The sequence below is a fragment of the Shinella curvata genome, from assembly GCF_022899935.1.
Classification (GTDB): domain Bacteria; phylum Pseudomonadota; class Alphaproteobacteria; order Rhizobiales; family Rhizobiaceae; genus Shinella; species Shinella curvata.
The window spans coordinates 1-115343 of sequence record NZ_JALJCJ010000008.1 but is presented as its reverse complement, the minus strand read 5'-3'; the positions used below and the strand labels follow the sequence as shown (position 1 = coordinate 115343).

Sequence of the window (115343 nt, the reverse complement as noted above, 5' to 3'; positions counted from 1 at the left end):
ACTGTAGTCGGCATCATTCGAAACCGGATAGGCAACGCCTGGCACCAGGTCGCCATCCGAGCTGACAGGCAAGGCGTCCTGCGGAAAGGCACCGTCCACGGTTCCCCCGGTATCAGGGATGGGTTCGGGTTCGAGAATCTGGACTTCCGTGGACGGGTCGGTCGGATCGACGGTGAAGGGTAACGGAGTGACCGATGACCGCCGATGGCGTACCGAATCGCGCAGCGAAAGAACCGACATGTCGCGATTGATGACGTAAAGTTCGTCCGCCCTCGGCATCGATCTGGTCTCCCACCGTCATTCGATGAGCCAGCATGCCTGCGACGGGAGAGGCGGACTGTGAGCTACCTCACACAGGTCGGATAAAATCAGGAAAGCGCGATATTCGCTTGTCTGACGGGTTGAATGTCGGGCAAAGTGAAGCCGCGTCCCAAAAGAGCAGCGCTTGTCATGGACAAGAAAAGTTTCGTCGCCGACAAGATTGTCTGGCTGGACTCCCGCCGGCCAGCCTCGCGACGTGCCAGCAAAACCAAGCAGGATCAATCCGCGCAAGCGGCGGAAAGCCACGATCAGAGCTCTTCTGGTCGCGACCTGTTCGACCTTCTGTTCGACAACTGCCTAGCCGACAAGGTGCCGGCCGGGCGGCATCTCTTCCTGCAGGAGGACAGGTCGGACCGGGTGTTCGGATTGATCGAGGGCTCCGTCGAGATATCCATATACTCGATCGATGGCCAGAAACTCGTCGCCAACATGCAGACGGCCCCAACGATTATCGGTGAGGTTGGTGCGCTTGACGGCAACCTGCGCACGGCGACCGCAATATGCCGGACCGACTGCCAGATCGTTTCACTGGAGCGCGCACAGCTTCTCAAGCGTATAGAGGAAAGTCCGCTTCTTGCCCGTTCGATGCTGCGGCTGCTTTGCGACCGGTTCCGCTGGGTGAGTGAATCCCTCGGCGACCAGGCCTTTCTCGGTGTCGAGGCCCGGCTCGCCAAGCGTTTGCTGCTGCTGGACAAGCTGCTTGCCGACCCGACCGGCTGGATCGCGATCTCGCAGAGTGAGATTGCAGAATTCCTCGGTGCGACGCGCGAATCCGTCAACAAGCTGCTGAACGGCTGGCGCAGTCGCACGCTCATCGACATCAGGCGCGGCCATATCAAGGTTGCCAACCGCGCACGCCTTCGCCGTCTGGTAACGGACGGGAATGACGCGTAACCGCTACAACCTCTCCAAACGATAGAGCATGTAGCGCAGGGCCGACCGGCTCGGCAGGAAGAAGTAACCGCCGCCCCGTGTGGTGATGAAGGACGGCATGCCTTCGAGCGCAAGCGACCCTTCCCAGCGGGGCAGGGCAAAGCGGCCTTTCGGTCTGCCGCCCGCCGTAACCTTCTGCGTACCGATCAACGGATCCTTTTCGCCGCGCAGGCCGTGAAAGCTGCCAGACGCCATCCAGGTCTGCTGGATGAATTCGTATTGACGCTCGATGCTCGCATTGATGCAGATGAAGAGCAGCCCTTTTTCCGTAACCCCTTGTGCGTCCGCTGTCGCGTAGGTTCTTCCGACGCGAAAGATGCGATGACGCTTGTTGATGCGCAGTTCGGTATCGAGATCCGTGTTGAGCGAAGCGCGCGGATTGGAGCGCCGAACATGGGCGCCGAGCGGGCAGCGAAGCCCCTGCGGATCCTCCGCACCGAAGGTAAACCGGTTATCCGGCGGGCCATCGGCAGGTTTGTGCGGGCTCTTGACCAACGAGGAACCGTTCTTCCAGCGCCCGACAATGCGGGCGCCGACCCAGTCGGGCTCCACGCCCTCCCCGGTTACCGTCCTGATGTTGTCAGCCGCGAACCGGCAATAGCTCTCGAAACGGTCGACATGCTGCTGGAGCTGACGCATCACGACAAAGGTGCCGTTCCGTCCGAAATCATGCCAGCGGGATTTTCCGGCGGTTATGCTGCCGTCGACTTCGATCGCGCGCAGGATACCGAGCGGGTCGCTATGGGCCGGAACGGTGGGACCAGGCGGATAAAAGCCATGTTCGTCGCGGTAACCGAACAGGAATTCGCCCGGATTGACGAGATGCATGGCGTGAACCGGGCTGCCCGTATCCTGCCAACTTCCACGCATGACGGGCTGGGAAATGCCGTCGGCAAAGCCGAAATGATCCCGCCCCCTGCCCCCTTCGGCCGACAGGATCGAAAGATCAAGGCGATGGACGATCGGAATGCCGGCCGCCTGGGAAACTGTGTCCAGTTCCTGCACCATGGTGTCCAGATTTTCCTGGGTGTCGGCATAACAGTTGATGACGACGTCGACCGCCGTCTTCTCACCACCCCAGCACCATCGCGCGGGGTCATTCGACCCCGTATCGTCGAGGATCCGGCTGCGGTAGGGATTGGCCATGCCCTGCCGAAAGGCAAGCGGAAAACTCTCAAGCGCCTCGGCCTCGCCCGCCCCATCGGGACCGACCCCGAGCTGTCGCAATCCGTCCGGACCGAAGAAAGCCATCATGGCGGTTTTCGCGGGAGCCGTGTCACCGAAGGATAGTTTTTGCACGAGAAAGGTCAGCCATTGCCGGCGTGCTGTCGCAGCAAGACCTTCCGGCACGCGCAAGGCGAGCATCCTGCCGTGACCAAGCCGGCCGAGCGGGCCGAAGACGATCGATTGGATCTCGCCCTGTTCGAGGTTCTCGGAGGGAGCCGGATCGGGCAGAAGCAGACGCTGCACCGCATTGAGCCGCGTGCGCGGCTGCCGTTCGGTAGAAGAGAACAGGCTTATCCAGTCACGCGCCTCGCTGAGGCGTGCCGAACAAATGCCTTGGCGGATCAGCGCGTTGGTGCGGATATGTGCGGTGGAAAGCCGGGGATAGGCGCTGTACCAGAAACCGGTCGGAACCTGCTGCGTCCTGGCCCAGCGCTTGAAGCGATCGCCGTCCCGCGCACCGTCGAAGAACAGGAATTTCGTCGACGGAAATCCGATAGCATTGCTCCAGACGCCCGTAAGGCCGGCTGAAGCCTTGGTGATGAAATCCTCCAGGTAGCTCTCCCAGCTGCCACCGTAGTTGCTGAAGAAGACGAGCCTGTCCGTGCCGGGAATGCGCACCCAGCGCGCGAAATGAATGGTCCCGATCGTGGAGAGGAACCCCGGCCGGAAGATATGGGTGGCGGAAATCGAGATGAGATAGAAAGCGAGGCGCAGGAGCAGTCGCCGAAAACGCCCGGCCTTGAGAGTAGAAACGGCCGTCATGTGGTTCTGGAACTCGCGGTCCTCCCCCTTCTGCAACCCCTCCAGGTCTACCGGCAAGATGGAGCCGGTCGCGGGCTCGCTCACTCTTTCGATCCGCCGCAGCCAGACGAGAGCAAGCGCGAGCGCAATCGACACCGTGGTCAGGATGCCAAGGCCAGCCAGCACGAAGGCGGTGCCGAGCCGCAGGAGATAGGCCGGCCACGTATCCGGGATCTCGAAGACGAGATGGTAGGTCGTGTACCAGCACAGCGCATAGACGACGATCAGCGTGAGGGTGACGGGTTTTGCCAGAAGCGTCTTGCGGATCGCGCTCCCGACACCCTTGGGCGGCGCGGCGAGCGCGCTGGCGGCCGGCGCGAAGGCCCAGTCGTATCGGGGACGCCGACGCAGCCCTTTCCGCACGGTTTCAAGAACCTTGGCAGCGTCACCGCCCGGTCTTGCCGAGATTTTTTCGACCATGCGCATCGCGTCGTGCGCAAGAGCGGCTTCACGGCGAATGCGTTCGACCGTGTGGCCGGGTGTGCCGCAGAAGACCAGACCGCTGACGCTGCCGAAATGCGGAGAGACATCCTGCGAATGTTTCTCCATGAAAGTTACAAGGTCAGCACCGATGGCCTCGGCGGAAACGTCCTCGACGATTTTTCGAAGTTGCGCCCCAAGCCCTTCTGCGAAGGCCGCCAGGACCGCTTTGCTGCTTCCATCTCCGCTCATCTCCATGACCAGATGATGGGTGGGCGTCCCGGCGTCGCGCGCACCCGTCTCAAGGAGAGACATGCTGGCGAAGTGGATGACGCCGGTCTCGTCCAGACCGCGCCGCGCATCGCCGGTGCAGGGATTGCCGAGACGGTCCAGCTCGTCGCGAATGGCAGCGACCTCGATGCCGGGCTTTGCCGGAACGATCACCGTGACCATCGACTGCTGGTCCACAGGATCGAACTCGACCACCAGCTTTTCCGGATAGGGGCCAAGCCGCTGCAAGCGCCCCCACCGACCCGCCGCCCGACGAAAACCGGGTTTCGAGAACAGCACGCGTAGGCATTCGGCCGTCTGAACCCGTGCAAGAAGCGCACCGATGCATTTGTGGATGCCATGACCGAAGACAAGAGACTGCAACTCCGGCCGGTCCGGGCGAAAATCGGAGGGATCGGATACCGCACGCCTGTCGAACATCGCCGAACGCGTGGCGGGCCAGACGACCGTGTCGCCCTTGATCGTATAGGGTTTTCCGTGCTCGCCGCCGATCTTCTGCTCATGCCGCGCATAGCGCCAGGGGCTGATCCAGATCGGCTTGAAGCGCATGGCTTCGACGATCGCGCGGTCGAGCCTTTTGCCATCGTCCGCCGCGACCGCCGCCGCCATCTCGTCGAAGATCTCCTTGCGTGACAGCGCGACCTCGAGGCAATTGCCGCCACCGAGCAATGTCGTCGGCCCGAAGCCTGTAACCATGCCCATCATGATGGCATGGATATCCGGTCGGCCGATGCGCCCCTGCTGCATGGCGCTGACCAGCCGATCGATTGGCCTCTCCTGCAAGGTCTCGGCGGACAGAACCGCGTCGATCGAGCGGTCGATTGCGAGGCGCATGTTGCGTGAAGCAGCGATGGCTAGTTCGCGCACCACCTTGTCGGCCGTCGGATCCCCGAAAAACACGGTGCTCAGCGCGATGGCCCAATCGGCAAACTCGCCTTCATCATCGACGACAATACCGTAGTAGTCGCGGCAGATCGTTGAGGAAACCGGGCGAAACAAATCCCAGGCAGCGTTCAACGACGTGCCGGCGCCATCAACGATTTCGCGTGCACGGCGCGCCGCGATGGAACGCACGCGCTCCTCCACCTCTGCCGGCGGGAAAGCGCTGAGCACGACCGATTTCAGGCGCCGATACTCCTCCCCGTCGCTCATGCCGAGAATGAAATTCGCCCCGCCGGCGAACTCCATCATCTCCGGGCCGTAGGGTGTCTCGAAATCGGCCTGACGCTCCAGCACTTCGCGGACGTCGGCGCTCCGTGTCAGAAGCAGGAACCGCCCACAACGTGCACGCGGCAGGACCGCCCGCAACACCGCAAGCCACCAGTCAGGGTGCTCGATGAAATAGCCAGTCAACCGAGCCAGAATGCCGGTGGAACGCATGCGCTGGAGATCGAAAGGCGGGACGGTGGCAGTGACGGGCGTTTCGGCCTGCGCCTCCCTCAGGCGCTGGAAGTATTTGGGGCTACACTTGAAAACCATGGTTGCCTCTTCGACGCTGACGGTTCCAGCAATCGGCCTTACGCGGCCCTGCCTCTGTGAAATGCCTCACAGTCGACGGCGTTATTCGCCGGCGAGCTGAAAATTCTCGATCATGCCTTCGTTGACGGAACGGTCCTTGAAAGGAATCCATTCGATCCAGCGGCGTTCGAATCCCGGGTGACGTGTACGGAAGAGCTTTGCCTCCTGCTGAGCCTCGGCAAACCGTTCGCTGCGCGCCAGGGCCCCGGCCCTCAGATAACTTGCATAAAAATAGTTGGGAGCGAGCGAGAGCGAGCGGTCCGCGGCCTCGATCGCAGCCGGCCAGTTCTGGTCGATGGTGTGTGCGGCGGCAAGCTCGCCGAGATTGTGGAAGAGATAGGGTTCGAACGGGCTGAGTCGGATCGCCTCTTTCAGGTTGTGGATGGCATCCCGCGTCTGGAGCAGAAGGCCACGGGCACTGCCGAGACCGGTCAGCGCCAGCGAATAGCTCGGGTTGATGTCGATCGCCTGGTGGAACAGGTCGACCGCCGAATGCGGCCGTGCCTCCAGAATTTCGACGAAACCGAGGTAGCAGTAGGAGCGCGCGTCGAGGCTATCCATCAGCGCCGCGCGACGCGCATAGCCGGCGACGATCTTCAATTCGTCGGTATCAGCGAAGTTCAGCCACGCTTTCCAGAGGTGCCACCAGGCAAGTTCGTTCAGCGCCGCACTGGAGTTGGCGTCCTCGTCATAGGCCTGCCGGAAATACTCATAGGCCTTCGCCGTATCCTCGGAGGAGCGCCGCCGCATGTGCCAGCGTCCGCGGCGCAGCATTTGCCACGCCGAAAGCGCCTCCGGCGGCACCTGGAACGTACGGATTTGCTCGACGCGCTCGAACTCGTTTTCAAGACGGGAGACGATCTCGCCGCCCAACTCCCGCTGGAGCCGCAACAGTTCCTCGAAATCGCGCTCGAAGCGCCCTGCCCAGATGACGCGGGAATTCGAACTGTCAGCGAGCGAAGCGTTGAGGCTCAAACGCCGATCATCACCCGAAACGGTGCCGGTTACCACATAGCGCGCGCCGAGCAGATGGCCGATCGTCGCCGTCGTGAGGGAGGGTTCCCGAAACTGAAAACTCGAATCCCGAGATATGACCGGAACAGAGCGTGTATTCGCCACCCCCGTCAGGATGTCATCGGCGATGCCGTCGCAAAGATAGGCAAGGCGCGGATCACCGGTGAGATTCTGGAAGGGCAGCACCGTAAGCGCCGGCAGATCGACTTCCGCCGTCAACGTCGGGGATTGCCGGCCTCTCATCAGCATTGCCGGCACAGCATTGGTACCACTGCTGGAGATAAACACCCGAACGGGAACGGCGATGTTCTTGAGTTGGAACGGTCCGAGATCCGTGAACGGAAGATCGAACTGCTGCTGCAGTTGCGAATGGACGGTCTCCGTGAGGGCGACGCCGCCATGAGGCGAAAACTCCTGCACGCGCGCGGCAATATTCACGGTGTCGCCGAACACGCCGTCGTCGCGGATGACGACCGGTCCGGAGCTTATACCCGCACGAAATGGCATCCCGTGATGACGCGGCGCTTTGCTATTGGCTTCAAGGACAGCCGCCTGGAACTGCAACACCACGCGCAACGCAACGATGGGATTGCCGAACAACGCCATGATGCTGTCGCCGGCGGCGCCGAAGATGTCACCACCGGCCCGGTCGACGGCCTCTACGATCAAGGCGCGGCGTTCATCGAACAGCCGCAGCGCTTCCTCCACGTCGACATGCATGAGTTTGGAGAATCCGACAGCATCAGCGGAAACCACCGTCGCAATCTGTCGAGGATGCCGTTGTTCACGCATAAGAGCAACGCCCCCAAACTCACACGCGAATTCTACAAATAGTCTTGCGAAATGACTATAAGCAGACTTTTGCTGGATCGGGATTTTTTTTCACCAAGCTGGAAATTGCGGGAGCAACGCCCATTTCGGCGCGGAAGAATACCCCGGACTCGTTAATTTATTATACTGCGTAATCTGTGTTTTCCCCTTTATGACTGAAGCCCGCCGTTAGTGCCAATTGCGGGGTCAAACACCACACCAAAACACAAGGGAGCTTCGCGATGCAGCGAAAGCCCCACCCAATTTGCTCCATCGGGGAGTGAATTTTCGAATTGAAAATTTATTTCCGAAATGCCATTCTTTGGCCTGGGGTGAATGTGCAAAACGTTCTCGGACAGTAGTGAATAAAACAGCCGATTTCTTTCCTGCGGGACTTCGCACATGAAAGAAAATACATAAACATTGCCTTCCGAAGAGCGCCTACGTAATAGAAAATTTCTATAGCATTTGCGAAATAAACGGGAGCCTCAATGCGTATGGCATTTCATAGAAGGCTCCGTCGCGCGGCGGCGATCGCGTTGGCAAGCGTCGTTTTTATTTTTCTTCAGGAGGGTGAATTGTCTGCAGAAACGTCCCTCTCCCAGAACAATACAGTGAAGATCAATGGCAATACAGCCGGCCAAGGCGTGGAATGTCCTTTATTCCAGCTCGATACCGGTGAGATGGTGACTTTGTCAGGGGAGATTCCGCCTTCAGACGGCAAATGGGCACTCGTCGGGCATTGGTTGAACGCCTCTCCCTGCATGCAGGGGCGCACATTCAGAATTATCAGCTATTCCAGATAACGCCGGAACCCGACCATGGCCAAACCGACAGATCCGCTTTTCAACGAACAATGGCATTTTGGCCTGATCGGGAATATCACCCGTGTGTGGGACGAATACCGTGGCAATGGCGTGCGTGTCGCCGTGTACGACGACGGTTTCGAGTATGATCATCCTGATCTTGCCGCCAACTACGATGCCTCGCTCCATTTCCGCTACAACGGAGTGACCTATGATCCTATGCCCAAATCCAAGACGGATGCGCACGGAACCTCGTGTGCGGGCCTGATCGGCGCGGTTGCGTTCAACGGACTGGGCGGCACCGGTGTTGCTCCGGGTGTCCGCATGACCGGCGTCAATTATCTGATGGACATTCAGAACCTCAGCGCCGAGATCGCCAATGCGAGCCTTCGCTGGGCGGCCAAATTCGATATCATGAGCAACAGTTGGGGACGCAAGCCGCTCTGGGGTGCCGACCAGTCTCTGGCCGTAGATCAGAGCGTATCGACCCAGGCACAGGCGGATGCCGCTTTCCAGCATGTCGTGCAAACCGGGCGCGGCGGGCTGGGTACGGTCATTCTGCAGGCCGCTGGAAACGACACGCTGAACGCCAACGGCGATGGCGTCAACGCGTCGCGTTATACGCTATCGATTGCGGCGACGGAGAAGGACGGCATGACCGCCTACTACTCCAATTTCGGCGTCAGCCTGCTTCTTGCAGCCCCGGCATCCGCAGTGACGACCGACCTGACCGGCGAGGACGGCCGTAACAACTCACGCGACGACGACCCCCTCCCCGTCGATTACCGCAATTCGATGGACGGAACATCGGCAGCAACGCCGACAGTCGCTGGTGTCGTCGCCTTGATGCTCGAGACCAATAAGGGACTGGGCTGGCGCGACGTCGCCAAGATCCTCGCGGTATCAGCTGCTCACACGGGATCGGCCTATGACGGGGCAGCCGCTATTTTGGAAAAAGGCACATGGATGTCCATGGGCGGCACACAGTGGAACGGCGGCTCCTCCGCCTATCACTTGTCCTATGGCTACGGCATGGTCGATGCCTATGCGGCCGTCAGAATGGCTGAAATCTGGAACGTCATGAATGGAGCTGCCGCAACCAGCGCCAATGAGAAAAAGGTTACGGTCGACTACAATGGCCCGATCGTCTCCATTCCCGATGCCGGCTTCGACTGGAACGCCAATATCATCCCCGGACAACAAGCGCTTACCTTCAATGTCGCCCAGGATCTCGACATAGACACCGTCTATGTAACGATCGAGATCGCGCACCAGCGAGGCTATGACCTCGCACTGACGCTCGTTCGACCGGACGGGTATGAAATCCCGCTGATGACCAATGAGAACGACACGCAGTTCGCCTTCCAGAACGGCCTGAAGTGGACGTTTGCCGTCGAGGCCTTGCGTGGCCAGTCGAGCAAGGGCACGTGGTATGTCGTAGCCAGAGACATAGTTCCGCAATCCGGTGGCTACATCTACGACGCGAAACTCGAGTTTTTCGGCTCCGAGAATACCGCAAACGACATCTACACCTATACCGATGACTTCCTGAAGCTGCTGAAGATCGAGCCTCAGCGCGGAACGCTCGATGACACAAATGGCGGTTCGGACTGGATCAATCTCGCTGGTGTCGCAGGCACCATGAGCGTCAATCTGGCCGCCGCCGGCGACATCCGTGTCAACGGCGCAAGCTGGTTCAAGCTGGCTGCTTCTGGTGAAAAATTCGAGAATGTCGCCACCGGTGACGGGAACGACACGATTTATGGCAACGGCCTCAAAAACCACCTGATGGGAATGCGGGGTAACGATATTCTGGACGGTCGTGCCGGTGCGGATCGCCTGGATGGTGGTGCGGGCAACGATACTTATATCGTCGACAATACCGGCGATACGGTCGTCGAGCGCGCAAATAAGGGAACGGACCTCGTCAGGGCTTCCGTCAATTATACGCTCGCCGCGAATGTTGAGAACCTGATACTCACGGGTTCCGCAACAATCGGCGTCGGCAACACCCTTGCCAATGTCCTGACGGGTACAAGCGCCAACAACACCCTCGACGGCAAGGCCGGTGCGGATCGCATGGTCGGCGGCAAGGGCAATGACACCTATATCGTCGACAACACCAAGGATGTCGTCGTCGAAGCCGCGAACGAAGGTACAGACCTCGTGAAGGCTTCCGCCTCATACACGCTCAGCGCCAATGTCGAAAACCTGACCCTTATCGGCTCGGGAAAGATCAGCGCAACGGGCAACACCCTTGCCAATATCCTTGTTGGCAACAGTGCCGACAACACGCTTGACGGCAAGGCCGGTGCGGATCGCATGACCGGCGGCAAGGGTAACGATACCTATATCGTCGACAACAACAAGGATGTCGTCGTCGAAGCCGCGAACGAAGGTACAGACCTCGTGAAGGCTTCCGTCTCATACACGCTCAGCGCCAATGTCGAGAATCTGACCCTTACCGGCTCGGGAAAAATCAGCGCAATGGGTAACACCCTTGCCAATATCCTTGTTGGCAACAGTGCCGATAACACGCTTGACGGCAAGACCGGTGCTGATCGAATGACCGGCGGCAAGGGCAATGACACCTACATCGTTGACAACCAAAAAGATGATGTCATCGAAAACGCGGGCGAAGGCACCGACCTCGTTAGAGCGTCGGTCAGTTATTCGCTGGCTGGCAATATCGAAGACCTCACGCTTACCGGCTCCGGCAAGATCAATGCAACGGGCAATAATATCGCCAATAGGCTGACAGGCAATGGAGCGAACAATACGCTCGATGGCGGCAAGGGCGACGATATCCTGAGGGGCGATGCTGGCAGCGACCGGTTGATCGGCGGTGCAGGCGCTGACAAGCTCTACGGCGGCTCGGGGCGTGACACGTTCGTTTTCAAATCCACAGCTGACTCGACGGTTTCTTCAAAAGGCCTGGATACGATCTTCGATTTCTCCCGCAAGGAAGGCGACAAGATCGACCTCAAGGGTATCGATGCCAATACGAAAACCAAAGCCGATGATGCATTCACATTCATTGGCACCGACAAATTCCACAAGAAGGCCGGCGAGCTGCGCTATGAGAAGAAATCCGGCGATACATACATTTTCGCCGATACCAATGGTGACGGGACTTCAGACTTTTCGATCAAGCTGGATCTTAGTCTGGCGATGAAGAGCGCAGACTTCATACTGTGAGCAAGACAAACGTCTTGGCAGGACCGATGGGAGCTCACGATTTCGTGTGAGCCGTGTCATGCAGACAACGGCGGCCCGATGTCCGATGGGTCGATATAATGGCCGAGGTAGGAAGCAATCAGCCGATCGACGGCGGCTCGGGTAACTGCATTGTATTCCTCGCTGAAGCCGAGTGTCGCCACCATTTTCCAATGCCCATACATCAGGCTGACGAACAGGAAGCCTATCTCCTTGCAAGCCGGCTGGCTCAGCGAGGGATTGCTGATCTGTACTTCGTGGGCAATGGTGAACTGGAGAATATGGTACTGTTCCCTCAGATTTGCGCGAACTGCTGGCGATGCGGCCGCGAGCGAGAACATGGCATCGTAGACGGCGTCATCTGCAGGCTTGCGCAAACCCTTGCCAGCCAGAAAATTGAAATAGAAATCGAGAAACATCGGCAGGCGCTCTGTGGCATTCGCCGCAATTATGCCCTGCATCAGGCACTCGCGATAACGCTCCGCGAGCGCATCGCAAACGGCGACCATCAGCTGCTCCGGGTCAGGAAAATAGTGCCTGATCAACTGCCTCGACATATCCGCTTCATCGGCGACCTGATCGTAGGATGGTATTGGCAACCCGCGGTCATTGATAACCTTCAAGGCGGCCTGGACGATCTCCGGGCGACGGATTTCCGAGATTGGCTTTGGCATGGGGCATAACCATCAATTTCTATCTCCCTAGATACGACATTGAAATCGCTTGGTCCATGTGTCTCACGCGCATGTACGCCATGGCACATCGCCGTGGTGCGTCGCCGTCGAAATGGGTTTTGAGGGAAAACCCTGCTGAGACCTCATGAACAAGCCGCCTGAAACGGCCCCAGCGGGGCATTGCCGCCGCACAGAGATAGAGCATTTCCGACAGCCGCCGATTTTCCAGCCTTGCAAAGCGGAAGCGGCCCTCAGCAACCTGGCCCCGCCGCATCCAGCCATTGCGGTGAACCTGATGCTCCTGTTGGATGCGGCATATTCCATGATGAGTTCGATGGAATTGCTGCGCGAGGATTTGAACCCGCTGAACAATGGAACGCAGATAAATTTGACTTTTCTAGTCAAGTTATCATACCTTCGTCCGATACGCGGGGTAGAGCGCAGTCGGTATGAGCTTAGACAACCTGATACCACCAGGCGGCATGACGCCAAGCGATCTTGTTCGGCTTGGCGCCGAGTTCGCGCTTGGTGTCGAACCGATCGACATGGCACCGCAGGTGTTGGAAACCCCTATTTATACGGGGCGTCTTCTAGCTCATGAGGTCCAGCAGGGCCTGATGCTCAGCGCGGGGGATGTCACCTACATCAGTGACCAGAGTTTCGCCGTCGAGATGGAGCCGGCCCTCGTCTGCGGCATCATGCTTTCGGGTGACCCCGTCCGCACTGAGGTCGAAGGCTACGGCAGTTTTGTTCGCCAACCGCATCAGGTCAATCTGATGGGCTTCGACCGGCCCATCCGCTACACGACACCGCTGGAGCGTGGACGGAATTTTCGTACGGCCGGCTTTGTGCTGCAGTCCACCTTCTTCGACCGGTTCGGCGACGACATGGATGACGATGGCATCAGCGCGTTGCGCGAGCTGATGACCGGCGGCTTCCGGACGGCGGCCATCACCCATTCGCCGCGCGTCGGCGAGATTGCCCGGCACTGCCTCGACCATCCCTATGGTGGCCATCTCGGCCGTTTGTTTCTTGAAAGCAATGCGCTCGCCTATGTGATCGAGGTGGCGCAGACGCTGAAGGATGAACGGCGCCTCCTCGCTCTTCTTGGACGGCGCGAATACGACCGGGTGGTGCATGCCCGCGAAATTCTCGACGGCGACCTCGTCAACACGCCGACAACGCTGGAGCTGGCGCGTCGCGTCGGCATCAACGTCACGACCCTGCAGTCCAATTTCAAGGCCGCGTTCGGCCGGACGATCTTCGCCCATGTGCGTGAACAACGGCTGATGATGGCGAGGATCCTGCTTCAGGAATACCGGCTATCGGTGGCGGAAGCCGGTCGTCGCGTCGGCTTCTCCCGGCCATCCGCATTCAGCGCCGCCTACCGCAAGCATTTCGGCCATCCGCCGCGATCGGAACATCGGTAGCACGCCCAGATGCGGCCGAGCTGAGGCGCGCGGCAAACTTTTGCGTTTTGCGAATGTTTGCCTGCGTTGCGCGAAAGTCGAGTTCTATCCTCAAGAATGCCCGAACCGCTATTTGTGACATCCATCATGGACTCGGGGACAGGCATATGAATACGATTTCACGCGCACGACTGGTTTCCACCACGGCGTTTGCGGCTCTAGGTTTCACCATCGCGGCGAGCGGCCAGGCACGCGCCCAGCAGGCCGAGGAGACAACGACGCTCGAAGCCGTCGTCGTCACCGGTACGAAACGGCCGCAGGACGATGCCTCGCTACCCGTCGCCACGACGATCCTCGGCCCGGAAAACGTGAAACCGTCCTCGCTCGATCCGATCGGCGACGTCGCCCGCCAGACCCCCGGAACGAACTTCCTGGACTTCGGCCGCTTTGGCGAGAGCTACATGACTATGCGCGGTCTCTCGACACTCGGTTCGGCGATGAATTCACTCGACAGCGTCATCGGTCTTTCCGTCGATGGTGTACCGACGACGCTTTCGGCCATCGGCGCCCCCTTCCTCGACGTCGAGCAGGTCGAAGTGCTGCGCGGCCCGCAGGGCACGACCTTCGGCCGAAACGCCTTTGCCGGCGCAATCAACGTGGTGAGCAAGCCCGCCGACGGAACGCAGGAAACCATTCTCAGCACCGAGATCGGCACCAACGGCCATGCTTTCATCGAGGGCACGACGGGCGGCTGGCTGGTCGATGATGTGCTGGCCGGCCGCGCGACGCTGCGGCTGCAGAAGTTCGATGGCGATATCCCGAACCCGATCACCGGCAAAGATGAAGGCGGCGCGAAGCTCGGGGCGGCGCGTGGCACACTGCGCTTCACGCCGGATGACAGTTTCACCATCGATCTCACAGGTGGTTTCTCCAAGGACACGCGGCACAACTCCGCCTTCCTGTTGATGGAATCGCCCGACTTCCCAATGAGCGGCGCCGACACGACGCCGATCAACCGCCAGCAGATCGCCCATGGCTCGATCAAGGTCACAAAGGAATTCGAGCCCTTCATCCTGACATCGACGACGAGCTATCAGGACATCAAACTGCACAATACCGGTGATTTCACCGACGCCTTCATCTTCTCGAGCATCACCGGCCTGCCGCCGTCGTTTTTCAACGATCCCAATACGCAAAAGGTCAGCTACGACGACCACGAACGCATCTTCAACCAGGAGGTCCGCCTCAACTCGCACGAGGATGCTCCCGTGCAGTGGGTGGTCGGCGCCAACTACTTCAAATCTGATTTCACGACCCACCGTTTGCAGGATGTCGGCAGCTTCTCGCCGACATTGAACGGCACGTTCGACAACGAGATCAACAGCCAGACGATCGCCGCCTTTGCTGACGCGGCGGTGCCGCTCAATGATCGTTTCACGCTTTCCGGCGGCCTGCGCCTGGCCCATGACAAGCAGACGCTCGACGCCAACTACGTCTCGAACGGCTTCCCCGGCACAGTGCCCGCCTTCGCCCAGAGCAATGAATTCAGCGACACCTATCTGACGGGCCGCATGGCGTTGTCCTACGAATGGAACGACCGCGCGATGAGCTACGCCTCCATCGCGCGCGGCTATTCCTCCGGCGGCTTCGAGAAGACGACAGCCTATGCCGGCTTCGGCCTGCCTTCGACGCCCTTCTTGCCGGCAACCTCCTGGACCTATGAGATCGGCACCAAGGCCGAGCTGAACGATGCGATCCGGGTCAGCGGCGCAGTCTTCTACAATGACGTGAAGGATGGCCAGCTGACAGGCTTCGACCCGGTGACGCTGCTGCCCTTCATGACGAACCAGGCCTTCGAGAGCTACGGCGTCGAAGCCAACGTGATTGCCACCATTGCCGACGGGCTTGACCTCACCGTCGGCGGCGCGCTCATCAATTCGCGCCTCGTCGACGTCATCCCGCAGTCGCTGCTCGCCGGCGCGCTGGAAGGCAACGAGGTGCCGCAGGTGCCGGGCTTCTCCGCCAATGTCGGCCTCAACTATCGCACGGACGCCGATGTGCTCGGCTTGGCCGGCGAGTTCCTAGCCAGTGCGAGCTACCAATATGTCGGTACACGCTATTCCGACATCCAGAACAACGCGAAGATGGATGCCTATCATATCGTGAATGCGGAAATCGGATGGGAGAAGGACAATCTGAAGGTCTATGCCTTCGGCCGCAACCTGCTCGACGAGCATCCGCTGTCCTATGCCTTCGCGTTCCAGCCGGGCACGACGGCAGCTTATGTCGGCCGCGGCCGCGTCGTTGGCCTTGGAGCGACGATCAAGTGGTAAGGACGGCTGCTGTAATCCTGCCCAGCCCGGCCACGTCGGTCGGGCTGGATTTCGCCGTTTTTCCGCGAGGCCGCTGATGGGCGCGCGTTTTCAACGGACGATGATGAAGGCGCTTGGGGCCACCGATCACGTCATGACCGTGATCTCGGCAACCAACCTCACGCTCGGCTTTCGCCGCATCCGCTTCTCCGCCCCGACCATGATCGACGGGCGAGAGACGCCGACAGCAAGCTATGTCCGCCTTTGGGCGCCTGACCCCGAGGATCCGGCCAAGGTGCACCAGCGCGGCTATACGCTGGTCGATCCCGATGCTGCGACGGGCGAAGTGAGTTTCGACTTCGTGCTGCATGAGCCGATGGGGCCGGCCTCCGCCTGGGCAGCAGCGGCCAAGCCCGGCGATACGATCAACGCCTCCTACTACATGTTCCAGAAATTCGAGCCGCCGGAAAATCCGGAAGGTTACCTGCTGATGGGCGATCCGGCGGCCATCCCGGCCATCAACGGCATTCTTTCCGTGCTGCCGTCGGAAGTGGCCGTTATTGTCATCCTTCAGGCCCAGCTGCCCGGCGACCGCGATATCCCCGTGACATTCCATCCGGGCGCGCAGGTGTTCTGGACAGGGGACGGCACCGGCGCGCTCGCCGCGGCCGTTCCTGCACGGGACTGGTCGAACTGGTATGCGTGGGTCGCCGCCGAGCACGCCGCGATCAAGGAGCTGCGCGCGACGCTCAACCGCGTGCACGGCTTTCCGCTCGCCGATATCAGGCATACCGCCTACTGGATGCGCGGGAAGGCAATGCGCCTGCGCAAGGAGACCGGCAGAGACGAAACCGAAACGACAGCTCCGGTCACCGCACCCGCCCTGCCGCAGCCTGCCGAGACCCTGCAGAAGACGCCACCACGCTGGCGTTCGCAAGGCGGACAGGAACTGCTCGCCTCGTTGCGCTGGAAGCTGCGCGCCGCCGGCGTGCTGCAGGCCGTCATTTCACTCATGCAGCTTGCGCCGCTGGTGCTGCTCGCCGAGCTCGGGCGCCGATTGCTGGCAGGTGAGGCGAATTCGGAAACGCTGACGCCGCTGATCTTTTGGACGCTTGGCCTTTTCGGCGGCGCCGCATTGCTCTCGACCGTGCTGATGGTCTGGCTGCATGCGGTGGACGCCCGCTTCGGCCACGACCTGCGCCGGTCGGTCGTCGCCAAGCTCGCCCGTCTGCCGCTCGGCTGGTTTACCGATCGCAATGCCGCCAGCGTGCATCAGGCGGTGCAGGAGGATGCCGGACGATTGCACTATATGGTGACCCATGCCGTGCCCGACGTCGTCGCGGGGATCGTCACGCCGCTCGCCGTTATCACCTATCTCTTCACGGTGGACGCGGCGCTCGCCGGCTTGCTCTTCCTTCCGCTCCTGGCGTTTGTCGGTCTCTTCGCTCACATGATGCGCGGCGTCGCGGACAAGCTGGTGGAATATGCGGACTGGACGAAGCGCGCTAATGCCGCGGCCAGTGCCTTTATCGAGGCCCTGCCTGTCGTGCGCGTCTTCGGCGGAAACGCAGACGCGGTGCGCAAAGTGCTGAATGGCCAGGCGGCCTTCCTCAATGGCTGGCAGCGCCCGATGGCCGGACGCAAGGTCGCCGCGCAACTCGCCATCCAACCACCGGCCTTCCTCCTCCTCATAACGGCCGCCGGGTGCTGGCGCATCCTTTCCGGAGCCATGCTACCAGCCGATCTCCTGCCCTTCCTCTTTCTCGGCACGGCCTTCGGCACGCAGATCACCGCCGTCATGTACGGCTTCGTGCCGATGCGCGAGGCCAGGCAAGCCGCAAACCGCATCGGAACATTGCTCGAGGCGCCGGAACTCGACCGTAGCCGTTCGCTTCGCGCGCTCTCGCCCGGCTCGCTCGGTCTGCGCTTCCAGAAGGTCGGCTTCGGCTATCGTCCGCGCAAGCCGGTGCTTCAGGATATCGACCTCATCCTGGCGCCCGGCACACTGACGGCTCTGGTTGGCCCTAGCGGAGCCGGCAAATCCACCCTCGCCGGCCTGCCGGGCCGCTTCCACGACGTGACGGAAGGTGCAATCCGGCTAGTTGCCGGAGAAACGGAAATCGACATCCGCGATATCAATCCGCAGGTTCTCCAGCGCACCGTCGGCTTTGTCTTCCAGGATGTGCGCCTCATCAAGGGAACGCTGCGTGAGAACATCGCGCTTTCGCGTCCGGACGCGAGCCAGGCCGAAATCGAAGCAGCCGCCTGCGCCGCCCACATCCACCAGCGCATCACCGAGGCACCGAGAGGCTACGACAGCATCGTCGGCGAGGATATCCAGCTCTCCGGCGGCGAGGCGCAGCGCCTTTCCATCGCCCGCGCGCTCATCGCCGATCCTCCGATCCTCGTGCTCGACGAGGCGACAGCCTTCGCCGATCCCGAATCCGAACATCTCGTACAACAGGCACTCGGCGCGCTTATCGGCAAGCGCACGGTGCTCGTCGTGGCGCACCGGCTTCACACCGTGGTGCACGCTGATCGTATCGCCGTCATGGATCGCGGACGCATTGTCCAGCAAGGCACCCATGCGGCACTGATGGCCGAGCCCGGCCTCTATCGCGACCTCTGGCAGGCCGGCGAAAGGAAAACATCGTGATCGTCTCCGCTCTGCTGCCGCCGGAAGCTCGTCCGCGCTTGACGCCCTTTGCGGTCTTCGTCGTCGTGGCAGCCGTCTTGCGCGCGACATCCGCTCTTTCGCTCGTTCCCTTGCTCGGCGCGTTGTTTTCACGGGAACCGCAAGGTGCCGTTCCGTGGCTCGGATTGCTCGCGGCAAGCGTCGCCGCAGGCTGGATGCTGGAGCGGTTTCTGGTGATCCGCGCCTTCGACCTTGGCTTTGCCATGATGACATCGATGAACAAGCGCCTCGTCGATCATCTCCTCGCCTTGCCGATCGGCTGGTTTGCGGCGGAACAGCAGGCGCTCGCGAAACGGGCCTTGGCAGGTGCCGTACCGGAACTCTTCGCCAGCTCGGTCAATCTGGCGACGCAGGCCTCCATCGCCTTAACGCTGCCATTCACCCTTGCCATCGGCCTTCTTTTCGTCGCTTGGCCTCTCGGCGTGGCAGCCCTGGCCGCCGCTCCTTTGCTGCTGGGCGCCCTGCTCCTAGGCGGGCGGCTGATGCGCAAGGCCGAGGCGGATTTCGCTGCCGCCTCAAGCGAGGCCGCCGCTCGCACGGAGGAGTTTGCCCGCAGCCAGCTCCTGCTCCGCGCGGCCGGCCGCACGGATGCGGAAGGCACGCCGCTCGGAGCAGCCCTCGATGCCCAGAAATCCAAAGGGCTGCGCGTTCTCTGGTTCACACTGCCCGGCACGTTGCTCTTTTCGCTTGCCATGCAGGTGAGCCTTGTCGCCATGGTGACCGTCCTCGCCCTTCTCTATATCGATGGCGCTATGGATGCCGCGCGCACGGTCGCGCTGATCGTCGTCGTGCTCCGCTTTCTTGAACCACTGAACACGCTATCGGAACTCTTCCCCGCGCTCGAATCAACTCGCGCCGCTGCCGGACGAACGCTTGCACTTCTCGATGTCCCTGCCCAGCCGGTTCCTAAGCAGGACAGCAGGCCCGGCACCCCGGACGTCCAATTTCTCAACGTGCATTTCAACGCGAATGGAACCCCGATCCTCAACGGCGTCACCTTCACGGTCCCCGCCGGCAAGACGACCGCGCTGGTCGGGCCATCGGGGTCCGGCAAGAGCACGATCCTCTCGCTGATCGCCCGTCTGCACGACGTATCCGAGGGTGAAATTCGCGTGGCAGGTCGTGATGTGCGTGCCTACACGCCTGCGACGCTGATGAATCAACTCTCGATCGTCTTCCAGAATGTTCAGCTCTTCGAAGGTGGCATTGCGGAGAATATCCGCCTTGCCCGGCCAGACGCCAGCGAAGCGGAATGGTACGAGGCCGCAGCCGCAGCGCAGGTCGATGAGATCGCGGAGCGCCTCGGGGGCTGGGAGTCGCCGGTCGGCGAAGGGGGCAACAATCTCTCCGGAGGCGAGCGCCAACGCGTCAGCATCGCCCGTGCTCTGCTCAAGAACGCGCCAATCCTTTTGCTTGACGAGGCGACGAGCGGCCTCGATACGCTCAACGAAGTCGCCGTCGCCACCGCCCTCGCCCGCTTCGGCCACCATACCACTCTCGTCGTCGCGCATCGCATCGAAACGATCGCAAGGGCCGATCATATTCTCTTCGTAGAAGGCGGCCGTATCGTCGAAGCCGGTAAGCGCGATGATCTGATCGCCGCCGAAGGCCGCTTCGCCACCTATTGGAACAGCCGGCGACAGGCGAAAGACTGGGCGCTCGTGTGAAAGTGTCAGTCTATCGCGGAACGGCAATGGGCAGTCCCGGGGCTAGAACAACCTCAGAGTTTGATGCGCACACTTCCGGTGATATTGCGGCGCCTTCCGTAATAGGAGCCTTCGCCCGTGCGGCACGCTAACGGTGCTGTCCTCGTCACCTAGGAGGGACCCTATGTAACGGGCACCCGCGCCCGCGCTGAAACCGGCAAGGCGGCTGGCGTAGGGGGAAGGCCATTGTCGAAGAGATAGCCGGCGCCGGCCTGATTGACCCCATCGAGATTCCAGCGATTGTAGTCGAGACCGACAAGCAACTTGTTTTCGACGATGCCGGCCGACGCGTCATATTGCAACTGATTGTCGATGGTGAACAAGCTGGCTGTCTCATCGACAGTATGGGCTGTACGGGCAATCGTTTTCCCATCAGGGCGAATGGCGCCGTCACCGGCATAGTCGCCGAAATAGATCTGGCGATCGTCGGTCACCTGACGGGCACAACCGGCATGCTTTCCAAATGCTGGGCGCGTGCCCGACCAAAGGTTTCAGTGGCACGCAAGCGGGTTTTCGATAAATAACTTGACTATTATACTCATATATTGTGATCGTTCCGACGACGAAGCGCGTCTCCGGGTAAACGACAGGCCTCAGGATGCGTAAACCCTCCTTCGGAGTACATCGTGGAAATCATCCGCGCCTGCGGCCTCAACATTTTTCTGGAGACTGCAGCCGTCCAACGCAACATGGTCTGGGAGAGCGTAACTCCGCCCGGCCACTGGATCGGCACACTGCTCAAAGGCAGCCTAGCGGTGGAGCAGACCGGGCTCGGCGAGCATCTCTGGCAGAGTGGAGGGGGCACGATCTTTTCCGCCAGTGAGCCCGTTCATACGCGTCATGTCGTGCTGCGCGACGGCAGCGTCGCGGCGGTATTCGTGCAGATCGAGGCCGACATGGCGGAACCGCTGGTTGGCGGCGACACCTTGTCCCTCATCGCACGCAAGACGCCCGATCCCCGGTTCGCCCTGCCGGACGCCGCCCGGACGATCGCATGGCAGATGCTCGGCTGCCCGCTACAGGGTACTGCACGACGCCTCTACATGACCGGCAAGGCGATGGAGATGGTGGCGCATATCCTCGATAACGCGACCGCGCCTGATCATGACGAGACGCCTGCTGGCTGGTCAGCGCGCGATGTCGCCCGTCTGCATGAAGCGCGTAGCATCCTGTTGGCAGAACTTGTGCATCCACCCAGCGTGCCAGAACTTGCCCGCCGGGTGGGCACCAACGCAAAGAAGCTCGGCGCAGGCTTTCAGTCCCTGTTCGGCGCCACCGTTTACGGTTTCGTCAAGACAAGCAGGCTCGATACGGCGCGCCTGCTGCTGGAGGGCGGTGAGACATCGATCGCCCATGTCGCGCGGCAAGTCGGCTATCAGCCGCAGCATTTTGCCACCGAATTTCGCCGCCGTTTTGGCGTTGCGCCTACGATGATCGCCGGCAAGGCGCGCTAGAGCGAGTTGCTTTTCATCAAGCTTCGGAGCCCGCTATCTCTCTGTTTTCACAAACTCCACGCAAAAAGCCGCTTGGCGCTTTTTACCGATCGGCTCCAGGGCCTGGCAGGAAGTCCGGTTCCCGAACACCTTTGCCGCAATCCCGAACACCGCTCCGATTGTGCTCGTGGCGGAGCGCATGCGAAGACCCAAACAAAGCTGAGGGATTTCGTCATGAATAAAAACCGCCACACCGCCTTGTGCACCGCCACTCTTCTCGCCACCGCCGGATTCGTGCTGTTCGATGCCGCCGGGCTCGCGGCACAAGAGCAGGAACAGGCTGCAGACACCGCCAATGAAGCGACGGTGCTGGAACAGATCGTCGTGACGGCCCGCCGACGCGAAGAAAAGATCCAGAATGCACCAGTGGCTGTTACGGCCATTCCCGCCGAAGACCTGCGCAAGGGCCGGACGGACACGATGGAGGACGCCGCCTTCAGAGCGCCGAACGTGCTCTTCAACGGCCAGGGCGGCCCGGTCAGCATTCGCGGTGTCACGTCGCTCGGCATTTCCGGCGGCGTGGACCGCCAGCCAGCTGTCGGCATGTTCCTCGACGACATCTATCTCGCCCGTCCCATCGGCTACCCGCTCGTCCTCGAAGACCTGGAACGGGTCGAAATCGTCCGCGGCTCGCAGGCGACGCTCTATGGCAAGAATACGATCGGCGGCGCGGTCAACCTCATTTCCCGCGAACCTGGCGAAACCACAGGCGGCGAATTTTCGGCAACCATCGGCACAAATCTCGACAGCCGGTTCAAGGCGGCCTTTGAGACGCCGATCGAGGGGACCGACTGGGCCGTGCGCGCCTCTACCGCGTGGAGCGGCAACCGCGGCTATATCGAAAACCTCGTCAACGGCGAGGATGTGAGCGACAGCGATCTTCTGTCTGGTCGCATCGTGGCCACCGGCGAGGTGGGCGACGGGACACGGGTCAAGATCATTGGCGACGTCACGCGTGACCATGGTGATGGTGGACTCTGGTATGCTCCGCTGCCACTCGCCTTCGACCATAAGGCAACTCACGATTTCGAGCCGGACAACAAGGTGGACAGCGCCGGCCTCTCCGCGCGGATCGATCACGATTTCGAAACGGTAAGACTGACCTCCATCACCGCTTTCCGCGGACATGACATGAGCAGCTACCTTGATGGCGACTTCACAGCCACGCCCTTTATCGGCCAGGGACAGGAGGAGAGGCAACGCCAGTTCAGCCAGGAACTGCGCCTGTCTTCGTTCGACGACGACGTTTTCCGCTGGAGCGGCGGCCTCTTCTACATGCACGAGCGCTTCGAGGGTACGCAGTTCTTCGACCTCGTCTCCTTCCCGCAGAGCCTGTGGAGCCGCGACGTCTTCGAGCAGTCGGCCGATACCTTCTCCGTCTTCGGCGAGGCAAGCTACTTCGTAACGCCCGAATGGGAGCTTTCGGCCGGCGGTCGCTACACCTATGACCGCAAGTCCACGACGAGCGAAATCTCCTCGCCAAGCGGCAGCTTCATGTTCGGCACGCCCGGCCGGGCGGAAGGGGATGTTTCCTTCTCCAACTTCTCGCCGGAAGCAGCCCTCACCTATCATGTGTCGGAAGGCAATCTCGTCTACGGCAAGATCAGCCGCGGCTACAAGTCGGGCGGCATCAGCCCCTATATCGAGGCAGATGGTTCGGCCAACCGTTATGATCCGGAAATCACCACCTCTTACGAACTGGGAGCAAAGACGACGTCGGACGATGGTCGTTTCACGCTCTCGACCTCGCTGTTCTACATCGATTGGAGAGATCAGCAGGCGGTCATCTATACCACGCCGTTCACGCGCGTTTACCGTAACGCCGCCGCCGCGACGTCGAAGGGGTTCGAAATAGAGGCAACGGCGCAGCTGACAGAGGAAATCGGCCTGCGCGCCGCCTACGGCTATACGCATGGCCGGTACGACGACTTCGTCGATACGGTTATGGGAGCCGTCTATACCGGCAACGACCTGCCTTTCGCACCCCGCCATAGTTTCAGCACTGGGGTGAACATCACCCGCGAGCTCGACATGGGAACAACGCTTAAGGCCGGCATCGATTACACATTCCGCAGCTCCTACGCTTTCACGTCCGACAACAAGTACCGGCAGGACCCGACCCACCTGTTGGACGCGCATGTCGGCATAGAGAAGAACGGCTGGAGCGGCACGCTATGGGCCAAGAACCTGACCGACGAACGCTACCTGAAGAACTACTTCAACTATAGCGGCACGGATATGGGCGTCGCCGCCGCCGGCCGCACGATCGGCTTCACGCTCGCAAAGGTGTGGTAATGCGCGGAAACAATCAGGCCATCTCCCTCGCCCTCCCCGACAGCGCCTCAACGGCATCCGCCAAAGCCGGAGATCTTCGCTTCTTCCTGCTGATCGGAGCCCTGTACTTCACGCAAGGGCTTCCGATGGGCCTGTCCATGGAAGCCGTGCCGGTCATGATGCGCCAGAGCGGCGTCTCCATGGACATCATCGCTCTGGTGCCGCTCGCCGGACTGCCCTGGATCATCAAATTCCTGTGGGCGCCGATGGTCGACAACCGCTGGAAGCCCGGTCTTGGCCGGCGCAAGAGTTGGATCGTGCCGATGCAGACCATCCTCACCGCCTGCCTCATCCTGCTTGCTTTCGTCTCGCTCGAAGGCACCGGCCTCTGGATCGCGGTTGCCGCACTCGTCATCGGCACGATTGCTAGCGCCACGCAGGACACGGCGACGGACGGCCTCGCGGCCGAGCAGCTTGCCGGGCGCGGGCTCGCCTACGCAAATGCCTTGCAGGTCGGCGGCATGATGGCCGGCTTCATGATTGGCGGCGGCGGCGTGCTTATGGTCGCCGATACTCTCGGCCAGCAGGGTATCTTCCTGCTGCTCGCCCTCGTTCCGCTGCTGACAATCGGCCTCACGCTTTCCTGGCGTGAGCCCTCGCGCCCTGAGAAGGCTCAGCAGAGCCAAAAGGCGCGGCTTGCCAACACATTCCGCCGCCCGGGCGTGTTCCTGCTGCTGATTCTCGCTTTCATCTATGGTGGCGCACATGCCGGCGGCCTGAGCGTCAGCAAGATCTTTCTCGTGGATCTCGGCTGGTCCAATCAGCAGACCGGCCTCATCGCAACCGTAAGCGGCCTTGTCATGCTCGCGCTCGGATGCCCGCTTGGTAGTGTCCTGACGGCGCGCAATCGCTGGATCGCTATGGGCGTGGGCATGGCACTCGCTGCCGTTTCGTTCGCGTTATGGGCACTGATCGCCGGCGGCGTCCTGCCTGCGAGCTGGCCGATCGTCCTTGCAGCGATCAGTGTACTTTCGGTGGCCAGCGGATTCATCGCCGTCGCGGCGGCGACAATCATCATGGCCTTCGGTGGCGCGGGCGAGCAGGCGGGTACCGACGTAACCGTCCTCCAGAGCGCCAACGTGTTCGGCGAGATGGCAATTGCCGGCCTGGTCGTCTGGTTTGCCGGCCGCACCGGCTATGCCGTCACCTTCGCCGGTGCGGCGGCCACGCTCGTCCTCGCTCTCCTCTTCGTCTCGCGCGCCGCCCGCGCCCTTCTCGTGACCCGATAAACGAGGCTCCTCCATGCTCTCTCTCTCGTCCACCATGGTCGATCGCATCGCGCGACGACCGGGCGGCCTCCTCGGCTACCTGCTCTATCGTTTTCCCATCGGCCATAAGCCCGGGTTCGATCTGGCACTGAACCATCTGCCACCGGAAAAGGACGATCTCGTTCTGGAGGTCGGATGTGGCGGCGGCGTCTTCCTGCGCCGGCTTCTCAAAAGCGGCTGTCGTGCCATCGCCATCGATCACAGCGCGGACATGATTGCCAATTCCGCCAAACTGAATGCCCTTCCCATTGCAAAGGGTCGACTGGAACTCCATCAGGCGGACGCCGCAACCCTACCCGTCGCAGACGGCATGGTGGACAAGGCCTATTGCCTCAATGCCTTCTTCTTCTTTCCGCAGCCTGCCGAGAGCCTCAAGGAGATGGCGCGGGCGCTGAAACCCGAAGGCCGGCTGGCCCTGATCACATCCCCACCGGCCTTTCGCCCACAGATCGAGAGGTTTTCCCGCAACATGGCCGACAACATGCGGTTCGACACGCCGGAAACACTCGCCCGATGGGCAGGGGAAGCCGGCCTGACGCCGATCGAAACACGTGAGGTTGCCAATGCCGGCTATCTCTTTGTCGCCCGCAAGGAGAAGACACTGTGAGCGACGAAAGCATCATCGATGCGCCGGGCTTCCGCGGTCGCATTACCGGAAAACTAGGTGACATGCTCGTCATCGACGCCGATGTCGCGGCGGATATCCCCGCCCATGCCGGAGAGGCGGAAGAGTTCGCCATCGTCGTCTCCGGACGGTTCGAACTGATCATGAACGGCACGACACGAACCTGCCTGCCCGGTGATCACCTTGTCGTCGGCGCCGGTGTCGAGCACGCCATTCACGTTATCGAACCCGGCCGGCTCGTTCTGATCGGGAAGATGTAAATCAGAAAACATCGCCATTCGAGCCGACGGGCGTGGGCCATTTCCACGGCCTTCGGCCTTGCGAATATTGGTGGCGGGGATGTCTACGACCGGCGTTCGTACGTCAACCGGGGTCGGGCTGCGGTGGATTTGGACCTTTCTTCTCGAACACGACAGCTTCGCTGAAGGTGATGCGCTTCAGCGCAATAAGGTCCGGCTCCATGTTGATGGACAGCAGGCACACCAAGCGGGTCAATTCCTTGTAATCCCAAGGAAACCACCATCGCCCCGCTCGGCGTGAACTGCGTGCTCAATTGCCCTAATAGTGGACTGACAACGAATCGATTCGCGTCGCCTTCGGCGGCGCAAACTTCGTCAGATCTATCCCGACGACCGCAGTGCGATATTCGTCGAGACTGGGGGTCCGACCGAGGATTGCCGACAGGACCACGACCGGCGTCGAGGCCAGAAGCGATTCACCCTTCTTTTCGGCAGTGTCCTCCACAACGCGCCCCTGGAATAGGCGCGTGGACGTCGCCAGGACGGTATCGCCCTTTTCGGCCTTCTCCTGGTTGCCCATGCACAGATTGCAGCCGGGACGCTCGAGATAGAGAATGTTCTCGTACTCGGTGCGGTTGCTTGTCTTGGGCTTCAGGTCATCGAACTCGAAGCCCGAATACTTCTGCAGGATCTCCCAATCCCCCTCGGCCTTCAACTCATCGATAATATTATAAGTCGGAGCAGCGACGACCAGCGGCGCCCTGAACTCGACCTTCCCTTCGGCTTTTTCGATGTTCTTCAGCATCTGGGCAACGATCTTCATGTCGCCCTTATGCACCATGCATGAACCGACGAAGCCAAGATCGACCTTCTTGGCGCCGCCGTAATACGAAACCGGACGGATCGTATCGTGCGTATAGCGCCGGGACACATCTGCATTGTTGACATCCGGGTCGGCGATCATTGGTTCATCGATCACGTCAAGATCAACGACGACTTCGGCAAAATACTTCGCGTTTTCATCCGGGGCGAGCGCCGGCTTTTCACCCGAGCGTATCTCGGCAATGCGCTGATCCGCTTTGGCGATGAGGCCCTTGAGCGTCTCGGCGGCATTGTCCATGCCCTTGTCGATCATGATCTGGATGCGTGACTTGGCGATCTCAAGCGAACTGATCAGCGTGTCGTCCTGCGAGATACAGATCGAGGCCTTGGCCTTCATCTCGGCCGTCCAGTCGGTGAAGGTGAAGGCCTGGTCGGCGAGCAGCGTGCCGATATGCACTTCGATGATGCGGCCCTGGAAGACGTTGTCGCCGTGCTGCTTGAGCATCTGTGCCTGGGTGGCATGCACCACGTCACGGAAGTCCATGTAAGGCTGCATCGTACCCTTGAAGGTCACCTTGACCGACTGCGGGATCGGCATCGTCGCCTCACCGGTGGCCAGCGCAAGCGCTACCGTGCCGGAGTCTGCGCCGAAGGCCACGCCCTTCGACATCCGGGTATGGCTGTCGCCGCCGATGATGATCGCCCAGTCATCCACGGTTATATCGTTCAGGACCTTGTGGATCACGTCCGTCATCGAGTGATAGGCGCCCTTAGGGTCGCGCGCGGTGATCACGCCGAAGTTGTTCATGAAGGACATGAGTTTGGGGATGTTCGCCTGGGCCTTCTTATCCCAGACGGACGCCGTGTGGCAGCCCGACTGATAGGCACCGTCGACAAGCGGCGAAATGACGGTCGCGGCCATCGCCTCGAGTTCCTGCGCGGTCATCAGACCGGTCGTGTCCTGCGAACCGACGATGTTGACCTTCACCCGGACGTCGGAGCCGGCATGCAGCACCTTGCCCGGGGTCACGCCGACGGCGTTGCGGTTGAAGATCTTCTCGACAGCGGTCAGGCCCTGACCTTCGATCGCAATTTCCTTGTTCGGCGCAAAGACCGGCGTCGGCTCGACGCCGAGGGTCTGAGCGGCGAAGGTCTGGAGCTTCTTGCCGAAGACAATGGCATAGGAACTGCCAGCCTTCATGAACTCCATCTTCTGCGGCGTGAAGGCCGCGGCCACATCGACCAATTCCTGGCCGTTGTCGTCGCGCAGCTTCTTGTTCTTCACATCGATCTTCAGGACCGTACCAGTCTCGACCGAAAACTTCTGCTCGAGCACCGGATTGCCGTCATTGTTAAGGACCGGCTTGCCGTCTTCGCCGGTCTTCTTGACCCAGTTTTTCAGGTTGATACCGATACCGCCGGTCACATCGACCGTGGTCGCGAAGATCGGCGAGATGCCGTTGGTACCCGCGACGACGGGTGCATAGTTGACGAAGGGTACGTAGGGGCTGGCCTGCTTGCCAGTCCATAGCGCAACGTTGTTCACGCCCGACATGCGGGAGGAGCCCACACCCATCGTGCCCTTCTCGGCGATCATCATCACGCGCTTGTCGGGATGCTGCTTCTGGAGCGCGACGATTTCCGCCTGTGCTTCCGGCGTGATCATGCACTGGCCGTGCAACTGGCGGTCAGAGCGCGAATGCGCCTGGTTGCCGGGAGACAGAAGGTCCGTCGAGATGTCGCCTTCCGCGGCGATGAAGGTCACGATCTTGATTTCGTCCTCGACATCCGGAAGCTTGGTGAAGAACTCGGCCTTGGCGTAGCTTTCGAGAACGCCCTTAGCGACGGCGTTGCCAGCCCTGAAGGCGTCGCGTAACCGGAACATGTCGGCGTCGTAGAGGAAGACTTGGGTTTTCAGCACTTCACCGGCCTCTCCGGCGATCCCGGCATCCTCGCCAAGCGCGATGTCGAGCAACACGTCGACCGAAGGCCCACCCTTCATGTGTGACAGCAGCTCGAGAGCAAGTTGGGGGGTGATCTCCGGGACGACCGTTTCGCTGCGAATGATCTTCTTCAGGAATGCGGCCTTGGCGCCCGCCGCGCTCGTTGTGCCCGGCAACGTATTGTAGATGAAGAATTTCAGGGCATCCGCCCGATACTCGCTACCCGTATCCTCAATCAGCGCGATGATCTCGGCGGTCAACGCACCCTCGTCGATCGGCTTCGGATCAAGCCCTTGCGTTTCTCTGCTTTTGATTTCGGCCAGGTAATCCAGGTAAAGGTTCATCGTCATCCCAACGTCTTGAAGTGTGTGGCGCCTCGGCGTTAACCGGCGCAGCTTCTCATAAGCATCGAGTACGTGAGCCAACGCCACCTGGCAAGATATCGTATTACCGTAAAAAACTGGTATTCTTCATTCAGGTTTAAGCCGTTAAAATGGCTACATGCCAGCGTGTCGGATAGGAATTATGGAATTCAGCGATTTCACCCCTCTCGGCTTTTCCGATCTGACCAGTGAGGAGGCGTTTGTCGTATCAGTTTTTCGCCACTGGCAGTCCAGTGGAAGCAATTGCCGAGAGGCTGAGAGCAGCCTAACCGACCTTTTGAAAAACGATCGGTTGCATCATGGCCTCGAAGTGCTGTTCGACATCTTCGAGACTCTTCCTGAACGACACAGGCGCAGAGCGAAAAACGACAGTTCCGTGTTGGCTCCCGTCGAGGAAGTGTTGCTCACCGAAATCGGCGCATTCGATACGACACCTAAGCAATGTGTTAAAGCGTTTCAGCTGATTTTGGACGAAGCAGGTACAACGGTTCGTCCTGCGTCGGAGATTTCTCGGTCTGGTCACGACCACCTTGTGGAAATGATCGAGCGAAAAGCAGCAAAGGTATTCGACGTTCTTTATCCTGATTTTTGGGGAACCCTCGGGCACCAGAACCAATAGGCTGGGAAGCGGTTCACACGCGTTGAAAAGGGTACTACCGGTCAGGTATAGCGTAGCGATTCAACATGCCAATAAGCAACGCACCCGTCTTGTCGGAACGGTCACAGTTCAAACCGACTCCTTCGCGCGCCAGTGAGTGAGTTTTTAGCATGCTTAGACGAACGCGCCTTTTGGTAATCAGCTTTCTCGTACTCGCTTCGATTACGCTCGGTGGGCTCCTTTTATCGAGGCTCTTGATAGTCTCTGAAGAACAACGCGAGAAAATTGTTAATGCGCTCAACACGACCACCAAAGGCTGCGGTGATGAATACAGTTTGAGGGTAGCCGTACTGGTTTTGAGAGATAAAAACCTCAACCAATACATCAGGAGATGCCACATAAGCGTCGATCAAATTAGATCGCAGGCTGATGTCGTAATGACCAACCCTGACGTATTTATATTCAGACCAGCCTTCTCCGAGGCGTATTACGCAATTCATCAAAATTATTTTGAAACATTGTGCGCCGATCCAACAGTTTACTGCAGATTAAAAACACTATTATCAGATACGTTTTACGATGCTCGGCTGCGAACATCGGGTGTTTCCACTTATCCATCAATAACCAAAAGTTACGGCAATAGCTTCTAAGGAGCAATCATGGGAGTTGTTACGGACGAGCGTTCGTGGGTTTCTGCCCATGGCTTCCAGGTTCGATACCATTTGTCGCTTGTCTATCGCTCTTCATGGGATGCCCTTCTGGCGAAGCGTCCCGGTGTTCCTTAATTTCTCAAGGTCTCTTCCGAAGGAAAAGCATCACCGCCGCCATTCGTGATTTCTTGACCGCGGATAAGGCTTTGCTGTTGCTCATCGATACCGTGAGCGCGCGGACTGCATAGCCGGTTGGCGCGGAGTGTTGACGATGCCTGCCGCCTGAGCCCTCCAAGCAGCATTTTGGGATCCGATCCGACAAGAAACCTTAGGCTTAGCCACAGTGCATTATCGCATGACTTTGTCGCGCAAAGCTTCCGCGATCACCGAAAACGCCGGCCGGCTTTGTCGGCGGCTTGGATAGTACAGGTAGTAGCCCGCAAACTTAGGGGTCCAGTCGTCGAGGATGAGCTGCAGGCGTCGGTCGGCAATATGCTTTTCGACGTAGCTCTCGGGCACGAAGGTGATGCCGTATCCTTGCAGCGCTGCATCGACCATTTCGCGATCTGTATTGAAGGTGAGCTGGCCTTCCACCCTAATCCGCACCTCCTCCTTGTCCTTTTCGAACTCCCAGGCGTAGAGGCCGCCGACGCGATCGAGCCTGCGGTTAATGCAGTTGTGCTGCATGAGGTCCTGCGGCATCGTCGGAACGGACCGGGCTTTGAAATAATCCGGCGACCCCACGCAGACCAAACGCCAATCCGGCCCGATCCGCACCGCTACCATGTCCTTCTCCACGCTTTCACCCAGGCGCACGCCCGCGTCAAAGCCGTCCTCGACAATGTTGCGGAAGACATTGTCGACGCTGAGCTCCAGCTTGATGTCCGGGTAGTCCCCGATAATGGGAGCGAGCTTCGGCCACACGACGCTTTCCATCGCGTGGCTCGGCAAGGTGATCCTGACCGTACCGGCGGGTTTGTCGCGATAGGCCATCAACGCCTCGATCTCGGCTTCGATCTCAGAGATGCGCGGCGCGAGCGACTGGTGCAGGCGTGCTCCGGCTTCGGTTGTTGCGACGCTTCGTGTCGTGCGCGTCAGGAGCCGCAACCCCATCCGCGCTTCGAGCTCCTTCACCCCGTAGCTGAGCGTCGATTGCGCGATGCCGAGCTTGGCCGCAGCCTTCGTGAAACTCTTCTCCTCAGCAACCGCCAAAAAAAGCAGAAGCTCGTTGAAATTCTCGCGGGCCATGATGAACACTCCGGCTGATCATCTGCTATAATTGATAGCCGATTTCGATAAGTCCATGCAAATTGCGCCGACTAATCCGCAAGATGAGCCGGTGCTATCTCTCTTCTGGAAGAATGAGGCGGACCTCTCACCCGGATAGGAGATCACAATGCTCGGCACAGTCCTTCGCGCCCCCGGCGATATTCGTTGCGAGGAGGTTGCGGACCCCAGGATCCTCAAGCCCACCGATGCGATCATAAAGCTCTCGGCATCCTGCGTCTGCGGTTCGGACCTCTGGCCCTATCGCGGGCTGCAGCCGGTGAATGAACCGCAACACATGGGTCATGAATATTGCGGCGTGGTCGTGGAGGTTGGGAGCGCGGTCAAAACCATCCGTCCAGGCCAATTCGTCGTCGGCTCGTTCTGCCTGTCCGACAACACTTGCCCCCACTGCCGTTCCGGCTTCCAGAGCTCCTGCGAGCACCGAGAATTCATGTCCGGCGCGCAGGCGCCCTATGCCCGGGTGGCGCTTGCCGACGGCACGCTCGTCGCCACCGACACCATGCCCTCCGACGACCTGATCCCGAGCCTGCTCGCGGCTTCAGACGTTCTCGGCACGGGCTGGTACGCGGCCGATGCGGCACGCGTGACGCCGGGCTGCACGGCGGTCGTGGTGGGCGACGGCGCCGTTGGTCTCATGGGTGTCCTCGCCGCCAAACAACTCGGCGCCGGCCGTATCATCGCGATGAGCCGCCACAAGCAGCGCCAAGAGCTCGCGCTCGAATACGGAGCAACCGATATCGTCATCGAGCGTGGTGACGAAGGCGTGGCCAAGATCAGGGAATTGACGAGCGGCATCGGCGCGGATTCGGTGCTGGAATGCGTCGGCACGCAGGAATCGATGATGCAGGCGATCAATGCGTGCCGCCCCGGCGGCTCCATAGGTTTTGTCGGCGTTCCCCATGGCGTGAGCCTCGACGGGCAGATGCTGTTCTTCCAGCAGAAGAACCTCCTGGGCGGCCCGGCGCCGGTCCGGCGCTTCCTGCCGCATCTGATCGACCTCGTGATGACCCGCAAGATCAATCCCGGAAAGGTGTTCGATCTCGAAGTGCCGCTTGCCGACGTCGCCCATGGCTACCGGGCGATGGACGAGCGTTCCGCGATCAAGACGCTTCTGCGGATGTGACGCCGAGTATCTGGATTACACCAAGGATCACGACGATGAAGACGAGACATATCGCGCTGGCGACGGCGCTCTGCTTGGCATGCCTGGGATTCGCCGGCTTGCTTCAGACACAGGCGCAGGAGAGCCCCTTGAACACCGAACTGCGCAAACCGATCGGCAGCAGCATAAACCTGCGGATCGACGGAACCACCTTCCGTGTCGATCTCTATGAAAACCCGACCGCCAGAGATCTGCTCGCCAAGCTACCGATGACGCTGAAAGCGAACGACTATCCCGGCTATGACGAGAAAGTGGTCCGGCTTCAGATTCCCCTTTCCATGGAAGGCGCGCCTCCCGGCGACGAACCGCTGATCCCGGAGGTCGGCTACTACGAGCCCGGCAACTGGATCGCCCTCTACTACGGCCCGATCGGTTATTGGCCCGGCAAGGTGCCGCTCGGGAAGATCAAAGCCAGTGTCGAGGAGCTGCGCGCCATTCCCGATGGAGCCCCTATGACGATCGAAGCCCTCAAGTGACGTCCCGCCGCCAAGGTGGGGATTACCGGACAAGACTGAACAGCCTTTTTGAAGCAGAATTTTGATGGACACGACATTCAACGCGCAATCACGAACCGAAACCACGCCCTGGAGCGCGGTCATCTGCATGATGCTCACCTCCTTCGTGCTTGTCGCCTCGGAGTTCATGCCCGTAAGCCTGCTGACCCCGATTGCCGACGAGCTTGCGATCACCGCCGGCCAGGCAGGTCAGGCGATCTCGGTCTCGGGTTTCTTCGCGGTCATCACCGCTCTGTTGAGCAACGTCGTGCTCGGCCGGTTCGACAGGCGCATGGTCGTCCTTGCCTATACCGCTGTGCTGATCGCTTCGGGTCTCATGGTCACGTTTGCCCCAAACTACCTCTTGTTCATGGTCGGCCGCGCGCTCATCGGCGTATCCATCGGCGGCTACTGGTCCCTATCAACTGCTATCGTCGCCCGCCTCGCCTCCGGCCCGGACGTCCCGAAGGCGCTGGCCATGCTGCAAGGCGGCAGCGCGCTGGCCGCCGTCATCGCAGCGCCGCTGGGGAGCTTCCTCGGAGGCCTGATCGGCTGGCGCGGCGCGTTCTTCGTCGTCGTGCCGGTCGGCGTGGCCGCCTTTCTCTGGCAGGTCGTCGCCCTCCCCCGCATGCCTGGAGGCAGCAGAGGTTCGCTCGCACGCACGTTCAGCCTCATGGGCAACCGCACCTTCGCTCTAGGAATGATGGCGATGATCCTGTTCTTCGTGGGACAGTTTGCCCTCTCGACCTATCTTCGGCCATTCCTGGAAGACATCACCCATCTCGGCGTCAACGCACTTTCGCTCGTCCTTCTCGGGATCGGGCTTGCTGGCCTTGTCGGCACCTGGTTTATCCCGTCCATTCTGCGCTCCCACATGGCGCATATCATGATCGGGTTTCCGGCGATTCTGGCACTCGTCGCCCTGGCGCTCTTCGGACTTGGCCCCTTCGCGCTTGCCACAACTGGGCTGCTTCTCTTATGGGGGCTCCTCACGACGCCCGTGCCGGCAGCCTGGACAACCTGGATGACCCGGGTCATTCCCAATCGCCTTGAAGAAGGCGGCGCCTGGTTTGTCGCGCTCATCCAGTTCGCCATTACGTCGGGAGCATTCGCCGGCGGCCTGCTGTTCGACCGTGTCGGTTGGTGGAGTCCGTTTGTGCTGACGGCCGTGGCCATGCTGGGGGCAGCATTGATAGCAGTCATCTTGACTCTCGCTACCAGCGATCAAAACAGGGGTTCTCAGATCGTTTAGCTCTTGAGCGGAATCGAACCAACGACCGGTGCAATGGGCTGCAGTGAGCGGCAATTGCCTCCTCCGCCTTAGGTTAACTGCAGAAGGCGACGGAAAGCGTCAGCTATCAGCGCCAGCCGCTCATCATGCCGCACGAGGTCACACAAACCATGCGCAAAGACGAGCACATCATCATCCAGGGCCACCCTCACCTGCGCTACGGCCGCGCTGTCTACTCCGGCGCAAGGACATGGCAGCGCGGGCTCAACAGAACCGCTTCGCCGATCAAGACATAATCGCGAGCGCCCTCAGCGAAGAGCCATCGGTCCGCACGCGCCGGCTGGCCAACTGGTCGACCTTGACACGGTGGCGCGGCTTGTAAGGCGCCTTTGCCTCCCCTGCCCGGATATCCGCCTTTCGTCTTGCCGCTCGCGCCGTGCCGCGGACGCGGCGTCGCAAGAGTGCCAAGGCGGTTAGCGGCGACGTGCTCACCCAATTGCTGGTGACCCGCGCCTTCGGTAGCCTGCGCGACCGGGCGCTGCTGATGGCCGCCTTTGCCTCGGGCGGCCGCCGGCGCAGAGATTGCGGTCCGTCGTCCTCACGTCGCCGGCTCGTCCTTCTTCTGGACAACCACGCTGAGCAGCGCAAGCATTCCAGAACCGACCATCAGGAAGAACGAAACCGCATTGAGGACCGGGGTCGATCCGACCTTCACCATTCGATCGTACATGGTAATGGTCAGCGGTGCATCGGAACCGACGAGCATCAGCGTCGTGTTGAAATTCTCGAAGGAGACGAGAAACGCGACGACGAAGGCCGAGAACAATGCAGGCATCAGATAGGGCAGCGTCACCGTCATCAGGACCCGCAGGCGCGTTGCGCCGAGGTTAAGCGCTGCCTCCTCCAAGGAAATATCGAATTTCCGAAGGCGCGCAGCGATCACCAGCGACGTGATGGTCGTCAGGAACGAAAACTGGCCGAGGATGACGAGGAAGAGGCCGGGCCGCAGGAAATCCCATTCGATGCCGAAGGTCTCCTCCAGGCCATTTGCGATCATGCTGGCGAAGACGAGGATCGAGATGCCGAGGATAACGCCAGGAATGACCAGCGGCACGATCATCAGGATGTAGAAGACGTTCTTGCCCGGGAACTGCTTGCGCTCGAACAGGAAGGCGTTGCAGGTGCCGGCCGCGACGGCGAGCGCCGAGACGAGCACCCCGATATAAAGCGAGTTTTCGAGGCCGCGCAGCAGACGACGATCATGAAACATGCCGATCTTCGGTTCGGTGCTGCTGAAGAACCAATCCAGCGTGAACCCATTCCACGGCAATGCGGGAAACATGGAATCGTTGAAGGCGAACATGCCGGCCGCAAAAAGCGGTGCCGCCAGATAGGCGAGGAAGGCCAGCATATAGCCGCGATAGAGCCATTGAAGGAAGGGCGATTGTGGGGCCGCGACGTTCATGGGTCAGTCCTTTGCGACGGTAGAGGCCAAGCTCTGGCCGGTCAGCCGCAGGCCGAGCCAGACGACGAACGATGTGAAGACGAGCAGGAGGACACCGAAGGTCGCACCGGATTCCCAGTTGTAGCGCGTCACGAACTGCTCGTAGATCTGCTCGGTGAACCACATGCTGTTCTTGCCCCCGAGCAGGATGGGTGTCAGGTAGCTGCCAGCCGTCAGCATGAACACGATGATACAGCCGGCGACGATGCCCGGCATCGCGTATGGCACGACGATGCGGCGGAAGACGGTTAAGCGGCTGCCGCCGAGATTGTAACCCGCCTCGATCAGCGAGTTATCCATTCCGTCGAGTGTCGAGACGAGCGGTACGATCATGAAGAGCACAACGGTATAAACGAGCCCCATGACGACGGTCGCGTCGTTGTAGAGAAGCTCGACCGGCCCGCTGACCAGGCCGATCTTCTGGAGAAGACTGGAGACAAGTCCCGTCTCACGCAGGATGACGATCCAGCCGAAGGCGCGCACAAGGTCGCTCACCCAGAGCGGGATGAGGCACATCAGGAAAAGCGCGGCACGCGATCGGCGCTGGGCGATCTTGGCGATATAGTAGGCGACCGGAAAGCCGACGGCGAGCGCCATGGCGGTCACCAGGATCGACATCCAGGCGGTCCGCAAAAGCGTATTCCAATAGATCGGCTCGGACAGGAAGGCGACATAGTTCGAAAAGCCGAACGTATACTCGCCCGGCCCCACCTTCTCGCGCAAGGAGATGTAGCCGATGCCGAGCTGCGGCAGGATGATCAGGAGTGCGATCCAGAGCGCGAAGGGCGCGAAGAGAAGGATGAAGGAGAGTTTGCCGACGTCGGTGCGCGCCATCGTCCCTACCTCGCAGTGGTGAAGGCGCGACCGTGGAGCTGGCTCCAGCATATCTGGACCTTCTCGCCGGGTGAGACTGTTACTGATCCGTCCATGACTGCCTGGCCGACCTCCACGAGGTGTCCGTTGTCCATGCGAACGAGGATGCGGCTGCTTGCGCCATTGAACAGCAGACTTTCGACTGTGCCGCCCAAGACCTCGTCACGGCCGCCACCGATCGAGATCGCCTCGGGGCGCACGAAGACCTCTACGGATCCGCCGGCCGCGATCCTGTTGTCGCCGGCAAGCGCGGTCACTTCGCCACCGCCGTCGATTGCGACGCGGACCTTACCCTCGGACAACGAGACTACGCGCCCGGACCAGCGGTTGCTGTCGCCGACAAAGCCTGCAACGAAGCCGGTCTTCGGATTGTTGTAGAGTTCCTGCGGCGAGCCGATCTGCTCGAACTGGCCGGCATTCATCACGGCGACATTGTCGGACATGAGGAGGGCCTCCGACTGGTCATGCGTGATGTAGAGGAAGGTCGTCTCGAACTGGTGCTGGAGTTGCTTCAGCTCGATCTTCATACGCTCGCGCAGTTTCAGGTCCAGGGCACCGAGAGGCTCGTCGAGCAGCAGGACGTCTGGTTCGAGAACCATGCAGCGGGCGATCGCGATGCGCTGCTTCTGGCCACCGGAAAGCTGAGAGACCTGCTTGTGCTCAGTCCCGGGGAGGCCAACCCGATCGAGGACCCGCGCCACTTTGCCGCCGATATCCGCCTTGTTTTCGCCGCGGCAACGCAGGCCATAGGCAATGTTCTCGCCGACATTCATCATGGGGAAGAGCGCCAGATGCTGGAACACCATTTTCACTGGGCGTTTGTTCGGCGGTGTCGAGAGGACCGATTTTCCCTTGATGCGGATATCTCCGCTCGACGGCGCCTCGAAGCCTGCGATCATCCGCATCAGCGTGGTCTTGCCGCAACCTGAAGGTCCGAGGATAGAGAAGAAGGAACCGCGCGGGACGTTGAAGGACACGCTGTTGACGGCGGTGTAGGCGCCGAAGCGCTTTACCAGGCTTTCGCATTGAAGATCGTGCATGGTGGGCTCATAGGTCGCGGGCCGCCGGGCGGCCATTTCGAAAGCGGCCGGCCAAGGAAGACCCTCGGCCGGCTGGTCGTTGCCGTGAGAGGCGATCAGTTCGACGTCGCGGCCTTGATGCGCTCGAGCGCCTTGCCTTCCATGTCCTCAAGGCCAGCCGGAATGTTGGCGAAGAACTTGAGGTTGGCGAGATCCTTGTCGTCGAAGGCGGCCTTTACCGCTGCCTTCTTGTCGTCGGGCAGGAGATCGATGCCGTTCTTGACGGCCGCGATTGCACCTGTCGAATCCGACATCAGCTTCACGATCTCCGGCTTCATGACGAAGTTGATCCACTTATACGCGGCTTCGTCGGCCTCACTCTTGCGCGGGAGGACGAAGGTGTCGATCCAGGCAAGCGCACCGGTTTCCGGTGGTACATAGACGAGGTTCTTGTTCTGGCCGTAAAGCTTGAAAGCGGTGGAATCCCAGGCTTCCGAGACGACAACTTCACCCGACAAAAGAAGTGTCGAGAGATCGTCCCCGCCGTTCCAGTAGGTCTTCACATTGTCCTTGCAGGCGATCAACGTGTCCGTGACCTCATCGAGCATCTTCTGGTAGGCAGCCTTGTCGGCATAGAGCGCGAACGGATCCTTCCCAAGCCCGAAGGCCGTACCGAGCAGGATCGTCCGGCGCAGGCGCATTGAGGTGCGCCCCTTGTATTCCGGATTGCAGAGGTCGCCCCAACCCTTGACGTTCGGTGCTTTCGAGATGTCGGCGACGATCCCGGACGTACCCCACTGGTGCGGCACGGCATAGAGCTCGCCATCGATGGTCGCATTGGCCTTCACGCCCTCAAGCAGGTTGGCATCGAGGCTTGCCGCGCCGACCTTGGAAAGATCCAGCGGCTTGTAGATGTTATACTCCTTCTGGGCCGCGAAGATGCGGTCATGGCTCGGCTGTGCGAGGTCGTAGCCGGCGCCGCCGGTCGCGCGGAGCTTGGCAATCATTTCTTCGTTGTTGGAGAGCGTCACCTCGACGGTGATATCGGGGTTCGCCTCCTCGAAGAGCTTGATGACATTATCAGGCGCATAGCCGCCCCAGGTGAGCAGGCGCAGCGTTTCGGCGTTGGCGTCAGTATTCGCAACGAACAGGGCAAGCGCCGTCGTCGCGGCAAGCGCGAATTTCGATTTCATGATGTTCTCCTCTTTCGTTTGGCCGTTATAGTCGCCGTTTTTCCGGCGTTTTCTCCTCAAAGGACCAATCCGTTCCCAACGGTTGGGTCCCGCTCCCGATTTTCAGCCGATGACATCAAAGAATGGGATTGGCTCCTCTGGAAGGTCCATTATCCGCTTGCGTTAAGGCCATTATGACGATCAGCTTATTTTCGCGGTCAGGCTCTTGGTGCGCGTATAGCTCCGTAGTGCCTGGAAGCCCTTCTCGCGCCCGAAGCCAGAAAGCTTGTTGCCGCCGAAAGGCACCTCTATGCCGCCTGCGAAGTATTCGTTGATATAGACTTGGCCGGCATCGATATCGCGCGCCATGCGGTGCGCGCGGCCGAAATCGCCGGTGTAGATTCCCGCAACGAGGCCGAAGTCCGTCCCGTTCGCCACTGCGACGGCCTCCTCTTCATCCTCGACCACCTGCACCGAAAGGACAGGTCCGAAGATTTCCTCCTGGACGACCGGATCGTCGGCACTCACAGCGTCCAGGATGGTCGGCTGGAAGAACCATCCCTTGCCGTTCTCCGGATCCGACGCCCGCGAGCCACCTGCCGCGATCGCAATGCCGCGCGTCCGCGCGCCCTCGATATAGCCCTCGATCTTGACGAGATGGGCAGCCGAGCTCAACGCACCGACCTCAGGGCGACGCAGGCCATGGCCAAGCCTGAGGCTGCCGGCACGGGCCGAAAGACGCTCGACCATCTCGGCGTGGATCTTCCGTTCGACGACAAGGCGCGATCCCGCCGAGCAAATCTGCCCTGCATTTTCGTAGATGGCACCGAGCACGCCTTCGACGGCCGCATCCATATCCGCATCGGCCATGACGATGAGCGGCGACTTGCCCCCAAGCTCAAGCACGACGCTGGCGACATTGGCTGCAGCCGACTGCATCACGCGGATTCCGGTCGCAACCGATCCCGTGAAGGTGACGTGGCGGACATCGGGATGAGCAACCAGGGGGCCACCGGCCTCTGCGCCGGTTCCTGTGATGACATTGCACACGCCGGCAGGTAGGCCGGCACGCAAGAGAATGTCAGCGAGCATAAGGGCCGTCAGCGGTGTCTGCTCGGCCGGCTTGGCGACGACGGTGCAGCCGGCGGCAAGCGCTGGCGCAATGCTGCGCGCCGCCGTCGAAAGCGGGTAATTCCAGGGAATGACATGGGCCGTGACGCCGACCGGTTCCTCGATCGAATAGCCGATGTAGTCGGCGCCGATCGGGAAAGTGTCGCCCTGGATCTTGTCGGCAGCGCCTGCGTAATATTCGAAGCAGCGTACGGCGCCGGCGACATCGCCCTCGGCTTCCTGCAGGGTCTTGCCGCTATCGAGGCTCTCCACCACCGCGAGCCGCCCGGCTTCCGCCCGGATGATCTGTGCGGCGCGAAAGAGGATCGCCCCGCGCGCGCCGGCCTTTGTCCACCCCCATTCTCGCCCGGCACGACGTGCCGCGGCAACCGCCCGATCGACGTCATCGCCATTGCCGGCAGCGAACGAATGATATGCCCGGGATGCACCCGGATCGAACGTCTCCATCATTCGCCCGCCTGAGGCGGCAACGAAGCCGCCGTCGATGAAGTGGCCGGAGGGCAATCCGGCAAGCGTGCCGCTGGAGAAGTATTCGGCAACCAGAGCCTCTGTGGTCATCTCAATTGACCTCGCTGATCTTGTAGGAGGAGCGCGCCAGCCATTCGGGATCGATTTCCACGCCCCAACCGGGCTCGTCCGTCACCGTGGCCTTGCCATCGACGATTGTGTAGGGCGACTTGCGGAAGAGGCCATCCTGCCATGGATAGTAGTCCTCGCCTTCGATAGAGAATTCGAGGTACTTGCCGCCATTCGGGATAGCGCGCAGCAGGTGCATCGTGAAGATCGTGACCATCGACAGGTTCGCGGCATGCGGGGTGACGGGAAGACCCGCCGCCTCGGCCATGCGCACGACACGCAGAGTGCGACTGATGCCGCCGAGATAGCAGATGTCGGGCTGGACGATATCGACCGCCCTCATGTCGATCATCCGTTTCCAGGTCGCAAGATCGCAATCCTGTTCGCCGCCTGTAACATCGATGTCGAGGGCATCGGTGACCTCTTTCGTCTGCTCGAGTTCCCAATATGGGCACGGTTCCTCATAATGCACGAGGCCGTTGTCCTGCATGATCTTACCGACTTCTATGGCGCGCGCAGGGCTGTAGCAGGAGTTGGCGTCAGCAAGCAGGTCAGCCCCGGCCCCGACCGCCTTCGCAATGGTCGGAATGATCTCTTCTGTGCGACCGGGCCACTCGTCTTCATTGCGGCCGCATTCTGCTCCGACACGGAACTTGAACGCAGTGAACCCGTACTCGTCGCGGAGGCGCTTGAAGCGCTCGGCTTCCTGCGTCGGGGTAATGTCGCGTTTCATCGAGGAGGCGTAAGCGTGAATGGTGCCGGCCGAACCACCAAGCAGCTCTGCGACCGGCTTGCCAGCCTGCTTGCCGCGCAGGTCCCAGATCGCAGTATCGAGCCCACACATGGCGCGATAGAGGTAGGAGCCCGGAAACTTGTGCTCGCGTTCGAAAACGCGGTCGAGGTGGTCGTCGAGATCGGTGATCCGCGCGCCGAGTGTGTAGGGCGCGACCTGGCGATGCAGCACTTCGGACGTCAGGTCGGAATTGTAGGTCGAGACCTGTCCCCAGCCGGTCGCACCGGTTTCGTCGGTGACCCGGACGAAACCGACATAGCGATTGCAGAATGTCTCGATGCGCGTGATCTTCATGGCCCTACGATCTTTTGATGCTTGCTGGCTAAGGGCGCCGGACACTCGTTTGAAGAGCACTTGACGCCGCGAACTGGTACGACAATCATCGCAAATTCCTTGGGCAGTAAGGTCCACTATGCTTTTACGAGCGGACCACTATTGCTGGGAAAAAGTGGAGCCGAGTTCGGCCGGGAGGGGCGTGATGGTGAAGTATCCGGGCGGGGCGCTTTTACCCACGCTGCAGTTCGACCGAAATTCGAGGACACCGATTAGCGTCCAGCTCGGCTCAGCGCTCCGCGACATGATCTTAAGCGGCAGGCTGCAGCCGGGAGAGCGCTTGCCGTCCAGCCGGACGCTCGCCAAGGACCATGGCGTGTCGCGCACCACGGCTATCAGTGTCTACGAGCAACTCGCTGCCGAGGGATTGATCCGTTCCAACATCGGGGCTGGCGCCTATGTGGCGGAGACCTTGCGCGACGGACGCCCTACTCCGACGCCGAGCAAAGGGCTCGACGAAATCCGCAGCCCGCCGCGACTTGCACAACTGAGCGCCGATGCGTCTGAGCATTATTATCCACGTCTCGCGCATCCGGAAAATCCCCGGCCCTTCATCACCGGCATTCCTGCCTTCGACGAATTCCCGATGGCCCTCTGGGCAAGCATGGCGGCGCGCTATTGGCGCCAGCCGCGCAATCTCCTGCTCGGCTATCCGCCGCCGGAGGGCCTTATGGAATTGCGCCGTGCCGTCGCCATGCACCTGCGCGCCAACCGCGGCATCGCTTGCGAGCCGGAGCAGGTCTTCATTTTCAATGGTGCCCAGGACGCATTCAACCGGATCGGCAACACGCTGCTCGATCCGGGCGATACGGTCTGGATCGAGAACCCCGGTGCGATCGGCGCCCGCAACAGTCTGATTTCCTCAGGCGCCAGGCTTGTTCCGCTGAGCATCGACGAAGAGGGCATCAATGTCGCCGAGGGGTTGGAAATCGCGCCGGAGTTCCGACTGGCCTTCGTGACGCCGGCACACCAGCACCCACTCGGCGTGACGATGAGCCTGCAGCGCCGCTTCGAACTGCTGCGCGCCGCCGAGCGGGCGGGCGCGTGGATCATCGAGGACGACTATGTCGGGGAATTCCACTATGCCGGTCATCCGCCGCCAACGCTGAAGAGCGTCGATACATCGGGCCGCGTCATCTATGTCGGTAGCTTTTCCAAGACGTTGTTTGCCGCCCTTCGCCTCGGATATGTCGTCGCCCCACCTGGCCTCGTCGACGTGTTCTACCGTATCGCCGGGGCAACCCTGCAGGGTTCGGCCGCAAGCCTCCAGTCGGTTGTTGCAGGCTTCATCGAAGCCGGCCACTTCTCCAGTCACATCCGCCGCATGCGGCGCGTCTATGCCGAACGGCTGCAGGCGTTGCTCGACGGCGCGGCGCGACATATGGAGGGCTTGATGGAGGTCGCCCCGACCGAGACCGGCTTCCATACGGTTGGTCGTCTCGCCGCGGATTTCGAGGAGCTTGCCGTCGCACGGCGCGCCGCCGACCACAATATCCTCGTCTCCCCGATCAGCCGGTTCGCGATCACGCCGGTGAGCCAGCGCGGCCTGATCCTCGGATTCAGCTCCGCGCCGCCTCGAATGATCGCAAGTGCTACGGAAACCCTCGGTATGGTTTTGAAGGATATGCGCAAACAGCAAGCCCGCGGGCGTGCAAGTGCCTAGCGCGCATCCTCGAGAATGAGATCGGCACCCTTTTCACCGACCATGATCGTTGGCGCATTGAGGTTACCCGAAGTGATCCGCGGAAAGATCGAGGCGTCGACCACACGCAAGCTCTCGAGACCATGCACGCGAAGGCGAGGATCGACCACGGATGCGGACGCGTCCGCGCCCATGGCGCAGGTGCCGCAGGGATGGAATACGGAGCCGGAGCGCGCTCGAATGTCGGCGATCAGCGCCTCGTCGCTCAGGACCTCGGGCCCGGGGCGGATTTCGCTTTCGATGATTTCCCGCATCGGCCCGGTCTTCGCGAGACGCCGCAGGAAGTGCGCGCCTTCCAGCAATTCCTGCACGTCCTCCTCCGTCGACAGATAGTTCGGCTGAATTTCGGGCGGCGCAAAAGGATCGGCCGATCGGATGGCAAGCTGCCCAAGGCTCGTCGGGTGGCAATTGGAGACGCCGACGAGGAAGCCCGCAAACGGATCCGGGCTCATCAAGGCCCTCTTGCCGGGAACGGCGCGGGTGTAGCTGACCGGCGAGAAATAGAGCTGCATGTTCGGCCGCGTGCGTCCGGGGTTGGTGCGGAAGAAGCCTCCGCCTTGGTTGACGCTAAGCGAGAGCGGGCCGCTCAAGGTCAACACATAGCGCAACCCGACCTTCAGCCGGCCCCACCACGGTCGCAATACATCGTTGAGCGTCGGCTGGGTACTTTTGTAGAGATGGTCGAAGCCGATATGGTCTTGCAGGTTTCGCCCGACATTCGGCGCGGGCAGCACCACATCGAGGCCATGACGCCGCAAGAGCACGGGATCGCCGACCCCTGAGAGCTGCAGGAGTTGCGGCGTGTTAACGGCTCCCGCCGAAAGGATGACCTCACGTCGAGCGCGAATGCTTCGCAGCTCGCTTCCTTGCCGATATTCGATGCCCACAGCTCGCTTGCCGTCGAAGAGGACGCGTGTCGCATGGGCAGCCTTGATCACGCGCAGGTTCGACCGGGCGCTGGCAGGCGCGAGGTAGGCGGTCGCGGCAGAGCAGCGAAAACCCTTGCGCGTCGTGATCTGATAGATGCCGATGCCTTCCTGCGTTGCGCCGTTGAAATCCTGGTTCCGGACAAGCCCCGCCTCCACACCGCCGGCAAGATAGTTCTGGCAGAGGGGATGCGCGACATCTTCGATATTGGTGATCGTCAGCGGGCCGCCCCGGCCGCGCCATTGGTCGGCACCGGAAAGATTATCCTCCATGCGTTTGAAGAATGGCAGTACGTCCTCGTAGGCCCAACCTGGATTTCCAAGAGCACGCCAACCGTCGAAATCCTGAGCCTGACCACGAATGAAGACCATGGCATTAATCGAGCTCGATCCGCCGACCACTCTGCCGCGAGGCCAGTAGCTTTGACGGCCGTCGAAACCAGGAACGGGTTCCGTGAGGTACTTCCAGTTCAGCGTATTGTGGTAGAAGGTCTTGCCATAGCCGATCGGCATCCGGACCCAGAAATTGAGGTCGCTTCCCCCTGCCTCGAGCAGCGCGACTTTGTGGCGCCCGTCCGCAGAAAGACGGTTTGCGAGTACGCAGCCTGCCGACCCTGCTCCGACGATCACGTAGTCGAATTCATCCATGTCTCTGATCCCGCTCCCGCTGGCCGGCATCGCCGCCCTATCCTCTTCCATCGGGATCGCTACTCCAAACTGGTGCCACCGTCAGCATCCATTTCGATAGCGCTGTCATACCAATTTGCACGAGCCGGTTTGTCAGCAGCATCGATTTCGCCGCCGAAGGCCGGTTGCCCAAAAACATCGCCGTGACACTCGCCGGACGAGGACGAGGCGGTCCATCCCCCACATGGCTGCGTTACTCGATCTTGAACGCGTTTGCAGTTTAGCTTTCGTTTGCTTTCGCTCTTGGCACGAGCATGGCCCTCGCCGTTCCGAAGCTGCTGGCAGCACTGCTCGTGTATCTACCTGATCCTTTCAACAGGGATTCGAGCTTGAAGGGGCGGTCGGCGAGTGACGCTTGCGATTTCAAGCCTGGAGAATGGCTATGTTAACTGGTGACGTGCGTCCGAAGACGCTCGACGGCATCAAACGCCTTGCTGCCGAAATCGGCAAGGAGCGGGGCATCAAGCATTCGGTTGCGCTTGATCTCGCAGCCCGAGCTGCAAGCTTTGCAAATTTCCGACATGCACAAAGGGTGCTCGTCCTGCGTGACGGGCAGCCTCTGGGGTCCTATGTGCTGCTTAGCCGATACTGGCATGACAAGGAGAAACGCCAAAGCGGTCGCGAGACGTTGAGGATCGACCTGCCGAGCGCAATCCTCGAAACGACTTATTGTTGAGAACGCACCACTAAGGGATATCATCGCCTGACCGGATACGTGCTTCAATGGGCCTCGCGCCTTCGCGTGCTATTTGTCAATGGAACGTCCATGTCCGAGATTTTCAGCGTTTTCAATGCCGATCAGGCCTACACGACCGCACCGCACGATCATGAGGAATTCATGGTCCTGATGCCGAAACGAGGCGTCATGCGGTTCACCGACGAGGAGAATGGCCGCTCCGCAACCATCGCCGAACACCAGTTCCTGTTTGTTCCGCCGGGTTGGGGGCACTCAACGGCAGCGTTAAGCAACCGGCAGCGGCATTTCGCTTTCTATGTCGAGCCGGACTATATGCGCCATGCGCTACGCGACATCTGCGGTCGCTCGGCATCCGGCACTGGTGTGCCCGCAATGGGAAGTTGGCAGGCCGGTCCTGCGCTGCGCCACCTGCTTTGCGCGAGAGGAGCCTTCGAGACGGCGAACAACGCCGCCCATCAGCAGGCTCGGCGGGAAGGCGCCGACCGACTCCTCCTGCTCGAATGCATGATCACCGCCTGCGTCGAGCCCGCCCTTCATCGTGCATCGCCCGAGCAGCATGGCGCAGCGCTTGTCCGCAATGTCTGCACCCATCTTGCGGAGAACCTCGACCAGCCGGTCTCGCTGGATGATCTCGCCGCGATCTTCAACCTGTCGCGCCGCCACCTCACCCGGCTGTTCTGCGAGCATACGGGCGAAACGGTCCTTGCCCATCTGCAACGCCTGCGCATGCGGCGAGCACAGGAGCTGCTGCGGCACACGCGCCTCTCTGTGCTGCAGGTCGCCGGAGCCGTGGGCTTCCAGTCGCCCTCACATTTTTCTGCCCTCTTCGCGCGCGAGGCCGGCATGAACCCCGATCAGTGGCGCCGTCAGGCAAGAGCCAACGCCTAAAGGCCCGATCACCGCTGAAACATGGCCCGATCGCGCGCGACGGCTGCATCCGGTGAGGCTAATCTGTGGCGAACGGCTACGGGAGGCTCGGCATGGACAGGCAGGTAGAGGTTGTCAGCGTTTTCATCGCCGGCCCGGGCGGCGGCAACCCGGCACCGATCGTCGCCGATGCGGCCGGCATGTCCGATGTGGAGATGCAGGCTGTGGCACGCGCCCATGGCCATGAAAGCGGCTTCGTTCTCCCCCCGCCGCCGGAAGCGCCGAATTGTGACTTCACCCTTCGCTTCTGGGTTCCCAACCACGAAATGTCCATGTGCGGCCACGCGACGGTCGGTGCCGTCTGGCTGCTCGACCGGCTCGGGCGGCTTCCTCGCGATCACATATGGATCGCCACCCAAAGCGGCCTGGTAGAAGCACGGGTCATCGAGCGTGGAGAACAGGGGGCCATGGTCGAGGTAAGCCAGCCCGCCGGCATCGTCGAGCCCCTGCCCGATCCTGAACCGGACCGGGACGATATTCTCGCCGCGCTCGGGGTGACCGCCGATGCTCTTGCCGATTTTCCGATATGGAACGCCCGCACCAGCCGAGTGAAAACCCTCGTCCCGCTGAAGACTGTCGCGCTTCTCGACGGGCTCCGGCCGGACTTCTCTCGCATGGAAAGCCTGTGCGAGCGGATCGGATCGACCGGCCTCTATCCCTATGCGGCCGACGATCTCGCCGGTCGGGTCTTCGCCGCCCGCCAGTTTCCAAAATCATCCGGCTATCCGGAAGACGCCGCAACGGGCATCGCCGCCGCCGCCCTCGCCTTCGGCTTGCTGGCTGTTGGTGCGGTCACGGCAACAGAACAGCCGATCCGCATCCGCCAGGGCTTTGCGATGCGGCGACCGTCCGAAATCAGCGTGCGCTTCCGTATCGAGGACGGCCGCGCGACGGGATGCTGGATCGGCGGCGCCGTGCGCCGCGACGATGCGGAAAACCGGTCATGATCCCGTTTGCCACCCGGTACGGCTTTGCGCGCACCGATGTCCGGCTCGACAACTGGCGCAAAGCGCCGTGGAGCACCTGGTCCTTCGGCCATGTGCGCGAACTGGTGCCCTCCGCCCGCATTGCTACTGCTGCCCCATCAATGGACCAGGCGATCGGCGATCCGTATGGGCTTCTGGAGGCGCCGTTAGCCTTTGCGGGCGAAGACCGGACAATCGCGGCAGCCCTGAGGCAGACCTCCACCGATGCACTGGTGGTGATGAAGAACGGCCACGTCATTGCCGATTTCTACGCGCCGTATATGGCCCCGGACAGCCGTCACATCGTCTTTTCGATCAGCAAATCGGTAACGGGGCTTCTCGCCGGCATCGTCGAAGGCGACGGCTTGCTCGACCCGGACGCGCCGGTCAGCGCCTATGTCCCGGAGATCGCCGGTTCGGCCTATGCGGATGCGACCGTGCGCCACCTGCTCGACATGCGCGTCAGCCTCAATTTTGAGGAAAGCTATCTCGACACGACAGGTGCCTATGGCCGTTATCGCCGCGCCGTGCTCTGGAACCCGCCGCAGGCGGGAGACATCGACCCGACGATGCTCGGTTTCCTGCGCACGCTGCGCAAGGGATCCGGCGCGCACGGCGGCGCCTTCTGCTACCGTTCGCCGAATTCGGACATGCTCGGCCTGGTCATTGAGCGCGCCAGCGGCCAGCGCTACATCGATCTCGCCACAGAGCGGCTCTGGAAACCACTTGGCGCCACACAGGATGCGGAGATCACCGTTGACGCGACGGGGGCAGCCAGAGCGGCCGGTGGTGTCTCGATGACGGCAAGGGACCTCGCCCGCCTCGGCGAGATGATGCGCCGGGGCGGCCTCTCCACCACCGGCCAGCGCATTCTTCCCGCCGCCTGGGTGGACGACACCGTCCGCACCGGGGGCAGCCGTCAAGCCTGGCAGGAATCCGGCGATGCCTGGCTTCCGAATGGCCGCTACCGCAACCAATGGTACCAGATAGGAAACCCCACCGACGCCTTCGCGGCCGTTGGCGTGCATGGCCAATGGCTCCATGTCGATCCGTCCGCCGGAACGGTCATCGCCAAACTTTCCTCGCAACCTGAACCAAGCGATGAGGCCTGCGACCGGCTGTGCCTCGCCTTGTTGGCGGAACTCTCGCGCGAAGCGGCCTGAGTGAATGCGTAAATTAGGTTACACTGAAGGGAATCGAACGCTCGCCCTCTTTGCTTGAGAAAACCTAATACGCTGAAATCGTTTAGCTTATCGCGCCGCCCCATCTCCGCAGAAGGGCCGATATGGGGCCATCTGCAGTCTGACTGCTTCCCGAGCGCAAGAGACGAAAGCAGCTTTGCCGCCGCAATTTGCCGGAGTCAGTTGTCGGCCCGAAGCAGACGTGGCGAAACGGTAATCCCGGGCTAAGCGATTTTGAGAGCGGCCAAGTCACCATTGCTCAGCGATGTCAAATTGGCTTCGATCTTCTCGATCGACCAATCCCACCAGGCAATATCGAGAAGGTCGTTTATCACGTCGGCAGGAAAACGCATCCTGATGACGGCCGCCGGATTGCCGCCAACCACGGCATAAGGTGGGACATCGCGAGCAACGACCGAGGCTGCGGCCACGATCGCACCCGCACCAATACGCACGCCGGGCATGATTGCCGCGTTGTGGCCGATCCAGACGTCATGGCCGACCACCGTGTCTCTGACAGGCAGGTCTTTGTAACCAAACGTCTCGGGCTTGAAGACCCGAAATGGATATGTTGTGAAACCAGTCATCGGATGATTGGCTGAACTGGTTATGAAATAGCTGCCCCGAGCAATTTGCACAAATTTACCGATCACCAGTCGCTCGCGACATCCGTGGCCGAGATAGGGGGCCAGTATCTGGGCCGTTTCTTGCGGTGCTCCAGAATGCGTAAAGTAGCTGAAGTCGCCGACTTCGATCCGCGGGTGGTCGATGACGTTCTTCAGGTAAACTGTGTCCGTATACACCCTGCCGTCAGGCAGGGTGATTGGGTGGATTACGTCCGCATTGAGGAGCGACATCAAGAACCTTTTCGACTGACCGAGTGTAGGGCAACCGGAAGCGCCCGGCGCGTTGGAAAAACTTGATCGATCTGAGCGGAGCGACGATATTGCTACTAACCTTTCAAATCCATCTCGCCGCCTCTATCGCTTCCATCAAATGTTTTCATCAGAGGTTTCACAGAGTGCGAGCATCCAATGACTATTTATGGCGCTTCTGCGCCAGGAGACCTATTGCCTAATGCGGCCATGAAGCCGCCCACCCGATCGCCCACCATGTCTCTGACTGTTCGATCTCCAGCATAAATGCATTGAAGCTTGTGGCTCAGCCCCATAAACCCTGCTGGGCAATTTCTATTTGATTGCGGCAGCCGATCCTCTGTCCTCGGAGCGAGTATCGGTTTGAATGGAAGCTGACAAAGGAATGCAGATGTCGATCACGGTCCAGAAAACAATCCCCGCTGCGCGAATGCATCAGTTCCACCAGATGGTCCAGCGGTGGCTTCAGGAAGGTCCGATCAAGCTCGCGACCAATGCCACGATCGCCGCGATGGACAATGCCGAAATTCCGAAGGAAGAGCAGGCGGCGATCATCGAGGACCGGGACATCATCATGAAACACAATATGCGACTCGGCCTGATCAGCGAAGTCTTCGCGGCGGCCATCGAAAAGGCCGTGAAATCATCCCGGTCAGGACATGAGGCGCAGGACGAGATCGCTCGATTGATCGTGACTGCAATCGGCATCCGTCAGGACGATGAGAGTGAGCTGGTCACCTTCACATTCGCTACTCAAAGCGAGGCCGATGCATTCAACGGGTTCGTCTGAAGGACGCGATCGGTGCTTCTGCGCGATGAACCCAATCGGCCCAACCAGTCATTCAGAACTGCGAGCGGATCATACCCGATAACCGCCATGTGATCTACGAAGATGGTCCGTCAGCCAGTCGATGAAGACACGAACCCTGGCCGTCAGTTTCTTCGATGAAGGATAAAGAATGGAGACTGGGGCGGCGTAGTCCGTCCAATCGTCCAGGACGCTGACGAGCGCCCCGGTATTCAGATGGGTGACTACTGTCGAGCGGAACAATTGCCCGATACCCAAGCCTGAAAGGATCATGGAGCGCTGGCCCGTACTGTCGTTTGAGAGCAGATTGGTGTCGCTGATTTCGACGACCCTATCACCTCGCTTGAACACGAGCGGCCGAGCCTCTCCAGTCAGGGCGGAAAAGTACCCGATGGTGTCGTGCCCCTGTCGAAGCTCTTCTGGCGTCACGGGCCGATCCCGCGTTTCGAGATAGGCTGGACTAGCGCAAGTGATCAAGCGATCTTCATAGATCGTCTTGGCAATCAGGGACGTATCCGGCAAATGGCCAACACGCAGCACGCAATCCACGGCTTCTTCGATCAGTGCAACCGGTCTGTCGCTGATCCCTATGACCAATTGGATGTCCGGATAGAGTGTACGGAATTCCGCCAGTGCTGGGATGACCAGGGTGTTGGCAAGCGATGAAGGTACGTCGATGCGGACACGTCCGCTCGGGCTCGCACTGCTTTCACGCACCGACAGATCGGCATCCTGCAGGCTGAGCATGACCTGGCCGACATGTTCATAATATGTCGCGCCCTCGGCGGTCAGGGCCACACTGCGCGTGGAGCGCTGCAGCAGTTTCGTGCCAAGATGTGTTTCGAGATCGGCCAGAAGTTTGCTGACTGTCGATTTCGGCATTTCGAGGCTCATTGCCGCCTTGGATAACGAGCCTGTCTCGACGATCCTCATGAACGCCCGGAGGGCGTTGAACTGATCCATGGCTTTCTTCGCCCTTCAATTGTCCATCGGCATGGAAAGTCATTCCACTGGGAGGCGCTAAATCTCTTGTCCATTGAAACGTAAATCCTGTCCACGACAAACGGCAGGAGTTGAGAATGTCAGACCAAGCCGCCCGCCGGGCGCAGATGCTGGAAGAACGTTATGGCCTCGGGCATGAACCGAAAGGCATCATTTGGAACGAGCAGATCGAGCACATGATGAACCACCGCTCGGTTCGACGATATCTTCCTGATACCTTGCCGGATGGTGCGCTGGAAACGATGGTGGCAGCAGCTCAGTCGGCCTCATCCTCATCCAATCTGCACATGTGGAGCGTAGTTGCTGTTACTGATCCGAAGATGAAATCGGAACTGTACCGGACATCCGGTCACGGCAATCCATTCATCGAAGTGGCTCCTGCCTTCCTGCTTTGGGTCGCGGACCAATCAAGAAACAATGCGATCTCGAAGGCGAATGGTGGAAGCGCCATTGTTCACGATCATCTCGATGCATTCGTGATGGCAACCATAGACACGGCACTTGCAGCGCAGAACGCAGCCCTTGCGGCGGAGTCGCTTGGATTGGGCACCGTCTACATCGGCGGGATGCGCAACAAGTCGAAGGACGTCGCCGATCTGCTGGGACTGCCTGATTACGCTTACGTCACGTTCGGCATGGTAGTTGGCTATCCGGCACCTGAGGCGCAGGGACGACTGCGACCGCGCCCATCCCAGGATGTTGTCCTACATCGAAACCGTTATGAAGCGGATCGGGCATCCAGAATTGCGGCTTACGAGGAACCTCTCAAGCATTTCCGCGAGGACCTCGGCATGAAGGAAAAGACCTTCGTCGAGGCGGTAGGCTCTTCCGCAAACGATCTGCTTTACATGGATGGGCGTGAAAACCTTCGGTCCACCGTCGAGGACAGAGGATTCAAACTCCTATAGACCATCGCTTGGCTCCAAGACCTCGCTGGAAGCTCCCTGCGAGCGAGGTATTATGACCGCTATTGGCGCGATGCGGAAGTGATAGGCAGACTGCCTGCTCTCAGGCGTCCGCCCGAATTGTCTCAACGGCCGAAATGAAGGCGCGAAGCGGCAGCGACCTGCGATTGCCAGTCCCTGGTCCAGCATCTCTCGTGAGGCTGCCAGTGATCTGCGCTACCTGACTGTGCCGGAAAGCAATTCGTCCAGTTGCTCCAACTGTTCCGGCAATGCGGCGGCACTGCCCTGAAGGGCTTCTTCAAGCGCCTCCGTCGACGGATATATTTCGTGGAAGGTTAGCAGCATCTTCCCGCCCTGATCGTCGAAAGTCACAGTCGTGACCGCGCCCTCTTCCCCTTCGTCATTGGTCCAGACAATGCGCTCATTTGATACCACCTCAAGATACTTGCCGTAAAAGGCCATCGTCTCCGAGCCACCGGCACCAAACTCCAGTCGATATTTACCGCCGGTGCGGACGTCCATGCGACACGATACGAGCAAAACACCAGTTGCCGATTTAGGCACCCACCAGCGCTGAAATAGCTCAGGCTCGCTCCACGCCCTGAACACCGTGCTCGCAGGCGCGTTGAATGTCCGTGTCACTGCGAGTTCGCGGTCTCCTCTACGCTCGACCAACACGCTGTTCTGGGTGCCGTATGCACTATTGAATTCCTTCATCTGATTTCTCCTCGGCTTGGCGGGCGAGTTTTCGGCGTGACCGCTCTTCATGACGACGTTCCGCAGAGACAGAGTCCGACACGCCACTGAGAAAAAGTCGTCGGACGGCGACTTTCTGCAGGCCCCGCGGCTCCGTCAATCAAAACTTTTGCGCCGCGGTCATGTCTCCTTCGAGGGCACAAAGCTGACGTTGCGAGTGAACAGGAGTTGGCTCGATCAAGATGCCTTCGCCCTCGCCTCGAACCATTTCGAACCGCCGCACCCCCATTTTTTAAAAAGTATCCGCTGAGAGCTGTTCAATGAGCCCTCGCCTTTGGCAAACTCAATTCTTACGGAATGAGTGTAGTGTTTTTACCAATTAGCGAGTTCAAAGATTTCACGACATCTCTGCTGTTAGGTGTTCAACACCTAAGCCTCGCCGGCCGCAAATGTTGCGTTGCGCAGTTTTGCAAAAAAGTATTTCTCAGGTAAGTTCCGCAAACAAACGCAACACGTCCATTGTTGCCTCCCTAGCAAATGGCTCGCTCACGAAATGGGCCATTTGGGCGTTAGGTTTCTGCATATGAAACCTAACGAAATGACGCCAATGCCGCGTCAAAATTCGATGTCAGTTTGGGAAAGTGGTCTGGCGCAAAAAGCGCGACTCAACCCTGTCCGCCGACGGTTTGCTCACGTCTGCCCACAGTCTCCGCTTTCAACCACTCCCACACCGCTCCAACGTCGTTATCATTCAGTCGCTCGGGACTGGACACGGCATACCAGCCGCGCCCAGTATCGAGTACCGCCGGAAAGGGCTGAACCAAGCTGCCGGTCGCAAGTGCGTCTTGAGCAAGGAAAATACTGGCGAGAGCGACACCCTGGCCAAGCTCGGCAGCAGCAAGTGCGATATCGCTGTCGCTGAAATTGGCGCCTCTCCAAACGGAACCCGGCGCAATCTCTCTGTCAGCCAGCCAGTCTGCCCAGCCGATAGGGCCTTCCTCATGGATCAGCGGCATCGTCAGGAGATCGGCTGGCTTACTGAGCACTCGCGCAAGAGCGGTCGCAGCAACGGGCGCGAGGCTGTTGCGAGCGATAAGAATGCTTTCGCTGCCAGGCGGCGGCTCGTGCGCATAAATGATGGCTATATCCACCTCCATCGTCTCGAAGTCTATAGCCGCGCCACTGGTATCCAGCCAAGGTTCGCAGGCCGGGACCGCAAGTTTCAAAGCCGTCAATCGCGGCAGAAACCAGCGCCGTGCTAAATCCCGCGGCGCGTAGATGACGACGCTGCCGGGTTTGCGATAGGGCTCCAGGCGCCGATAGCCCTCCTCCATCATCTCCAGGCACCGGCGCACCGTGCGATGGTAATCACGCCCGGCATCGGTGAGGCGCACCTCCCGGCCGACGCGCAGGAACAGCGGCTGGCCAATCTGCCCTTCGAGCAGGCGCATCTGATGGCTGATAGCCGATTGCGTCACGCCGATTTCCTCTGCCGCTCGACTGAAGCTTTCCAAGCGTGCCGCAGCCTCAAACCCCTTCATGAACTGGGTCGGGGGGATGTGGCGAAACTTCAACATGCATGAATTCCATTCATTAAAAACAGGAATGCTTCTCGTTTGTCTCGACAAATATCGAGATCAATAATGATCGCCATACATGAAAACGGGAGTCAATCATGGATACCACGACACCGCTGCAGCCGAATGCTAAGCTGCGGCGCCCAGGCGAATTCGAGCCGCATGCCAAGACCTGGATGGCCTGGCCGCACCGTGAGGACCTCTATGGCGCACGGTTGCCCGACATGCAGCGATCCTATGCCGAAGTCGCCGCAGTCATCGCGCAATTCGAACCTGTCAGTATGGTGGTCCATCCCGATCATACGCAAACCGCACGCGCCCAACTCGCCGATGCGATCGAGATCGTTGCGCTGCCGATCGACGATTCCTGGATCCGCGATTCCGGACCGACTTTCCTCAAGCGTACCGATGGCGGCCTCGCCGGCGCCTCCTGGCGGTTCAATGCATGGGGCGGCAAACACGCCCCCTTCGATGCCGACGATGCGCTCGCCGGCCGTATTCTGGCCTATGAGGAGGCCGACATCGTCCGATCCTTCCTCCACTGCGAAGGCGGCTCGCTGGCCTGCGACGGCGACGGAACCTTGATCGTCACCGAGACGAGCTTGCTCCATCCCAACCGCAATCCGGGCCTCTCCAAGGCGTGGATAGAGCAGGAGCTCATGCGCATGCTCCACGTCGAGAAGGTCGTCTGGCTGCCCGGCGATCCGCTCGATCTGGAGACGGACGGTCATGTCGATGGCATGTGCTGCTTCGTGCGGCCAGGCGTCGTGATGTTTGAATACAATCCCGATCCGACCGATCTGCACGGCCGCATCCTCGCCGACAATCTGGCGGCCCTCGGAAGCCAGACGGATGCGCGCGGACGCAACTTCGAAGTCATCCCCATCCCGGAAGCCTATGACGTGGAGGCGACCAGCGAGGTCTTCGCACGCTCGTACATCAATTTCGCGCTGACCAACGGTGGGGTCGTGATGCCAACCTTCGGGCGTCCATCCGGCGATGAGGCCAAGGCAGCGGTCGCCCGAGCCTTTCCGGATCGGCGGATCGTGACGGTCGATATGGGTGCCGTCGCCCCGGGCGGCGGAGCCATCCACTGCATCACGCAGGAGCAGCCGTTGTGACCGAACAGGTCCCCAACCTTTCACGCCGCAGTTTTATTGTGGCCGCTGCGGGCCTGGTGCTGCTGCCGGCAGCCCGAGGCCGTGCCGAATTGGAGACTATCGGAATGATAAACGTACCCGCCGAAGCTGACCCGCATGAAAGAACGTGGATGGCTTGGCCGTCGACGCCAAGCATTTACAAAGGCCCGGGCGCCTATTTCGAGAGCATTCAGGAAACGCTTGGCCGTTTGGCAGCGGCTATCGCGGAAAACGAGCCCGTTTCGATGGCCGCCCCAGCGGACCAGCATGCCTTGGCCGCTCGCCTGTGCGGACCGAAGGTCCAGCTCGTCGATATCCCGACCGACGATATGTGGGCACGCGACAGCGGACCTGTCTTTGTTCGCAAGGGAGACGACATCGCAGCCGTCGATTTCGGTTTCAACGGCTGGGGCAACAAGCAGGCGCATCCGCGTGACGGCAAGCTTGCAGCGCAGATCGCCACGTCGGCAGGCGCCGAACGCCTCGAACCGGGTCTCTGCGGCGAAGGCGGTGGCATCGAATATGACGGCGACGGCACGCTTCTCCTCACCGAAAGCTGCTGGGTGAACGACAATCGCAACCCCGGCCTGACGCGTGCCGAGATCGAGAAACGCCTCAAGGCCGTCCTCGGAGTCGAGAGTGTCATCTGGGTGCCCGGCGTGCGCGGGCTCGATATTACCGACGGGCATATCGACGGCTCGCTGCGCTTCGTGGAACCCGGCCTCATCGTGGCCAGCAGCTATCCCGGCGACACGTCGGAATGGGCGCAGGCCCATGACGCGGCCCTCGCGATCCTGGCGAAGACGCGTGATGCACGCGGCCGCACGTTCCAGATTGTCTCCCTTCCCTCGGCAACCCAGGTTCGCTCGACGAGCGATGATTTTTTGAGCAGCTACGCGAACTACTATGTCGGCAACGGCGCGCTCTACACCCCGCAATTCGGCGACAGGAAGGCCGATGCGCTGGCCAAGGACGTACTCGGCCGGCTGCATCCGGGCCGCCGCATCGTCCAACTCGATGCCGATCGCATCTACGAAAACGGCGGTGGCATTCACTGTGTCACGCAACAGCAACCCCGATAACCTGCCTTTAGAAATGGAGAATGACGATGAAACGCTGGCTCGCGCTTGCAACGGCATGCCTTTTCACGACCTCGGCTTGGGCAGAGGAAAAGGTGCTCTACCTTTACTCCTGGGAATCCTATTTCAGCGCCAAGTCTATCGCCGCCTTCGAGAAGGAAACAGGCATCAAGGTTTCCTATGACCTGTTCGATTCCAACGACATTGTCGAGACCAAGATGCTGACCGGTAGATCGGGTTACGACCTCGTCACCGTCAACCTCACACCGCATTTCCTGCGCCAGCTGCCCGTCGGCGTTTGGGCGCCGATGGATCGCGCGCGTCTCACCAACCTCGGCAATCTCGATCCTGCGGTTCTGGCGCGCGGGGCCGAAGTCGATCCCGACAACGCGCATAACGTGCCGTGGATGTGGGGCACGACCGGCGTCGGCTACAATGTCGAGAAGGTAGAAGCGATCATGCCCGATGCGCCGGTCGACAGCCTGCGCATGGTCTTCGATCCCGAAGTCGTCGAGAAATTCGCGTCCTGCGGCGTCGGCATGCTCGACGATGCCGAGCAGGTTCTGGGCCTCGCCCTCATATATCTCGGGCTGAATCCGGACACGACCGACAAGGAGGAACTGGAGAAAGCCGTCAAGGTTGTCTCCAAGGTTCGGCCATATGTACGCAAGTTCCACAGCTCCAGCTATGTCAACGACCTCGCCAGCGGCGACCTTTGCCTCGCCATAGGCTTTTCCGGCGATATGCTGATCGCTACCAGCCGCGCGAAAGAGGCAGGCAAGCCGTTCAGCATCGCATATCGCCTGTCGAAGGAAGGCAATCTCGTCTGGTCGGACGTCCTCGCCATCCCGGCCGACGCAGCCCATCCTGAAGCCGCGCACGCCTTCATCGACTTCTTCATGCGCCCGGAAATCGCCGCGATCGCGGCCACGGAGACCGGCTTCTCCACCGCCAACAAGGCCGCACTCGCCTTGCTGGACGAGAATCTGCGAACGAACCCAGATCTCTACCCCTCGGATGAGGTACAAAAAAGACTACATCTCCCAAGGGCGCTGAGCCCGAAGGCACTGAAAATGTGGACCTTTGCATGGGACCGCGCAAAAGGTGTGCGATAGCCTCGTCAGAAGGATTTTTCCTCTCGCAGTAGAACAATGCGTCAAAACTGAAGGCTAGGCCGGAGCGAAAAAATCACTCCGGTGAGCCCAAGAGCGCTGAAGAAGGCTATTAATGAAGCTTGTCGAAGCGTCGATTGCAGAACTGCGCGAAGCGCTCCAGATAGCCGGTCGATGACGGATATGCTCGAACTGCTCGACGTTATCGTCGCCGACGATCCCGAGACGCACGGTGACCTCCGGCGCCGCCAGACCTGGGTCAACATCCCCAAGGCCTCCGAGGCCCGGCCGTCGTCCTATCCGGATATTGCCGTAACCGCGAGCCTTGCCGGCAAGCGCTTCGGCCTGCCGGCGATGTATATCAATGCCGATCCTGAGGTCGGAACCGGCGAAACGGTCGGGATCGGCGGTGCGACCGGCCAGAAGACTGCAACCCGCGCCTCGATGATTGTGCTCTGCAATGCAGCGCGTGCCGCACTTGAGGCGGCGGGGGCCGAGATGGTGGTCACGGATTTCCCTGTTGTCAGCAATTACGAGGGCGACCAGGCCGACACCCCATCGCGCCCACACGGTCCTCCATACGCTCGCATTCGTCGCCTTAACGCGATCTGAACCCGCGCCCTCTCGTTGACGAACTTCTATGTCCGTATGAATGGGCGAAGCTTTGAACGGGACCGGTTCTGAAACAGTTTGACGTCTTCAAGCTTCTCTTGAAGCCAGATAGTTCGTCGCAATCTCCCGCAGTCTGTCTCGGCCGAACCAGGCGCCATGACCGCCATGGACGACGCCGACGTCAAGCTCTGAAAGACGCTTCATCGTAACCTTGTAGGCTTCGATATCGCATCCCGGCAAATCATCCACGAGGCCGCCCTCATATATGGCGTCCCCACTGAAGAATTCCCCCGTCCTTTGGTCGAGCAGACCGATGGAACCGGGAGAATGGCCGGGAAGATGCAGAACCATGTAACTGGCGTCGCCGATGTCGATAACGTCGTTCTCCGCCAGGATTCTGGTGAGCGGAGCCGGCGATATTTTGTAAGCTTCCGGCGTCATGCCCGTGGGGGCTGCTGCGGTCAAAGCGCCCGGCTGCTTGCGAAAATACTCGGCAAGTGTTTCCGCATCCGGCATGCGCGCGAAGGCCTCGGCTTCGGCCACATGGCCCAGCCGGATATCGAACTCATGAAACGAACCGACGTGATCGACGTGCACGTGGGTCGCCACCGCAACTAAGGGCTTGCCTGAGCGTAGGTCCAACGCGCTCCTGAGATGATCGAGACCCATGCCGAAATCGATGACGAGGTCTGCATCCTTGCCGACGACGTGGAACATGTTCGCCTGGAAGAATTTATGGACATGCGGCTCGTAAATCCGGGTAACCCGATCCGAAATCACATCCTTTGAAAACCAGTTCATATTGCTCAAGGTCGCCTCGCTCAATGCAGCAACTTACCGAGGAAGCGCTTCGTGCGCTCGTGCGTTGGCGCGGAAAACAGGATGTCGGGCGTGTTGCGCTCGATAATCTGGCCGCCATCCATGAAGACCACTTCGCTGGCGACCTCGCGCGCAAAATTCATCTCATGCGTGACACAGACCATGGTCATGCCATCAGCGGCGAGCGAAATCATCGTGTCTAGCACTTCCTTGACCATTTCGGGATCGAGCGCCGAGGTCGGCTCGTCGAACAGCATGATGCTGGGGTTCATGCAAAGCGCGCGTGCGATGGCGACACGCTGCTGCTGGCCGCCGGAAAGCTGGCCAGGATATTTGTCGGCTTTTTCCGGAATGTGCACGCGTTCGAGATATGTCATGGCGATCTCGACGGCCTGCTTCTTCGCTAGCTTGCGCACCCAGCGCTGAGCAACCGTGCAGTTTTCCAGAACCGTCAGGTGCGGAAACAGGTTAAAGTGCTGGAAGACCATGCCGACGTCGCTGCGCACACGATCGATGCGCTTGAGCTGGCTGGTCAATTCGACGCCGTTGACGATGATCGAGCCCTCCTGATGCACTTCAAGACGGTTCATGCAGCGGATCAGCGTCGATTTGCCCGAGCCCGATGGACCGCAGATGACGATGCGTTCGCCCTTGTTCACGGTCAGATCGATGCCCTTGAGGACCTGGAAGGCGCCGTACCATTTGTTGACGCCGGCAACCTGAATTGCGGTTTGCGTGTTCATATCCTACCCGTGGGTTTGCCGCGATCAGCGATAGCCGCGCGAAAGCACATATTCGATGCGGTTTTGGGCAAGCGTCAGCACCGAGACGATGACGAGATAGTAGACAAGGGCTGCGCCGTACCATTCGAGGAAGCGGAAGCTGGTGGCGATCGCGAATTGCGAGACCGTCATCAGTTCCTTGAGCGAGATTACGGTGGCAAGCGACGTGGTCTTCAAAAGCGAGATGAACTCGTTCATCAGCGCGGGAACCGCGATCCTGAGTGCCTGCGGCATGGTGATGACCAGGAAGATCTGCCAGCGATGCATGCCGAGCGCGGCCGCCCCCTCCCGCTGCCCATGTCCCACGGCGGCAAAGGCGCTGCGCAGGATTTCCGCCAGATAGGCGATCTGGATCAGCGACAGCGCCAGGAAGGCCGCGAAAAACGGCGTGAACCAGCCCGCGCGGAAGATTTCGGAAATCTGCGGCAGGCCGTTCCAGACGAACAGCAGCACAAGCAGTGCAGGTGCGCCGCGAAACAGCCAGACATAGAGCGTCGCCAGCCAGCGGGCGGAGCGGCGCGGTGAGCCTGCCATGGAACCAAGCCCCATGCCGAGCACGAGGGAGACGGCCATGACACAGAGGGAGAGGCCGATCGTCAGGAGTGCCCCCTTGAAAAGGGGGGCACTAAAGATCGCCTGCAGGAAGAGATCGAGCTGGAACAACGGAAACCGCCTATTGTCAGTTTACGTCGTGGGAAACGTCGGTCGAGGTTTCCGGCAGGTTCCATTTCTTGAGAAACGCCTTCATCTCGCCGCTCGCCTGCAAGGCCTCGATCGCTTCCTTCAGCATCTGCCGGTCGCTATCGCTTTTGCGCAGGTAGATGCCGTAGTTCTCGCTTTCCTCGTAGGTATAGGGAATGGCCAGCCGGCCCGGCACCTGCAGCATGCGATAGGCAGCGGTTGTGTCCTGCGTGATCGTGGCGGTCGCGCGACCGACCAGGATCTGCTCGATGACGCCCGACGCGGACGGATAGGTCTGCGCCTGGATCGGTTCCTTGCCGGCAGCTTCCAGTTCGGCATTGAGGTCGGCGACCGTCTTCTCGTAGGTCGTGCCGGCTTCGATCGCCATGATCTTGCCACTGACATCGGCCGGGACTTTCGTCTCCGTGTCGCTTGCTGCCGTGACCAGCACGACGTGTGAGCCGAAATACGGAATGCCGTCGTATTTTTCGAGGCGGGCCGGCGTGATCATGATGCCGCTCGCGACGAGGTCGCAACGCTTGGAATCGAGTGACGGAAGCAGGCCCTTGAAGTCGCCGACGACATATTCGGCCTTCGCACCCCACCGTTTGGCGATCGCGTCCATGACATCGATCTCGAAGCCGACAAGGTCCTTGTCGCCCGGATTTTCATAATATTCCATCGGCGGGAATTCGCCGCTGGTGCAAATCTTCAAGACGCCACCCGATACGAAATCGGGCTTCTGGTCGGCGGAGAGAGCCGTGCCGGCGCTGAGCACAGAGGCGAGCATGGTGCCTGCCAAAAGCGACATTTTCATTCCCAGTTTTGCATTCATCATGGTCGTGTTCCCTTGTCTTTGATGTCTTGCATCGGTGTTTTATGAAGTCGTATACGAGTGCCTTTCGCAAACAAGCTAAATGTTTTCCCGCTGAAATCGCAGAAAAACTAAACTGTCTGATCAGCCGACGGCGTTGAGAATCTGGCCGTATGTCTCGGTGTCGAATGCGGGGAGGATGAGGGGCTCGACATGTCCGTCCCGGCGCGCCGTGAGCACGTATTGCATCATCGCTTCATTGCTCGGCATTTCGAAAACCTGCATGAAATCATAGGTCCCAAGCAGGGCGTAGAAGGCGATCGACCGCCCGCCGAGCGCTGCAACGCGGTCCTCGCTGACCTTCCGGCGCTTGGCACTATCGGTCAGTTCGGCAAGCCCCTTCTGCGTCAGGCGCATCAGCGAAACGTACTTCTGGATCTCGCTCATGCCTTGGAATTCCTAAGCTTCTTCAGGCCTTCGAGCACCGCTGCGGTATCGGTCAGCGCGCCGAAAATGCCGTTCTCGACGGTGACCATGTGCAGGGCGGCCTCATGGGCATATTGATCGCCGCTGGCGCAGGCATCCGAGATCGTCAGGCACTGGAAATTCCGGTCGCAGGCTTCGCGCAGCGTCGTGTGCACACAGACGTCGGTGGTGCAGCCGGAAAACAACAGATGCGTGATGCCCTGCGCACGCAAGACATGCTCGAAATCAGTGTAGGTGAAGGCGCTGTTGCAGGTCTTGTCGACAATGATGTCTTCCGGTCGCACATCGAGTTCGGGAACGATCTGGAAACCGGGGCTCGACCGCAGCAGCGCCGTCGTGCCCTCAAGACCCGACCGCTGCCGGCGCCATTTTTCATAAGGGGTCATATCCGCGAGGTCTTCGCGGTAACCCTGTCGCGTGTGGATGATCTGGATGCCCGCCTCACGGCAGGCAGCGATGAGCTGGTTTACCGCGGGAAGGATCGCGCGCAGCGGTGCGGGATCATATCCCTGCTTGGCGAAATAACCCGTGGTGGAAAGGAAATCCTCCTGCAGATCGATGACGATAAGCGCTGTTTTGCGCGCATCAAGATTGCCGTCGTAGGGATAGTCGAATGGTTTTGCCGAGATCATGGACACGCTCCTCTTTGTCGATGGGATAGCACCCCTGACAGTTTTAAAAAATCAATTTAAAATCACCGATATCGTTCTATAATGCTAAACGATCAGTCGGATATCGAGATGAGCCGCCTTCCGCCCTACCTGCAATATCTGCCCGCTTTCGAAGCGACTGCGCGCCTCGGCGGTGTGCGCCAGGCGGCGGAGGAACTGAACCTCAGCCCGAGCGCCATTTCGTTGCAGCTCAAGAAGCTGAGCGACGCGACGGGGATCCTCCTGTTCCGCAAGTCCGGCCGGAATGTTGCCCTCACCCAGGCGGGCCGAGATTTTTCGCAGACCGTAGCGATCTCCTTGGGGCAGCTCGATACGGCGACGCGGGCATCACGGAAGCTAACCTCCGGCGACCAGCCTGCGTCGCTGTCGGTTTCCGTGCCGACCGCGCTCGGGATTGCCTGGTTGACAGCAGCCATCGTGGATTTCGCGCAGTCGCACTGCATTTCCAACCTCACCATCAACGAGGCGATCACCGCCGCGGAGGTGGATTGGGCGGAGAACGATCTGGCTATTGTCTACGACAATCCGCCGTTCACCGGAAAATACTGGCGCTCGCTCAGCGAGGTTCGGCTCTGTGCCGTATGCTCGCCGACCCTGTTTCCGCGGCTCGACCTGCGCAATCGCGAAAGGAAGCTGAGTTCGGTCGCACTGCTGCATGAAGATGACGGTGGGGAATGGGCAAAATGGTCCGTCGCCGCGCGGATCGCCCTTGAAGGCAATACCCGTGTCCGGGTGACTTCGGTCGCACAGGCTATCGCCTCCGCCGTTCAGGGCCGCGGCGTGGCGCTGGTCTCGGATGTCCTGACGCGAAACTATCTGAGCGAAGGGCGGCTTATCCAGCCGTTTGCCACCACGATCAATGCGGCGCGGGAATATTATATCGTCTGCCCTGTCGATCGTGCGAGCGACCCTGTCCTACGCGCGCTGGCCGATCGTATTGTCGAGCAGCTACGGCCGGGCCGTGACCAGAATGCCTGATCCGTTGAACGTCAATTGAGGGAAGAGACCGATGGCGCTGCCACCCCTTCATGCATTTCGCGTCTTCGAAAGCGTCGCGCGGCTCGGCAATGTCAGCGCGGCGGCGGCGGAACTGCATGTTACGCCCGGCGCCGTCAGCCAGCAGATCCGCGCGCTCCAGGTGACGCTCGGGGTCGACCTCTTTCAAAAGCGTGGCCGGCAATTGGCTTTGACGCCGAGCGGAAGCCAGCTCCAGCGCTCCGTGGCCAGCGCCATGGATGCGATCCATACCGGCGTGCGTCAACTCTCGGCGCAAAAACATGGCGCGGCAAAGCAGGCGCTCACCATCTCCATCCCGCAGGTGCACGGCGTCGCCTGGCTCGCCACGCGGCTTTTCACCTTCATGGCGGAAAGCCCGAATTTTCAGTTGAAAGTCCTTACCTCCAGCCATTTCCACGGCGTCGACTGGCGCAAGACGGATGTCGCGATCGTCTACGGCATGCCGCCATGGCCGGGCTTTTGGTGGCGCTTGCTGCATGGCATTCACATGACGCCGGTTTGCAGCCCGCAACTCCTGCGCGGTCCGAACGCGATCCGCCAGCCCTCGGACCTCGCTTATCACAGGCTGCTGCACGAGGATGACGGCTCGCAATGGCGACGTTGGCAGGCCGAAGCCGGCATTCCCTATGCGGGGGAATCCGACGTGCATTTCGACGACTTCGGCATCGTGCTCCAGGCCGCCCGAGACGGATTTGGCGTCGCCCTCAGCGACGAAGTCGTGTCAGCACGCGATCTCGACGAAGGCCGGCTGGTGCAGCCGCTGCGCCTGAGCGTGCCGGCCCTCCACAACTACTATTGCATTTGCCCGGAAGCGAAGCGTGAAGTCGCCGAGGTCAGCTCCTTCGTCAACTGGCTCATCGAAGAAGCGGCCTCGCCACTAGGATCGCAGGCAGTCCAACACAACGTGTCCATCTAGTCTCTTGAAGGGATGTGAACCGGCGACCCCTTCAATCAAAGCCGGGACACAAAAGGTCAGCTTACTTCTCGCTGCCGACGATCATGTCCGCATCGATCGAGTATGTGAGAGTTGATTGCCACTGAGAACTGACGCGAGCGGGGATTCTGATAAAAAGTTGGGCTGGTTATGCGTTAAGTCCAAGGCTGTTTCGACATTCGATGGGACTGAGGGCGCCAAGTGATAGCTTGATGCGCTTTTCGTTGTACCAATGGACGTAGGCGTCCACCTCTCTGACGAACTGCTCGATCGTGTTCGCCCCCCAGTCTCTTGGATAGAAGAGTTCTGTTTTCAGCCGACCGAAGACGCCTTCGCAGGCGGGGTTGTCTTGCGAATAGCCCCTGCGGGACATTAAGCGGACCAACTTTGCATCGCCTATCCTGGTAAGCCAGCCCGAGGGCGTCACTCCAGTTCGGCAACACACGCTTTTAACACTAGCCGAGCAGGCCCTCTGCAGCGGCGTAATCCGAAAGGACATCTTTCATATCCCTATCGCAGTGTCGCGGTAGGAGAGCTCTGGTCGAGATTGCGTCAAGGTGATGCGTCATCAATGTTGCGGCAGGCTCGGTTTCCGCAGCGATAAGATGCGTAAGAATTTGCCGGTGCTCCGACACGGCACAGTCAGAAGAGTGTGGCCGGCCGTAGAGCGCGAGGATGAGAGAGCTCCGAGCAACCGTTTCATTTACATATCTGATCAGGCTGGCATTCTCGGTCATCTGCGCGAGGATGGTGTGGAATTCGCCGGCGAGCCGGATCGAAACCGCATGCTCCGGCTTGGCCGCCTCTTCTGCCGCGATATGCGCGGTCAGCGTTTCGATCTGCGCTTTTGTCAGCTTGCCCGAAAGGGATTCCACCACGAGGCGTTCGAGGGCCATACGAGTAAGGAAAAGATTGAGGCCTTCTTCCAGCGTCGGTCGTGCAACCGTCGCACCCTTGTTGGGCGTCAGGTCGACCAGGCCTTCCTCGCTAAGCCGGACCAGGGCTTCGCGAACCAGCGTGCGGCTGACCCCAAGACGCTCGCCGAGCAGGTCTTCCGGAAGCTTCGCTCCGGGAAAAAGAGCCTGATCGAGGATCGCGCGTTTCAAAGCGCGATGGACAGCCGGGGAGCGCCCACGGTTGGAATTGGCTGTTTTCGGCGCCATGCGGCAATCTCCCGTCCCGAAAATACGCCCGCAAATTGCATGCACCGGCCCGGCATGTCCATGGTGAAAGCATCAAACATGTCGATGAACCATAATATAGCCAACACAGATATTTTATCCAAGGCACGGGCGTGCCGGGTTGCGTCCTAGGACGCGAAGATGCTCTCCAGCTTGCTGGCAGGAGGCGGGGCGTAGCCACCAAGACGGGAGGTGCGCATCTTGAGCCCCGCCATGGCTTCCGCCATCTTCACCGCGCAGGAAACACCGTCCAGAACGGGCAAGCCGTGTTCATTTGTAAGGTCGGCGGCAAGGCTTGCCATGCCCGCGCAACCGAGCACGATGGCCTCGGCACGGTCCTCGCTCACGGCAAGGCCGATCTCGACACTGATTTTCTGACGCGCATTGGAACCAGACTGCTCCAGTTCCAAAACGGCGACTTCCGAGGAGCGCACGCGGGCGCAACGGGCATCGAGGCCGTAGCGCGCAAGATTGTGCTCCAATGCCGGCACGGAACGGGCAAGCGTGGTGATGACGGAGAACTTGTTTGAGATCATCGATGCGAAGTGATAGGCGGCCTCGCCGATGCCGATGACCGGCTTGTCTGTCAGGCAGCGGGCGGCATCGAGGCCGGTATCGTCGAAACAGGCGATGATGACGGCGTCGCAATCTGGATTGCGGCGGATCGTGTTGAGCAGACCGGCAAGGCTCATCGCCTCGTCGAAATAGCCTTCTATGGAAACCGGGCCATGGGCCGGATTGACGGCGGTGATGTCCGTGCCGGGAGAGGCGGCGCTGCGCGCCGCCTTCCCGATATGATCCGTCATCGATGCGGTCGTGTTGGGGTTGATGACGAGGATTTTCATGTCAGATTTCGCCTCCGAGGTAGGCAGCCTTGATGCGGTCGTCGTTCATCAGGTCCTTGGAATTGCCTGAAAGCGCGATCGACCCGGTGGAAAGCGCATAGGCGCGGTTGGAAATGGAGAGCGCCATGCGGCTGTTCTGCTCGACGAGGAGGATGGAGACCTTCTCGTCGCGACTGATGGCGACGATGGCGCGCGCGATATCCTGCACAAGCTTCGGCGCGATGCCGAGCGACGGCTCGTCCAAAAGCAGCAGCTTGGGACGGGCCATCAGCGCACGGCCGATCACCATCATCTGCTGCTCGCCGCCGGACATGGTGCTGGCCTGCTGGTGATAACGCTCGCGCAGGCGGGGAAAGCGCGTCAGCACGTTTTCCAGCGTCTGCTCGATCTCCGCCTTGTCAGTGCGGGTGAAGGCGCCCATCAGCAGGTTGTCCTTCACCGACATCAGCGGGAAGGCGCGGCGCCCCTCCGGAACCATGGAGATGCCGCGGCGCACGATCTCGGAGGCCGAGGTGCCGTTCAGCTTCTGGCCCTCATAGAGGATCTGGCCCGACTTGACGGGCCTGAGTCCGGTGATCGCGCGCAGAATCGAGGATTTGCCCGCGCCGTTCGCGCCGATCAGCGCGACCGTTTCACCTTCGTCCACATCGATCGACACACCCTTCAGCGCATAGATGTGGTCGTAGTAGAGTTCGATATTCTCAACGCTCAATATCTTGGTCATGGCTTACATCCCGATCGCCGCGTCTTCGGAGCCGAGGTAGGCTTCGATGACCTTGTCGTTCTCGCGGATTTCCTTCGGCGTGCCCTCGGCGATCTTCTGGCCGAAATTGATGCACACGATCCGGTCGCTGATCTTCATCACCGCGGGCATGTCATGCTCCACGAGAAGAACGGTGACACCGCGCTCGTCGCGCAGGCGACGGACGAGGTTGACCATCTTCATGGTCTCGTCGTGGTTCATGCCGGCGAAAGGTTCGTCGAGCAGAATGACTTTTGGGTCAGTGGCAAGGCCGATGGCCATGCCGAGCGCGCGCAGGTGTCCCTGCGGCAGGTTGGAGGCGAGCTCGTTGCGGATTGCTTGCAGGCCGAGGAAATCGACGATGTTGTCGGCCGATGCTGCAAACGCAGCCTCGTCCTCCTTCGCCTGTTTCGTGCCGATGAAGAAGCCGAACAGACTCGCCTTCGAACGCAGGTGATGGGAGACGATAATGTTCTCGCGCACCGTCATGGAGCGGAAGATCGTCGTTTCCTGGAAGGTACGCACGACGCCCATCTGCGCGACCTTGTGGGGTGCGAGGCTGGAAATACGGGTCCCGTTGAAGAGCACTTCCCCTGACGTCGCCGGAACGAAGGAGGAGATCAGCTTGAACAGCGTCGATTTGCCAGCACCGTTCGGGCCGATCACCGAGAGGATTTCGCCCTTGTTGACGTCGAAGCTGACGTCATTCACCGCCGTCAGGCCGCCATAGCGCTTGGTGATGTTCTTGATTTGCAGGATCGGGGTCATGCGCGGCTCTCCTTCTTGTCGAGAAGGCTGAGGACACCGTTCGGCAGGACCAGCATGAGCAGGATCATGACGCCGGAATAGATGAGAAGCTGGTATTCTTTGGCGATCGAGAGCAGATCCCAGCCGAAATAGAGCAAGAGCGTGCCGAGCATCGGGCCGAACACATAGCCGAGGCCGCCGAGGAAGCAGTAGAGCATGAAGTTCACGCTGTCGGCGACCACGAAGGACGACGGATAGATCGACTGCGCGATGGAGGCGAACATAGCGCCCGCAATGCCGCCGAAGAACGACGAGATCGCATAGGCGAGCAGCCGGAGATAGGCGGTGTTGACGCCGATCGAGGCCGACAGCTCCTCGTTCTGCTGCAGGCTGCGGCAGAGATGGCCGAGCCGTGAATTCACGATGCGCCAGAGCACCAGATAGGTGATGATCATCAGCACCACGGCCATGACATAGAAGCCGACGCGCGGATTGGAAAGCGAGCCGAAGGCCGGGATGATCGTCAGACCGAAAAGCGAGAGTTCGCCGGGCTGCGGGATCGATGTGATGCCCTTGGCCCCGTTGGTGATGGGCAGTGCGAGTGCCGAGAGACGAGCGACTTCCGTGAGAACCAGCGTGACCATGGCAAAGTAAACGCCACGCAGACGCAGGATGGGAAAGCCGATCAGCACCGAAATGAAGGCGCAGAAGAGGCCAGCCAGCGGCAGCGTCAGCCAGAAGGAAACACCGGCTTGGGTGACGAGGATGGTCGAGACGTAGCCACCGACCAGTGCATAGGCGCCCTGGCCGATATTGATGCGGCCGATATAGAAGGTCAGCCAGACACCGGCGGCCCCCACCGACAGAAGCGCTACGGAGGTGAGCGTGTAGTAGAAGTCCCAGCGACCCGTTGCGCTGATGAACATCGGCACGAACACGAAGACGACCAGGAGGAAGGCCGCGAAGCCCATTAGTTTTTTAGCGTTCATGACCTTAACCCCACGGCTTGCCCATCAGCCCCTGCGGGCGGACGGCGAGGAAAATCATCAGCGTGGCGAAGATGACGAGATAGGTGATGTCGCCATAGGCCGAAAGCACGGTGAGGCCGACGCTCTCCATCATGCCAAGGATGAAGCCACCGGCGATCGCGCCGGAAATCACACCTGCGCCGCCAATCATGATCATCAGGAAGGCCTTGATCGAAGTCGGTCCGCCCATGCCGAGATTGACGCCGGTGATGGTGACGAGCAGACCGCCGACGAGACCCGCCAGCATGGCGCCGAGCGCAAAACCGATCATCGAATAGCGGGCGACGTTCACGCCCATCAGTTGGGCGGCCATCTTGTCCTGGGCAAGCGCGCGCATGGCGCGGCCGGTCTTGGAGTAGTTCATGAAGGCGATGAAGACCACGATCAGCAGGATGGCGAGCACGCCGATCAGAATGCGGTCATAGGGCATGATGATGCGCATGTCCCAGTTGAACACGCCGTTGACAATCTTCGGCACACCGCGCTGCTTTTCACCGAAGAACAGCAGGATGACGGCATCGAGGAAGAACGCGACGCCGGCTGCCAACAGCATGGTCGATTCATCGCGCTTGGAGCGGCGCACGACCGGGGCGAACAGGAATTTCTCGATGGCCGCTCCCATGATGGCGAGCACGATCGCGGATGCGAAGAGGCCGACGATGAAGGGCAGGCCGAGCTGCACCACGACCGTATAGGTGACGAAGCCGCCGAAGACGTACATCTGCCCGTGGGCGAAGTTCAGAACGTTCATCAGCGAGAAGATCAGGGTCAATCCGAGGGCGATCAACGCATATTGCGCCCCGAGATAGAGACCGTTGGCGATTATCTGTTCCATCGTGAGCCTCCAATGGAAGGTTCAGGCAAAGGGAGACCCGGCCGGACCTGATGTGCGTCCGGGTCTCGTTTCTTTGATTGCCTAGGCTCTGATCAGTCGACCTGGCCGACGAACAGCGTCTCGAACTTGCCGCCCTTGTATTCGTTCACGACAAGCGGGACGGAGACCTGGCGCTTCTGGCCGAAGGAGGTCATGCCGACATAGCGCAGCTTGGCATCGCCCTTCATGAAGGGGTTGGCGGCTTCGAACGTGTCCATGGTCTTCTTGTATTCCTCGACATTGTCGATCGCCGCAGGGTTCGCCTTCAGCGTTTCGATGATGTATTCGAGGGCGTAGACCTTGGTGTTCGACTCGTCGTTATATTCGCCGAACATCTTGGTGTAGCGATCGACGAATTCCTTCATCGTGTCGCTGGCGAGTTCCGGTGTCGATGCGCCGCCGACAGAAATGAAGCCCTCGGCAAGTTCGCCCGCACCTTCCTGCAGAACCGTCGCATCCTGACCCGTTTCCGTGGAAATGAAGCCGGTATAGCCGAGTTCGCGCGCCGAGCGGATGAGCTGCGGCGCGTTGGCCGGCGAGACACCCGAGAGAACGAGCAGGTCGGGCGAGGCCTGGATGACCGGCAGCAGAACCGGCGTAAAGTCGGTGGTGTCCACCTGGTAGGTCACGTTTCCGGACACCACTTCGAGTTCCAGCGCCTGAGCGGCGGCAATGCCGGATTCACGCTGGCTGAGCGGGTCGGATTCGTTGGCGGCGACGAAGGCCACCTTCTTCACGCCCTTGTTTTCCTTGAGATACTTGTAGATGGCCGGACCCGACTGGTAATTGGCGACCATGCCGAGGATGGCGTTGGATGCCGGCGCAGTGAACAGTTCCTTGGGGAAGGCGTAGGGGAAATACATGATGCCGTTGTGTTCGGCGACCGGGCGCACTGCTGCCGCGCCGTCATCGACATTCGGGCCGACGACATAGTGCACGCCGTCCTGCGCCATCTTTTCCATGCCGGCGATCGCGCGCTTCGGGTCCTTCTGATCGTCGAAAGGCACGATCTCGATGTCGTAGGTCTTGTCGCCGAACTTCACGCCGCCGAGTTCGTTGAGCCAGGCGGCGCGCGCTTCCATCGAGCGCTGGTTGGAAATACCCCAGGCGGCAGCCGGGCCGGAGGTGACGCCAACGAAGCCGATTTTCAGCTTGGCGTTCTCGGCATGCGCCATCATCGGCAGCGACAGGAAGGTGGCTGCGGCAAGGGCGGAAAACTTCAGGAATGTACGTTTTTGCATGTTGTTCTTCCTCTGGGCCATTGATTTATTTTCTAGTGGCGAGCGGGCCGCGAGGGCGGCCACATCAGGCCTTGGCAAGGGCATTCAATGCATTGTTAACAATCCTGTCAAGTGGTCGTGTACAAAACACAGTGACTTGATCGACAAAATCAATGCTTGTTGGCCGACGAAATCGGCCCTATTTGAAGAGAAGGTGCAGTAGACTGCGCATATCGAGGTATCGCGGTGGTTGACTTGGGGCGTGATAAACTGGTCGAGGTGGACGAAATCGACGAGAGCGATATCGTCGAACGCATTTTTGATGCGGTCGTCGAGCAGAGGCTCCCCCCTGGAACGAAACTCTCTGAGTCAGCGCTGTGCGAAGCCTTTGGTGTTGGACGCATGCGCATCCGGCGGTCTCTTCTGCTGCTGGCCAGCCGCGAGGTTGTCGAGCTTCGCGCCAATCGCGGCGCCTTTGTCGCATCGCCCACGCCCGAGCAGGCGCGCGAAGTGTTCGAGGCGCGCCTTGCATTGGAGCCGAATATCGCGCGCCTCGCTGTCCAGCGCGCCAGCGCGGACGACATCGCGGATCTCGGCCGCCTTCTGGAAATGGAGTATGTGGCACACAAGGGACACCAACGGCACGATGCGATACGCCTTTCGGGCCAGTTTCACACCTTGCTCGCACAGATCGCTGGAAACGCCATCCTTATCCGCACGATGAAGGAACTCGTGACGAGAACCTCCCTGATCATTGGTCTTTTCGGCGCTCCGGGCCTCACCAACTGTCGTGACGACGATCATGCCGCGATCGTCAACGCTTTCCAAACAAGGGATGCGGACAAGGCGGCTTGGATGATGACGCTACATCTGAAGCACATCGAGAGCCATCTCCAACTGGACACCAAGCGCCAAGAGGAGGTCGACTTAGTTCAGTTGTTCACGCAGGAAAACTCGTTGGGCAATCACTAGTACTTTCATCCAGTCGGGGAATTTTTACGGGAGTACCGCCCTCTAAGCTCAAATTGTTGCCGACATTGGCTGTCTCCTAGCTTCTCAGGTTTTACAGCAAAAAGGTCATAATGAGCGATCTTTTCTCTCCTTGGATGAAGCTTGGCTCGCAATCGAACCACAAGAACGATTGCGCGTGACACGAACAGCACCAGCTCTCCACCCCTATACATCGGCATTTGTGCGAACGGATGAGACTTCCGGTACTCCGGACGGCGCATTTCTGAGAGCGTCAACAATCGCAGTTGATAAGGCTCACCGACTTATTCAAACGCCCATCGCACACGGATATCGCGCTGGAAACTGCGGACGCCGGACACGAAGGATCTCATTCAGACCCATGGCCACTAACCCACCCGTCGTGGTCTATGATGCCTGCGTCCTTTAGCCAATTCAGCTGAGCAACGTCCCGGTCCAGTGCGCCTTCGACGGTCTTGTTGAAGCACGCTGGATAGACGATGATGATTGGGTCCGAAATCGCCGGACTAGTGTCTATTAATCCGCTGCGCCACTATGACCGCAGACATACGATCATGGAAGGGAAGCGGCATGCCGTCACGTTTCGTTCGTCCGCTCTGCCTATTTCGTGCGCTTGCTGCTGCATCCGCGATGATCGCCTTCACCATACCGACGGTTCAAGCGGCGGGAAGTGAGTGCAGCACTCGAGGCGCCGACATCATCAGGCAGGCCTATCCCGATGCGCAACCTGTTTCTAAACGGAAGTTCAGGATTGGAGACGAGACCATCCTGCTGCCAACAGATGTTGGTAACCATCCCCACGAGCTCATCTGCAAGAGGTGGCCTGCCCGGCCAGAGCTGATGCTCGTTGCGGCACCCCTGATGACTAGCCAGTCGGACGATGGAAACACCGGTGATGTCGAACTCCTTGTTCTCGAAAGCGACAGTCTGAAGCTCAAGCAGCGGCTACGCCTTCCCGGTCTTCTCACCGACGATGCCTTTTTCGTTTCACGGGTCGCTTTGGACACCGCATATTACCGGCTTTCAGTCAGCGATCTTGCTTTCGGCCTTCGCATTGAACGGCGCGGAAGTTCAGGTCCCAATCCATTTGGAGAGACCACTCTGTGGCTCTTTGTCATTAACGACGGCGCGCTGAGGCCCGTGCTTGATAACATCGTGGTCGCGGGTCACCAGGGCGAATGGGATACCAACTGCACTGGGCAATTCCAGTCGATAGAGCGCACCCTTGCCATGGGGTACTCTTCGCCAAACAGCTACTCCGACATCATGATTACAGAAACGAAAACAAATACGATCAGCACCGTAGGTCGGGATGGAGGATGTTTGAACAAGGAAACCAAGGCTCAAACGGTCCGTCACCTCTCCTCACGAGGGTTCGTCTATCAAGTCCCCGCAGACCTCAAACGGATTGAGTGATGATCCCGTAGGATCACGAGACCATTGCACCATTCTCGTGGTTTGATGGTATGCCGTTGCGACAAGCCGATGTGTTGTCGCTATGCCTGATGATCGGCAAACTACTCCTCCTCGCCTTCCGTCGCGGGCTCCGTAGCCTCCGCGGCCACCGTTTTCCGGCTAAGCAGCCCCGCGTCCTCTAGCGCCTCAATGTCCGGCAGCTCGCGCAGCGTGTCCATCCCGAACGCGGTGAGGAACTGTTTGGTCGTGACATAGGTATAGGGCGCACCGGGCGTCGGGCTGCGCGGGCCGGAGGCGAGGAAGTTGGCATTGCGCAGGCTGGCGATCGTGTCGCGGCTGATCTCCCTGCCGAAGATTTTCGACAGGTCGCCGCGGGTGATCGGCTGGAAATAGGCGATCGCCATCAGCACCATGGCTTCGAAATCGGACAGTGCGGGCGCCGCGCGCCGCGTCGACGCCTGCGACGCTCTAATCGGAACGGCGAAACGCGAATGCGTTCGGTGCTGCCAGCCGCTGGCGACGAAGACGATCTCATAGGGCCGGCCACGGAGTTCTTCACGCAGGTTGTTGATCAGGAGGTCGATGCTGCAGTCTTTGCCGACGACACGCACCAGCGTCTCGCGACCGACCGGCTCGGCCGAGGCAAAGATCACCGCCTCGACGCGCAGCATCCATTCGCGCCAGCGCAGCTCCTGCGGCAGGTCCGCCAGTTCCCGATCCAGGAGGACTTCGTCCTCTGATGTCGATCTGCGGCCCCGCCGCGTGCTGGCCGCCTCAGGTCCGCTCATGTCACAACCCATAGATCCGGAACGAACTGCGACCTGACAGTTCACGCACCGCGCCAAAGCCTTCCAGCCGGTCGAACGGCCGGGTCGCCGCCCAGCGCGAGAGATTGCTACCGGGCGCCGAGGCGGCGACGGCGTCCTGATCGAGAAGCGCATGGATAACGGCGCCGGCGCGTTTCGTGCGAACCTTTGGCGCTGCCGCACGCAGCGTCTCGGCGCGGCGCGCAATCTCGCCGGCGGTGCGCAGGGCCTCGCCCGTTGCCTCGGTGAGGGCAAGGCAGACGGCACGGGCAAAGGCGGGTTCCCCCGGGCGCACCCGGCCCCTGCCCCCAAGCGTCTTAAAGGCCGGCCCATAGCGCTCGGCCATGAGCAGCGGCACGGCACAATCCCATTTCAGCAGCGCGGCGATCAGCAGATCGGAGAGCATCCAGGCGAGCGGTTCCGCATCCGGCCGCACCGCATGCAGGGCCGTGACCAGGTCCGCCGCGGCAAACGGCGCCGGGCGGCCGGATTGCAGCGCATCGTCGGCATGGTTGACCGCCGCGGTAAGCCGATCGTCCCAGACAAGCCCCAACAACTCGGCAAGCTCCGCCACCGCCTTCGAGGAGAAGATCGGTTTTCGGGTGGAAAGCCTTTTGGTTGCCCAAAACACCCTGCCGGCCGGGCCGGGATCGTCAGCGGCGGCCGTCAGCAGAACGGCATCGCGCAACGCCGCCTCGTCCTCGCTGCGCCCCATCAGCCGGACCGCGACGGCGGCACATTTGAGGGCCCGGCGGGATCGCCAGCAGCCAGCCCAGACGGGCGCGGAGCGGAGCGGACAAGATTGTCCAGTGATTTCAGGGCGATGCCAGCCGCAAAAGCGGCGGCGAGTTCGTCCGGCTCGCGGCCGCGCGGTAGCGTCCATCTGGGCAAGGCGCTTGTGGATGTCCCAAATCATCGACGAAAATGACCAAATCCAGCCTCCGGGGCACTCTGCGCCGCCTCACGGCACGGCGGCTCCCGCTGATGTTTCCGCGACCTGGGCGTCGGCCGACCTCCCCTCCCCTCTTCCCATGGCGGATGCCGCTCTGCCCGCCCAGCTGCGGGATCTCACCGAGCGCGCCCGCGGCTATGTCGAGGCCGCCAGTTCCGCCAATACCCGCAAGGCCTATGCCTCAGACTGGAAACATTTCTCCGCCTGGTGCCGGCGCCAGAACCTGTCGCCCGTGCCCCCGGACCCGCAGGTTGTCGGCCTCTACATCACCGCCTGCGCATCCGGAACGACTGAGCGTGGGATGAAAGCGAACACAGTCTCGACTATTGAGCGGCGCCTCGCCGCCCTCGGCTGGAACTATGCCCAGCGCGGCGCGCAAAAACTCGATCGCAAGGACCGGGCGATCGCCACGGTCATGGCCGGCATTCGCAACAAACATGCGGCCCCGCCACGCCAGAAGGAAGCGATCCTGCCGGAAGACCTGATTGCCGTGCTGGAGACGCTCGGCAGGGGTTCCCTGCGCGGCATACGCGACCGCGCTATGCTGCTCCTCGGCTTCGCTGGTGGCCTGCGCCGCTCGGAAATGACCGGCCTCGACCTTGGCCGCGATCAGACGGAAGACGGGCGCGGATGGATCGAAATCTTTGACAAAGGCGCGCTGCTGACGTTGCGTGGCAAGACCGGATGGCGCGAAGTCGAGATCGGCCGCGGCTCGTCCGATGCCACCTGCCCCGTCGCCGCGCTTGAGGCCTGGATAAAATTTGCAAGGCTCGCGAAAGGCCCCCTCTTCCGTCGCGTGACCGGGAAAGGCAAGGATGTCGGGCCAGATCGTCTGAACGACCAGGAGGTGGCACGCCTCGTCAAGAAGACCGCGCTCGCTGCCGGCGTGCGCGGCGATCTCTCCGAGGCTGAGCGCGGCCAGATGTTTGCCGGCCATTCACTACGCGCCGCTCTAGCCTCCTCGGCCGAAGTCGACGAGCGCCATGTGCAAAAGCAGCTCGGCCATGTCTCCGCCGAAATGACCCGCCGCTACCAGCGGCGGCGCGACCGGATCCGCGTCAACCTCACCAAGGCCGTAGGGCTCTAAACGTAATCGATTGCCCTTCCAACAGCCCGCACCTATTCTGCGCCAATGAACCGTTTAAGCATCAGGTACAAACTCGACGATGACGGCTCCGGTGAGCTTTTCGCTACTTTGAGCGCGGGCGACTTCTCCGGAAAAAGTTCGGCTTGGATTGGCGAAGACGATGTTCGCGAATTCATAAGCGCTCTCGGCGCCTTTCCAATTGAGCCCGCGAACGAGCCGCTCCTTCAAGGCGGCTACTGGGGAGACGGGCGCCTTGACCAAGTGCATGTCCAGTTGAAGATCGAACCAACAGGACCTCGCGGCTTCCTGCGCGTGAGCGTGGATCTGGCGACACCCGGCAGCCCCAGCCAGGTCCCCACCCTGCAGCACTCGGTCAGCACCCAGTTTCTCGTCACCTATGGTGATCTGGAGCGTTTCGAAGCGTCCCTTCGCGCACATCTAGCTGGCGACCAGCGAGAAGCTGTTCTGTTTCAGTTCCCCACATGAGACGACCTTAGCGCCCCGCACGAGATCATTGAGATCATAACGAACCGTTAACCATATGGCTGCGCGGCAGCTAGTTTATCCGTGTCCGCCGCAAGGCGCGGTCGAAGCCTGATACGGGACAGCTTCTTTCCGACTGGCGAGCAGGATAAGCTGAAAATAAAACCTCTCTAAAACCTGTCTCATCGATGGGTATCGTTGTCAGCTAACTTTGAAAGCGAGGGGCAAAATGAGATTCAAGTCGATCGTCAGCGTTGCGACCGCATGCGCACTTTGGTGCGCGGCGTCCCACGCGCGTGCCGACATCACTTCAGATCTCCTTGTCTGCTCTGACGAGCGGGTGAAGACAGCAATGCTCTCCATCGAGGAACTCACAGAAGCGGAGAGCGCCTGTACTCGCGTGTTGGACGGGGATACGGCTGAACAGGAGCGCGAAAAGGCCGCGTTTTTCCGCGGCCTGCTCCGCTTCCTGCAACTCATGCAAAACAGTGCGTCATTGCAGCCCAACGCCGACGGATCCCTACCCGATTTCAAGCTCCCTACCATCAAGGACGTGTCCCCTGCCCTCTCCGACATCGAGACAGCACTCGCCATAGCAGGACCGCTGAAGACCGAGGCGTTGGCGCTTCGCACGACCATCTATCAGACGATCGGCCAGTCCGATGCGGCCGCAAGCGGGATAGAGCAAGCAATGAAGGAGGAGCCAACCGACCCGACGGCGCTTGTTCAGAGATCGCTGGAGACTGAACGCACGGGTGATCTGGAGGCAGCGATTTCGGATCTCAACCGCGCCCTGGAGATAGACCCGCAGTTCGGGCCGGCCCTCACCGCCCGTGCATTTTTGCTGCGACGCGTGGGTCACCTTGCCAAGGCACGGGGAGATTTGACCAATGCCATCGCACTTGGGCCTCCCTTCCGCAGGCTGGCGCTCATTCAGAAGTCGGAAATCGAGGCCCGCATCGGCGACCTTCGCGCTTCGTTCGAGGATATTCTTTCAGCAGCGCGTGAGACCGATGACATGTCGGCTGCCGATGCGGGCGCAATGAACCTTGATCTGTTGATCCGCGCTGGTGATCTCGCGTTGGATAGCCTGAAGGATCCCGACAACGCTGAAAGCCTTTACAACGAAGCGGGAAGGCTGGCTCCTGGTGACTGGCGTTGGCAGCTCGGCCTCGCACGCGTCTCCGAAATGTGGGGAGATAGGGAACGAGCCGTGGAAATTTACAAGCGGATTCTGGACGCTACCCATCTGACGCCAGAACTGCTCGAGCGCAACGATGCCGCATGGCGTCTGAACCGGCTGACAAAGCCTTTGCTGAAACGGCGCGCCGGGGAATTCAGTCCCGGTTTCGAGGTTGGGATCGTTCCTGAGAACCGTTCAAAGGATGGCCTGAAGCGCTTGGCATTCGTTATCGGCTCCACCAACTACACCGCGCTTTCCAAACTGCCGAATGCACGGCGTGATGCTGCAGTGATTGCCAATCGTCTGGCAGAAATGGGCTTCGACACGGTGGAGATCGCGGAGGATGTCGGGCGAGAAAGCTTGATCAATATGCCAGCCTATATCGCGAGGCAGGCAGCAGAAGCCGACATCGTGGTTGTCTTCTATGCCGGCCATGGCGTCGAGACCGGCGGCGTCAACTACCTGATCCCGATCGATGCCGCCGTGGCAGACGAGGGGGATTTGCAAGGAAACGCACTTGCATTACAGGACTTAACGGAGGCCGCCAGCAGAGCCCGGAAAGGGGCTCTCGTCATCGTCGACGCCTGCCGGGATGACCCATTCGTCGAGGCAAAGGCGGTAGCCGCATCACGTGGCCTTGCACGCCCTTTGGAAGGCCAAACCCCGGCACATATCAAAAAAGGCCTCGCGGTTTCACCGACCCCGGCCGTGAACAACATTGTTCTTCATTCTACCCAACCCGGCAGCACGGCGGCCGATGGTGATGCGCTGGACAGCCCTTTTGTGATCGCGTTACTTCAAACCCTCTCCTCACCCGGCCTGACCATGGATGAAGTTGTCGCGGGCACAGCAAGCCGTGTCTTGGAGCTCACCAATGGCAAACAGCTGCCCACGGCCTACGGAAGTGCCACGAGCGTGCGCATTTTACCGGAAACCTAAGGCGGCTCCATCACACCGGATGATGAGCCCACGCGCCTAGAGTTGGCGCTGCTGCTGTTCGGCCTGAAGCCTCGCGTGACGAAGACGTTCGTTTTTCTCGTGGCGCCGACGGTGTTCCTCCGCGATTGCTTTCCGCGCGATTTCGGAGGTTCTTTCAAGCGCCTTTCCCCGTTCGGAAGCCGTCGTGGTTGAGCGGGCAGCCCCCGGCTGTTCAAATGGAACCCCGACCGTCTCACCAACGGAGGAGCCGCGAAGAATGGAAACTTGATCAGTGGATGTGATTGCGATGCTGGCCATTTTTTCCCCGCTTGGTGCGGCGAAACGCACGAAGAGGCGAAAAGATGCATGGTCCGCTCGGCATCGTACGCTGGCGTACAAAAATGCGCCCAAAGGGCGCGGCGCTCATGGGAAAAATTGTGATTCAGTTGTCGGATCAGAATGCGCTCGATCGTCTATAGCTGACGAAGGGAGAATATGATGTTGACAATACCAGAGATAATCGAGTGGGGACCGAAGACTTACGTTGCGGTCCGATTGCCTGTGGTCATCCCATTTGGCCAGGAGATGGACCCGGCTTTCGAAGAATTGTTTGACGCGTTCGCGAACGCCGGCGTCGAGCCGGATGGCATCGAGTTCGTCAAATTCAATCTCATTGATATGCCACGCCTCGAGATCGAGGTGGGAATGACGACGGATGCGGCAGTCCCTTTGTCAGGCCGCTTGGTGAGCGGCGTGCTTCCTTCAGGCCGCTATGTCCGCATGACATATACTGGTCCCTACGACGCCCTCTACGACGCGACGGCCATGCTTGTCGGATGGGCAAAGGAAAAGGGGTTGCAGTGGGACGCCAAGAGCACCGAACATGGCGATCGATTTGCCTCTCGGCTCGAGGTCCACGATAACAATCCGTCCACTGAGCCGGATCCGACGAAACTGGTTACGACCTTGCTGTTCAAGCTCGCGGATTCCTAATCATTGCCCGAGAAAGAAGGATGCGGCGCCTCGTCAATCGCCTCCTCTTATCCAGCCCGGTGATGCGGGTATGACGTCTCATCGCTCGATGGTTTCGGCGGAAGCAGTTATGCTTGCGACCGCCGTCCGCGAAAGCGTTGAAGCGGTGGCAATTGCATGTGAACGTCAGCCAGCGCCTCCAACCAAGCTTCAAGCTCGTCCGGGATCGGCTCCATTGCCTCAATCCAAGAAAGCTCACATTGCAACGCCGAGGCTAGATCGATTAGGCGAAGGCGATCGTTGCGGAGGAAGGCGGCAACCTTTGTCTTGCGGCGTGCGACAAGGGTGACGAGTAGATCGCCACGCGGCGAATACGCTTGGTCAGGCCATCGTCGACGCCCTGCTGGAGGTTTTAGACGACCTGACCAACGAATAATGCCTGAAGAGAAGTAGCCTTCAAAGACCACGCCAAACTTCAGGGTGGCATCGCATTTCTTAAGCTCAAATGGCTCGTCCAGAATTGAGCGTCAGGAACTTCGAACTCCTGAAAGGCCTGCAAATCTAGGCCTTTACTGCTGTTAGTCGCAACTAACGCCCATCGAACCAGAGTTGATAGGCCGATAGGCGATGCGAACCAACGGCACGTGCTCGATGAACACGGTGAGATACGCAGCCCCGCACTTTAAATCCAAATTCCATCGTCCCAAAAATAGAAATCATGATTGCAGCCGCTTTGGTTCGGTCGATTCTCCGTGTTCGTCAACTACAGATCGCTACCATTGACCGAGCAACAGGCCTGAATTGACCGAATTCTCGAAACTTTTTTGATTTCAATCAATTAGCCCAGTTAGTCGCGACTAACGACGCGCTACCCTACTCGCAGGCTGTTTTCACCATTACTGCGCAGCAGCGCCATGATCACTGGGCCGAGAGAAAACTCGCCTCGCTCAGTTCGCCGCGTCAAATCTCGTAGGTACCCACCTGCCGAGTTGATTAGAGTGCACGCTCTAGAATGCAGGCCACCGAGACCGCGGCATTTTCGGATCCCATCGCCTCACAGCCATCCTGATAGACTGACGGACTGATTCCCAACATTGACCTCACCAACACAGCGGCCGACATCAAGTCGCGCCAGCCTCCTACGCTGCCGCCCGGCCCGTAGTCCGCAATTTGCGGGCATGACTTCAACAACATGCTGGCGGTCATCATCGGCGGGCTTGGCATGCTCCAGCGGAGGCTCGCGCGCGGCGATACCGATGTCGGCCGGTTCGTAGACGGAGCAGCCGAAGCGGCACATCGGGCTGCGACTCTCACGCAGAGGCTTCTGGCCTTCTCACGGCGGCAGCCACTTTCCCCTCAGCCGCTGGATGCCAACCGAATGGTCGGTGGGATGAGTGACTTGCTCTCCTGAACCCTCGGTGAAACGATTGGTCTGGAGACGGTGTTGGCCGCGGATGCCTGGCAAATCAACGCTGACGCTGCCCAGTTGGAAAGCACGATCCTCAATCTTTGCGTCAATGCACGTGATGCGATGCCGCGCGGTGGCAGGCTTACGATCGAGACATCCAATGCGTTTGTCGATGACCGCTATGCGAAGGAAGCGGGCCTTCAAAGCGGGCAGTTCGTTCTAGTTGCGGTTACCGACACCGGCACAGGAATGGACGAAGCGGTGATGGCACAGGCATTCGACCCGTTCTTCACGACCAAGGAAGTCGGCAAAGGTACCGGCCTTGGTCTCAGCCAAGTGTACGGTTTCGTGCGTCAATCCGGAGGGGCGGTCAAAATCTATTCCGAGCCTGGGCTCGGCACCACGGTGAAAATCTATCTTCCAAGGCATCACGGCGCCACGCCTCATGCCGTAGAGCAGGTGCAGACGCAACAGCCACTGACCGGGAATGCAAGTGAGGTGATCATGGTCGTCGAGGACGACCCGCGCGTTCGCGCTGTTTCGGTGGATGCTCTGCGCGAACTGGGATACTCCGTGATCGAACCGGCTGATCCGGCACAGGCATTGCATCTCGTCGAAAAAGACCGCTCCATCTCATTGCTCTTTACCGACGTTGTCATGCCCGGCATGTCCGGCCGCGAGCTTGTCGAACGACTCCGTGAAATCGGTTTGACGGTCCTAGTCCTTTATACGACGGGATACACGCGAAATGCGATCGTCCATAATGGAATTCTCGACCCGAACATTCAGCTCCTTTCCAAGCCCTTCACTATCGAGGAACTGGCGAGGAAGGTTCGTCTGATCTTGGACGAAAACTCTCGTTGAATGGATCGTGCCTATCGCACCGACTTAGGCCGCGGCGTCCAGACGGCGGATGCTGGAATTCTCGAGACAGTTTTGGGATGAGCCGTGACCGATCACCCGTCAAGGCTACTAACCTCTGTGAAGGCGGCCTTACCATACCATGGGCGTTCTCATCATAGAAGACGAGTTTCTCATCACATCCCTTCTCGAAGCCATTATTGAGAGCAATGCCATGAAAGTCTCGACAGTCGAGCAGGCTCTTGCCTATGCGCCTCGCGCCGACATTGCGCTTGTCGATCTGGACCTTGGTGACGGCAACGCCAATGCAGACTGGGTGACGACTGAGCTCGATCGAAAGCCTCGACGCGGCAACCGGCGGCGACACCTTCGTCAACCTCGTCGCGAGTGGCAACAGCGGGGTGCCCGCCTTGACCGCGGTCGATTATGAAGGTGACGCTCATCTTCTTACCGAAGATCTCGTTTCAACATGAAAAGGGGCTGCGGCTCTGGCTAAGAAAGGAAGAGACAGTTTCAGCCAAACGGGCCAGACAAGCGGTCAGTTTATAAATCGACAGTTCCATGACCAGTGCCACTCCATCGGAAGCAGTTTTCTGCTCCCAAATTTCGTCAATCGCGGCCATCTGGAGCTTGTGTTGAACATCGCAGAATGGGTGTCTGACCAGATGGTGGGCTCTCCAGCACCCTCCCCTTGCTTGCCCAGATTCACAGTGCTCTGGGACAATCGGAAAAAGCGGTCATCTTGTTGGATCGTGGCATCCAAGTTGCCGCGTCGAACATCGAATTCCTCAACGATTTGAGCGTCCTCAAATGCATTGCGTTGCTTGCTGCCGGCGATGGTGGCAGTGCTGCCCGCATGATCGCCTCTATCGATGAACTGGGCGATCACTACCCACTGGATACCGCCGTAGCAATGCACCTGATGGCGGCATCGACCAGGCGAAAACTGCCTGAGGCCCTCGCCAATACACTAGTTGCGGCGGGATCCGATAAAGCGGCAAGTGCTTTGAAATACCTATGTTTCACGTCCGTCGCCAGCATTCTCCTTGAAGAGGGCTCGCGCGAGGCTTTACAATGTGTGTAAGGAGTATCCACGGCAGGGCGGCAGTGCCGACTTTTCAGCGTTTCAGTGCCCCCAAGTGGGGGGTGATCTCCGGCTGACTTGGCCATGCAACATATGATTACCTTTAGGCAACGCTTATAAGAGGCATTTCAGGCCGCGCCGAAGTCGGTTTAGTCGGCAGGATTCGCCAACCCGTACAACTTTATCGCAAGTTTCTGTACGCTTTCAAATAATGTGCAAAGAATCGTCTGTTATGCGGCGAGCGTATCTACGTGAAGACATTTGATTTTCGGGCGGCATGACGCTTGGCACCACGCTGCCTTGCCGGAGATGCGGAGCGCCTGCTGATTTCAGAATTGGTTTGGAGGGCGCTGTGAAGTTCAAAGGCACGGACAAGGCGGACAATTTCGTCGGAAAGGCCAATGTTGCCGACATATTTCAGTTCACGCCGAAGACGCTGAGCGCCTCTGACACGGTATCGGGCGGTAGCGGGACGAGCATCGACAGATTGCAATTCACGGAAGCGGGCACGATCGCTGCCGCAAGCTTCGCCAAGGTTTCCGGCATCGAGCAGATCGTGCTGGCCAATGGCAGCAACAAACTGACCATCACCAATGCGCTGGTCGGCTCCGCTTACGGCGATATCCTGAAGGTGACGGGCGGGTCGGGAAACGACGTGATCAACGCCGCGGGCGTGACCACAGCGACAAACCGCGTGCAGATCATCGCTGGTGCAGGCAACGACACGCTGACCGGTGGTGCCGGTGCAGACAGCTTCAGCTTCACGGCCCCGAACCTGACCGGCAGTGACAGGATCGTCGGTGGCGAGGGCAGCGCGCAGGATCAGCTCGTCTTCACCACATCAGGAACGATCACCGCAGCGGCCTTCGCCAAGGTTTCCGGCATCGAGCAGGTCGTGCTGGCGAACGGCAGCAACAACCTGACCTTGACCAACGCCCTGGTCGGTTCCGCTTATGGTGATGTCCTGAAGGTTACGGGCGGCTCGGGCAATGACGTGATCAATGCCGCGGGCGTGACCACAGCGACGAACCGCGTGCAGATTATCGCTGGTGCAGGCAACGACACGCTGTCCGGTGGCGCCGGGGCAGACAGCTTCAGTTTCACGGCTTCGAACCTCACCGGCAGCGACAGGATCGTTGGTGGTGAAGACAGCGCGCAGGATCAGCTTGTCTTCACCACATCAGGAACGATCACCGCGGCGGCCTTCGCCAAGGTTTCCGGCGTCGAGCAGATCGTGCTGGCCAATGGCAGCAACAACCTGACAGTGACCAACGCCCTGGTCGGCTCGGCCTATGGCACTATCCTCAAAGTGACGGGCGGCTCGGGCAATGACGTGATCAATGCCGCTGGCGTGACCACAGCGACGAACCGCGTGCAGATCATCGCCGGCGCGGGTAACGATACGCTGACCGGCGGTGCCGGGGCAGACAGCTTCAGCTTCACGGCCCCGAACCTGACCGGCAGCGACAAGATCGTTGGTGGTGAAGGCAGCGCGCAGGATCAGCTTGTCTTCACCACATCAGGAACGATCACCGCGGCGGCCTTCGCGAAGGTTTCCGGCGTCGAGCAGATCGTGCTGGCCAATGGCAGCAACAACCTAACAGTGACCAATGCCCTGGTCGGCTCGGCTTACGGCGACATCCTCAAAGTAACGGGTGGGTCCGGCAATGACGTGATCAACGCAGCGGCCGTGACCACCGCCGCCAATCGCGTGCAGATCACCGCCGGCGCGGGCAACGACACGCTGACCGGCGGTGCCGGGGCAGACAGCTTCAGCTTCACGGTCGCGAACCTGACCGGCAGCGACAAGATCGCTGGTGGCGAGGGCAGCGCGCAGGACCAGCTCATTTTCACGACATCAGGTACGGTTACTGCATCGGCCCTCGCGAAGGTTTCCAGCGTCGAGCAGATCGTACTGGCCAACGGCAGCAACAACCTGACCTTGACCAATGCTCTGGTCGGCTCGGCCTATGCCGATATCCTTAAAGTGACGGGTGGTTCGGGCAATGACGTGATCAACGCAGCGGGTGTGACGACCGCCGCCAATCGCGTGCAGATCGCTGCCGGCGCGGGCAACGACACGCTGACCGGCGGTGCCGGGGCAGACAGCTTCAGCTTCACGGTCGCGAACCTGACCGGCAGCGACAAGATCGCTGGTGGCGAGGGCAGCGCGCAGGACCAGCTCATTTTCACGACATCAGGTACGGTTTCTGCATCGGCCCTCGCCAAGGTATCCGGCATCGAGCAAATCGTGCTGGCCAATGGCAGCAACAATCTGACCTTGACCAATGCTCTGGTCGGCTCGGCCTATGGCGATATCCTCAAAGTGACGGGTGGATCCGGCAACGACGTGATCAACGCAGCGGGCGTGACCACTGCGGCCAATCGCGTACAGATCACCGCCGGCGCAGGCAACGATACGATCATCGCCGGTAGCGGTGCCGACACGCTGGACGGTGGTGCCGGCGCGGACACTTTCAGGTTCGCGCCCGTGAACCTGACCGGCAGTGACACGGTCACCGGTGGCGAAGGTAGCGCAATAGACCAGCTGGTCTTCACGACGGCAGGAACAATCGCGGCCTCCGCCTTCGCAAAGGTTTCCGGTATCGACCAGATCGTTTTGGCCAACGGCAGCAACAACCTGACCTTGACCAATACACTGGTCGGCTCGGCTTACGGCGACATCCTCAAATTAACGGGTGGGTCCGGCAATGACGTGATCAACGCAGCGGCCGTGACCACCACGACGAACCGCGTACAGATCACCGCCGGTGCGGGCAACGACACGCTGACGGGTGGTGCCGGGGCCGATACGCTGGATGGCGGTGCTGGCAATGACATCTTGATCGGCGGCGCGGGCAATGACACCCTGATCGGAGGGACTGGCAAGGACAAGCTCTCGGGCGGCAGTGGCGTTGATACCGCCGTCTTCACGGGCGTGTCTTTGGACTATACGGCTACCTACGATGCCACGGGCCAGCTGACACTGTCGAAGTCGGGCACCGAAGCACTGCTCGATGGCACGGTCGAACTTGTTAAGTTCGGCGATATCGTCATCGATCGCCGAACCGCAGGCGCACCTGTCGTCACTTCCTTGACGTCGAGGGATGGAACGGTGCTGCCTGGGGCCACGACCAGCGACTCGACACTTGTCATAAACGGAACGTCCGGCGCATTCGCACGCGTCGTCGTCTACGACGGCGACATCGCCCTCGGCGTGACCGTGGCCGGAGCCGATGGCAAGTGGAGTTTCGACTATACCGGCGTGTCGCTCTTCAAGGGTGAACATTCGTTTTCGGCCAGTGCCAACTATGGTCATGGCCTGCCAGCCACCAGGGGCACCGGCACGACGTTCACGATCGACAGCCTTTTGTACTGGATCGATCCCAAGACCATGACCACGACGCAGGGTTTCATCATCCGTGGCGCAGAGACTGAAGGCTGGCTGGGCATGTCGGTCTCTTCGGCGGGGGATGTCAACGGCGACGGCTTCGAAGACATGATCGTCGGCGCAGATGGTGCGAACGAGGCCTATGTCATCTTCGGCAAGGCTTCCGGTTTCGGCACGGATATCGGCGGCCGTCGTGTGCTCGATGTCGGGTCGCTGGCGGCGAGCCAGGGCTTCATCATTAAATCCAATGTCGCCGGCGACAAGCTCGGTTATTCCGTGTCTTCGGCGGGCGACATCAACGGTGATGGCTTCGACGATATGATCGTCGGTGCGCCATCTGACATGCTGAATTGGTCCGAAACCCATGTGATCTTCGGCACGGCCTCGGGTATCGGCGCGGATGTCGGAGGGCGCCGCGTGATCGACGTCGGTACGCTCACGGCAGACCAGGGCCTCGTCTTCAAGGGTTGGGGCGCCGCCGGCGCTTCGGTCTCATCGGCCGGTGACATCAACGGCGACGGCTTTGATGATATGATCATCGGCGGTCCATGGAGGGCTACGTCCAATCCCAATGACTATGCGGGTTGGACATATGTGGTTTATGGCTCCGCGTCGGGCTTGGGCATTGTTGACGGCGATCGTCGTGAACTCTACCCCGGCGATTTAACAACCGACAAGGGTTTCTCCATCGAGGGCGTCACACAATCCAGATCCGGTTGGTCCGTATCGTCGGCTGGCGACATCAACGGCGACGGCTTCGACGACCTTATCGTCGGCGCTCCCTTTGGCGACCTCGGCGGCTTTCTGGCTGGCGAGGCATACGTCGTCTTCGGAACCGCGAGCGGTCAGGATATCAACCTGGCCACTCTCGGTGCTGGCCAAGGCTTCATCATCAAGGGCGCCCAGAACAGCCGGCTGGGCTATTCGGTTTCGTCGGCAGGCGATATCAATGGTGATGGTTTTGACGATCTCGCCGTCGGCTTGCCCGCCGCCTTCGTAAACGGCAAATACATGGCCGGCGCCGTGTTCGTGCTGTTCGGCAAGGCGTCCGGTTTCGGAACCGATGTGGCCGGTCGGCAGGTGATCGATGTCAATCAGACAACGGCAGCTGACGGCGTCCTCATCGCGGACGAGGAGTATGAGCTTAACAACGGGGCTTCCGTCTCGTCTGCCGGCGATGTCAATGGTGACGGCTTCGATGACATCATAATCGGCGCGAGTGGCAATGGTTATAGTGGGGCAATGGCAGGCCAGGCCTTCGTGATCTTCGGCAAAGCCTCCGGTTTCGGTACCGACGGCGTTATCAGCGCCCGCTCGTTGACCCCTGACCAGGGCTTTACCATCGATGGAAGCGCGGAAAATGACGGCGCAGGCTCTTCGGTTTCCTCGGCGGGCGACATCAACGGCGATGGCTTTGACGACCTGATCGTTGGCGCCCCCTTTGCCAATGCAAGTGGCGGCTCGACCGGCGAAGCCTATGTCCTCTATGGCGGCAACGTCGGTGGCAGCACGACACCGATCGTTCGCACCGGCACGGAGGCTGCGGAAATCCTCATGGGTGCCGCCGGCAACGACACTCTTACTGGCGCCGGCGGGGCCGATATCTACCGTTCAGGCGCCGGCAACGACCGGATCGTCATCAAGGACGCCAGCTTCCGACTGATCGATGCCGGCAACGGCAAGCAGGATATCGTCGCTTTTGACGGAGGTGGATTCACGCTCGACGCTCGCGACTTCTCCAATAGCCAGTTGACCGGCATAGAAGGCTTCGACCTTACCCAGGGCGACAACACCCTCAGATTGACCGCAAGCGATATGTTCCACTTCTCGACCACGGGACATAGCCTGTTCACCGGTGCAGACAGCCATAAAAATCTCGTCATTGACGGCAACAGCGGCGATACGCTTGAAATGTTCGACACAGGTACCGCCAATGCCGGCTGGGTGGCAGCCGAGTTCAATCGCAAGCTCGACGGCACGGATGGTGGTAACTACACCTTCGCCAACCTCGTCGAGGACGGAAGCAACAGGGTCGTCGCCTCGATCGCAGTCGATAACGATATGACGCTCATCCTGTGAGAGGAGGCCGAATCAGACGGACCGGTTTCGTCAACTCACTGTAAAAGCGGGCCGGGGTATTCCCATTCAAAAAAATCCGACCTTTGATCAATGAGAGGGAACGGGCGCGCTGATGGAATTTACCGATGGATATGCCACGGGGATGATTTTGGACGAGCAGTAAAAAAGCTCTCGAAGGGAATCGAACCCACGACCGCTTGGTCGGATCCCTTAAGCAGCTGAAAATACCAACTCCGTCGCTTACGGAGACGTATGGAACTGATGTACTGTCCGGTGTGGCATTTCCATTTTCGTTCCTGAGACATGACGCAGCGCGACTTTAATGCGAGGGCTTGGCATCCTTCGATTCCACACGACATCTAAAGGCTGCGTCGACACATACGTCGTACAAACAGCGTCGCATCGTTCGCCAAAACGACGACGCTTCCAAGTGCCTTGCCACCTGGAAAAGAGTGGTACGTCGAAAGGCCTGCTCCGACTTGTAAGGCGAGCGGGAGTCGTTTCGGCACGAACCCCATGCATACGGCAACGGCGGGATAGCCCGCCAAATTCCACCGCAGAGCGAAACTCGACTTTTCAGGACCATCCCAGAAGTACCGTCGCCCATGCGCGGCGCTTCGGAGGCTGACGCGGCCGTTATAACCACATCGAAACGCCCCAAGAGGCTTGCAAACTCGTCACACAGTTCCCCCGAGCGCCAGACGATGTCGTGCCACGCGCCGTTACTGATTTAGGTGCCGAGGAAATCTGCCATTTCGGCATTGAAAAAGGTTTTGGTCCGCGGGCCTGCGAGAATCGGGTCGATCCGGCGTACACATTCTTGATAGTGCGGGGTCTTGCGGTGCTCGTCGACGGCTTCCGGCGAGGTGAACACTTCGTAGATCATAAAGCTGTTTTCGTCTTCGGGATTGCGAAGCACGTCAAAGCGCACATTGCCCCGCTCCTGCCGGGTGCCCTCGTAATTGATGCGGAACGCCTCGAGGAACTCCGCGGCATGGCCCGGCTTGACGTTGATGCTGACCATCTGGATGAGCATGTCTTATTCCTTGCTATATGTTGAACTCTTAGATGAAAGGGTCAAAGGCCCGGCGCTTTCCACATGGAGGTGGTGACGCCTTCGTCGACAAGCTGGCGCTGCAGCGCGTAAGCCCGTGCCCAGCGCTCGCCTGCCTCGTCATAGATGGCCTTGTGCGTGAAATTCGGCTCGAAGTGCCTGTCCCAGCGCACCCAGCCATCCGCCACCTCGACGAAATCTCGGCGCAGACCGATGCCGATGGCCGCGGCGGCCGCGCAGCCGAGCGCGGTCGCTTCCTTCACGACGGGGGTGACTACCGGAAGACCGGTGGCACTCGACAGGATCTGCGACCAATGGGCGGATTTCGATGCGCCGGCGGCAAAGACGATCTTGTCGGGCGCCTTGCCTGACAGCTTGAAGATGGCCGAAAGATTGCGCGCCGCGACAATCGCCGCATTCTCCTGCAGGGCGCGGAAGATCGCGGCCTTGCCGGATTTTTCGGGATCGATGGACAGGTTCAGCAGCGAAGGGGCGGCGTGATACCAGTTGCCGTAATGCATGACGTCGGAAAAGACCGGGACGATGCCGTATGCGCCGACGGGCACGTTGGCCGCCTTCTCTTCCAGCAGCCGGTAGGCATCGCCGCCCGGGCCGGCCGCCGCCATTTCCTCGGCGCCGAAACTGTCGCGGAACCAGCGCATGACGATGCCGACGAAGAAGCTGATCGCCTCGGCCTGGTTGAGGCCGGTCACGACATGCGGATTGATGCGCAGATCCATGGACGGATCGGAGACATCAGGGCCGACATTCACCACCTGCTGCCAGAAGGTGCCGCCGAGCACGGCGCAGTCGCCCTCGTTGACGACGCCGATAGCAGCCGCGCCGCTCTGGCAGTCGCCGCCGCCCATGACAACGAAGGTGCCGGGGGCAAGGCCGGTCTCGTCGGCCGCCTTTTCCGTCACGCGGCCGACGACGGTGCCGGGCTCGACGCTTTCGGGGAAGATATCGTCGCGCATGCCGGCCTTGGCCATCGCTTCCGGCAGCCAGTCCCGTTTCGAAAGGCTGTAGAGCCCGGTCGTTCCTGCATTGGACGGATCGCTGGCGATAACGCCGGACAGGCGCGCCAGCACCCAGTCGGACAGCATGCTGATGCGGTCGATACGGGCATAGACGTTGGGCAGGTTACGCTTCAACCAGAGCAGGCGCGGCAGTGCACCGAGCGCGAACGTCTGGCCGCTTTGCGCATAGAGCTCGCTTTCGAGGTCCGGAAAATCGCGCTTAAGGTCGCGGACTTCGCTGACGGCGCGGCTGTCGACATTGGCGCAGGCCCAGATTTCCCGTCCACTGCGATCATAGGCAACGATGGCCTCGCGCATGCTGGTGGCACTGACCGCGCGGATATCGGCGGCCGTTATGCCGGCCTCGGCAATCGCCCGCCGGATGGCGCGCGAAAGGAGTGTCCAGTTGCCTTCCACGTCGAAATCCATTGAGCCGGGAAAACGGGGATCAGTCTTGTGCCACCATTCATGCTGGGCGCTGGCGATCTGGTTGCCGTTTTCGTCGAAGATCACGGCCCGGCCGCTGCCGGTGCCGGCATCGACGGCCAGCAGATATGTCGTCGTCATGGGGCTTCAGTCCTTGATCTCGAGGAGGCCGGCGGCCGTCGTTTCGTCCGTGATGAGGATGCCGACGAACTTTCCGCGCAGTGCGGCGTGGATGGCCTGCACCTTCTGGATGCCGCCTGCGGCCGCGACGACCTTTTCAGCGCGCGACAGGGCCGCGAGCTTCACGCCGATCACCCGGTCATGCAGGGGCAGATCGAGCGCTTCGCCGCGTTCGTTGTAGAACTGGCAAAGGATATCGCCGACCGCGCCCTTACGGCGCAGCGGCTCCACCTCGTCGGGGCTGACATAGCCGGCCCGCACCACCGTCGAGGCCGGAGAAAGCTCGCCGATACCGACGAGTTGGTAGGTGGCATTGAGCGCCATGTCGAGCAGGTTCGCGACGGCCGGTTCGGACGAAAGATTGCGCGCCACGTCCGGGTCGCGCACGACGAGCGGTGCCGGCACCAGATGCACACCACTGCCCCAATTGGCCGTGCGCATGCCGTCAACATAGGTGCTCACGCCACCTGTGAGGCTGACGAGGCCAATATTGCGCTCGTTGGCGAGATGGCCAAGCCGCTGGATGGTGTTAGAGACAGTGGCCCCCCAGCCGACTGCCAGCAGATCATCGGTCTGGAGGCGCTGCATCAGGAACTGTGCCGCGGCCTGACCCAGCCGGTCGCTGGGGTCCTGATCGGGCAACTGCGGCACGACATAGGCCTCAAGCAGCCCGTAGCGTTCCTTGATCTGCCGTTCGAGGGTGAGGCAGCCCTGATAACGCGAATTGATGCGCACCTGAATGATGCCGGAGCGACGGCCGCTTTCGAGCAGGCGCGACACCTTGATGCGCGACATGTTCAGCTTCTCGCCGATCTCGTTCTGCGTCAGGCCGTCGTTGTAATAATACCACGCGATGCGGGTGAGGATTTCCTCGTCCGTATCGGCATAACTCCATTCCCCGTTATCCACCGCCATGAAGCGCCCCTTTGGTCATTCCTGATCATTTGAATAGCAAATAAACTTTTGTCACGTCAACGCGTCCGGATCGCGAAAAAATCTTTGCGCCCTCAATTGATTGATTCTCGCCAATAAATCATATTTTGCAGCGCAATATCGGGCGTGTGTGGTGATACAGCCCGCTGTGAGCATATTGACGGCCACCCTCCACTATGATCACATGATTGGTGTAAATTACATATGAACAGGTGCAGAATGACGGATCAAGCGGCGACCGGGAGGGTCGCGCAGCTGACGGATATCTGGAAGTCCTACGGCGCCGTCCCGGTGCTGAAGGGCGTTTCGCTCGCCTTGCAGGCGGGGGAGGTGCATGCGCTTCTCGGCGGCAACGGTGCGGGTAAGTCGAGCCTCATGAAGATCATGTCGGGCGTCATTCCGGCCAATTCCGGCGCAATCGAAATCAACGACCGGGCGCTCACTCAGGCCTCGCCAGCCCATGCGCAGGAGCTCGGTCTCTATCTCGTGCCGCAGGAAGCGCATATCCTGCCCAACCAGAGCGTTCTCGAAAACATCTGCCTCGGCCTTGCCGCCTCGCCGCGGGCGCTGCGCCCGCGTGTCGAGCAGCTGGTGGCCGAGCTTGCAGTCTCGCTCGATCTCGATGCGCAGGCCGCCGCGCTCGAAATCGCCGAGCGGCAGATCGTCGAAATCCTGCGCGGCCTCGTGCGTGATGCGCGTGTGCTTATCCTCGACGAGCCCACATCCGCGCTGACGCCCTTTGAGACGAATGCGCTGTTCCAGCGGGTGCGCAAGTTGCAGGCCCAGGGCGTCGGCATCTTCTTCATTTCGCACAAGCTGCGAGAAATCCGCGAAATCTGCCGCACGATCAGCGTTCTGCGCGACGGTGTCATCGTGCTGTCTGGCCCGCTCGACAGTTATAGCGATGCGGAGATCATTGATGCCATGAGCCGGGTGCAGATCACCGAGGCGTCCGGCAAGGATCGCAGCGGCCGCAAGGTCTCGCAGATCGGCCAGCCGCGTCTCAGCGTGCGCGGCCTGAGCGGCGAGGGCTTCCGCAATATCAGCCTCGATGTCCGGGCGGGCGAAATTCTCGGCCTTGCGGGCGTCGTTGGCGCGGGGCGCACGGAATTCGCCGAAACGCTGTTCGGCCTGCGTCCACAGTCGGCGGGCAGCGTTGTCTTCGACGGCGCGGACCTCAAGAGGCGTTCGCCGCGCGTCTGCATCGACCGCGGCCTCGTCTATCTGCCGGAGGACCGCCAGCAGCACGGTCTCTTTCTCGAGGCACCGCTGTTCTGGAACGTCTCGTCCTATCTCGTACATCGTCTGCCGTTCTTCCTGCGCCCAGGCGCTGAGCGTAAGATGTTCGAAACGTTCCGGTCCTCGATGGGCATCAAGTGCACCGGCCCCGGCCAGGAAGCACGCGGCCTTTCGGGCGGCAACCAGCAGAAGGTTCTGCTGGCGAAGTGCCTGTCTGCCCGGCCGAAGGTGCTGATCCTCGACGAGCCGACCCGCGGCGTCGATGTGGCGGCGCGCAACGATATCTACGATCTCATCCGCAAGCTCGCCGCCGATGGCGTCGCCATCATCCTCATCTCGTCGGATTTCGACGAGATCGAGCAGCTTGCCGACCGCGTCAAGGTCATGGCTTTCGGCCAGTCCGGCGGGGAACTCACGGACGACATCTCGGTCGAAGCCATCGCCCGGCTCGCCTTCGGCGCTTCGGAGGCCCGTCATGCTTGATCTTTTCGCGCGCAACCGCGTTGCAACGCTTATCGTCGTTCTCGCCGTCGCCTACGCTGCCATCGGCGCGACCGCGCCCGGCTATCTCTCGGGCTCCACGGCCTCCGTGGTCATCTCCAAAAGCCTCGTCTTGATGCTGATCTCGCTCGGCACGATGATTGTCATCCTCACGCGCAACATCGATGTGTCCAGCGGCTCGGTGCTGGGCCTGAGTGCTGCGGTGCTGGGCCTCTCGCTTAATGCTGGCGCCGGCCTGTCGCTCGCCATCGTCTTCTGCCTGATGACCGGGGCTGCCGCCGGCGCCTTCAACGGGTTGATGGTCGCCTATCTCGGCATTCCCTCCATCGTGGCCACGCTCGGCACGCTCGGCCTCTATCGCGGCATCATGCTGGTGCTGACGGGAGGCCGCTGGATCGAGGACCTGCCGCAGGGTCTCAAGGCGCTCGCCGGCAATCTCGGTTTCGGCTTCTCGGCGGTGACCGTCGTGGTTCTCGCTCTCGTCGTGCTCGCCTGGGTCTTCCTGCGCAAGACGCGGTTCGGCCGCTATTTCTATGCGGTCGGCGACAACCGAGCCGCCGCGCACCATCTCGGCGTGCCGGTCAGGCGCGTTCAGTTCACCGCCTTCGTTGCGACGGGGCTTTGCGCCGCACTTGCCGGCCTCGTCTTTGCCGCACAGATCGGCTTCATCCCCAACCAGGCCGGCAACGGTGTCGAGCTGAAGGCGATCGCCGTCAACGTGCTCGGCGGTGTCAGCCTGCTCGGCGGCACCGGCTCGGTCGCGGGCGTGTTTTCCGCCGTCATCTTCATCACGTCGATCGACAGCGCGCTCGTGTTCCTGAAAATCCCGGCCTACTGGAACGACTTCATCGCCGGCGCCATCCTGCTTTCGGTGCTTTTACTTGACGGGCGCATCCGCCAGATCATCGACCGCCGTATCCGTGCCCGCCGCTATGCCGTCCATGAGCGTGGCCCGGTCCCATCCGATGAAAAGACAACGGCACAGACCTTGGAGGCGGGCCGATGAAAAAGCTGATCTTCCGCTGGGAGACCGCACTCCTTGCCATGCTGGTCGCCGAACTTGTCATCTTCGGCATCATCAATCCGCGCTTCCTCAACGTCGCGAACCTGATCTACGGGACATCCGACTTCGTGCAGATCGGCATCGTAGCCCTGCCGCTCACCCTCGTCATCATCGCCGGCGGCATCGATGTGTCCTTCGCCTCGGTCATTGGCCTTGCCGCCATCGTCTTCGGCGTCGCCACCTTCTACGGTGTGCCGCTGCCGCTCTCGATTGCGCTGGCGCTCGTCGCCGGAGCGCTCTGCGGGCTGCTCAATGCCACAATCATCCACCTGTCGAAGATCCAGCCGCTCGTCGTGACACTCGGCAGCCTCTACCTCTTCCAAGGCACCGCGACGGTCGCGTCGGGCCTCGTCGGCGCTGGTGGTTATGAGGGCATCGGCAACTTTCCGGATGTCTTCAACGCCTTCGGCTATGCCCAGTTTCTCGGCCTGCCGGCGCCGCTGGCGCTGTTCCTAGTGTTTGCGCTCGTCCTGATCGTGCTTTTGCATTTCACGCGCTTCGGCCGGGCCGTGTTCCTGTCCGGCCAGTCGGAAAGTGCTGCGCGCTTCGCCGGCATGCCGGTCGGGCGCGTGCAGACCATCACCTATGTCATCACCGGTATTTCGGCCGCCATCGCGGGTCTTGTAATGTCCGCCTATTTCGGTTCGGCCCGCGTCGACCTCGGTTCGGCGACGCTGCTGCCGGCGGTTACGGCCGCTGTCCTCGGCGGCGCCTCCATCTATGGCGGCCAGGGGTCCATCCTCGGCACGCTGATTGCCACCTTCGTCATCGGTTACCTGCAGCAGGGCCTGCAGGCCACCGGTGTGCCCAGCCAGATTTCCAGCGCACTTTCGGGAGGGTTGCTGGTTGTCGCGGTCGCATTGCGCCACGGAAGCGCCATGCTGGCCGATTTCATCGCCGTCGCCCGGCAACAGAAAAAATCCCGGGCGGCAGTTACTTCAGGAGGAGAATGAGAATGATCAAGTCCATGTTAAAATCCGGCGCTCTTGCCGCTGCCCTCGTTGCCGGCACCATGCTCGCCTCGGGCACGGCCCATGCCGAAAACCAGATCGCCTTCATCCCCAAGCTGGTGGGCGTCGGCTTCTTCACCTCCGGCGGCGCCGGCGCGACGAAGGCGGGCGAAGAACTCGGCGTGAAGGTCATCTATGACGGACCGACGGAACCCAGCGTTTCCGGCCAGGTGCAGTTCATCAACAACTTCGTCAACCAGGGCTACAATGCGCTGATCGTCTCCTCCGTCTCGCCGGACGGGCTGTGCCCGGCGCTGAAGCGCGCCATGGAGCGCGGCGTACTCGTCATGACCTGGGACAGCGACGTCAACCCGGATTGCCGCAGCTATTACATCAACCAGGGCACGCCCGAGCAGCTCGGCAGCCTGCTGGTCGATATGGCAGCCGAAGGCGTGACCAAGGAAAAGGCCAAAGTCGCTTTCTTCTATTCTAGCCCGACTGTCACAGACCAAAACGCCTGGGCGGAAGCGGCCAAGGCGAAGATCGCCAAGGAACATCCCGGCTGGGAGATCGTCACCACCCAGTACGGCTATAACGACGCGCAGAAGTCGCTGCAGACGGCCGAAAGCATCCTGCAGACCTATCCGGATCTCGATGCGATCATCGCGCCCGATGCCAATGCCCTGCCGGCCGCCGCGCAGGCTGCGGAAAACCTGAAGCGTGCCGAGGGTGTCACCATCGTGGGCTTTTCCACGCCGAACGTCATGCGTCCATATATCGAGCGGGGTACCATCCAGCGTTTCGGCCTGTGGGATGTCACGCAGCAGGGCAAGATTTCGGTCTATGTTGCCGATCACGTCCTGAAGAACGGCCCGCTGAAGGTCGGCGACAAGCTGGAAATCCCGGGCGTCGGCACCGTCGAAGTCGCGGCCAACAAGGTACAGGGCTACGACTACGAAGCCGACGGCAACGGCATCATCCTGCTTCCCGAGCGCACGGTCTTTACCAAGGACAATATCGCCAACTTCGACTTCTGATCACGCACAAGCGGCGGGCGGCTTCGGCTGCCCGCCGTATCCATTTTGAAAAACAGGACGGTACGCATGGAAAGCCGCTGGAACGACGAGACCGCAGCCCGCTACGTGGAGGCCGCCCTGGCGGCAGGACAGAGCGAGGCGCTCGGCCTTCGTATATACACCTCCCGCATCATCGGCGGCGATCCCGATCTCGTGCTGCATGGCGGCGGCAACACCTCCATCAAGGTCACGTCCGAAGGTGGCGAAGCGTTGATGCATATCAAGGGCAGCGGCTGGGATCTCGACACGATCGAGGCGCCGGGCCTGCCCGCCGTGCGGCTCGAACCGCTGCTGGAAACCCGCAATGGACCCAGGCTTTCCGATCCGGACATGGTATCGCTGCTGCGCGCCAGCCTCATCGATGCGGATGCGCCCAACCCTTCCGTCGAGGCGCTGCTGCACGCGTTCCTGCCTTTTGCCTTCGTCGACCATACGCATGCGACAGCGATCCTGGCGCTGGCCGACCAGCCGGACATGCGCGAGACCGTCCGGCGCATCTATGGCGAGCGGCTCGCCTATGTGCCCTATGTCATGCCGGGCTTCGACCTTTCCATCGTCGCTGATCGCATCTACGGCGAGCATCCGGGCTGCGAGGGCCTCTGGCTGGAGAACCACGGCCTCTTCACCTTCGCCGACGATGCCCGCGCCTCCTACGAACTGATGATCGAATTCGTCACCATGGCCGAGCAGGAGCTTGCCCAGAAGGGTGTGGCGCTCTCCGGTCCGCAGCCCAGCGATGGCCCGGAAGACACGGCTCTGAGGGCGCGGCTCGAGACGGCGCTTGTCTGTGACGGCTCGCCTTTCGCCAAAGGCGTCTTCCTCGACTATCGCTCCACCGACGCCATCCGCGCCCATGCGGATAAGGCTGATCTGGAGGAGATCAGTCTGCGCGGCACGGTTACGCCCGACCACGTCATCCGCATCAAACCGTGGCCGATGGTCATCGAGGCCGATGCGGATGCCGCCGCGATCGATGCGGCGCTTGCCTCCTATGCCGAGCGCTACAGGGCTTATTTCGAGCGCAACGCCATCCGGACCAGTGAGCCGAAGCAGATGCTCGACGTCACTCCGCGCGTTGTCCTCGTCAGGAGCGAGGGCGTCTATGCGCTGGGTGCGAGCGCAAAGGCCGCCATAATCGGCGGCGATCTCTGCGAGCAGGCGACACGCGCCATCAACGCCGCCGAAGCCTATGGCCGCTTCACCCCCATCGGCGAGGCCGACCTGTTCGACATGGAGTACTGGTCTTTGGAGCAGGCAAAACTGCAGGTCGCGAGCAAGTAGCCCCGACGCGCATCATATCCCATGTCGTGCTTGGTGGTTCGAAAGATGGAAAACCTCCACTCTCCCTGTCGCCTTGATGGGGATCGAACCGCCGGCCCCTACATAAACGTGGTCGATCAGCTTAGCGGCAGATTTTCTGGCCATTCTTGCGCGCCATGGAGTACGCGAAGAATTCGAAATGTCGTCTCGGCAACGGCGTAGGCGGCGATATAAGGCGTGCCATTGATGACGAGTTCGCGCGTCCCGGCAATTCGACCCACGCGCCCACTAGCAGGAAAATCGAGCAAGCGACGGGCGCCAGCGGCTATCCGTTCATCGATCAAGACGGCAGCGGCGGGATTATCTGCCTCGATGTATGTGAAGATGGCGTCACGATCCGATAAAGCAAAAGCAGACCAAGTAAGTTTCACGATCCTGGCACACCAGCTTTAAGGCGGGCCGCCGCTCGACGTTTGGCAAAGTGCGCCTCGGCCTCGTCGTCCGATAAATCCGGTCGAGTATCGTTTAACGCTTCGAGCACCTTGGTCCTAAACCAGGCGTCATGCGCCTCACTGCCGGATAGAAGTTCAAGAGGCAGAGCGCCCTCGTTAGCAGTCCGGGTGAGCATGATACGAACCGCATCAGATACCGTGAGGCCCATGCTTTCAAGAACGGCAGAAGCACGATCCCGGACTTCGGAATCAATACGTGTTTGTACGAGAGCGTTTGCGGCCATGGCTGTCTCCATATTCAAGGAGAATGTAATGCAATTGAATGACGTTTTCTAGCTGAAATTTCACGCCGTCATTCCCCGTTCACGGCTCTCTTAAATGCTCTTGAAGGGGTTTGAACCTATGACCAGCAGATTTCCCATATGGAAATCGCTGAAAATTCCGGACCTTCAGCTTCCTCACTAGGAGTTGAGGTGCCGGCTGCCTCGGCCCAGCAACATCTAATTCCGATCCGGAACAGTTAGGGCTTGCGGGCGTTACGCTTCCTTCAGCAAACAAGGAGGAAACAGACATGGACCACACAAATCACGTTCGCCTCGCACCCACCGAATTGACGCCCGCCGTCCTTGAAGGTGCGACCGTCTACGGCGCCGACGACCACAAGATAGGTAAGGTCGACCACGTACATGGTGCGGGCGCCGGCAGCCAGGCGATCATCGATGTCGGCGGTTTCCTTGGGATCGGTGCGAAGCCGGTTGCAGTGCCCCTGACAGATCTCGAATTCATGCGCGACGAAGATGGCGATGTCCATGCCGTCACGTCCTGGACCAAGGATCAACTCAAGGACATGCCTGAGCACAAGCACTGATCAGCTTTAATACATTCGAGAGGAGCCCGGCCGCTGAGCCGGGCTTTTTGCTTCTCCTCGTCCTCAGACCTCGATCCACACCGGCACAGGGTCACTGGTTTGCGGCCATCACCCGACAAAACGATCGACCTCAACCTGTTTGAGATCGGTAGCAAGCGCAGAGCTCAGCAGGAAGTGGTCGATGCGCAAGCCGGCATTGCGCTCGAACGAGTTTCGCCAGTATTTCTAGGCGGTGTAGGTCCGCTCATCCGGATAGAAAGTGCGGATGGGTGATCCTCGACCTCGACGGCCACGCGCTTGTCATGGGGATTGAGCGACGGACCTCTAGTCACCGCCCAAGACTTAAAGACATCGTCGAGCTCAAGGCAGGTCGTAATGCAGCCGGGTCGCATCATGCTTCTGGATCACGAAGCGACGGCGGTTCGAAACCTTTGATCTCCACATCGCCGCTCGGCTCAGCCGTCTTCTTGAATTCACGCTTCGAGTGGCAGGTCGTAAGGTGGTCAGCCGTGAATACGCAAGCTCCTACAAAACGTGAGCCAGCGACCACCGGCTCATTCCGGTCAGTGCCCGGAAACCCTGATGGCGCCGCGCAGGAGCGGTCTCTCCTTTGCCGCCATTTGACGAGGTAGCCAAATCCGGGCCCGATTAGCATACCTCCAAGCACCCAATGATAGAGGGTAAGCGGTTTTTCGTCCGGATCCTGTCCGGTCACAAACAGGATCAGACAAAAGACAGCTACGCCGCCGAGCAGAAGGACGAGCGGGAACATGATGCTATCGCGAAAACTTTGCATGGATTTCCTCATCGATATTCGGATGCTGCTCGTAGCGCGGGGGGATGATCGCCCCCTGCTGACTTTCACGTTCAAGCTTCACCGCCAAAAGCGCTTGGCATCCGTGGCGTCGTCCAGAGCCTGCTGCGCGTTGTCGATCAGTGTTGACTTGTCGGTATGGGAGATCAATTCATCCGCCCCCACAAGGTCCCTCACGGCATGGCTCTCAAGTACCTCGGGACCAGTCGCCAAATCGTTGGCAGCTGCATCCGCGGAGATCGACCCGTCCAAGGCTCGGCAAGGCTGATCGATTATTCCGGCTTGAGCTCCGTCATGGCGCGGTCGCTGCATCCATCGCCATGGGGTAGCTGCTGTGCTCGTGGATGATCTTCCAGTGTCCGTCGCGGCGTCGCAGCACGATCGTCCTGCGGTTCCAGGCGTCCAGTTCGCCGCCCTCCTTTTTGACGCCCTTCATGCGGCTCAATCCGAACACGACGGCAAGATCACCCTCGACCATCACCATGGGATTATCGAGCCTCACGGTAACACCGCCTTCCCACGTCTCGAACCAGGCGTTCAAGCCCTCAATGCCGTCGGCCGGATTTCCCGTATTCTGCAGCGGTGGCGGAAGATCGAAGAGGATTGCGCCGTTATCGATCGGCGCCACGACGGCCGCTGCATCGCCGCGCGCAGTCGCCGCATCCTGGTTCTTATGACATCAAGGACATCATTTTCGTCGGACATAATCTTCTCCTCCAACTGCAGTTAGACTTTTGAGATCGCGCACTCCTAGCCCGCGGTACGCCGTGCCTCCTCGAAGCGCATATCGGCCATTTCGTGGCTGTCGATCGTTGCACGCTGATCCGCGACCGCCTTTCGATAGGCCGGTCGGTCAAGGCAACGATCCTGATAAAGCATAAGCTCAGAGTGGGATTTGAGCAGATCGAGCCGGCGCGCGATCTTCAGCACCGATGCCATCATCAGGTCCGCAATCGTGAAGGCATCCCCGACGAGCCATTGCCGCCCATTGAGCGCGATCTCAAGCTGAGACAGCCGTTGCTCGGCTGCTGCCACGACTGCGGGACGGCGCGCTTCCTTTTGCTCGGCGTCCTCCATGAAGTATTCGACCTCGGCGACATTCATCAAGTACGGCTCGATCGAGTTCAGCGCTGCGATCACCCAGCTGAGAACGAGTGACCGGTCATTGCCCTCGGCCGGGATCAGCATCCCGGCGCGTGTTGCAACGTCGATGACGATCGCACCGCTTTCGAAAAGGGTTGGTCTGCCATCCTCTTCCAGGTAGGGCACCTGGCCGAAGGGCTGTTTCTTACGGTATTGCGAAGATGCGAGGTCGCAGGCGTCGATGAGGCGGACCTCGTATGACCAGCCGACTTCGTTCAGGATCCAGCGGGCGCGGTGATCGCGCACCTGGCCGGCGGCGAAGGCCAGCACCCATTTCATGGCGGTGATGGTGATCATGCTCTCCTCCCTTCGACCAGACTAGAGTCATCTCATGACGGCAAGAATGTCCCAGTAGCCGCTGTCGCTCTCGGCTCAGCCAGCGCCTTGATCGTTTTCCGAGTTGAGCTTCTCCGGACGGATGCCCTCATCGCAGGACTCGCCCGACGAGGGATCTCTGGAACCGACCCCACTCCCGTGATCGGCAGACCATGTCTGCGGCGTGACTGAGGACTGCAACGCATCGCTGGCTTCCCGCCAATGTCGCTCATGTTGACCGTCGGGTCGGCCTTCGGCTTCCCACCGCGCATAGGCGTCTTCCCGTAATCGTTTCTCGTCCGACATCGATATAATCCTGATTGTTCTTGTGGCCGTCAGACCCTAGACGCCGTCAGGCGACACCTTTCCCGCCTGTGACACCGTAGACTTCACCGTTGATGAAGCTGGCCTCTTTCGATGCGAGCAAGACAAACACAGGTGCAAGCTCGACCGGCTGGCCGGGTCGACCAAAATCGCTGTCCTTGCCGAAATTCTTCACCTTCTCGTCGGGCTGTCCGCCGCTTGGCTGAAGTACGGTCCAGATCGGCCCTGGCGCGACGACATTGGCGCGGATACCCCGCTCGATGAGTTGTTTGGACAGCGCTTTGGTGTAGGCGACGATGCCTGCCTTGGTGGTAGCGTAATCGAGCAAGATCGGAGACGGATCATAGGCCTGGATAGACGCGGTCGTGATCACGGCAGAACCCGCCGGCATATGCGCGACGGCGGCCTGCGCGATCCAGTGCAGCGCGTAGAGGTTCGTCTTCATGGTCTGGTCGAAATCGTCGGTCGAGAGGTCTTCGATCTTCTCACGAAACTGCTGGCGAGCGGCATTGATGACGAGGATGTCCACTCCGCCCAGTGCGGCGACGGTTTTAGCCACCAGTTCGCAGCACCACGCTTCATCCTTGATATCGCCGGGAAGCGCCAACGCCTTGCGCCCCTCGGCTTCGATGAGAGCAAGAACTTCTTTTGCGTCTGTCTCTTCGTCGGGAAGGTAGGAAATCGCGACGTCGGCGCCCTCGCGCGCAAAGGCGATTGCGGCTGCCCGACCAATGCCGGAATCGCCACCCGTCACAAGGGCCTTGCGACCTACGAGTTTTCCAGATCCGCGATAGCTCTGTTCGCCGTGATCGGGCGCGGGATCCATTTTTTGGGCCAGACCCGGGGCCGGTTGCGGCTGGTCTGGAAACGGAGGGGCGGGATACAGTGTGCGCGGGTAGGTCAACGAAATCTTGTCGGTCATTGGGCTGAAGATTCCTGGCTGAGTGTTGTGTTCGCGTGGAGCGAACGTCGCTAAAAGGTCTTTGTTCCGACGGACAAGTGCCTCCTCCACCCTGCAACCTTATGAGTTTGGCGTCGCCAATCAGGAGCCCAGATGTTTCCAATTGGCCTCGAACCTCACGCGGTGCCTAGCGGCGTGGATGCGGAGCAGACACGCCTTGCTAGGCGACTGCCCGATCGCTATTGCTTCCCAGCGCTTCCAATTAAAGAGGATAAGATGGCAACTGGTACTGTAAAGTTTTTCGCTCAGGACAAGGGCTTTGGCTTCATTACTCCGGACAATGGTGGACCAGATGTATTCGTCCACATCTCTGCTGTAGGCTTTGGCGGATCCCTGACCGATGGCCAGAAGGTTAGCTACGACGTCGGCCAAGACCGGAAGACGGGAAAGTCGAAGGCTGAGAACGTTAGCGTCCTCTGAAATAAAATCTCCGGTCTCGTCGCAAAGACGAGATCGGGGCCGATGTGACCGACGTCGCCCTGACGCGATCTGGACCGTCGACCATTACTTTTTGCGACAGGCACCAACTCAAGGGCCGACCGTTCCCTGGCGACCCAACATTCGCCGAAGACGCGCCATGTCACTGCCCGGCTACAGGCAGACTTTGGATCCGATCAGATGTGCTTATGGCCGATGAGTTCTTCCAATACACGTGCAATGCCTTCAAGAGTGTAGGGCTTCTGTATCACCGTTCTGTGCAAATGCTGTTCCGGCAGGGCTGCCTGCTCGCCATAGCCAGTCGCGAAGATGAACGGTGTCTTTCCGTCATCGAGCCGATCCGCGACCGTGAAACTCGTCTGATCGCCGAGGTTGATGTCCAGTACCGCGAGGTCCGGCGGACTGGTGTCAATGATCTCCAGCGCGCTTTCGACTGATGATGCCGTCATCACTTCAGCACCCAGACGCACGAGGATGTCTTCGGCGTCTAGCGCGATGATGAGGCTGTCCTCGACCAGCAATACCTTCTGCCCGGCCAGAAACCTGTCGTGAACTTTCTTGACGGGATGGGCAGGCGAGTGGCGTGCTTGTCGCAGCCGCTCCGGAGGCTGAGGACCGGCCCGGTCGGAAACGTGACGGGAGGGAATGAGGAAACTGGCGCTGACACCTGACGGAGCGTAATCGATCGTGGCCTTTCCGCCCAGGTCGTAGGGCACCGATCGGTTGATGATGGTCGTCCCGAACCCCTTACGGGTTGGTGGATCGACGGGAGGACCGCCTCTCTCCTGCCAATCGAACTTGAGCCCCCCATCCTCCGTCCGCGACCATGAAACATTGACAGTGCCTCCATCGGAAAGACTGCCGTACTTCGTGGAATTGGTCACCAGCTCGTGCACCACAAGCGCCATGGTGGAGTAGGCCTGTGGATTGAGTAGAACGGGCACGCCGGAGACATGGACGCGGTTTTCTCTGCCATCAAGGAAGGCACGCGCCTCGGCGTCAATCAAAGCCTGGATCGGCGCCGGCCCCCAGTGGTCATCGGTAATCTGGTTGTGCGCTCGCGCCAGCGAGTGAATTCTGCCATCCACCAGGTCCACGAAGTCCTCCACCTTGTCGGACGATGGCTTCGCCTGCCGGATCAATCCCCTGATCACGCCCAGAATATTGCGGACCCTGTGGTTGAGCTCGGCAATGAGGACTTCTTGCTTCCGGTTTGCAGCATCTCGCTGGGCGCTCGCCTCGCTGGCGAGCCTCAACACGACCTCGATGAGCGTGGCCCTAAGCGTCTCGGCGACCCGCAGCTCTGGCGCGGTAAATGGCTGACTGTGCCCCTTCACGAGCTGTTGCCACTCCGCGAAGCTTTCCCGAGGGGTCAAACGCGGACCGTTTGGCCCGTATTCCACGGGCTTGTGAGGGTCACCTGCCCAGCGTACCGATCGCACCAGTTCCCTCCGGAACAGGATTACGTAGTCGCGGGGTGAGCGGGAAATCGGGATGGCCATCATCCCCGCCGCGCTGTCGGCGAATTCAGTTGCTTCCGGCAACAGCGAAGCAATCTCATCCGTGGCGAACACTCTCGTCGCTGCAGCGCTGTTCAATGCACGGACGATTCGGGCGAACTGCTCGGTCGAAGGTGTCACGCCCCAGAAGGCATAATTTCCGTTGATCCATACACCGACGCCTTCCGCCGGGATGACATCGGTTAGGATGGTGGCGAGCCATTCAGGATCATTGAGCAGCTGCTCGTTGGTCGCCACCGCTCCCAGCAGTTGGTCGGAGATGTCGCGCGCCCGCCGCTCGTATTCCATCACCTCTTTGCGTTCCCTGCTCTCGAGCCGCAAGGAGTAGACCTGCGAGAACAGTTCGCAGACCGAGCGCGTCTCAAAGGTTGGAGATTTTGCGGCGTAGTGATGGCATGCGAACAGACCCCAAAGCTCCCCGTCTACAATGATCGAGATCGACATGGAGGCTTTGACGCCCATGTTCTTGAGATATTCTATATGGATCGGCGACACCGAGCGCAGGATAGAGTGTGAGAGGTCGAGCAGTTCGCCCTTCTCGTCTCGCTGCGGATGGATCGCCACCGGGACCGCGTCGACATCGCAAATGACCCGCAGGAGGTTGCGCTTGTAGAGCGCCCGTGCCTGTACCGGGATATCGCTGGCCGGGTAGCGCAATCCCTTAAATGATCCAATTCCGGGCTTGCACGTCTCAGCAACCACTTCACCCGACCCGTCCTCGGCGAACCGATACACCATCACCCGATCGAACCCGGTCAGGGCGCGGACCTGTCTCGCTCCCTCACTGTAGAATGCGCTTGCCTCGTCCACCGCATCGAGCCGCGAGATCATGGACCGCACCATGCTCGTGGCGTCCCCGTGCCTGGTGACAGAGGGCTGCGATTCGATGACGATCTGCCCGCTCGATCTATGGATCGCGATGTCGAAAGGAGCACCCCCACGGGTCAGTTGGGTGTCGAAGATTTTGTCGACGGCGTTCGTCCCACGCAGAGCGGCCAATCGGTTCCGCAGGCTATGGATGGTTTCAGCCAAGAAGATTTCGCTGATTGGCCTTCCGATGAGGTCCCCGTCGGCACCTGGCAGAAACTCGCCAATGTTTGCCGACGCTCGGGCCACAATCCAATCCAACGTCAAGGCGATGAGGAAACCGATGGGCTGAATGGCCCCGAGAAGGTGGATTGGCTCGCGATCGCAGTTGGTAAGATCGACGGTATAGCGGTTCATGTTGCCTTTTGCGTGGATGACGAAGATGATCGAATAGCCGAATTTATAGATTTCCGCGGCCAATAACGCCGCATGTGTGGTTTGTGTTCCACGGAGACTTCGCAGTTCCAGATGGCAATCGCATCATGCTCGCTGAGCCTCCCAAACGGCCAGTCGATTAGGCAGCCGTCCCTCGGTCGACAACCCAATAAAGGCCCACAATATCGCGGCGCACGTAGCGACCACCCTGAAGCCGAGATCACGTCGCGTTGCCAGGCCGAAGCCGTGGCCGTAACGGGTGATTTTCTGTCGCCACGTTGCGTTTCCAAGTCGATCGTGTAACGACGTCGGTGAAGACCGAGGGGTGCGGAATTGCGGGCATCGCTAACTGGACGATTGATCTCGCTGATGCTGATGTGCGTGCTGCCGTTGGCGGCCGTGCTCTTCTATAATCTTTATTCGCTTAGGCAGTCCCAGGAGCGGGGTGTCCACGATGACGCCTATCGTCTGGGTCAGGTCGCCTCTCTGGAGATTGCCCGCATTATCGGTGGCGCCGAGGACACTCTTCTGGCGGTCGCCGCCGCACCGATCGTCCGCGATTTCGATGAGAGAGCCTGTAACGCCTATATGGGTCGAGTGACCCGTGACCTGCCGCAGTTCTCCGGCATCGCCGTGCTCGACAGCGAGGGCGTCATCCGTTGCCTCCAGAATCCAAAAGGCATTGGAACCTCACTGGCCGACAAGGTCTACTTCAAGCAGAGCCTCGCTAAAGGAAAGACGGTGCTCGGCCGATTCACCAAGGGACGCGTCAGTGGCGAATTGGTGCTGCCGATCGCAGTTCCGATTAAGGACGACGCAGACAACGTGACGGGTATAGTCGCTGGCTCCATGAGCCTCAGCTGGCTGGAAAAGCGGCTGACCGAGCGCGAGTTCGCGAAAAACAGCTCCCTCACGGTGGCCGATGCTGGCGGCACGGTCATTGCCCGTTATCCGCAGCCCGAGAAGTTCGTGGGCACGCGTATTGCCGAACAGTTCCAACATCTCGTGACGGCCGTTGCGCCTGGGACGATGGAGCTGACAAGCCAGGATGGCACGCGACGCATCATCGCCTATTTCCCCGCATCCGATGCGTCGACTGGCCTGTACGTGAGTGTTGGGCTGTCTACCGCCGAGGAATATGGCGCGATCACGAGCGCGACGACGCGGGGGATCGTCGTCACTCTTCTTGCGATCGGCATCGCCGCCCTGCTGGCTTGGATCATCGGGAAGTTCTACATCCGGCGCCCGGTCGATCGCCTTGTCGCCACCGTGCAAGCGTTGCGCAGCGGCCAGCAGGCCGCCCGGACGGGCCTTGCGGAACAGGACGGCGAGTTCGGCATTGTCGGCAAGGCCATCGATGCCTACGCGGCCGAACTCACAGAAGCGCATGGGCGGACAGATATCCTCATGCGCGAACTTGATCATCGGGTGAAAAACCTCCTGGCGACGGTGCAGGTCATCATGCGGCAGACCCTCAAGACAGCGAATGTCGACCCGGCTGTTCAACGGACCTTGAGCGCCAGGCTTGCCGCCATGTCGGACGCGCATTCGGTACTGATGAAGAACGAGAGCCATACTGCTTCCTTCGTGGAGATCGTTGCAGCGGCGCTGCGACCGTTCGAAAACCCCACATCCAAGGTCATCGATATCACTGGCCCGGATTTTAACGTTGGATCCTCGACGGCACTCGCCTTCACGATGGCCCTGCATGAACTCGCGACCAACGCTGCGAAATATGGAAGCCTGAGCAATGACGGAACGGTTGATGTCGAATGGTCTTTGAAAACCGGCTTCGAAGGTGAGCTGCTGTCGTTCACCTGGACCGAACGCGGCGGTCCACCAGCTTCGCGGCCGGAGGCCGAGGGCTTTGGAAGCCTGATGATCCGCCGGATGCTGGCCGACCAGCTGCGCGGCGATGTGCATGCCGACTATTTGGAAACAGGCCTTGCGCTGACGCTGACGGTGCTGACCTCAAATCTCAGAAATTGACTTGGAGAAGCACTCGGTCGGACGGGACTGGAACTCGCCTGGCATTGCGTTGTCCACTGCGAGAAAGCGGAAAAACCGATGTGTTTTCCATACCGTCGGGTCCGGGTGACACGACCGAGCCTTCCTATCCCTAAGCCTTAAACGGACGGATTGTTCCGACTATAGTCCCAGGCTGCCTAAAGCGGACGGATCATAGGGCTTGGCGAGGAAACGTGCCTCATTCGGCATGTCGTCTTCGCACGGCTCCAGACGACCGGAGGTGATCACGATCTCGATTTGGGGCCAGCGTTCTGCGACAATCGCGGCCAGCTCGAGGCCGCCGAGATGAGGCATTTCTATATCGGTGAATAGGACCGAGACCGCCGTGAGTGTTTCGAGGATGCCGAGCGCCTCCCGTCCGTCGGACGCCTCAAGCACTCTGAAACCCATGTCCTCGAACATGCCGACGGCGTCCATGCGGATGAGCGGCATATCCTCCACCACGAGAACGGTTTTCTGAGTATGTTGACACGAACCCATGGGGTTTCCTTGCAAGTTCTTGAACGCCGGTTCATCGGGCCTACCGACGCACATTTATGAAACGTGCTATTCGGTTGGATAATTCGGATTGGTCGTTTGTGCAACGAGATGCTGGCGTGATGGTAAAATCGCGCGGCCCGTTCGAGGATATCGTGACTTTTCTCAGGTCGCTTCGAACCGCAGTTAACGCATCTCGTCCCCTTCTGGACGGCGATGGAGTTGAAAACCCGCCACTGATTGTGCGGCTGGAACGGGCTCGATCAGCGATAGTTCCCGAGAGCATGCTCAGCGTGGACTGGTGGCGGTAGCGCTGGACGCGATCATTTGCGAAAGGCAAGATCGCGTTGCGCCATCATTTGTCGGCCCGGATTCGCTCGGACTAGGCTGTCGGAGCGATTTGCCATACATGCAGTGCGACGAAGACGAAGGGCCAGACATAACTTGGCCAGCCGTCATCGTCCTATTCCGCGCCTTGGAGATTTCCGATCCGCGCGCTGACTTCGCACACGAGTCCCGTACTGTTATAGGCCAGAAAAACAACGCCCGAACCGACCAGACCTGCACTGATGAGCCGCGACCCAAATCCGGTCTTTGTGGGCTTGACGATCTCGGGCCCCTTCGATTCTCGCCAGGTCAATCGCAAGACCTCATCTTCGGCAGATTGCTCGACGCGCCAGGACACGTCCACCTGCCCTGAACCAACGGAGAGTGAGCCGTGTTTCAGCGCGTTCGTCGTCAACTCGTGTAGAAGGAGAGCCAGGCTGAGTGAAGCCTTCGATCCGATCGCGATGTCGGGCCCGTCGAGGCGCACTCGCCCCGCCACGCCCGCTCCATTGACCGCAGCTGCGGCCACGTCGCCGAGAAGTGCTGATTGCCAGCTGGACTGGAGAAGGATGTCATGAGCCGAGCTGAGCGCCATGAGCCGTTGCTGCAGGGTCTGAACCCTTGCCTGATCGCTCGAGCCCCTGAGGGTGTGAGATGAAATCGCCGTCACCATTGCGAAAAGGTTCTTGACCCGGTGCCCGAGTTCACCTGTCAAAACCTTCTGCAGTTCTTCGGTCTCCCGCAGCACGGATACGGTCTTCTCAAGCTCCGCCTCCCGTGCACGAAGCGCATTTTCGGCCATTGTGCGGTCCAGAAGGTCCGCAGCCTGTCGTGCGAGAATGTCGAGCAGCCTCAAGTCCCGTTCCGAAGGTTCATGGGGTTCGCTCCAATGCGTAGAGATCATCCCGAGCAGCGTCCCTTGCCGAGACCGTAGGGGTGTCGTCTGGGCAGACCGGATGCCCGCTCTGCGGAAGGCCAGCAGGTCATCGGTGCCCGCGATCTGATCCCAGGCCTCGAAATCGGAGATAATCGCTCGCCGGCCACTCTTGAGGGCGGCGGTGCAACTGCTGTGCGCCGTCGGTCGAACGAATTCCCAAACAGCTCGGTCCTGGGGGGCCAGCCCACGCGAGATTAGAAGCTCGAGCCCCTTGTCGGATCCATCTTCAGATTTTCTCAACAGTTGCATGGTGCCAAACTGCGATCCGGTAATGGACATAGCGGCGTCGACGATCTTGCCATAGAGGGCCGTAAGGTCGTGCTCTCCGATCAGGTCCATGCTGATGGCGTGAAGGAGCTCGATGTCACTCGGCTCGCGCCGATTCAGCTCGTTATCCACGTCAGCGGCATTCGCAACAATACGAAGCATGGTCATTCGAGTCCCCCGACTTTGTGCCGCGACAATAACGCCGATGTTCAGTCATAGTTCCGTTGCCGCCGAAAGAAATGTGGGTCGCGCAATCATCTAATTACGACTGAGCGGTCGGGCTATTGAGGGGGCCAAACCATTTGACGTCGGAGATGCAGAACGGCATAAGCCATTTCGGAAAATCAGCAGGTGAGCGCATCTATGCAGCAGCGAGAAATCATCGTGCCCGAAGCAATGAAGCTCATACCTGAACGCATCGGCTATGCCCCCGGCGTGAAAATCGGTGGCTTTCTGTTTTGCTCCGGGCAGATCGGACGGACACCTGACCTCGAGGTTGTCGTCGATCCAGAGGCGCAATTCGTCGCAGCGTGGGAGAACCTCAAAGCGGTCCTTCACGAAGGCGGGTGCTCATTTGATGATATCGTCGAACTGACAACCTACCACGTTGACATCGCGGTTCATTTGCAGCTCTACAAAGAGGTTCGGGACCGCTACCTTCCTAGAGCACAATCGACATGGACGGCTATAGGGATCAGTGCGCTGGCTCACCCAGCGATGTTGCTGGAACTAAAATGCATCGCTATCGCGCCCCAAGCGCATGAACGGCCAGGGCCTTAAAATCAGAAATGGGACCTTCCAGTGCCGTTGAAAAGCTCTGAACCAAAGCTGTCCTATCCAGATAGACAAGCCGCTTGATGTTGCGGCTCATGGTGCTGGCGATACGTCTTTAGCCGCTCGCCATATGAGATGACGAGCAAGACCAATCTGAGGCAAAACAGGCCGCCCCGTTGGAGCGGCCAGTGCCGGCGATCAGGCCGCAGCCGCAGTGCGGGCATCGTAGTCGGCGGTCCATTGCAGCGATGGCCGCTCGCCGCAACGTTGCACCCAGGCTCTAACCACATCGCTGTCCGGCGTTGCTGCGGGGTACCAGGCAAAGGGCGAATGCAGCAGCAGATCGACAGCTGTGTATCGCTCCCCCATCAGATAGGGGCTATCCGTGAGCGCGGCTTGGAGGCGCGCCGCCAGTTCCGACGGGCTGCGGAAGGTGAAATCCACGAAGGGATGCGAGATCCCGGCTGCCTGCATGATCAGCACGGGCTCGACGACGCCAGCATACCAGGCAAGCCAGCTCAGATACCGACCGCGCTGCGGATCACCGGCAATTGGAGCCATCTTCTTCTCCGGGAAAAGGTCCGTCAAATACTGAATGATCGCGATGCTCTCCCAGATGACGACACCGTCATGCACGAGTAGCGGCACCTTGCCTTCCGGATGCGGATTCTGCGGATCCTTGCGGCCGCTGCCATCGCCACGGGTGATATCGACAGTCTCGATCGCGACCTTGTCGATGGCGTCGAGTTCGCGAAGCAGAGTGACGATACGCGAAGAGCGCGAGCGCGGAGAGTGAAAGAGCGTCAGCATAGGCTGGATCCTTGTTGCGTTTGCCAATGCGGATCTTCTACAGTCGGCCAACTGCCATTTTCCGTCAGTAGGCTTCCTCTATCCTCCAAAGTCATGGCCCGTAGTGATCGCCTCTTCCGCCTGCTCCAGGCGCTTCGTACTCTCCCCTCCCCGGTGACGGCCGCGCGCCTCGCCGAGGAGACCGGCGTGTCCTTGCGCTCACTCTACCGTGACATCGACAGCCTGCGCGCTGCAGGCGCCGTCATCGATGGCGAGCGCGGCTTCGGCTACCGGCTGACGGAAGACATCGCACTGCCGCCGCAAACCTTCACACAGCTTGAGATCGAAGCCCTCGTGCTCGGTCTTGCCGAGGTGCAGCATATGGGCGAGCCGGCTCTCGCGGCGGCCGCAGGTGCCGTGCTTTCGAAGGTCACGGCAACGCTGCCCGATCGGCTACAACGCCAGGCACTGCATGCCGCCTCGCAGGTCTATCGTTTCGAACGCCGCGATCCGCCGATCACCGATGTCGGCCTTCTGCGCGAGGCCTGCTGGCAGGAGCGCGCCGTGGTGATAGGCTATGTGGACGCAGGACAGCAGCGGACCGACCGGCAAGTGCTGCCGCTGGCGATCGTCTATCTGGAGCGGATGCTGGTACTGCTTGCCTGGTGTTGCCTGAGGCAAGACTTCCGCAAATTCCGCGTCGATCGGATCGCCGATATCCGGATAACGGAGGAGAGTTTTCGCCCCCGCCGGGTTCCGATGCTCAGGGATTTTGTCGATTTCCTAAACGCCGGCGCGCCGGAAGCCTCGAAGATGACCTTGAGCGGCAGATAAGCGAAACGACGACGCGGCCCGTCTCGCTACGGGGCGGGTAAGACATCTTTCCGTAGTGGTGCCAGGAGGCGAACTCGCTCGATCGACTAGTGGGGCGCTTTTGGTGAACGCTTAGCAAGGACGGCAGCGATTAGTGCATCACCGAACTCGGGCCTCACGTCGCAGAGTTAATAATCATGGTCGGCTGACATAACGCGCGAGCGCGAACTAGCGCAGTGGATCGATAATAATGGCTGCTTCTCGGGAGATCGATCATTTTGCACCCCCGTCTGATAGAACAGGCCGGGGACGGGTGATGATGGAGGAGTTCCCGCTGTCGCCGGCGATCGGCTGGCGCGGAGTTTTTTTCACCAGGTCCAGCTCCATCGCGAGCTGGCCGACCTTGCGTTCAAGCGCCGCAATGTGGGCCTCGTACTCGGCAATAACGCTAGCCTCTGCTTCCTCATCGTTCAGTTCGCCGCGATCGAACTGCGTCAGCCATAACTTGATGAGGTTTGCCGAAACGCCATAGGTGCGCTGCGCATCGCGCCGTCCAATGACGCCGTTTCGGATATCCTGGCAAAGCTGCAATTTGAACGGCGTGGAATGCCGTCGATATGGACCTCGGGACTTCATGAGCCTTCTCCGATTGAGGCCCGCAGAGTGTATCAGTTTTTCCGAGTCCCGCGGCCCAGCCCGAGGCGTTCACTCCAACGCCGGGTCAGTTCTCCGTGGCAATCAACATCCGGTCTCATGTGTCGCTCTAAAGAGGTCATCTGCGCAGGAGACTTTTGTGCGCTGCCTTGGAGATGATGGACCCGACATTGGCTGCCGACCTGATCCGAAATCAGCTATCCGCGGCTCCCGCGCGCGGAACTGGAGCACGCATGCTACCGGGCGGCAAGCGGTGGAACTGCGTAGCCTTCCCGGCCGAGGGCATCGTGACCCTTCCCGCGCGATGCGATCTTACTTCGGTTCAAAGCGGCTGAGCATCTGCCTCAGTTTATCATTCTGAAGCCGAAGCTTCGCGGCCAGCTGAGACCGGAGGTGCAGGATCTCGCGGTCCAGCACCCGAACTGGATCTGGCCTATCTGGCTCCGCTTGTCCAGCCAGGCCGCGCCCACGAACGACTAGGCACGGTGGCCCGTGCGCGTCATCCAAATTGGCGTTGTCGCCAGCTCCGGCCGAAAGGCAATCTGTTCGCCGGCAAGACCGTCGACGGTCATCACGAGGACCGAAGCGGTCTAAAACAGGACCTAGGCGGTGGGCCGCGGGAGAACTTACCGATGCATGGGTTTTTGTGATCAAGCGTCGCAGCTTGCGCCTTTCGGTGCGGAAGAATGACCCCGGCTTTGGTAGATCAATATGCTCTTTAGTTCATAGTTTCTCCGATTTCCATTAGGGTCGATCGTCGGAGCCGATCATGGGGTCAATCACCGCCACGAAACACAACGGATGTGTGATGGAGCCACGTGAGGCAATGTCACTCGACGCGAACTAGTCGATCGCATTGCTGAGGGATTAGAAGGTCGCTCCGGCTCCTATTTCACGGTGGCGGCGTGACAACAGACGCACCGCGGCTCTGCTCCATGGATCAGCTCCGCTTGCATATCATCGTGCGGGAAGTATTGACCTGCCACTGAATTTTCATCCGGCTGCGATTAGAGCCTCGGTGGTTTTTGATACGCCAAATGGCGGGGTGGGAG

Annotated in this window: 98 protein-coding genes and 8 pseudogenes (1 of these 106 running past the window's edge); 51 read left to right on the top strand and 55 right to left on the bottom strand. The window is 60.4% G+C overall.

Annotated features, from left to right (window positions below; translation table 11 throughout):
- On the bottom strand, positions 1-279 hold the 5' end (the start) of the coding sequence (locus MUU55_RS25515) for a hypothetical protein (protein WP_244763596.1). The gene continues 2145 nt to the left of window position 1, outside the view; the window shows 279 of its 2424 coding nt (coding positions 1-279); the start codon lies at positions 277-279; the stop codon falls past the left edge of the window.
- Between the two features lie 171 nt (positions 280-450).
- On the opposite strand from MUU55_RS25515, the gene MUU55_RS25510 reads away from it, so the two are divergent.
- Entirely contained in the window at positions 451-1215 is a 765-nt protein-coding gene (locus tag MUU55_RS25510) for a Crp/Fnr family transcriptional regulator (protein ID WP_244763595.1), read from the top strand.
- 3 nt (positions 1216-1218) lie between these two features.
- On the opposite strand, the gene MUU55_RS25505 is transcribed toward MUU55_RS25510, so the two are convergent.
- From MUU55_RS25505 to MUU55_RS25495, 3 genes and pseudogenes are all read right to left on the bottom strand, one after another.
- Positions 1219-5472: a cytochrome P450 gene (locus MUU55_RS25505; RefSeq protein ID WP_244763594.1), complete on the bottom strand. Its 4254-nt coding sequence runs from the start codon at positions 5470-5472 to the stop codon at positions 1219-1221.
- 81 nt (positions 5473-5553) lie between these two features.
- On the bottom strand, positions 5554-6768 hold the full coding sequence (locus MUU55_RS25500) for a hypothetical protein (RefSeq protein ID WP_244763730.1): 1215 nt from the start codon (positions 6766-6768) through the stop codon (positions 5554-5556).
- Positions 6769-6894: 126 nt separating this feature from the next.
- Positions 6895-7245 (bottom strand): annotated as a pseudogene (locus tag MUU55_RS25495) (adenylate/guanylate cyclase domain-containing protein); the annotation flags it as partial.
- A 581-nt stretch (positions 7246-7826) separates the two neighbouring features.
- Between MUU55_RS25495 and MUU55_RS25490 the strand changes: the two are divergent.
- Positions 7827-8141 carry a hypothetical protein gene (locus tag MUU55_RS25490; RefSeq protein ID WP_244763593.1) on the top strand — a complete coding sequence of 105 codons (315 nt, stop codon included), beginning with the start codon at positions 7827-7829 and terminating at the stop codon, positions 8139-8141.
- 15 nt (positions 8142-8156) lie between these two features.
- On the top strand, positions 8157-11339 hold the full coding sequence (locus MUU55_RS25485) for a S8 family serine peptidase (protein WP_244763592.1): 3183 nt from the start codon (positions 8157-8159) through the stop codon (positions 11337-11339).
- A 56-nt stretch (positions 11340-11395) separates the two neighbouring features.
- Here MUU55_RS25485 and MUU55_RS25480 read toward each other — a convergent pair whose 3' ends face one another.
- Positions 11396-12031, bottom strand: coding sequence for a TetR/AcrR family transcriptional regulator (locus MUU55_RS25480; RefSeq protein WP_244763591.1), 636 nt, complete (start codon positions 12029-12031; stop codon positions 11396-11398).
- Between the two features lie 449 nt (positions 12032-12480).
- Between MUU55_RS25480 and MUU55_RS25475 the strand changes: the two genes are divergently transcribed.
- The 4 genes from MUU55_RS25475 (at position 12481) to MUU55_RS29350 (ending at position 20114) form a co-directional block, all read left to right on the top strand.
- The gene (locus MUU55_RS25475) at positions 12481-13461 is read left to right on the top strand and encodes a helix-turn-helix transcriptional regulator (protein WP_244763590.1); all 981 of its coding nucleotides are present in this window, start codon (positions 12481-12483) and stop codon (positions 13459-13461) included.
- Positions 13462-13607: 146 nt separating this feature from the next.
- Positions 13608-15773, top strand: a complete 2166-nt coding sequence (locus MUU55_RS25470) for a TonB-dependent receptor (RefSeq protein ID WP_244763589.1) — start codon at positions 13608-13610, stop codon at positions 15771-15773.
- A 76-nt stretch (positions 15774-15849) separates the two neighbouring features.
- Positions 15850-18408 carry an ABC transporter ATP-binding protein/permease gene (locus MUU55_RS25465; protein ID WP_244763588.1) on the top strand — a complete coding sequence of 853 codons (2559 nt, stop codon included), beginning with the start codon at positions 15850-15852 and terminating at the stop codon, positions 18406-18408.
- Positions 18405-20114, top strand: coding sequence for an ABC transporter ATP-binding protein (locus MUU55_RS29350; RefSeq protein ID WP_244763587.1), 1710 nt, complete (start codon positions 18405-18407; stop codon positions 20112-20114). Before MUU55_RS25465 ends, MUU55_RS29350 begins: the two co-directional genes overlap by 4 nt.
- A gap of 161 nt (positions 20115-20275) precedes the next feature.
- Here the strand turns inward: MUU55_RS29350 and MUU55_RS25455 are convergent, their stop codons facing one another.
- A complete protein-coding gene (locus MUU55_RS25455; protein WP_244763586.1) occupies positions 20276-20587 on the bottom strand; it encodes a hypothetical protein in 312 nt (103 codons plus the stop codon).
- Positions 20588-20779: 192 nt separating this feature from the next.
- Between MUU55_RS25455 and MUU55_RS29345 the strand changes: the two genes are divergently transcribed.
- From MUU55_RS29345 to MUU55_RS25430, 5 genes are all read left to right on the top strand, one after another.
- Positions 20780-21607: a helix-turn-helix transcriptional regulator gene (locus tag MUU55_RS29345; RefSeq protein WP_244763585.1), complete on the top strand. Its 828-nt coding sequence runs from the start codon at positions 20780-20782 to the stop codon at positions 21605-21607.
- 213 nt (positions 21608-21820) lie between these two features.
- Positions 21821-23941, top strand: coding sequence for a TonB-dependent receptor (locus MUU55_RS25445; protein ID WP_244763584.1), 2121 nt, complete (start codon positions 21821-21823; stop codon positions 23939-23941).
- Entirely contained in the window at positions 23941-25209 is a 1269-nt protein-coding gene (locus MUU55_RS25440; RefSeq protein ID WP_244763583.1) for an MFS transporter, read from the top strand. The genes MUU55_RS25445 and MUU55_RS25440 overlap by 1 nt, the downstream gene beginning before the upstream one ends.
- A gap of 13 nt (positions 25210-25222) precedes the next feature.
- Positions 25223-25855: a class I SAM-dependent methyltransferase gene (locus tag MUU55_RS25435; RefSeq protein ID WP_244763582.1), complete on the top strand. Its 633-nt coding sequence runs from the start codon at positions 25223-25225 to the stop codon at positions 25853-25855.
- Positions 25852-26133 (top strand): cupin domain-containing protein, encoded by a 282-nt coding sequence (locus tag MUU55_RS25430; protein ID WP_244763581.1) that lies wholly within the window; start codon positions 25852-25854, stop codon positions 26131-26133. The genes MUU55_RS25435 and MUU55_RS25430 overlap by 4 nt, the downstream gene beginning before the upstream one ends.
- Before the next feature lie 103 nt (positions 26134-26236).
- Here the strand turns inward: MUU55_RS25430 and MUU55_RS29200 are convergent, their stop codons facing one another.
- Complete coding sequence (locus MUU55_RS29200; RefSeq protein ID WP_280519121.1) at positions 26237-26368, bottom strand: hypothetical protein; 132 nt, start codon at positions 26366-26368, stop codon at positions 26237-26239.
- A gap of 63 nt (positions 26369-26431) precedes the next feature.
- Entirely contained in the window at positions 26432-29221 is a 2790-nt protein-coding gene (locus tag MUU55_RS25425) for a bifunctional aconitate hydratase 2/2-methylisocitrate dehydratase (protein WP_244763725.1), read from the bottom strand.
- Between the two features lie 181 nt (positions 29222-29402).
- On the opposite strand from MUU55_RS25425, the gene MUU55_RS25420 reads away from it, so the two are divergent.
- A complete protein-coding gene (locus MUU55_RS25420; RefSeq protein WP_244763580.1) occupies positions 29403-29879 on the top strand; it encodes a hypothetical protein in 477 nt (158 codons plus the stop codon).
- Positions 29880-30856: 977 nt separating this feature from the next.
- Here MUU55_RS25420 and MUU55_RS25415 read toward each other — a convergent pair.
- The gene (locus MUU55_RS25415; protein WP_244763579.1) at positions 30857-31756 is read right to left on the bottom strand and encodes a LysR family transcriptional regulator; all 900 of its coding nucleotides are present in this window, start codon (positions 31754-31756) and stop codon (positions 30857-30859) included.
- Between the two features lie 148 nt (positions 31757-31904).
- On the opposite strand from MUU55_RS25415, the gene MUU55_RS25410 reads away from it, so the two are divergent.
- The 5 genes and pseudogenes from MUU55_RS25410 to MUU55_RS25390 form a co-directional block, all read left to right on the top strand.
- Entirely contained in the window at positions 31905-32921 is a 1017-nt protein-coding gene (locus MUU55_RS25410) for a zinc-dependent alcohol dehydrogenase family protein (protein ID WP_244763578.1), read from the top strand.
- A gap of 128 nt (positions 32922-33049) precedes the next feature.
- On the top strand, positions 33050-33436 hold the full coding sequence (locus MUU55_RS25405) for a cyclophilin-like fold protein (RefSeq protein WP_244763577.1): 387 nt from the start codon (positions 33050-33052) through the stop codon (positions 33434-33436).
- Between the two features lie 64 nt (positions 33437-33500).
- Positions 33501-34706, top strand: a complete 1206-nt coding sequence (locus tag MUU55_RS25400) for an MFS transporter (RefSeq protein ID WP_244763576.1) — start codon at positions 33501-33503, stop codon at positions 34704-34706.
- An 83-nt stretch (positions 34707-34789) separates the two neighbouring features.
- A pseudogene (locus MUU55_RS25395) lies at positions 34790-34965 on the top strand (type IV secretory system conjugative DNA transfer family protein); the annotation flags it as partial.
- A gap of 39 nt (positions 34966-35004) precedes the next feature.
- A pseudogene (locus MUU55_RS25390) lies at positions 35005-35268 on the top strand (integrase); the annotation flags it as partial.
- Between the two features lie 15 nt (positions 35269-35283).
- Here the strand turns inward: MUU55_RS25390 and MUU55_RS25385 are convergent.
- From MUU55_RS25385 to MUU55_RS25360, 6 genes are all read right to left on the bottom strand, one after another.
- Positions 35284-36150, bottom strand: a complete 867-nt coding sequence (locus MUU55_RS25385) for an ABC transporter permease (protein WP_244763575.1) — start codon at positions 36148-36150, stop codon at positions 35284-35286.
- 3 nt (positions 36151-36153) lie between these two features.
- Positions 36154-37023 (bottom strand): ABC transporter permease, encoded by an 870-nt coding sequence (locus tag MUU55_RS25380; protein ID WP_244763574.1) that lies wholly within the window; start codon positions 37021-37023, stop codon positions 36154-36156.
- A 5-nt stretch (positions 37024-37028) separates the two neighbouring features.
- On the bottom strand, positions 37029-38102 hold the full coding sequence (locus tag MUU55_RS25375) for an ABC transporter ATP-binding protein (protein ID WP_244763573.1): 1074 nt from the start codon (positions 38100-38102) through the stop codon (positions 37029-37031).
- A gap of 95 nt (positions 38103-38197) precedes the next feature.
- Positions 38198-39274, bottom strand: coding sequence for an extracellular solute-binding protein (locus MUU55_RS25370; protein WP_244763572.1), 1077 nt, complete (start codon positions 39272-39274; stop codon positions 38198-38200).
- Between the two features lie 180 nt (positions 39275-39454).
- Positions 39455-40942, bottom strand: a complete 1488-nt coding sequence (locus MUU55_RS25365) for an aldehyde dehydrogenase family protein (RefSeq protein ID WP_244763571.1) — start codon at positions 40940-40942, stop codon at positions 39455-39457.
- Between the two features lies 1 nt (position 40943).
- Positions 40944-42047, bottom strand: coding sequence for a mandelate racemase/muconate lactonizing enzyme family protein (locus MUU55_RS25360; RefSeq protein ID WP_244763570.1), 1104 nt, complete (start codon positions 42045-42047; stop codon positions 40944-40946).
- A 118-nt stretch (positions 42048-42165) separates the two neighbouring features.
- Here MUU55_RS25360 and pdxR point away from each other — a divergent pair, with 118 nt between their 5' ends.
- Positions 42166-43749, top strand: coding sequence for a MocR-like pyridoxine biosynthesis transcription factor PdxR (gene pdxR, locus MUU55_RS25355; RefSeq protein ID WP_425314234.1), 1584 nt, complete (start codon positions 42166-42168; stop codon positions 43747-43749).
- Here the strand turns inward: pdxR and MUU55_RS25350 are convergent.
- Positions 43746-45362 carry a GMC family oxidoreductase gene (locus MUU55_RS25350; protein WP_244763568.1) on the bottom strand — a complete coding sequence of 539 codons (1617 nt, stop codon included), beginning with the start codon at positions 45360-45362 and terminating at the stop codon, positions 43746-43748. The two genes, pdxR and MUU55_RS25350, sit on opposite strands and share 4 nt — an antisense overlap.
- 421 nt (positions 45363-45783) lie before the next feature.
- On the opposite strand from MUU55_RS25350, the gene MUU55_RS25345 reads away from it, so the two are divergent.
- From MUU55_RS25345 to MUU55_RS25330, 4 genes are all read left to right on the top strand, one after another.
- Entirely contained in the window at positions 45784-46077 is a 294-nt protein-coding gene (locus MUU55_RS25345) for a hypothetical protein (RefSeq protein WP_244763567.1), read from the top strand.
- A gap of 90 nt (positions 46078-46167) precedes the next feature.
- Positions 46168-46986: an AraC family transcriptional regulator gene (locus MUU55_RS25340; protein ID WP_244763566.1), complete on the top strand. Its 819-nt coding sequence runs from the start codon at positions 46168-46170 to the stop codon at positions 46984-46986.
- A gap of 92 nt (positions 46987-47078) precedes the next feature.
- Positions 47079-47972: a PhzF family phenazine biosynthesis protein gene (locus tag MUU55_RS25335; protein ID WP_244763565.1), complete on the top strand. Its 894-nt coding sequence runs from the start codon at positions 47079-47081 to the stop codon at positions 47970-47972.
- Positions 47969-49153 carry a serine hydrolase domain-containing protein gene (locus MUU55_RS25330; protein WP_244763564.1) on the top strand — a complete coding sequence of 395 codons (1185 nt, stop codon included), beginning with the start codon at positions 47969-47971 and terminating at the stop codon, positions 49151-49153. Before MUU55_RS25335 ends, MUU55_RS25330 begins: the two co-directional genes overlap by 4 nt.
- A gap of 242 nt (positions 49154-49395) precedes the next feature.
- Here MUU55_RS25330 and MUU55_RS25325 read toward each other — a convergent pair whose 3' ends face one another.
- Complete coding sequence (locus MUU55_RS25325) at positions 49396-50028, bottom strand: CatB-related O-acetyltransferase (protein ID WP_244763563.1); 633 nt, start codon at positions 50026-50028, stop codon at positions 49396-49398.
- 409 nt (positions 50029-50437) lie between these two features.
- Between MUU55_RS25325 and MUU55_RS25320 the strand changes: the two genes are divergently transcribed.
- Positions 50438-50836: a hypothetical protein gene (locus MUU55_RS25320; RefSeq protein WP_244763562.1), complete on the top strand. Its 399-nt coding sequence runs from the start codon at positions 50438-50440 to the stop codon at positions 50834-50836.
- 69 nt (positions 50837-50905) lie between these two features.
- On the opposite strand, the gene MUU55_RS25315 is transcribed toward MUU55_RS25320, so the two are convergent.
- Positions 50906-51817, bottom strand: coding sequence for a LysR family transcriptional regulator (locus tag MUU55_RS25315; RefSeq protein WP_244763561.1), 912 nt, complete (start codon positions 51815-51817; stop codon positions 50906-50908).
- 116 nt (positions 51818-51933) lie between these two features.
- Here MUU55_RS25315 and MUU55_RS25310 point away from each other — a divergent pair, with 116 nt between their 5' ends.
- Positions 51934-52764, top strand: a complete 831-nt coding sequence (locus MUU55_RS25310; RefSeq protein ID WP_244763560.1) for a nitroreductase family protein — start codon at positions 51934-51936, stop codon at positions 52762-52764.
- A gap of 213 nt (positions 52765-52977) precedes the next feature.
- Here MUU55_RS25310 and MUU55_RS25305 read toward each other — a convergent pair whose 3' ends face one another.
- Positions 52978-53478, bottom strand: coding sequence for an SRPBCC family protein (locus MUU55_RS25305; protein WP_244763559.1), 501 nt, complete (start codon positions 53476-53478; stop codon positions 52978-52980).
- Between the two features lie 644 nt (positions 53479-54122).
- Positions 54123-55034 carry a LysR substrate-binding domain-containing protein gene (locus tag MUU55_RS25300; protein WP_244763558.1) on the bottom strand — a complete coding sequence of 304 codons (912 nt, stop codon included), beginning with the start codon at positions 55032-55034 and terminating at the stop codon, positions 54123-54125.
- 98 nt (positions 55035-55132) lie between these two features.
- On the opposite strand from MUU55_RS25300, the gene MUU55_RS25295 reads away from it, so the two are divergent.
- The 4 genes from MUU55_RS25295 to MUU55_RS25280 all read left to right on the top strand — a co-directional run bounded on the left by MUU55_RS25295 (position 55133) and on the right by MUU55_RS25280 (position 58976).
- Positions 55133-56155, top strand: coding sequence for an agmatine deiminase family protein (locus tag MUU55_RS25295; protein ID WP_244763557.1), 1023 nt, complete (start codon positions 55133-55135; stop codon positions 56153-56155).
- 104 nt (positions 56156-56259) lie between these two features.
- Entirely contained in the window at positions 56260-57255 is a 996-nt protein-coding gene (locus MUU55_RS25290; RefSeq protein ID WP_280519119.1) for an agmatine deiminase family protein, read from the top strand.
- Positions 57256-57281: 26 nt separating this feature from the next.
- Positions 57282-58367: an extracellular solute-binding protein gene (locus tag MUU55_RS25285; RefSeq protein ID WP_244763555.1), complete on the top strand. Its 1086-nt coding sequence runs from the start codon at positions 57282-57284 to the stop codon at positions 58365-58367.
- Between the two features lie 171 nt (positions 58368-58538).
- Positions 58539-58976: an amidase gene (locus tag MUU55_RS25280; RefSeq protein ID WP_244763554.1), complete on the top strand. Its 438-nt coding sequence runs from the start codon at positions 58539-58541 to the stop codon at positions 58974-58976.
- An 87-nt stretch (positions 58977-59063) separates the two neighbouring features.
- Here the strand turns inward: MUU55_RS25280 and MUU55_RS25275 are convergent, their stop codons facing one another.
- From MUU55_RS25275 to MUU55_RS25250, 6 genes are all read right to left on the bottom strand, one after another.
- Positions 59064-59777, bottom strand: coding sequence for an MBL fold metallo-hydrolase (locus tag MUU55_RS25275; protein ID WP_244763724.1), 714 nt, complete (start codon positions 59775-59777; stop codon positions 59064-59066).
- Positions 59778-59797: 20 nt separating this feature from the next.
- A complete protein-coding gene (locus MUU55_RS25270; protein WP_244763553.1) occupies positions 59798-60538 on the bottom strand; it encodes an amino acid ABC transporter ATP-binding protein in 741 nt (246 codons plus the stop codon).
- Between the two features lie 24 nt (positions 60539-60562).
- Positions 60563-61240, bottom strand: a complete 678-nt coding sequence (locus MUU55_RS25265) for an amino acid ABC transporter permease (protein ID WP_244763552.1) — start codon at positions 61238-61240, stop codon at positions 60563-60565.
- A gap of 16 nt (positions 61241-61256) precedes the next feature.
- Positions 61257-62069, bottom strand: coding sequence for a transporter substrate-binding domain-containing protein (locus MUU55_RS25260; protein WP_244763551.1), 813 nt, complete (start codon positions 62067-62069; stop codon positions 61257-61259).
- Between the two features lie 147 nt (positions 62070-62216).
- Positions 62217-62519, bottom strand: coding sequence for a GYD domain-containing protein (locus MUU55_RS25255; RefSeq protein WP_017276057.1), 303 nt, complete (start codon positions 62517-62519; stop codon positions 62217-62219).
- Positions 62516-63190 (bottom strand): cysteine hydrolase family protein, encoded by a 675-nt coding sequence (locus tag MUU55_RS25250; protein WP_244763550.1) that lies wholly within the window; start codon positions 63188-63190, stop codon positions 62516-62518. The genes MUU55_RS25255 and MUU55_RS25250 overlap by 4 nt, the downstream gene beginning before the upstream one ends.
- A 108-nt stretch (positions 63191-63298) precedes the next feature.
- Between MUU55_RS25250 and MUU55_RS25245 the strand changes: the two genes are divergently transcribed.
- Both MUU55_RS25245 and MUU55_RS25240 read left to right on the top strand, forming a co-directional pair.
- Positions 63299-64207, top strand: a complete 909-nt coding sequence (locus tag MUU55_RS25245; RefSeq protein WP_244763549.1) for a LysR substrate-binding domain-containing protein — start codon at positions 63299-63301, stop codon at positions 64205-64207.
- Between the two features lie 31 nt (positions 64208-64238).
- The gene (locus tag MUU55_RS25240) at positions 64239-65162 is read left to right on the top strand and encodes a LysR substrate-binding domain-containing protein (RefSeq protein ID WP_244763548.1); all 924 of its coding nucleotides are present in this window, start codon (positions 64239-64241) and stop codon (positions 65160-65162) included.
- Positions 65163-65328: 166 nt separating this feature from the next.
- Here the strand turns inward: MUU55_RS25240 and MUU55_RS25235 are convergent.
- From MUU55_RS25235 to MUU55_RS25200, 8 genes and pseudogenes are all read right to left on the bottom strand, one after another.
- A pseudogene (locus MUU55_RS25235) lies at positions 65329-65595 on the bottom strand (IS3 family transposase); the annotation flags it as partial.
- Positions 65596-65635: 40 nt separating this feature from the next.
- Entirely contained in the window at positions 65636-66343 is a 708-nt protein-coding gene (locus tag MUU55_RS25230; protein WP_244763547.1) for a GntR family transcriptional regulator, read from the bottom strand.
- A gap of 146 nt (positions 66344-66489) precedes the next feature.
- Positions 66490-67206, bottom strand: a complete 717-nt coding sequence (locus MUU55_RS25225) for an aspartate/glutamate racemase family protein (RefSeq protein WP_244763546.1) — start codon at positions 67204-67206, stop codon at positions 66490-66492.
- A gap of 1 nt (position 67207) precedes the next feature.
- Entirely contained in the window at positions 67208-67930 is a 723-nt protein-coding gene (locus MUU55_RS25220; RefSeq protein WP_244763545.1) for an ABC transporter ATP-binding protein, read from the bottom strand.
- A 3-nt stretch (positions 67931-67933) separates the two neighbouring features.
- Complete coding sequence (locus MUU55_RS25215; protein WP_244763544.1) at positions 67934-68716, bottom strand: ABC transporter ATP-binding protein; 783 nt, start codon at positions 68714-68716, stop codon at positions 67934-67936.
- Entirely contained in the window at positions 68713-69684 is a 972-nt protein-coding gene (locus MUU55_RS25210) for a branched-chain amino acid ABC transporter permease (protein ID WP_244763543.1), read from the bottom strand. The genes MUU55_RS25215 and MUU55_RS25210 overlap by 4 nt, the downstream gene beginning before the upstream one ends.
- Positions 69685-69688: 4 nt before the next feature.
- Complete coding sequence (locus MUU55_RS25205; RefSeq protein WP_244763542.1) at positions 69689-70558, bottom strand: branched-chain amino acid ABC transporter permease; 870 nt, start codon at positions 70556-70558, stop codon at positions 69689-69691.
- Between the two features lie 92 nt (positions 70559-70650).
- The gene (locus tag MUU55_RS25200) at positions 70651-71838 is read right to left on the bottom strand and encodes an ABC transporter substrate-binding protein (RefSeq protein ID WP_244763541.1); all 1188 of its coding nucleotides are present in this window, start codon (positions 71836-71838) and stop codon (positions 70651-70653) included.
- 234 nt (positions 71839-72072) lie between these two features.
- Here MUU55_RS25200 and MUU55_RS25195 point away from each other — a divergent pair, with 234 nt between their 5' ends.
- Positions 72073-72789 carry a GntR family transcriptional regulator gene (locus MUU55_RS25195; protein ID WP_244763540.1) on the top strand — a complete coding sequence of 239 codons (717 nt, stop codon included), beginning with the start codon at positions 72073-72075 and terminating at the stop codon, positions 72787-72789.
- 588 nt (positions 72790-73377) lie between these two features.
- On the top strand, positions 73378-74223 hold the full coding sequence (locus MUU55_RS25190) for a PA3715 family protein (RefSeq protein ID WP_244763539.1): 846 nt from the start codon (positions 73378-73380) through the stop codon (positions 74221-74223).
- A gap of 101 nt (positions 74224-74324) precedes the next feature.
- Here the strand turns inward: MUU55_RS25190 and scpB are convergent, their stop codons facing one another.
- Together scpB and MUU55_RS25180 are read right to left on the bottom strand one after the other, a co-directional pair.
- Positions 74325-75011 carry an SMC-Scp complex subunit ScpB gene (scpB, locus tag MUU55_RS25185; protein WP_244763538.1) on the bottom strand — a complete coding sequence of 229 codons (687 nt, stop codon included), beginning with the start codon at positions 75009-75011 and terminating at the stop codon, positions 74325-74327.
- Position 75012: 1 nt separating this feature from the next.
- Positions 75013-75920, bottom strand: a pseudogene (locus MUU55_RS25180) (DUF1403 family protein).
- Positions 75921-75931: 11 nt separating this feature from the next.
- Between MUU55_RS25180 and MUU55_RS25175 the strand changes: the two are divergent.
- Entirely contained in the window at positions 75932-77068 is a 1137-nt protein-coding gene (locus MUU55_RS25175) for a tyrosine-type recombinase/integrase (protein WP_244763537.1), read from the top strand.
- A gap of 54 nt (positions 77069-77122) precedes the next feature.
- Here the strand turns inward: MUU55_RS25175 and MUU55_RS25170 are convergent, their stop codons facing one another.
- Complete coding sequence (locus MUU55_RS25170; protein WP_244763536.1) at positions 77123-77329, bottom strand: hypothetical protein; 207 nt, start codon at positions 77327-77329, stop codon at positions 77123-77125.
- A 451-nt stretch (positions 77330-77780) separates the two neighbouring features.
- Between MUU55_RS25170 and MUU55_RS25165 the strand changes: the two genes are divergently transcribed.
- On the top strand, positions 77781-79673 hold the full coding sequence (locus MUU55_RS25165; protein ID WP_244763535.1) for a caspase family protein: 1893 nt from the start codon (positions 77781-77783) through the stop codon (positions 79671-79673).
- Positions 79674-79709: 36 nt separating this feature from the next.
- On the opposite strand, the gene MUU55_RS25160 is transcribed toward MUU55_RS25165, so the two are convergent.
- The gene (locus MUU55_RS25160; RefSeq protein ID WP_244763534.1) at positions 79710-79970 is read right to left on the bottom strand and encodes a hypothetical protein; all 261 of its coding nucleotides are present in this window, start codon (positions 79968-79970) and stop codon (positions 79710-79712) included.
- 180 nt (positions 79971-80150) lie between these two features.
- Between MUU55_RS25160 and MUU55_RS25155 the strand changes: the two genes are divergently transcribed.
- The gene (locus MUU55_RS25155) at positions 80151-80645 is read left to right on the top strand and encodes a GyrI-like domain-containing protein (RefSeq protein WP_244763533.1); all 495 of its coding nucleotides are present in this window, start codon (positions 80151-80153) and stop codon (positions 80643-80645) included.
- Positions 80646-81492: 847 nt separating this feature from the next.
- Here MUU55_RS25155 and repC read toward each other — a convergent pair.
- A pseudogene (gene repC, locus MUU55_RS25150) lies at positions 81493-81818 on the bottom strand (replication initiation protein RepC); the annotation flags it as partial.
- Between repC and MUU55_RS29340 the strand changes: the two are divergent.
- The 3 genes from MUU55_RS29340 (at position 81817) to MUU55_RS25140 (ending at position 83323) form a co-directional block, all read left to right on the top strand.
- Positions 81817-82035: a hypothetical protein gene (locus tag MUU55_RS29340; RefSeq protein WP_342346074.1), complete on the top strand. Its 219-nt coding sequence runs from the start codon at positions 81817-81819 to the stop codon at positions 82033-82035. The pseudogene repC and the gene MUU55_RS29340 overlap by 2 nt on opposite strands.
- A gap of 33 nt (positions 82036-82068) precedes the next feature.
- A complete protein-coding gene (locus MUU55_RS25145) occupies positions 82069-82896 on the top strand; it encodes an ATP-binding protein (protein ID WP_342346073.1) in 828 nt (275 codons plus the stop codon).
- 139 nt (positions 82897-83035) lie between these two features.
- Positions 83036-83323, top strand: coding sequence for a hypothetical protein (locus MUU55_RS25140; RefSeq protein WP_244763532.1), 288 nt, complete (start codon positions 83036-83038; stop codon positions 83321-83323).
- Positions 83324-83357: 34 nt separating this feature from the next.
- Here the strand turns inward: MUU55_RS25140 and MUU55_RS25135 are convergent, their stop codons facing one another.
- Positions 83358-83516: a hypothetical protein gene (locus tag MUU55_RS25135; protein ID WP_244763531.1), complete on the bottom strand. Its 159-nt coding sequence runs from the start codon at positions 83514-83516 to the stop codon at positions 83358-83360.
- Between the two features lie 68 nt (positions 83517-83584).
- Here MUU55_RS25135 and MUU55_RS25130 point away from each other — a divergent pair, with 68 nt between their 5' ends.
- Positions 83585-83977 carry a hypothetical protein gene (locus tag MUU55_RS25130; RefSeq protein WP_244763530.1) on the top strand — a complete coding sequence of 131 codons (393 nt, stop codon included), beginning with the start codon at positions 83585-83587 and terminating at the stop codon, positions 83975-83977.
- A 352-nt stretch (positions 83978-84329) separates the two neighbouring features.
- A complete protein-coding gene (locus tag MUU55_RS25125) occupies positions 84330-89447 on the top strand; it encodes a beta strand repeat-containing protein (RefSeq protein WP_244763529.1) in 5118 nt (1705 codons plus the stop codon).
- 730 nt (positions 89448-90177) lie between these two features.
- Here MUU55_RS25125 and MUU55_RS25120 read toward each other — a convergent pair.
- Genes MUU55_RS25120 through MUU55_RS25110 form a run of 3 tightly spaced genes read right to left on the bottom strand, consistent with a single transcriptional unit; the run spans position 90178 to position 93041 of the window.
- A complete protein-coding gene (locus MUU55_RS25120) occupies positions 90178-90483 on the bottom strand; it encodes an antibiotic biosynthesis monooxygenase (protein ID WP_244763528.1) in 306 nt (101 codons plus the stop codon).
- Between the two features lie 41 nt (positions 90484-90524).
- Entirely contained in the window at positions 90525-92087 is a 1563-nt protein-coding gene (lsrK, locus tag MUU55_RS25115) for an autoinducer-2 kinase (RefSeq protein WP_244763527.1), read from the bottom strand.
- Between the two features lie 6 nt (positions 92088-92093).
- A complete protein-coding gene (locus MUU55_RS25110) occupies positions 92094-93041 on the bottom strand; it encodes a sugar-binding transcriptional regulator (RefSeq protein WP_244763526.1) in 948 nt (315 codons plus the stop codon).
- Between the two features lie 237 nt (positions 93042-93278).
- Here MUU55_RS25110 and lsrA point away from each other — a divergent pair, with 237 nt between their 5' ends.
- The 5 genes from lsrA to MUU55_RS25085 all read left to right on the top strand — a co-directional run bounded on the left by lsrA (position 93279) and on the right by MUU55_RS25085 (position 99169).
- Entirely contained in the window at positions 93279-94781 is a 1503-nt protein-coding gene (lsrA, locus tag MUU55_RS25105) for an autoinducer 2 ABC transporter ATP-binding protein LsrA (RefSeq protein WP_244763525.1), read from the top strand.
- A complete protein-coding gene (locus tag MUU55_RS25100; protein ID WP_244763524.1) occupies positions 94774-95805 on the top strand; it encodes an ABC transporter permease subunit in 1032 nt (343 codons plus the stop codon). Before lsrA ends, MUU55_RS25100 begins: the two co-directional genes overlap by 8 nt.
- Positions 95802-96815 carry an ABC transporter permease subunit gene (locus MUU55_RS25095; RefSeq protein WP_244763523.1) on the top strand — a complete coding sequence of 338 codons (1014 nt, stop codon included), beginning with the start codon at positions 95802-95804 and terminating at the stop codon, positions 96813-96815. Before MUU55_RS25100 ends, MUU55_RS25095 begins: the two co-directional genes overlap by 4 nt.
- Before the next feature lie 2 nt (positions 96816-96817).
- On the top strand, positions 96818-97849 hold the full coding sequence (gene lsrB, locus MUU55_RS25090; RefSeq protein ID WP_244763522.1) for an autoinducer 2 ABC transporter substrate-binding protein LsrB: 1032 nt from the start codon (positions 96818-96820) through the stop codon (positions 97847-97849).
- Positions 97850-97915: 66 nt separating this feature from the next.
- Positions 97916-99169, top strand: coding sequence for a class II aldolase (locus tag MUU55_RS25085; protein ID WP_244763521.1), 1254 nt, complete (start codon positions 97916-97918; stop codon positions 99167-99169).
- 116 nt (positions 99170-99285) lie between these two features.
- Here the strand turns inward: MUU55_RS25085 and MUU55_RS25080 are convergent, their stop codons facing one another.
- Together MUU55_RS25080 and MUU55_RS25075 are read right to left on the bottom strand one after the other, a co-directional pair.
- Positions 99286-99579, bottom strand: a complete 294-nt coding sequence (locus MUU55_RS25080; RefSeq protein ID WP_244763520.1) for a type II toxin-antitoxin system RelE/ParE family toxin — start codon at positions 99577-99579, stop codon at positions 99286-99288.
- The gene (locus tag MUU55_RS25075) at positions 99576-99884 is read right to left on the bottom strand and encodes a type II toxin-antitoxin system RelB/DinJ family antitoxin (protein WP_244763519.1); all 309 of its coding nucleotides are present in this window, start codon (positions 99882-99884) and stop codon (positions 99576-99578) included. The genes MUU55_RS25080 and MUU55_RS25075 overlap by 4 nt, the downstream gene beginning before the upstream one ends.
- A gap of 287 nt (positions 99885-100171) precedes the next feature.
- Between MUU55_RS25075 and MUU55_RS25070 the strand changes: the two genes are divergently transcribed.
- Entirely contained in the window at positions 100172-100468 is a 297-nt protein-coding gene (locus MUU55_RS25070) for a PRC-barrel domain-containing protein (protein ID WP_244763518.1), read from the top strand.
- A 266-nt stretch (positions 100469-100734) separates the two neighbouring features.
- Here the strand turns inward: MUU55_RS25070 and MUU55_RS25060 are convergent.
- The 5 genes and pseudogenes from MUU55_RS25060 to MUU55_RS25040 all read right to left on the bottom strand — a co-directional run.
- Positions 100735-101018, bottom strand: a pseudogene (locus MUU55_RS25060) (DNA polymerase ligase N-terminal domain-containing protein); the annotation flags it as partial.
- 556 nt (positions 101019-101574) lie between these two features.
- Positions 101575-101937: pseudogene (locus tag MUU55_RS25055) on the bottom strand (YybH family protein); the annotation flags it as partial.
- A 95-nt stretch (positions 101938-102032) separates the two neighbouring features.
- Positions 102033-102722: a glutathione S-transferase family protein gene (locus MUU55_RS25050; protein ID WP_244763516.1), complete on the bottom strand. Its 690-nt coding sequence runs from the start codon at positions 102720-102722 to the stop codon at positions 102033-102035.
- Between the two features lie 75 nt (positions 102723-102797).
- Positions 102798-103046 carry a DUF2934 domain-containing protein gene (locus MUU55_RS25045; protein WP_244763515.1) on the bottom strand — a complete coding sequence of 83 codons (249 nt, stop codon included), beginning with the start codon at positions 103044-103046 and terminating at the stop codon, positions 102798-102800.
- A 46-nt stretch (positions 103047-103092) separates the two neighbouring features.
- The gene (locus tag MUU55_RS25040) at positions 103093-103986 is read right to left on the bottom strand and encodes an SDR family oxidoreductase (RefSeq protein ID WP_244763514.1); all 894 of its coding nucleotides are present in this window, start codon (positions 103984-103986) and stop codon (positions 103093-103095) included.
- Between the two features lie 255 nt (positions 103987-104241).
- Here MUU55_RS25040 and MUU55_RS25035 point away from each other — a divergent pair, with 255 nt between their 5' ends.
- Positions 104242-104445, top strand: a complete 204-nt coding sequence (locus tag MUU55_RS25035) for a cold-shock protein (RefSeq protein ID WP_244763513.1) — start codon at positions 104242-104244, stop codon at positions 104443-104445.
- Positions 104446-104639: 194 nt separating this feature from the next.
- Here MUU55_RS25035 and MUU55_RS25030 read toward each other — a convergent pair whose 3' ends face one another.
- Positions 104640-107207, bottom strand: a complete 2568-nt coding sequence (locus MUU55_RS25030; protein WP_244763723.1) for an HWE histidine kinase domain-containing protein — start codon at positions 107205-107207, stop codon at positions 104640-104642.
- 351 nt (positions 107208-107558) lie between these two features.
- Between MUU55_RS25030 and MUU55_RS25025 the strand changes: the two genes are divergently transcribed.
- Positions 107559-109214, top strand: a complete 1656-nt coding sequence (locus MUU55_RS25025) for a sensor histidine kinase (RefSeq protein ID WP_244763512.1) — start codon at positions 107559-107561, stop codon at positions 109212-109214.
- A gap of 159 nt (positions 109215-109373) precedes the next feature.
- Here MUU55_RS25025 and MUU55_RS25020 read toward each other — a convergent pair whose 3' ends face one another.
- Together MUU55_RS25020 and MUU55_RS25015 are read right to left on the bottom strand one after the other, a co-directional pair.
- Positions 109374-109733, bottom strand: a complete 360-nt coding sequence (locus MUU55_RS25020) for a response regulator (protein ID WP_280519117.1) — start codon at positions 109731-109733, stop codon at positions 109374-109376.
- Between the two features lie 460 nt (positions 109734-110193).
- A complete protein-coding gene (locus MUU55_RS25015) occupies positions 110194-111429 on the bottom strand; it encodes a sensor histidine kinase (RefSeq protein ID WP_244763510.1) in 1236 nt (411 codons plus the stop codon).
- Positions 111430-111624: 195 nt separating this feature from the next.
- Here MUU55_RS25015 and MUU55_RS25010 point away from each other — a divergent pair, with 195 nt between their 5' ends.
- Positions 111625-112041 carry a RidA family protein gene (locus MUU55_RS25010; protein WP_244763509.1) on the top strand — a complete coding sequence of 139 codons (417 nt, stop codon included), beginning with the start codon at positions 111625-111627 and terminating at the stop codon, positions 112039-112041.
- Between the two features lie 192 nt (positions 112042-112233).
- Here the strand turns inward: MUU55_RS25010 and MUU55_RS25005 are convergent, their stop codons facing one another.
- A complete protein-coding gene (locus MUU55_RS25005) occupies positions 112234-112845 on the bottom strand; it encodes a glutathione S-transferase family protein (protein WP_244763508.1) in 612 nt (203 codons plus the stop codon).
- Between the two features lie 93 nt (positions 112846-112938).
- Between MUU55_RS25005 and MUU55_RS25000 the strand changes: the two genes are divergently transcribed.
- The gene (locus tag MUU55_RS25000; protein WP_244763507.1) at positions 112939-113658 is read left to right on the top strand and encodes a helix-turn-helix transcriptional regulator; all 720 of its coding nucleotides are present in this window, start codon (positions 112939-112941) and stop codon (positions 113656-113658) included.
- A gap of 252 nt (positions 113659-113910) precedes the next feature.
- Here MUU55_RS25000 and MUU55_RS24995 read toward each other — a convergent pair whose 3' ends face one another.
- Complete coding sequence (locus MUU55_RS24995; RefSeq protein ID WP_244763506.1) at positions 113911-114273, bottom strand: transposase; 363 nt, start codon at positions 114271-114273, stop codon at positions 113911-113913.
- Positions 114274-115343: the final 1070 nt, after the last annotated feature.

Excerpts from the sequence above, each read along its gene's own strand:
- MUU55_RS25275 (WP_244763724.1), bottom strand. The coding sequence starts at position 59,777 with ATGAACTGGTTTTCAAAGGATGTGATTTCGGATCGGGTTACCCGGATT.
- MUU55_RS25285 (WP_244763555.1), top strand. The coding sequence starts at position 57,282 with ATGAAACGCTGGCTCGCGCTTGCAACGGCATGCCTTTTCACGACCTCG.
- MUU55_RS25320 (WP_244763562.1), top strand. The coding sequence starts at position 50,438 with ATGTCGATCACGGTCCAGAAAACAATCCCCGCTGCGCGAATGCATCAG.
- MUU55_RS25225 (WP_244763546.1), bottom strand. The coding sequence starts at position 67,206 with ATGAAAATCCTCGTCATCAACCCCAACACGACCGCATCGATGACGGAT.
- MUU55_RS25215 (WP_244763544.1), bottom strand. The coding sequence starts at position 68,716 with ATGACCCCGATCCTGCAAATCAAGAACATCACCAAGCGCTATGGCGGC.
- MUU55_RS25295 (WP_244763557.1), top strand. The coding sequence starts at position 55,133 with ATGGATACCACGACACCGCTGCAGCCGAATGCTAAGCTGCGGCGCCCA.
- MUU55_RS25070 (WP_244763518.1), top strand. The coding sequence starts at position 100,172 with ATGGACCACACAAATCACGTTCGCCTCGCACCCACCGAATTGACGCCC.
- lsrA (WP_244763525.1), top strand. The coding sequence starts at position 93,279 with ATGACGGATCAAGCGGCGACCGGGAGGGTCGCGCAGCTGACGGATATC.
- MUU55_RS25230 (WP_244763547.1), bottom strand. The coding sequence starts at position 66,343 with ATGGCGCCGAAAACAGCCAATTCCAACCGTGGGCGCTCCCCGGCTGTC.
- MUU55_RS25010 (WP_244763509.1), top strand. The coding sequence starts at position 111,625 with ATGCAGCAGCGAGAAATCATCGTGCCCGAAGCAATGAAGCTCATACCT.
- MUU55_RS25365 (WP_244763571.1), bottom strand. The coding sequence starts at position 40,942 with ATGACCACAGAGGCTCTGGTTGCCGAATACTTCTCCAGCGGCACGCTT.
- MUU55_RS25465 (WP_244763588.1), top strand. The coding sequence starts at position 15,850 with ATGGGCGCGCGTTTTCAACGGACGATGATGAAGGCGCTTGGGGCCACC.
- MUU55_RS25120 (WP_244763528.1), bottom strand. The coding sequence starts at position 90,483 with ATGCTCATCCAGATGGTCAGCATCAACGTCAAGCCGGGCCATGCCGCG.
- MUU55_RS25140 (WP_244763532.1), top strand. The coding sequence starts at position 83,036 with ATGGGCGTTCTCATCATAGAAGACGAGTTTCTCATCACATCCCTTCTC.
- MUU55_RS25110 (WP_244763526.1), bottom strand. The coding sequence starts at position 93,041 with ATGGCGGTGGATAACGGGGAATGGAGTTATGCCGATACGGACGAGGAA.
- MUU55_RS25015 (WP_244763510.1), bottom strand. The coding sequence starts at position 111,429 with ATGACCATGCTTCGTATTGTTGCGAATGCCGCTGACGTGGATAACGAG.
- MUU55_RS25375 (WP_244763573.1), bottom strand. The coding sequence starts at position 38,102 with ATGCACGATCTTCAATGCGAAAGCCTGGTAAAGCGCTTCGGCGCCTAC.
- MUU55_RS25190 (WP_244763539.1), top strand. The coding sequence starts at position 73,378 with ATGCCGTCACGTTTCGTTCGTCCGCTCTGCCTATTTCGTGCGCTTGCT.
- MUU55_RS25255 (WP_017276057.1), bottom strand. The coding sequence starts at position 62,519 with ATGAGCGAGATCCAGAAGTACGTTTCGCTGATGCGCCTGACGCAGAAG.
- MUU55_RS25240 (WP_244763548.1), top strand. The coding sequence starts at position 64,239 with ATGGCGCTGCCACCCCTTCATGCATTTCGCGTCTTCGAAAGCGTCGCG.
- MUU55_RS25035 (WP_244763513.1), top strand. The coding sequence starts at position 104,242 with ATGGCAACTGGTACTGTAAAGTTTTTCGCTCAGGACAAGGGCTTTGGC.
- scpB (WP_244763538.1), bottom strand. The coding sequence starts at position 75,011 with ATGAGCGGACCTGAGGCGGCCAGCACGCGGCGGGGCCGCAGATCGACA.
- MUU55_RS25315 (WP_244763561.1), bottom strand. The coding sequence starts at position 51,817 with ATGGATCAGTTCAACGCCCTCCGGGCGTTCATGAGGATCGTCGAGACA.
- MUU55_RS25370 (WP_244763572.1), bottom strand. The coding sequence starts at position 39,274 with ATGAAATCGAAATTCGCGCTTGCCGCGACGACGGCGCTTGCCCTGTTC.
- MUU55_RS25480 (WP_244763591.1), bottom strand. The coding sequence starts at position 12,031 with ATGCCAAAGCCAATCTCGGAAATCCGTCGCCCGGAGATCGTCCAGGCC.
- MUU55_RS25345 (WP_244763567.1), top strand. The coding sequence starts at position 45,784 with ATGTTAACTGGTGACGTGCGTCCGAAGACGCTCGACGGCATCAAACGC.
- MUU55_RS29340 (WP_342346074.1), top strand. The coding sequence starts at position 81,817 with ATGCTGGCGGTCATCATCGGCGGGCTTGGCATGCTCCAGCGGAGGCTC.
- MUU55_RS24995 (WP_244763506.1), bottom strand. The coding sequence starts at position 114,273 with ATGAAGTCCCGAGGTCCATATCGACGGCATTCCACGCCGTTCAAATTG.
- MUU55_RS25155 (WP_244763533.1), top strand. The coding sequence starts at position 80,151 with ATGTTGACAATACCAGAGATAATCGAGTGGGGACCGAAGACTTACGTT.
- MUU55_RS25470 (WP_244763589.1), top strand. The coding sequence starts at position 13,608 with ATGAATACGATTTCACGCGCACGACTGGTTTCCACCACGGCGTTTGCG.
- MUU55_RS25040 (WP_244763514.1), bottom strand. The coding sequence starts at position 103,986 with ATGACCGACAAGATTTCGTTGACCTACCCGCGCACACTGTATCCCGCC.
- MUU55_RS25075 (WP_244763519.1), bottom strand. The coding sequence starts at position 99,884 with ATGGCCGCAAACGCTCTCGTACAAACACGTATTGATTCCGAAGTCCGG.
- MUU55_RS25030 (WP_244763723.1), bottom strand. The coding sequence starts at position 107,207 with ATGAACCGCTATACCGTCGATCTTACCAACTGCGATCGCGAGCCAATC.
- MUU55_RS25445 (WP_244763584.1), top strand. The coding sequence starts at position 21,821 with ATGAATAAAAACCGCCACACCGCCTTGTGCACCGCCACTCTTCTCGCC.
- pdxR (WP_425314234.1), top strand. The coding sequence starts at position 42,166 with ATGCTTTTACGAGCGGACCACTATTGCTGGGAAAAAGTGGAGCCGAGT.
- MUU55_RS25100 (WP_244763524.1), top strand. The coding sequence starts at position 94,774 with ATGCTTGATCTTTTCGCGCGCAACCGCGTTGCAACGCTTATCGTCGTT.
- lsrB (WP_244763522.1), top strand. The coding sequence starts at position 96,818 with ATGATCAAGTCCATGTTAAAATCCGGCGCTCTTGCCGCTGCCCTCGTT.
- MUU55_RS25500 (WP_244763730.1), bottom strand. The coding sequence starts at position 6,768 with ATGAGAGGCCGGCAATCCCCGACGTTGACGGCGGAAGTCGATCTGCCG.
- MUU55_RS25410 (WP_244763578.1), top strand. The coding sequence starts at position 31,905 with ATGCTCGGCACAGTCCTTCGCGCCCCCGGCGATATTCGTTGCGAGGAG.
- MUU55_RS25270 (WP_244763553.1), bottom strand. The coding sequence starts at position 60,538 with ATGAACACGCAAACCGCAATTCAGGTTGCCGGCGTCAACAAATGGTAC.
- MUU55_RS25510 (WP_244763595.1), top strand. The coding sequence starts at position 451 with ATGGACAAGAAAAGTTTCGTCGCCGACAAGATTGTCTGGCTGGACTCC.
- MUU55_RS25220 (WP_244763545.1), bottom strand. The coding sequence starts at position 67,930 with ATGACCAAGATATTGAGCGTTGAGAATATCGAACTCTACTACGACCAC.
- MUU55_RS25000 (WP_244763507.1), top strand. The coding sequence starts at position 112,939 with ATGGCCCGTAGTGATCGCCTCTTCCGCCTGCTCCAGGCGCTTCGTACT.
- MUU55_RS25305 (WP_244763559.1), bottom strand. The coding sequence starts at position 53,478 with ATGAAGGAATTCAATAGTGCATACGGCACCCAGAACAGCGTGTTGGTC.
- MUU55_RS25160 (WP_244763534.1), bottom strand. The coding sequence starts at position 79,970 with ATGGCCAGCATCGCAATCACATCCACTGATCAAGTTTCCATTCTTCGC.
- MUU55_RS25490 (WP_244763593.1), top strand. The coding sequence starts at position 7,827 with ATGCGTATGGCATTTCATAGAAGGCTCCGTCGCGCGGCGGCGATCGCG.
- MUU55_RS25420 (WP_244763580.1), top strand. The coding sequence starts at position 29,403 with ATGGAATTCAGCGATTTCACCCCTCTCGGCTTTTCCGATCTGACCAGT.
- MUU55_RS25330 (WP_244763564.1), top strand. The coding sequence starts at position 47,969 with ATGATCCCGTTTGCCACCCGGTACGGCTTTGCGCGCACCGATGTCCGG.
- MUU55_RS25200 (WP_244763541.1), bottom strand. The coding sequence starts at position 71,838 with ATGCAAAAACGTACATTCCTGAAGTTTTCCGCCCTTGCCGCAGCCACC.
- MUU55_RS25485 (WP_244763592.1), top strand. The coding sequence starts at position 8,157 with ATGGCCAAACCGACAGATCCGCTTTTCAACGAACAATGGCATTTTGGC.
- MUU55_RS25300 (WP_244763558.1), bottom strand. The coding sequence starts at position 55,034 with ATGTTGAAGTTTCGCCACATCCCCCCGACCCAGTTCATGAAGGGGTTT.
- MUU55_RS25310 (WP_244763560.1), top strand. The coding sequence starts at position 51,934 with ATGTCAGACCAAGCCGCCCGCCGGGCGCAGATGCTGGAAGAACGTTAT.
- MUU55_RS25380 (WP_244763574.1), bottom strand. The coding sequence starts at position 37,023 with ATGGCGCGCACCGACGTCGGCAAACTCTCCTTCATCCTTCTCTTCGCG.
- MUU55_RS25290 (WP_280519119.1), top strand. The coding sequence starts at position 56,260 with ATGATAAACGTACCCGCCGAAGCTGACCCGCATGAAAGAACGTGGATG.
- MUU55_RS25045 (WP_244763515.1), bottom strand. The coding sequence starts at position 103,046 with ATGTCGGACGAGAAACGATTACGGGAAGACGCCTATGCGCGGTGGGAA.
- MUU55_RS25340 (WP_244763566.1), top strand. The coding sequence starts at position 46,168 with ATGTCCGAGATTTTCAGCGTTTTCAATGCCGATCAGGCCTACACGACC.
- MUU55_RS25085 (WP_244763521.1), top strand. The coding sequence starts at position 97,916 with ATGGAAAGCCGCTGGAACGACGAGACCGCAGCCCGCTACGTGGAGGCC.
- MUU55_RS25350 (WP_244763568.1), bottom strand. The coding sequence starts at position 45,362 with ATGGATGAATTCGACTACGTGATCGTCGGAGCAGGGTCGGCAGGCTGC.
- MUU55_RS25250 (WP_244763550.1), bottom strand. The coding sequence starts at position 63,190 with ATGATCTCGGCAAAACCATTCGACTATCCCTACGACGGCAATCTTGAT.
- MUU55_RS25360 (WP_244763570.1), bottom strand. The coding sequence starts at position 42,047 with ATGAAGATCACGCGCATCGAGACATTCTGCAATCGCTATGTCGGTTTC.
- MUU55_RS25095 (WP_244763523.1), top strand. The coding sequence starts at position 95,802 with ATGAAAAAGCTGATCTTCCGCTGGGAGACCGCACTCCTTGCCATGCTG.
- lsrK (WP_244763527.1), bottom strand. The coding sequence starts at position 92,087 with ATGACGACGACATATCTGCTGGCCGTCGATGCCGGCACCGGCAGCGGC.
- MUU55_RS25175 (WP_244763537.1), top strand. The coding sequence starts at position 75,932 with ATGTCCCAAATCATCGACGAAAATGACCAAATCCAGCCTCCGGGGCAC.
- MUU55_RS25440 (WP_244763583.1), top strand. The coding sequence starts at position 23,941 with ATGCGCGGAAACAATCAGGCCATCTCCCTCGCCCTCCCCGACAGCGCC.
- MUU55_RS25050 (WP_244763516.1), bottom strand. The coding sequence starts at position 102,722 with ATGATCACCATCACCGCCATGAAATGGGTGCTGGCCTTCGCCGCCGGC.
- MUU55_RS25385 (WP_244763575.1), bottom strand. The coding sequence starts at position 36,150 with ATGAACGTCGCGGCCCCACAATCGCCCTTCCTTCAATGGCTCTATCGC.
- MUU55_RS25475 (WP_244763590.1), top strand. The coding sequence starts at position 12,481 with ATGAGCTTAGACAACCTGATACCACCAGGCGGCATGACGCCAAGCGAT.
- MUU55_RS25425 (WP_244763725.1), bottom strand. The coding sequence starts at position 29,221 with ATGAACCTTTACCTGGATTACCTGGCCGAAATCAAAAGCAGAGAAACG.
- MUU55_RS25335 (WP_244763565.1), top strand. The coding sequence starts at position 47,079 with ATGGACAGGCAGGTAGAGGTTGTCAGCGTTTTCATCGCCGGCCCGGGC.
- MUU55_RS25280 (WP_244763554.1), top strand. The coding sequence starts at position 58,539 with ATGACGGATATGCTCGAACTGCTCGACGTTATCGTCGCCGACGATCCC.
- MUU55_RS25505 (WP_244763594.1), bottom strand. The coding sequence starts at position 5,472 with ATGGTTTTCAAGTGTAGCCCCAAATACTTCCAGCGCCTGAGGGAGGCG.
- MUU55_RS25245 (WP_244763549.1), top strand. The coding sequence starts at position 63,299 with ATGAGCCGCCTTCCGCCCTACCTGCAATATCTGCCCGCTTTCGAAGCG.
- MUU55_RS25005 (WP_244763508.1), bottom strand. The coding sequence starts at position 112,845 with ATGCTGACGCTCTTTCACTCTCCGCGCTCGCGCTCTTCGCGTATCGTC.
- MUU55_RS25435 (WP_244763582.1), top strand. The coding sequence starts at position 25,223 with ATGCTCTCTCTCTCGTCCACCATGGTCGATCGCATCGCGCGACGACCG.
- MUU55_RS25400 (WP_244763576.1), top strand. The coding sequence starts at position 33,501 with ATGGACACGACATTCAACGCGCAATCACGAACCGAAACCACGCCCTGG.
- MUU55_RS25205 (WP_244763542.1), bottom strand. The coding sequence starts at position 70,558 with ATGGAACAGATAATCGCCAACGGTCTCTATCTCGGGGCGCAATATGCG.
- MUU55_RS25165 (WP_244763535.1), top strand. The coding sequence starts at position 77,781 with ATGAGATTCAAGTCGATCGTCAGCGTTGCGACCGCATGCGCACTTTGG.
- MUU55_RS25415 (WP_244763579.1), bottom strand. The coding sequence starts at position 31,756 with ATGGCCCGCGAGAATTTCAACGAGCTTCTGCTTTTTTTGGCGGTTGCT.
- MUU55_RS25210 (WP_244763543.1), bottom strand. The coding sequence starts at position 69,684 with ATGAACGCTAAAAAACTAATGGGCTTCGCGGCCTTCCTCCTGGTCGTC.
- MUU55_RS25260 (WP_244763551.1), bottom strand. The coding sequence starts at position 62,069 with ATGTCGCTTTTGGCAGGCACCATGCTCGCCTCTGTGCTCAGCGCCGGC.
- MUU55_RS25325 (WP_244763563.1), bottom strand. The coding sequence starts at position 50,028 with ATGTCGCTCCTCAATGCGGACGTAATCCACCCAATCACCCTGCCTGAC.
- MUU55_RS25020 (WP_280519117.1), bottom strand. The coding sequence starts at position 109,733 with ATGGGTTCGTGTCAACATACTCAGAAAACCGTTCTCGTGGTGGAGGAT.
- MUU55_RS25135 (WP_244763531.1), bottom strand. The coding sequence starts at position 83,516 with ATGGCCGCGATTGACGAAATTTGGGAGCAGAAAACTGCTTCCGATGGA.